The 115,343-nt window shown below is 65.7% G+C and carries 92 protein-coding genes, 1 pseudogene and 2 riboswitches (2 of these 95 only partly in view); of the genes and pseudogenes, 52 read left to right on the forward strand and 41 right to left on the reverse strand.

What is annotated here, in order from left to right; all coding sequences use genetic code 11:
* Positions 1–5,747 carry the 5' portion of a BTAD domain-containing putative transcriptional regulator gene (locus tag AC5Y30_RS01400; RefSeq protein WP_499916713.1) on the reverse strand. Its footprint begins 4,981 nt before the window's first position, so the window shows 5,747 of its 10,728 coding nt (coding positions 1–5,747); its start codon is at positions 5,745–5,747; its stop codon lies beyond the left edge, outside the window.
* 239 nt (positions 5,748–5,986) lie between these two features.
* On the opposite strand from AC5Y30_RS01400, the gene AC5Y30_RS01405 reads away from it, so the two are divergent.
* The 5 genes and pseudogenes from AC5Y30_RS01405 (at position 5,987) to AC5Y30_RS01425 (ending at position 10,883) form a co-directional block, all read left to right on the forward strand.
* Complete coding sequence (locus AC5Y30_RS01405) at positions 5,987–8,557, forward strand: SpoIIE family protein phosphatase (protein WP_499915638.1); 2,571 nt, start codon at positions 5,987–5,989, stop codon at positions 8,555–8,557.
* Positions 8,557–8,883 (forward strand): STAS domain-containing protein, encoded by a 327-nt coding sequence (locus AC5Y30_RS01410; protein WP_499915640.1) that lies wholly within the window; start codon positions 8,557–8,559, stop codon positions 8,881–8,883. Before AC5Y30_RS01405 ends, AC5Y30_RS01410 begins: the two co-directional genes overlap by 1 nt.
* 11 nt (positions 8,884–8,894) lie before the next feature.
* A pseudogene (locus AC5Y30_RS01415) lies at positions 8,895–9,104 on the forward strand (nitroreductase family deazaflavin-dependent oxidoreductase); the annotation flags it as partial.
* 214 nt (positions 9,105–9,318) lie between these two features.
* Positions 9,319–10,251 carry an SAM-dependent methyltransferase gene (locus AC5Y30_RS01420; RefSeq protein WP_499915642.1) on the forward strand — a complete coding sequence of 311 codons (933 nt, stop codon included), beginning with the start codon at positions 9,319–9,321 and terminating at the stop codon, positions 10,249–10,251.
* On the forward strand, positions 10,248–10,883 hold the full coding sequence (locus tag AC5Y30_RS01425) for a class I SAM-dependent methyltransferase (RefSeq protein WP_499915644.1): 636 nt from the start codon (positions 10,248–10,250) through the stop codon (positions 10,881–10,883). Before AC5Y30_RS01420 ends, AC5Y30_RS01425 begins: the two co-directional genes overlap by 4 nt.
* A 90-nt stretch (positions 10,884–10,973) precedes the next feature.
* On the opposite strand, the gene AC5Y30_RS01430 is transcribed toward AC5Y30_RS01425, so the two are convergent.
* Positions 10,974–11,642: a chitin-binding protein gene (locus AC5Y30_RS01430; protein WP_499915646.1), complete on the reverse strand. Its 669-nt coding sequence runs from the start codon at positions 11,640–11,642 to the stop codon at positions 10,974–10,976.
* Positions 11,643–11,954: 312 nt separating this feature from the next.
* On the opposite strand from AC5Y30_RS01430, the gene AC5Y30_RS01435 reads away from it, so the two are divergent.
* The 3 genes from AC5Y30_RS01435 (at position 11,955) to AC5Y30_RS01445 (ending at position 15,169) form a co-directional block, all read left to right on the forward strand.
* Positions 11,955–12,668: a VIT1/CCC1 transporter family protein gene (locus AC5Y30_RS01435; protein WP_499915648.1), complete on the forward strand. Its 714-nt coding sequence runs from the start codon at positions 11,955–11,957 to the stop codon at positions 12,666–12,668.
* 110 nt (positions 12,669–12,778) lie between these two features.
* Positions 12,779–13,621 (forward strand): thioesterase family protein, encoded by an 843-nt coding sequence (locus AC5Y30_RS01440; protein WP_499915650.1) that lies wholly within the window; start codon positions 12,779–12,781, stop codon positions 13,619–13,621.
* A gap of 18 nt (positions 13,622–13,639) precedes the next feature.
* The gene (locus tag AC5Y30_RS01445; protein WP_499915652.1) at positions 13,640–15,169 is read left to right on the forward strand and encodes a class I adenylate-forming enzyme family protein; all 1,530 of its coding nucleotides are present in this window, start codon (positions 13,640–13,642) and stop codon (positions 15,167–15,169) included.
* Positions 15,170–15,191: 22 nt separating this feature from the next.
* Here the strand turns inward: AC5Y30_RS01445 and AC5Y30_RS01450 are convergent, their stop codons facing one another.
* A complete protein-coding gene (locus tag AC5Y30_RS01450; RefSeq protein WP_499915654.1) occupies positions 15,192–15,812 on the reverse strand; it encodes a TIGR03085 family metal-binding protein in 621 nt (206 codons plus the stop codon).
* Between the two features lie 104 nt (positions 15,813–15,916).
* On the opposite strand from AC5Y30_RS01450, the gene htpG reads away from it, so the two are divergent.
* The 3 genes from htpG (at position 15,917) to AC5Y30_RS01465 (ending at position 19,212) form a co-directional block, all read left to right on the forward strand.
* Positions 15,917–17,842: a molecular chaperone HtpG gene (gene htpG / locus AC5Y30_RS01455; protein ID WP_499915656.1), complete on the forward strand. Its 1,926-nt coding sequence runs from the start codon at positions 15,917–15,919 to the stop codon at positions 17,840–17,842.
* Positions 17,843–17,909: 67 nt separating this feature from the next.
* On the forward strand, positions 17,910–18,125 hold the full coding sequence (locus tag AC5Y30_RS01460) for a hypothetical protein (protein WP_499915658.1): 216 nt from the start codon (positions 17,910–17,912) through the stop codon (positions 18,123–18,125).
* Positions 18,126–18,189: 64 nt separating this feature from the next.
* Complete coding sequence (locus tag AC5Y30_RS01465) at positions 18,190–19,212, forward strand: TIGR03617 family F420-dependent LLM class oxidoreductase (RefSeq protein WP_499915660.1); 1,023 nt, start codon at positions 18,190–18,192, stop codon at positions 19,210–19,212.
* Here the strand turns inward: AC5Y30_RS01465 and AC5Y30_RS01470 are convergent.
* The 3 genes from AC5Y30_RS01470 to AC5Y30_RS01480 form a co-directional block, all read right to left on the reverse strand.
* Complete coding sequence (locus tag AC5Y30_RS01470; protein WP_499916715.1) at positions 19,202–20,794, reverse strand: NRAMP family divalent metal transporter; 1,593 nt, start codon at positions 20,792–20,794, stop codon at positions 19,202–19,204. The two genes, AC5Y30_RS01465 and AC5Y30_RS01470, sit on opposite strands and share 11 nt — an antisense overlap.
* 89 nt (positions 20,795–20,883) lie before the next feature.
* Positions 20,884–22,218, reverse strand: a complete 1,335-nt coding sequence (locus tag AC5Y30_RS01475) for a magnesium transporter MgtE N-terminal domain-containing protein (protein WP_499915661.1) — start codon at positions 22,216–22,218, stop codon at positions 20,884–20,886.
* A 176-nt stretch (positions 22,219–22,394) separates the two neighbouring features.
* Positions 22,395–23,282 (reverse strand): DMT family transporter, encoded by an 888-nt coding sequence (locus tag AC5Y30_RS01480; protein ID WP_499915663.1) that lies wholly within the window; start codon positions 23,280–23,282, stop codon positions 22,395–22,397.
* A 159-nt stretch (positions 23,283–23,441) separates the two neighbouring features.
* Between AC5Y30_RS01480 and AC5Y30_RS01485 the strand changes: the two genes are divergently transcribed.
* Positions 23,442–24,026 carry a TIGR03086 family metal-binding protein gene (locus AC5Y30_RS01485; RefSeq protein WP_499915665.1) on the forward strand — a complete coding sequence of 195 codons (585 nt, stop codon included), beginning with the start codon at positions 23,442–23,444 and terminating at the stop codon, positions 24,024–24,026.
* 267 nt (positions 24,027–24,293) lie between these two features.
* Here AC5Y30_RS01485 and AC5Y30_RS01490 read toward each other — a convergent pair whose 3' ends face one another.
* The gene (locus AC5Y30_RS01490; RefSeq protein ID WP_499915667.1) at positions 24,294–24,686 is read right to left on the reverse strand and encodes a DoxX family protein; all 393 of its coding nucleotides are present in this window, start codon (positions 24,684–24,686) and stop codon (positions 24,294–24,296) included.
* A gap of 28 nt (positions 24,687–24,714) precedes the next feature.
* Entirely contained in the window at positions 24,715–24,849 is a 135-nt protein-coding gene (locus AC5Y30_RS01495; RefSeq protein ID WP_499916799.1) for a hypothetical protein, read from the reverse strand.
* Between the two features lie 177 nt (positions 24,850–25,026).
* Between AC5Y30_RS01495 and AC5Y30_RS01500 the strand changes: the two genes are divergently transcribed.
* The gene (locus AC5Y30_RS01500; RefSeq protein WP_499915668.1) at positions 25,027–26,202 is read left to right on the forward strand and encodes a thiolase family protein; all 1,176 of its coding nucleotides are present in this window, start codon (positions 25,027–25,029) and stop codon (positions 26,200–26,202) included.
* A 7-nt stretch (positions 26,203–26,209) separates the two neighbouring features.
* Here AC5Y30_RS01500 and AC5Y30_RS01505 read toward each other — a convergent pair whose 3' ends face one another.
* Entirely contained in the window at positions 26,210–26,809 is a 600-nt protein-coding gene (locus AC5Y30_RS01505; protein WP_499916717.1) for a hypothetical protein, read from the reverse strand.
* A 138-nt stretch (positions 26,810–26,947) separates the two neighbouring features.
* Here AC5Y30_RS01505 and AC5Y30_RS01510 point away from each other — a divergent pair, with 138 nt between their 5' ends.
* The gene (locus AC5Y30_RS01510) at positions 26,948–27,676 is read left to right on the forward strand and encodes a 3'(2'),5'-bisphosphate nucleotidase CysQ (protein WP_499915670.1); all 729 of its coding nucleotides are present in this window, start codon (positions 26,948–26,950) and stop codon (positions 27,674–27,676) included.
* Positions 27,677–27,699: 23 nt separating this feature from the next.
* Here the strand turns inward: AC5Y30_RS01510 and AC5Y30_RS01515 are convergent, their stop codons facing one another.
* A complete protein-coding gene (locus AC5Y30_RS01515; RefSeq protein WP_499915672.1) occupies positions 27,700–28,605 on the reverse strand; it encodes a haloalkane dehalogenase in 906 nt (301 codons plus the stop codon).
* Positions 28,606–28,716: 111 nt separating this feature from the next.
* On the opposite strand from AC5Y30_RS01515, the gene AC5Y30_RS01520 reads away from it, so the two are divergent.
* Positions 28,717–29,445, forward strand: a complete 729-nt coding sequence (locus tag AC5Y30_RS01520; RefSeq protein WP_499915674.1) for a DUF2652 domain-containing protein — start codon at positions 28,717–28,719, stop codon at positions 29,443–29,445.
* Positions 29,446–29,457: 12 nt separating this feature from the next.
* On the opposite strand, the gene AC5Y30_RS01525 is transcribed toward AC5Y30_RS01520, so the two are convergent.
* Positions 29,458–30,663 carry a MalY/PatB family protein gene (locus AC5Y30_RS01525; RefSeq protein ID WP_499915676.1) on the reverse strand — a complete coding sequence of 402 codons (1,206 nt, stop codon included), beginning with the start codon at positions 30,661–30,663 and terminating at the stop codon, positions 29,458–29,460.
* Between the two features lie 23 nt (positions 30,664–30,686).
* Positions 30,687–31,784, reverse strand: a complete 1,098-nt coding sequence (locus tag AC5Y30_RS01530) for an NAD(P)H-dependent amine dehydrogenase family protein (RefSeq protein ID WP_499915678.1) — start codon at positions 31,782–31,784, stop codon at positions 30,687–30,689.
* A gap of 377 nt (positions 31,785–32,161) precedes the next feature.
* Between AC5Y30_RS01530 and AC5Y30_RS01535 the strand changes: the two genes are divergently transcribed.
* Positions 32,162–33,136 (forward strand): LLM class flavin-dependent oxidoreductase, encoded by a 975-nt coding sequence (locus AC5Y30_RS01535; protein WP_499915680.1) that lies wholly within the window; start codon positions 32,162–32,164, stop codon positions 33,134–33,136.
* Positions 33,137–33,143: 7 nt separating this feature from the next.
* On the opposite strand, the gene AC5Y30_RS01540 is transcribed toward AC5Y30_RS01535, so the two are convergent.
* The gene (locus tag AC5Y30_RS01540; RefSeq protein ID WP_499915682.1) at positions 33,144–33,929 is read right to left on the reverse strand and encodes a spirocyclase AveC family protein; all 786 of its coding nucleotides are present in this window, start codon (positions 33,927–33,929) and stop codon (positions 33,144–33,146) included.
* Between the two features lie 212 nt (positions 33,930–34,141).
* On the opposite strand from AC5Y30_RS01540, the gene AC5Y30_RS01545 reads away from it, so the two are divergent.
* Entirely contained in the window at positions 34,142–34,789 is a 648-nt protein-coding gene (locus AC5Y30_RS01545; protein WP_499915684.1) for a TetR/AcrR family transcriptional regulator, read from the forward strand.
* A gap of 15 nt (positions 34,790–34,804) precedes the next feature.
* Positions 34,805–36,007, forward strand: a complete 1,203-nt coding sequence (locus AC5Y30_RS01550) for a cytochrome P450 (RefSeq protein ID WP_499915686.1) — start codon at positions 34,805–34,807, stop codon at positions 36,005–36,007.
* A gap of 81 nt (positions 36,008–36,088) precedes the next feature.
* On the opposite strand, the gene AC5Y30_RS01555 is transcribed toward AC5Y30_RS01550, so the two are convergent.
* From AC5Y30_RS01555 to AC5Y30_RS01570, 4 genes are read right to left on the reverse strand one after another with little or no spacing between them, the layout of a single operon-like run.
* Entirely contained in the window at positions 36,089–37,078 is a 990-nt protein-coding gene (locus AC5Y30_RS01555; RefSeq protein ID WP_499915688.1) for an alpha/beta fold hydrolase, read from the reverse strand.
* 42 nt (positions 37,079–37,120) lie between these two features.
* Positions 37,121–37,639, reverse strand: coding sequence for a lipoprotein LpqH (locus AC5Y30_RS01560; RefSeq protein WP_499915690.1), 519 nt, complete (start codon positions 37,637–37,639; stop codon positions 37,121–37,123).
* 45 nt (positions 37,640–37,684) lie between these two features.
* On the reverse strand, positions 37,685–38,413 hold the full coding sequence (locus AC5Y30_RS01565; protein WP_499916719.1) for a hypothetical protein: 729 nt from the start codon (positions 38,411–38,413) through the stop codon (positions 37,685–37,687).
* A 34-nt stretch (positions 38,414–38,447) separates the two neighbouring features.
* A complete protein-coding gene (locus AC5Y30_RS01570; protein ID WP_499915692.1) occupies positions 38,448–39,230 on the reverse strand; it encodes an SDR family NAD(P)-dependent oxidoreductase in 783 nt (260 codons plus the stop codon).
* Between the two features lie 173 nt (positions 39,231–39,403).
* On the opposite strand from AC5Y30_RS01570, the gene AC5Y30_RS01575 reads away from it, so the two are divergent.
* Positions 39,404–40,288, forward strand: coding sequence for a 5'-methylthioadenosine/S-adenosylhomocysteine nucleosidase family protein (locus AC5Y30_RS01575; RefSeq protein WP_499915694.1), 885 nt, complete (start codon positions 39,404–39,406; stop codon positions 40,286–40,288).
* A gap of 3 nt (positions 40,289–40,291) precedes the next feature.
* On the opposite strand, the gene AC5Y30_RS01580 is transcribed toward AC5Y30_RS01575, so the two are convergent.
* The 6 genes from AC5Y30_RS01580 to AC5Y30_RS01605 form a co-directional block, all read right to left on the reverse strand.
* Complete coding sequence (locus tag AC5Y30_RS01580; RefSeq protein WP_499915696.1) at positions 40,292–41,146, reverse strand: sulfurtransferase; 855 nt, start codon at positions 41,144–41,146, stop codon at positions 40,292–40,294.
* Positions 41,147–41,184: 38 nt separating this feature from the next.
* The gene (locus tag AC5Y30_RS01585) at positions 41,185–42,330 is read right to left on the reverse strand and encodes a glycosyltransferase (RefSeq protein WP_499915698.1); all 1,146 of its coding nucleotides are present in this window, start codon (positions 42,328–42,330) and stop codon (positions 41,185–41,187) included.
* 89 nt (positions 42,331–42,419) lie between these two features.
* Complete coding sequence (locus AC5Y30_RS01590) at positions 42,420–43,943, reverse strand: FAD-dependent monooxygenase (protein WP_499915700.1); 1,524 nt, start codon at positions 43,941–43,943, stop codon at positions 42,420–42,422.
* Positions 43,936–44,568 (reverse strand): TetR/AcrR family transcriptional regulator, encoded by a 633-nt coding sequence (locus AC5Y30_RS01595; RefSeq protein WP_499915702.1) that lies wholly within the window; start codon positions 44,566–44,568, stop codon positions 43,936–43,938. The genes AC5Y30_RS01590 and AC5Y30_RS01595 overlap by 8 nt, the downstream gene beginning before the upstream one ends.
* A gap of 173 nt (positions 44,569–44,741) precedes the next feature.
* Positions 44,742–45,923, reverse strand: coding sequence for an AAA family ATPase (locus AC5Y30_RS01600; RefSeq protein WP_499915704.1), 1,182 nt, complete (start codon positions 45,921–45,923; stop codon positions 44,742–44,744).
* A gap of 33 nt (positions 45,924–45,956) precedes the next feature.
* Positions 45,957–47,564 (reverse strand): Na+/H+ antiporter, encoded by a 1,608-nt coding sequence (locus AC5Y30_RS01605; protein WP_499915705.1) that lies wholly within the window; start codon positions 47,562–47,564, stop codon positions 45,957–45,959.
* 101 nt (positions 47,565–47,665) lie between these two features.
* Between AC5Y30_RS01605 and AC5Y30_RS01610 the strand changes: the two genes are divergently transcribed.
* Together AC5Y30_RS01610 and AC5Y30_RS01615 are read left to right on the forward strand one after the other, a co-directional pair.
* Positions 47,666–48,100 (forward strand): protease inhibitor I42 family protein, encoded by a 435-nt coding sequence (locus AC5Y30_RS01610; protein ID WP_499915707.1) that lies wholly within the window; start codon positions 47,666–47,668, stop codon positions 48,098–48,100.
* Between the two features lie 37 nt (positions 48,101–48,137).
* Positions 48,138–48,617, forward strand: coding sequence for a hypothetical protein (locus AC5Y30_RS01615; RefSeq protein WP_499915708.1), 480 nt, complete (start codon positions 48,138–48,140; stop codon positions 48,615–48,617).
* Positions 48,618–48,620: 3 nt separating this feature from the next.
* On the opposite strand, the gene AC5Y30_RS01620 is transcribed toward AC5Y30_RS01615, so the two are convergent.
* Positions 48,621–49,913 carry an alpha/beta hydrolase fold domain-containing protein gene (locus AC5Y30_RS01620; RefSeq protein ID WP_499915709.1) on the reverse strand — a complete coding sequence of 431 codons (1,293 nt, stop codon included), beginning with the start codon at positions 49,911–49,913 and terminating at the stop codon, positions 48,621–48,623.
* A gap of 26 nt (positions 49,914–49,939) precedes the next feature.
* Positions 49,940–50,266 (reverse strand): ferredoxin, encoded by a 327-nt coding sequence (gene fdxA, locus AC5Y30_RS01625; protein WP_499915711.1) that lies wholly within the window; start codon positions 50,264–50,266, stop codon positions 49,940–49,942.
* A gap of 220 nt (positions 50,267–50,486) precedes the next feature.
* Between fdxA and AC5Y30_RS01630 the strand changes: the two genes are divergently transcribed.
* Complete coding sequence (locus AC5Y30_RS01630; protein ID WP_499915713.1) at positions 50,487–51,470, forward strand: LysR family transcriptional regulator; 984 nt, start codon at positions 50,487–50,489, stop codon at positions 51,468–51,470.
* Here the strand turns inward: AC5Y30_RS01630 and AC5Y30_RS01635 are convergent.
* The 3 genes from AC5Y30_RS01635 to AC5Y30_RS01645 form a co-directional block, all read right to left on the reverse strand.
* The gene (locus tag AC5Y30_RS01635; RefSeq protein ID WP_499915715.1) at positions 51,434–52,150 is read right to left on the reverse strand and encodes a sirohydrochlorin chelatase; all 717 of its coding nucleotides are present in this window, start codon (positions 52,148–52,150) and stop codon (positions 51,434–51,436) included. The two genes, AC5Y30_RS01630 and AC5Y30_RS01635, sit on opposite strands and share 37 nt — an antisense overlap.
* A 7-nt stretch (positions 52,151–52,157) precedes the next feature.
* On the reverse strand, positions 52,158–53,825 hold the full coding sequence (locus tag AC5Y30_RS01640; RefSeq protein WP_499915717.1) for a nitrite/sulfite reductase: 1,668 nt from the start codon (positions 53,823–53,825) through the stop codon (positions 52,158–52,160).
* A gap of 254 nt (positions 53,826–54,079) precedes the next feature.
* Complete coding sequence (locus tag AC5Y30_RS01645; RefSeq protein ID WP_499915719.1) at positions 54,080–55,465, reverse strand: FAD-binding oxidoreductase; 1,386 nt, start codon at positions 55,463–55,465, stop codon at positions 54,080–54,082.
* A gap of 259 nt (positions 55,466–55,724) precedes the next feature.
* Between AC5Y30_RS01645 and AC5Y30_RS01650 the strand changes: the two genes are divergently transcribed.
* The 3 genes from AC5Y30_RS01650 (at position 55,725) to AC5Y30_RS01660 (ending at position 58,916) form a co-directional block, all read left to right on the forward strand.
* Positions 55,725–57,206, forward strand: coding sequence for a serine/threonine-protein kinase (locus AC5Y30_RS01650; protein ID WP_499915721.1), 1,482 nt, complete (start codon positions 55,725–55,727; stop codon positions 57,204–57,206).
* 274 nt (positions 57,207–57,480) lie between these two features.
* Entirely contained in the window at positions 57,481–57,690 is a 210-nt protein-coding gene (locus tag AC5Y30_RS01655) for a helix-turn-helix transcriptional regulator (protein ID WP_499915723.1), read from the forward strand.
* Entirely contained in the window at positions 57,687–58,916 is a 1,230-nt protein-coding gene (locus tag AC5Y30_RS01660; protein ID WP_499915725.1) for a type II toxin-antitoxin system HipA family toxin, read from the forward strand. The genes AC5Y30_RS01655 and AC5Y30_RS01660 overlap by 4 nt, the downstream gene beginning before the upstream one ends.
* A gap of 13 nt (positions 58,917–58,929) precedes the next feature.
* Here the strand turns inward: AC5Y30_RS01660 and AC5Y30_RS01665 are convergent, their stop codons facing one another.
* Positions 58,930–59,457, reverse strand: coding sequence for an IS1096 element passenger TnpR family protein (locus AC5Y30_RS01665; RefSeq protein ID WP_499915727.1), 528 nt, complete (start codon positions 59,455–59,457; stop codon positions 58,930–58,932).
* A gap of 42 nt (positions 59,458–59,499) precedes the next feature.
* Complete coding sequence (locus AC5Y30_RS01670; RefSeq protein ID WP_499915729.1) at positions 59,500–59,979, reverse strand: DUF1707 domain-containing protein; 480 nt, start codon at positions 59,977–59,979, stop codon at positions 59,500–59,502.
* A 63-nt stretch (positions 59,980–60,042) separates the two neighbouring features.
* Between AC5Y30_RS01670 and AC5Y30_RS01675 the strand changes: the two genes are divergently transcribed.
* Positions 60,043–60,651, forward strand: coding sequence for a TetR/AcrR family transcriptional regulator (locus tag AC5Y30_RS01675; protein WP_499915731.1), 609 nt, complete (start codon positions 60,043–60,045; stop codon positions 60,649–60,651).
* A gap of 4 nt (positions 60,652–60,655) precedes the next feature.
* On the opposite strand, the gene AC5Y30_RS01680 is transcribed toward AC5Y30_RS01675, so the two are convergent.
* Positions 60,656–61,924, reverse strand: coding sequence for a cytochrome P450 (locus AC5Y30_RS01680; protein WP_499915733.1), 1,269 nt, complete (start codon positions 61,922–61,924; stop codon positions 60,656–60,658).
* A gap of 151 nt (positions 61,925–62,075) precedes the next feature.
* Here AC5Y30_RS01680 and AC5Y30_RS01685 point away from each other — a divergent pair, with 151 nt between their 5' ends.
* On the forward strand, positions 62,076–62,528 hold the full coding sequence (locus AC5Y30_RS01685) for a VOC family protein (protein WP_499915735.1): 453 nt from the start codon (positions 62,076–62,078) through the stop codon (positions 62,526–62,528).
* 202 nt (positions 62,529–62,730) lie between these two features.
* On the opposite strand, the gene AC5Y30_RS01690 is transcribed toward AC5Y30_RS01685, so the two are convergent.
* Both AC5Y30_RS01690 and AC5Y30_RS01695 read right to left on the reverse strand, forming a co-directional pair.
* Positions 62,731–63,357: a hypothetical protein gene (locus AC5Y30_RS01690; protein ID WP_499915736.1), complete on the reverse strand. Its 627-nt coding sequence runs from the start codon at positions 63,355–63,357 to the stop codon at positions 62,731–62,733.
* Between the two features lie 30 nt (positions 63,358–63,387).
* A riboswitch (SAM riboswitch) is annotated at positions 63,388–63,499 on the reverse strand.
* A 168-nt stretch (positions 63,500–63,667) separates the two neighbouring features.
* On the reverse strand, positions 63,668–64,603 hold the full coding sequence (locus AC5Y30_RS01695) for a Helicase associated domain protein (protein ID WP_499915738.1): 936 nt from the start codon (positions 64,601–64,603) through the stop codon (positions 63,668–63,670).
* 176 nt (positions 64,604–64,779) lie between these two features.
* A riboswitch (SAM riboswitch) is annotated at positions 64,780–64,891 on the forward strand.
* Between the two features lie 30 nt (positions 64,892–64,921).
* Here AC5Y30_RS01695 and AC5Y30_RS01700 point away from each other — a divergent pair.
* The 4 genes from AC5Y30_RS01700 (at position 64,922) to AC5Y30_RS01715 (ending at position 72,850) form a co-directional block, all read left to right on the forward strand.
* Positions 64,922–65,611: an ankyrin repeat domain-containing protein gene (locus AC5Y30_RS01700; RefSeq protein ID WP_499915740.1), complete on the forward strand. Its 690-nt coding sequence runs from the start codon at positions 64,922–64,924 to the stop codon at positions 65,609–65,611.
* A gap of 142 nt (positions 65,612–65,753) precedes the next feature.
* On the forward strand, positions 65,754–67,217 hold the full coding sequence (locus AC5Y30_RS01705) for an ADP-ribosylglycohydrolase family protein (protein ID WP_499915742.1): 1,464 nt from the start codon (positions 65,754–65,756) through the stop codon (positions 67,215–67,217).
* A 228-nt stretch (positions 67,218–67,445) separates the two neighbouring features.
* Positions 67,446–70,814 (forward strand): TM0106 family RecB-like putative nuclease, encoded by a 3,369-nt coding sequence (locus tag AC5Y30_RS01710; protein WP_499915743.1) that lies wholly within the window; start codon positions 67,446–67,448, stop codon positions 70,812–70,814.
* A gap of 425 nt (positions 70,815–71,239) precedes the next feature.
* On the forward strand, positions 71,240–72,850 hold the full coding sequence (locus AC5Y30_RS01715; RefSeq protein ID WP_499915745.1) for a tetratricopeptide repeat protein: 1,611 nt from the start codon (positions 71,240–71,242) through the stop codon (positions 72,848–72,850).
* 101 nt (positions 72,851–72,951) lie between these two features.
* Here AC5Y30_RS01715 and brxL read toward each other — a convergent pair whose 3' ends face one another.
* Genes brxL through AC5Y30_RS01745 form a run of 6 tightly spaced genes read right to left on the reverse strand, consistent with a single transcriptional unit; the run spans position 72,952 to position 85,677 of the window.
* A complete protein-coding gene (gene brxL / locus AC5Y30_RS01720; RefSeq protein ID WP_499915747.1) occupies positions 72,952–75,408 on the reverse strand; it encodes a BREX system Lon protease-like protein BrxL in 2,457 nt (818 codons plus the stop codon).
* Positions 75,405–77,723: a BREX-1 system phosphatase PglZ type B gene (pglZ, locus tag AC5Y30_RS01725; RefSeq protein ID WP_499915749.1), complete on the reverse strand. Its 2,319-nt coding sequence runs from the start codon at positions 77,721–77,723 to the stop codon at positions 75,405–75,407. The genes brxL and pglZ overlap by 4 nt, the downstream gene beginning before the upstream one ends.
* The gene (locus AC5Y30_RS01730; RefSeq protein ID WP_499915750.1) at positions 77,720–80,932 is read right to left on the reverse strand and encodes an Eco57I restriction-modification methylase domain-containing protein; all 3,213 of its coding nucleotides are present in this window, start codon (positions 80,930–80,932) and stop codon (positions 77,720–77,722) included. Before AC5Y30_RS01730 ends, pglZ begins: the two co-directional genes overlap by 4 nt.
* 10 nt (positions 80,933–80,942) lie before the next feature.
* Entirely contained in the window at positions 80,943–84,410 is a 3,468-nt protein-coding gene (gene brxC / locus AC5Y30_RS01735) for a BREX system P-loop protein BrxC (protein WP_499915751.1), read from the reverse strand.
* Positions 84,407–84,967, reverse strand: a complete 561-nt coding sequence (locus AC5Y30_RS01740; protein WP_499915754.1) for a hypothetical protein — start codon at positions 84,965–84,967, stop codon at positions 84,407–84,409. Before AC5Y30_RS01740 ends, brxC begins: the two co-directional genes overlap by 4 nt.
* The gene (locus AC5Y30_RS01745; protein WP_499915756.1) at positions 84,964–85,677 is read right to left on the reverse strand and encodes a hypothetical protein; all 714 of its coding nucleotides are present in this window, start codon (positions 85,675–85,677) and stop codon (positions 84,964–84,966) included. Before AC5Y30_RS01745 ends, AC5Y30_RS01740 begins: the two co-directional genes overlap by 4 nt.
* Positions 85,678–86,950: 1,273 nt before the next feature.
* Between AC5Y30_RS01745 and AC5Y30_RS01750 the strand changes: the two genes are divergently transcribed.
* From AC5Y30_RS01750 to AC5Y30_RS01765, 4 genes are all read left to right on the forward strand, one after another.
* The gene (locus tag AC5Y30_RS01750) at positions 86,951–87,619 is read left to right on the forward strand and encodes a C39 family peptidase (RefSeq protein WP_499915758.1); all 669 of its coding nucleotides are present in this window, start codon (positions 86,951–86,953) and stop codon (positions 87,617–87,619) included.
* Positions 87,620–87,727: 108 nt separating this feature from the next.
* A complete protein-coding gene (locus tag AC5Y30_RS01755; RefSeq protein ID WP_499915760.1) occupies positions 87,728–88,246 on the forward strand; it encodes a carboxymuconolactone decarboxylase family protein in 519 nt (172 codons plus the stop codon).
* Positions 88,243–88,791, forward strand: coding sequence for a carboxymuconolactone decarboxylase family protein (locus AC5Y30_RS01760; RefSeq protein ID WP_499915762.1), 549 nt, complete (start codon positions 88,243–88,245; stop codon positions 88,789–88,791). Before AC5Y30_RS01755 ends, AC5Y30_RS01760 begins: the two co-directional genes overlap by 4 nt.
* Before the next feature lie 76 nt (positions 88,792–88,867).
* Positions 88,868–89,404 (forward strand): TetR/AcrR family transcriptional regulator, encoded by a 537-nt coding sequence (locus AC5Y30_RS01765; protein ID WP_499916722.1) that lies wholly within the window; start codon positions 88,868–88,870, stop codon positions 89,402–89,404.
* Here AC5Y30_RS01765 and AC5Y30_RS01770 read toward each other — a convergent pair.
* The gene (locus AC5Y30_RS01770; RefSeq protein WP_499915764.1) at positions 89,384–90,553 is read right to left on the reverse strand and encodes an acyl-CoA dehydrogenase family protein; all 1,170 of its coding nucleotides are present in this window, start codon (positions 90,551–90,553) and stop codon (positions 89,384–89,386) included. The genes AC5Y30_RS01765 and AC5Y30_RS01770 overlap by 21 nt on opposite strands.
* Positions 90,554–90,770: 217 nt before the next feature.
* Here AC5Y30_RS01770 and AC5Y30_RS01775 point away from each other — a divergent pair, with 217 nt between their 5' ends.
* The 15 genes from AC5Y30_RS01775 to AC5Y30_RS01845 all read left to right on the forward strand — a co-directional run bounded on the left by AC5Y30_RS01775 (position 90,771) and on the right by AC5Y30_RS01845 (position 113,239).
* Positions 90,771–92,027 (forward strand): condensation domain-containing protein, encoded by a 1,257-nt coding sequence (locus AC5Y30_RS01775; RefSeq protein ID WP_499915766.1) that lies wholly within the window; start codon positions 90,771–90,773, stop codon positions 92,025–92,027.
* Positions 92,028–92,043: 16 nt separating this feature from the next.
* Positions 92,044–92,823, forward strand: a complete 780-nt coding sequence (locus tag AC5Y30_RS01780) for an Rv3717 family N-acetylmuramoyl-L-alanine amidase (RefSeq protein ID WP_499915768.1) — start codon at positions 92,044–92,046, stop codon at positions 92,821–92,823.
* Between the two features lie 362 nt (positions 92,824–93,185).
* Positions 93,186–93,845, forward strand: coding sequence for a DUF4190 domain-containing protein (locus AC5Y30_RS01785; RefSeq protein ID WP_499915770.1), 660 nt, complete (start codon positions 93,186–93,188; stop codon positions 93,843–93,845).
* 66 nt (positions 93,846–93,911) lie between these two features.
* Positions 93,912–94,577, forward strand: coding sequence for a DUF4190 domain-containing protein (locus AC5Y30_RS01790; protein ID WP_499915772.1), 666 nt, complete (start codon positions 93,912–93,914; stop codon positions 94,575–94,577).
* 5 nt (positions 94,578–94,582) lie between these two features.
* The gene (locus AC5Y30_RS01795; RefSeq protein WP_499915774.1) at positions 94,583–95,137 is read left to right on the forward strand and encodes a hypothetical protein; all 555 of its coding nucleotides are present in this window, start codon (positions 94,583–94,585) and stop codon (positions 95,135–95,137) included.
* Between the two features lie 56 nt (positions 95,138–95,193).
* Entirely contained in the window at positions 95,194–98,100 is a 2,907-nt protein-coding gene (locus AC5Y30_RS01800) for a vWA domain-containing protein (RefSeq protein WP_499915776.1), read from the forward strand.
* The gene (locus tag AC5Y30_RS01805) at positions 98,100–101,645 is read left to right on the forward strand and encodes a tubulin-like doman-containing protein (protein ID WP_499915777.1); all 3,546 of its coding nucleotides are present in this window, start codon (positions 98,100–98,102) and stop codon (positions 101,643–101,645) included. Before AC5Y30_RS01800 ends, AC5Y30_RS01805 begins: the two co-directional genes overlap by 1 nt.
* 2 nt (positions 101,646–101,647) lie before the next feature.
* Positions 101,648–104,299, forward strand: a complete 2,652-nt coding sequence (locus AC5Y30_RS01810) for a hypothetical protein (RefSeq protein WP_499915779.1) — start codon at positions 101,648–101,650, stop codon at positions 104,297–104,299.
* A 2-nt stretch (positions 104,300–104,301) separates the two neighbouring features.
* A complete protein-coding gene (locus AC5Y30_RS01815; protein WP_499915781.1) occupies positions 104,302–106,341 on the forward strand; it encodes a SaeA-related protein in 2,040 nt (679 codons plus the stop codon).
* Positions 106,338–108,827 (forward strand): GAP1-N2 domain-containing protein, encoded by a 2,490-nt coding sequence (locus AC5Y30_RS01820; protein WP_499915783.1) that lies wholly within the window; start codon positions 106,338–106,340, stop codon positions 108,825–108,827. Before AC5Y30_RS01815 ends, AC5Y30_RS01820 begins: the two co-directional genes overlap by 4 nt.
* Positions 108,827–109,759 (forward strand): hypothetical protein, encoded by a 933-nt coding sequence (locus AC5Y30_RS01825; RefSeq protein WP_499915785.1) that lies wholly within the window; start codon positions 108,827–108,829, stop codon positions 109,757–109,759. Before AC5Y30_RS01820 ends, AC5Y30_RS01825 begins: the two co-directional genes overlap by 1 nt.
* 23 nt (positions 109,760–109,782) lie before the next feature.
* Positions 109,783–110,937 carry a hypothetical protein gene (locus tag AC5Y30_RS01830; RefSeq protein WP_499916723.1) on the forward strand — a complete coding sequence of 385 codons (1,155 nt, stop codon included), beginning with the start codon at positions 109,783–109,785 and terminating at the stop codon, positions 110,935–110,937.
* A gap of 159 nt (positions 110,938–111,096) precedes the next feature.
* Complete coding sequence (locus tag AC5Y30_RS01835; protein ID WP_499916725.1) at positions 111,097–111,912, forward strand: sensor domain-containing protein; 816 nt, start codon at positions 111,097–111,099, stop codon at positions 111,910–111,912.
* A 3-nt stretch (positions 111,913–111,915) separates the two neighbouring features.
* Positions 111,916–112,917 (forward strand): sensor domain-containing protein, encoded by a 1,002-nt coding sequence (locus tag AC5Y30_RS01840; RefSeq protein ID WP_499915787.1) that lies wholly within the window; start codon positions 111,916–111,918, stop codon positions 112,915–112,917.
* Between the two features lie 4 nt (positions 112,918–112,921).
* Positions 112,922–113,239 carry a DUF4190 domain-containing protein gene (locus AC5Y30_RS01845; RefSeq protein WP_499915789.1) on the forward strand — a complete coding sequence of 106 codons (318 nt, stop codon included), beginning with the start codon at positions 112,922–112,924 and terminating at the stop codon, positions 113,237–113,239.
* Between the two features lie 18 nt (positions 113,240–113,257).
* On the opposite strand, the gene AC5Y30_RS01850 is transcribed toward AC5Y30_RS01845, so the two are convergent.
* Complete coding sequence (locus tag AC5Y30_RS01850; protein ID WP_499915791.1) at positions 113,258–114,013, reverse strand: cutinase family protein; 756 nt, start codon at positions 114,011–114,013, stop codon at positions 113,258–113,260.
* 215 nt (positions 114,014–114,228) lie between these two features.
* Between AC5Y30_RS01850 and AC5Y30_RS01855 the strand changes: the two genes are divergently transcribed.
* Positions 114,229–114,471 carry an acyl carrier protein gene (locus tag AC5Y30_RS01855; RefSeq protein WP_499915793.1) on the forward strand — a complete coding sequence of 81 codons (243 nt, stop codon included), beginning with the start codon at positions 114,229–114,231 and terminating at the stop codon, positions 114,469–114,471.
* Between the two features lie 211 nt (positions 114,472–114,682).
* A protein-coding gene (locus tag AC5Y30_RS01860; protein WP_499915795.1) for a flavin-containing monooxygenase crosses the window boundary here: on the forward strand, positions 114,683–115,343 show its start. Its footprint extends 827 nt past the window's final position; the window shows 661 of its 1,488 coding nt (coding positions 1–661); it begins with the start codon at positions 114,683–114,685; the stop codon falls past the right edge of the window.

Genomic DNA, 115,343 nt, shown 5'->3' on the forward strand with positions numbered 1-115,343 from the left:
ATCCCACGCCACTCTGCGAGCAAGCCCTGCTGCGAAGTTTCATGCGCCGCATAGGTGATGACCGCCCCGACGTCGCTCACCCAATGCACTTGCTCGACGTAGACGGTGATGTCCTGCTCGGAGTCCCATCCCGCGCGGATGTATGCGTTCACATCGCCGGGCCCGAACGCGGTTTCCCGTCGGTGGTCGACATTCACGCAGTCCGGCGTAGTCGACGGCAACTCGTGCCGGTTGAGCGCGGTGTAACTGCGTGCAACGGCGCACCACGTGCGCGCGTGGACGGCCCCTTCGCCGGCGAGGTATTGAGCTTCGAGCTCGGCGATGGCGGCGTCGAAGTCTTCGACGTCATACGAGACGACACTCGCGATCCGGTCATCGGCGTCGATCCCGACGACGTTGAGGGCATCGTCTTGGGCCACGTCGGGGTCGCGGCCGGTGGCGCGAGTCCGTGCGAGGACCAGGCGGTCTCCACGAATCGCTATGGCGCTCACCATTGAAAGCGTGAATCCGACTCCTGCCGCCGCCTGCAGGTCCCTGATTACTTCGTTCCGCCCATGTTGAGTTTCGGCGCTCACTATTCGTCGGTGATCGACTCCGACGTAGTCGTCACTCACCATTTCAGCCATGGCGTCCCAGTCGCGAGTCGCGAAATGAGACCAGACGCGGTCGAATACGCGCGCCGCCGCGTTTTCCATTCGCGGTGCCGGTGCGTCGAGCTGTTCGAATCTCGCGAGCGCGGTGGCGAGGTCGGCCTCGTCGAACATCTCGCAGCGGTTGACCATGTCGCCCTGGACCGTCGAAAGGGCAAGGTGTCGCCATTCGGCGTCGAAGCCCTCATGCGAAAATCCATGCGACGCAGCGCTGCAGACCGCTCCGAGATCGGTCAACCGGTGTACAACCGCGACGTACGGTTGGATCTCTTGCCCGATGTCCCACCCGGCACGGATGTATGCGGGTAGCTCACCGGGTGCAAACGCGGTGGTCCGCCGTTGATCCATAGTCACGCAATCGGTTGTCAGCGCGGGGAATTCGTGCCGCCTGATCGAGGCGTAAGTTCCGGCGATCACCGACCACGTGTGAGCGTGCGGCGCCGCTTCGCCGGTGAGATACCGGGCATCGAGTTCGGCGACGGCGGCGTCGAAGTCGTCGAGGTCGAACGCGGCCATCGCCGCGATCCGGTCGTCGGCGTCGAGTTCGACGATCTGGAGGAAGTCGACGCGGAATGTCTCCGATTCCAAGGCGCTTCGCGCGTAGCGGGCACGAGTGAGGGCCAAACGCTCCCCACGGGTTGCAACGGTCTCCGAACGCGCATCCGTCACATCGATGTCGGCGGCCGACCGGTAGTCTTCGATCGCGGCATCCGGGCCGCGTCGGATCCCGGAACCTACCACCGAACGACGATCGTCGCCGCAGTAGTCGTCGGTGAGGAGCTCGGTTATCGCGTCCCAGTCGCGGGCTTTGAAATTCGCGTGCAGGCGCTCGTATGCCCGCGTCGCAGCATTATCCAGCCTCCGCACATGCTCGTGTTCGAGTCGAGCGTAGGCCGCGTCGAGTTCGGCCATCGCGGCGTCCATGTCATCGACGTCGAACCACACCTGTCGCACGACTTGGCCATTCTCGTCGATGGCGTATAGCTGGAGCAGCTCGTCGTGCGGCGCTCCGGGACTCTCGTCGACAGTGCTCGTCATCAATCGAGACAGAGCCAGCCGCTCGCCTCGCGCAGCGACCATGACATAGTCGATGCGCGTGGCGCCCGCTTCGAGCTCACGCCTCACCTCACGTCGCCCCGCGTCCGATGGGTGGTCAACGCCGACGATCTTTCGCCGATTCTCGATCGAGACATTCGGGGCGAACAGCCGCTCGAACTCATCCCAGTCCTTGCGATGAACGGCGGCCATCACGCGTTCGCCCACTCGCACGCATTCGCTGTCCAATTCGACAACAGGCACTTCGGGAGGAGCCGGGGTGGGCGGCTGAGCTGGCTCGCCGAGAACTTGCCGCGCCACGTCCGCAAGCGCCGCAGCGCCTTTTCGCTCATACAGATCGACCGCCCGCTCGGCGGCGATGCGCGCTCCCGCGATGTCGCCGGCGGCGCCCAGAACGGTCGCCAGCGTCAGGCATGCGTCGCCGTGATCGACCAGGGCGTCGGTGCGTTCGGCCAGACTGACGGCCTCCTCGGCGACCCGTCGAGCCGCGTCAAAATCATTGTCTCGCGCCAGTAGATGCGCCCGAAGCGCCCGCCATGCGATCGACGCCTTCAGGGCGTGCCCAGCGAGACGCTCACTCTCCGCGCACAATTCACGAGCCTCGTCATCTCGACCGAGCGCAAGGCAGCCCCGGCCCAGCAGCGCCGCGGTCTCGGCGGTATCGGCGTCCAGGCCCATGCGGCGAAAGCCGTTGTACGCCCTGCGCAGATGGGACTCCGCGGCGGCGGCATCATTGCCGATGAGTTCGACGATGCCGGCGAACTGCTCAACTTCCAGCAACGCGTGGCGGAGGCCGAGCTCGGTCAGTGTGCGCCGGGCCGAGTCGATCATCCGCCGGGCCGCAGCCGTGCGGCCGCGGAACGCCTCCAGCACCGCCTGGCATCGCGTCGAGGTGGCCTCGACGGCAGGCGAGTCGGTCGTGATGCGCAGCAGCCGGACTACGTCGAGACACCTTCCGCCCGCGCGCGGAACCGGATTGGGGCCCCACAGCGCCGCAAGCGGCGCACCCGCCAACACCGCGTTCACCCGGCGGTGTTCGCGCGCCCGGCGCGCCGCGGTGAGAGCGTCGTCCAACGCGATCTCGCAGTCGCCGATGCGCCCGAGACGCGCCAGGCACCCGGCGCGGACGGTGTGCGCCTTGGCTTCCCCGGCGGCGTCGTCCAGCTCGGCGAGTTTGGCGGCAGCCGCACCCAACCCGATCTCTACCTCGTCGAGCCGCTCGGGATGAATCAGCATCGACAGCTGACCGTCGAAGCACGTCGCCCACGCCGCTAACCGGGCCGAATCCGCTGCGGCGGCTTGCAATTGAGCGACCGCACCGGCTGCGGGGGCCACGTCACCCGCGGCCAGCAGAGCCTCGCAGCGCGCGACCAATAATTCAACGGTCTGGTCGTCGCGGTCGGGGAGCTCATCGTCGATGTCCTCGAGCGCGTGCAGGGCGTGATCGTAAAGATCGGCGGCACCCTCGTAGGCGAGTCGAGCCATCGCCTGGTCGGCAGCAAGCCGACAATAAAAGGCCGCCTTGGCTGCGTTTCCCGCCCAAGCGCATTCGAAATAGTGATGCGCCAGTTCGGCCAGCAACTCGTCGTCGGCGCCGGGCAGCGTCTCGAGTGTCGTGGCGATGCGCTGGTGCAGTCGCATGCGCCGCACGGATGCCAGCTCGGCCAGCAGTGATTGCCTGACGATCGCGTGGTTGAAGCGGTAGTACCCGCCGGGCTCTTCGATGACGATGCCGGCCTGGCGCGCTTCGTCGAACGCGTCGATGAGGTCAGTTCCTACCACCTGCTCGACCAGATCAAGGGCAAACCGGCTGCCGACGACAGCGGCCGCGGCAAGGGCTTTGTTGGTGTCGGCAGGGAGCCGAGAAAGCCTGCGGCTGACCGCTTCCCGCACACCCTGAGGCAGGGTGCTCTGGTCCCACACGCCGCCGCTCTCATCGACATGGCGCAGAGCCTCGATGAGAAAGAAAGGGTTACCACCGGTGACAGACGCCAATGCGTGGGCGAGTTCCTCGTCGTCGTAGCCCGCCTCGGCCACGTAGGCCGTCACGTCGTCCTCGTCGAGTCCGCTCAGCGTGAGCCGGTTCGCCGTCCCGTCGCGATGCAGGTCGGCGAGCGTCGCGGCGAGGGGATGTGAGCGGTCGAGGTCGGTGCTGCGATAGGTGCCGACGATCTGCACGCGGGCGTGGTCGCCGAACCGCAGCAGATGCCGCAACAGCAGCAGTGTCGGCTTGGCTGCCCAGTGCAGGTCGTCGACGATCATCACGACCGGCGCGCTCTTGGAGGCGATTTCGAGCAGGGCAACGACGGCATCGAACAACGCGTAGCGCTCGGTGTCGGGATCGGCGTGTGCCGGGGGAGTGAGATCGGGCACCACATCGGCCAGTCCGGGCACAAGCGACAGCAACGCCTCGACGCCGCGCACAGCTCTCAGCCGGTCCGCACCCACGCACGGCGCTAGCGAACGCAGCGCTTCGGCGAACGGCTGATAAGGAGCCCCGAGATCTTCGTCGCAACGGCCGTACAGGACGACCGCCCCTTGCTCGTAGGCCTGTTGCGACCACTCACCGGCCAGTCGCGTCTTGCCGACACCGGGTTCACCGGCAATCAGTACGGCGCGCACACCGCCGGCCAGCGCGGTCTGCCACGCCGAAAGCAGCCCTTCGAGTTCGCGGCCACGCCCTACGAACGGCCCGGGCCCAACGAGTACGGCGGGGAAGTTGGGCCGCTCCATCGGCATCTCGGGCGCCGGCGAATCCGATTGGTCTGCACCGGTTTCCAGTCGCAACTCGAAAACATGCTCGGGCCGCGCGAGGTTTTTGAGCTGACGCATTCCCAGGTCGGTGAGCATGACGTCGTCGGCCAGCGAGTCGATGACGAGCTCGGCGGTCGCGCCCGAGCACAGGATTTGGCCGCCCTCGGCCAGGGACCGCAATCGGGCAACCCGGTTGACCGCTCGGCCGAAGTAGTCGCCGTCGCGCAGCTCGACCTCGCCGGTGTGCAGCGCCATGCGGACACGGATGGGGTCCCGCGAAGCCCACGGCTCGTGAGCAATCGCGTCCTGCAGCTCGATCGCCGCCGCGACGCCCGCAGAAGGACGGTCGAAGACCGAGAACGTCGCATCACCCTCACCGCGCGTCTTGATCAGCCGACCGCCACGTGACGTCACGACCTGTTCGACCAGCTCATCGTGGCGGGCCAGCGCGACGGCCATGGCGCCGGCATCCGCCTCCCATGCGGCCGTCGAGCCCTCGATATCGGTGAGCAGGAACGTCACGGCACGCGTCACCGACGGAGCGCTCTGCGCGACAGCGATATCCAGCGACGCGTCCTGCGTGACGATCGCCGCCTCGAGCCGGCGAAGTTCCGGCCCCGGGTCGACCCCGAGATCGTCGGCAAGCAGCGACCGGGCCCGTTGATACGCGCCGAGGGCCTCACCTTGCCGGCCGGCGCGGTACAAGGCGAGCATCAGCTGGCCCCATCGCCTCTCTCGCAGCGGAGCGTCGGCCACCGCGCCCTCGAGATCACCGATGACTTCCGCGGCACGACCGGTGGCCAGCAGTGCGTCGGCTCGGTCCTCGACCAGCGCGGCGTGGCTCTCGACCCATCGCGTCCTTTCGGACGTTCCGCGCCGGCCGTCGGGCAGCTCGGGGGCTCCGCGCCAGAGGGCAAGGGCCTCATCGAACCGGGCCAGCGCTTGGCTGGTATCGCCCGCGGCGGCGGCCTCGCGTCCCAGCCGGGCCGTCGATTTATAGCGCGCGGCATCGACCTCGCTTTCGGCGAGAGTCCAGCCCGCGCCCTGGGTCACCACGAATCCGTCGCCGAGGGTGCGACGCAACGAAGAGATGTGGGTTTGCAGGGCCTTGGCGGCGGTGCGCGGCGGATCCTGACCCCAGAGCAGCTCGACGAGGGTGTCGGCCGGCACGACGGAACCGCTGTGCAGTCCGAGCATCGTGAGGATGGCGCGTGGTTTCGCGCCCGGTATGACGACGGACGCTCCGCCTTGCCGGACCTGAAGCGGTCCCAAAACGCCCAGTTCCACCGATGAAAGCGTACTCACGTCAGCTATCTTCGGCGGCACAATTCAATACCTGGTCAAGATCGAGTAAAGCCCCGCTGCCTGCAGTTCGTCGAGCGCCCGCAACCTCCCGTGACCTCGGCGGATGCCAGCCAGCTACTGAGGCCGGCGCTGGCCCGTCCGCAGCTGCAAAGGTCGGTGTGGTGCTGTACCCATCCGGATACCGAACATTCGCGTTCACCCGACCGTTACCGTTGGTACCTATGCACAGCGACCAGGGCGAGTCCGCCTTCACTTGGCAGGGCCGGCGCGAACTGGTGAGCCGGATGCATGATCAGCTCGACGATTTGGTGGCGGCGCGCGACCAGATGGAACAACTGGTGCGCGTCATCGTCGAGATCGGCTCCGATCTGGACCTGGACGTGACGCTGCATCGAGTCCTCAAGGCCGCGATGGAGCTGACCGGTGCCCGCTACGCCGCCCTGGGCATCCGCGCCTCCGACGGCACGCTCGTTTCCTTCGTGCATGCGGGAATCGACGTTCAAACTGCCCGGCGGCTCGGCGATCTCCCGGTCGGCGATGGTTTGCGCGTCGATGATCTGAACACCCATCCCGACACTGTGGAGCTGGCCGGACACAAACCGCCGATGCACGCGCTCCTCGGCATCCCGATTACCGTGCGGGCGGCCAACTTCGGCAGCCTGTACCTGGCCGACGACCGGCCCGGCCGGGTGTTCTCCGACACGCAGGAAGGCGCCGTACGCGCCATGGCCACGGCGGCGGCCGCCGCTATCGACAACGCGCGGCTCTTCGAGCGAGAACGTGAATCGGCGAAATGGACGAAGGCCAGCCGCGAGATCACCACCGCGCTGCTGTCGGGCGACCCGCAGACGGGGCCGTTGCAGCTCATCGTGAACTTGGCACTGGAGCTGGCCGGCGCCGAGCAGGCCATCCTGCTGGTTCCGCGGGAGGCCGAATTGCCTGCCGACCAGGTCGATACCCTGGTCGTCGCCGCGACTGCGGGCCGCTACTCCTCGGAGGTGATCGGTCGACAAGTTCCGATGGAAGGCTCGACCACCGGCGGCGTGGCCCGCCGCGGCCTTCCGCTGATCACCGATTCCTTCCAATACCCGATCGAGGGCTTCACCGATGTCGGTGAACGCTCCGCGATCGTCATGCCGCTGATTGCGGATGACGCGGTGCTTGGCGTCATCGCCGTGGCGCGAGACCCGCACCAACCCGCGTTCGGTAACGATTACCTCGATCTGGTCAGTGACTTCGCCCGGCACGCGGCGATCGCCTTGGCACTGGCGGCGGGCCGCGAACACGCGCTCAACCAGGAACTGGCCCAAGCCGACACCGTCGATGACGCGGTGCAAGCCGCCGCCGAGGAACTGCGCCGGCTCTGGCGGGCGCGCCGCGTTCTGGCCGTCACCTTCCCGACGCAAAACTCCTCGACCGAATCCGCCTATTACACACCGCGAGTGGTATCGGTTGGCGAGCCCGCGCAGTGGGACGACCTGGCGCCGCACATCCAGGCGGCGCTCAGCGCTTTGCGCGACGGGGACCTGCTCACCCCCAATGCGGCGCAACCCGGAACGGCGGGCATAGCGCTGCAGCACCCCGAAGGCGTGCTCGTCGTCTGGATGGACTTGACCGCGCAGCGCCCGTTCACCCTCGAGGACCAGACCTTGCTCACCGTCCTGGCCGGCCGCCTCGGCCAGGGTTTGCAGCGGGTGTACCAGGTCGATCAGCAGCGCGAGACCGCACTGGCATTGCAGCACGCGATCCTGGGTCCCGCCGATCTGCCCAACGGGTTCGCGGTGCGCTATCAGGCCGCGACGCGACCCCTCCAGGTCGGCGGCGACTGGTACGACATCGTCGATTTGGACGACGGGCGCATCGCGTTAGTCGTCGGCGACTGTGTCGGGCATGGTCTGGCCGCCGCGACCGTGATGGGCCAGGTTCGTAGCGCCTGCCGCGCGCTATTGTTCGAAAACGCAAGTCCTAGTGCTGCTCTCGCGGGGATGGATCGCTTTGCCGCGCGGCTGCCCGGCGCACAGTGCACCACCGCGGTCTGTGCGGTGCTCACCCCCGAGACCGGTGAACTGGTCTACTCGAGCGCGGGTCATCCGCCGCCCATCCTGATACACGGAGACGGCAGCACCCAGATCCTCGACGATGGCCACACCATCGCCTTGGGGATACGAGGCGATTGGACTCGCCCCGAAGCTCGCGTTTTCATTCCGGCACGTTCGACGCTGTTGCTCTACACCGACGGTCTGGTCGAACGTCGCCGCCTTCCGCTCGACCATGGCATCTCCCGCGTCGCGGACGTCGCGCAGGACTCCCGTGCCTCGAAACTGGAGGATTTGGCGAACCAGATCATGTCCCGCGTCGCGCCGCGCGATGGGTATCAGGACGATGTCGTGCTGCTGCTCTACCGCCACCCGGCCCCGCTGGAACTGATGTTTCCCGCCGACGCCAGCCAGCTCGCGCCGACCCGTAATGCTTTGCGCAACTGGTTGACTCGGGCCCGGTTGGACCCCGAGCAGGCGGTGAACGTGCTCGTCGCCGCTGGGGAAGCCGTCGCCAACGCGATCGAGCACGGTCATCGTCATAGACCGCAGGGCACAATCCGGCTGGGGGCGGTCGCACTCGGCGACGAGCTCCAGTTGACTATCACCGACACTGGCACGTGGAAGGCTCCGCAACCGGCCTCCTATCCTCATCGCGGCCGGGGCATCCCACTGATGCGAAGCCTCATGGGCGATGTCGAAATACGGCCCGATGCCGGCGGCACCACCGTCCACCTATCCACGAGGATCACCTGATGACCACCCCGCTCACGCTCGATACCGCGCGCGGCAGCGCCGGGAATTTCGTGTTGGTCGCCGCGGGGGAGATAGACATGAGCAATATCGATGCGTTCAGCCGGGCGTTGGCCAGCGCCGCGACGGAGGCCACCGGCGACGACGCAGCATTGCTCGTCGACCTCAGCGCGGTGGAGTACCTGGACAGCGCGGCCATCAGCATCTTGGCCGCTCACGCCGATAGCATCAGGCTCGTCGCGCACCCGATCCTGATGCCCGTCCTCAGGGTCAGCGGTCTCGCCGAACTGACCACCATCGAAGCCGCGCCGCCCACAGCGGGGCAGTGACGCCTCCCACACACCACGTTCGCCCGCACAACATTCGCGCCAATCCTCGCGTGTCCGTCGAGATCGGCTCGGAACCTGCGAAGCCCGCGATCGCGCGCGAATTGCCGCGTGACCAAAGGGATTCGGTATACCCGGTGGTAGTCGAGCGCGCCCCTGGGTTCGGCGAGTACCAGCAACGCACGGATCGGCTCATCCCGGTCTTCGAATTGGTCATCGTCTGAAGACACGGGCTGTCAAGGGCGTTCATTCTCGCCAATTCGGCGAGTCAACGGGTCAATTGCCGCACGATAATCGGCGCTTTGCTTGCCCCTGCCGCGAATGGACCGGGTGCAACCCGGAGGGCCACGAGGACCGGGCGGGCTACGGGAACTCCACGAGCTCCTGGGTCGTTATGCCAGCTAAGTAACCTGTGAATCCGAGGGGGACAACAGCCGCATGCCACGTACAGACAACGACACCTGGGATCTGGCCACCAGTGTGGGCGCGACCGCGACGATGGTCGCAGCCGCGCGAGCGATCGCGACGAACGCCGACAACCCGCTGATCGAAGATCGTTTCGCCGAGCCGCTGGTGCGTGCCGTCGGGGTGGACTTCTTCACTCGTTGGATGTCAGGCGACCTGGTGGCCGCCGACGTCGACGACCACGAGTCGGGCTGGAAGCTCGGACACATGCCCGCCGCAATGGCCGCCCGGACCCGATTCTTCGATTCGTTCTTTCACGCAGCGACGCAGGCCGGGATCCGGCAGGCCGTGATTCTGGCATCGGGCTTGGACGCGCGCGCCTACCGGTTGGCTTGGCCGTCCGATATGACGGTCTTCGAGATCGACCAGCCGCAGGTGATCGAATTCAAGGCCGGCACGCTGGCCAAGCTGGGCGCCGCCCCGCAGGCCGAGCTGCGCACGGTCGCCGTCGATCTGCGCAATGACTGGCCGAAAGCGTTGGCCGAAGCCGGTTTTGACAAGTGTCAACCCACGGCCTGGATCGCGGAGGGACTCTTCGGGTATCTGCCGCCGGAGGCGCAGGATCGACTGCTCGACAACATCACCGCACTGAGCGCCGACGGCAGTCGGCTGGCGTGCGAAGCTATTCCGGACATGTCAGAGGTAGACACCGAGAAAGCGCAGGCGATGATGAGCAGGGCCGCCGAAAAATGGCGTGAGCATGGCTTCGACCTGGAATTCGGCGAGCTCGGTTACCAGGGCGAGCGCAATGACGTCGGCGTGTACCTGGACAACCTGGGGTGGCGCTCCGATGGCATTCGGATGAGTGAGCTGTTGGCCGACTCCGGTCTTGATGCCATTCCGCAAACCAACGACTCCGTGTCGATGGCCGACACCATCTACTACAGCGCGGTGCTGAGCAAATGACCGCGCCGCAGCGACGAGGGCTCAATGAGGCCGTCACGCGGATGTGGAGCTTCCTCGCGCCGGCGTACGATCTGCCCTTCCTGCAACGGTGGGTGTACCGACCACCGCACAACGAGGTGATAGCCCAGCTGCGCGACCACGGGGCACGCAAGATCGCTGATATAGCTTGCGGCACAGGCATTTTGAGCGATCGAATCCAGCGCGAACTGCAGCCTGACGAGATCTACGGCGTCGACATGTCCGACGGCATGCTCGGCCAGGCTCGGGCCAGATCGGATCGGGTGCAATGGATGCGCGGCCCGGCCGAGCAGCTTCCGTTTGACGACGGCGCCCTCGATGCGGTGGTCACGACCTCGGCCTTCCACTTCTTCGATCAGCCGGCGGCGCTACGTGAATTCCATCGTGTGCTGGCCCCGGGCGGCCTGGTGGCCGTTTCGGCGCTGAGCACGCGGCAGCCGCGGCTGCAGTCATCTGCGAACGCCCGATGGAAGCCGCAGCACAACACGTCGGCGCCCGAGATGCGAGCGTTGTTCGAGGACGCCGGGTTCGTCATCACCGATCAACACCGGATCCCGCGCCCGGCGTGGACGGCGCTGGTGTCCGACCTGTTGACCGTCGGCACGAAAAGTTAGGGCCGGCGCCGGGCGTCAAACACACTCGGCAGGCAAGCGAAGACGCCCGCTTCGCCAATCGGCGAAGCGGGCGTCTTGTCAGCTACTTGATCACAGCGGGATCCACACTCCGAAGAGCCAGAAACCCCACTGGTGGAAACCGGGATCCCAGACGGGTGTTTCCTGGTAGCCCCAGTAATTGATCGGGCCGTAATCCCAGTGCCCACCGGGCGGGGGGAGCGGTCGATCCCATGCCGGCCGCGGCGGTGCACCCGGCCCCCACGGTCCAGGACCATCGCCCCAGGGCGCCCCGCGGAAGTAACCACGCTGCGCGTCCCCGTGCCACGGGCCGCCAGGGTGAGGATCCGGTCCACCGAACCCGTTGGGTCCACCGGGGTGATCATCTGGTCCACCCGGCCCGCCGGGGTGATCGCCGGGACCACCCGGTCCACCGGGTCCACCCGGTCCACCGGGGTGATCGCCGGGTCCGCCTGGGCCGCCGGGATGATTTCCCGGTCCACCCGGGCCACCAGGATGATCGCCGGGTCCACCCGGACCGCCGGGACCACCCGGGCCACCGGGACCACCCGGTCCACCCGGGCCGCCGGGATCGTTAGGACCGGTGGGAGCGTGGCCGCCACCAGGTGCCGCCCCGCCGTGATTGCCCGGCGGCTGTGGCGCTCCGGGAGCAGCATTGGCAAATCCGGCGCCCATTCCGAAGGCCGCAGCGCCGAGCGCTCCGGCGATGGACACCCCGCCGACAAGTTGCTTCAACTTCATGATGCTTCACCTATCCACTAGGGATTACTTGCAAGGAAGTTCGTTGGAACACCCCCCGTTACCACCCCGACGCTAAATAGCTTTCCTATGGAACAGCTGTGGCTCGGCCAGTGCAGACCTTTGGGTCCGGCCCACTGACGATGTGTTTGCGGCCGGCACCCGTCCGCCCGTCACCATTGCGCGGCGCGTCCGCCGCGCATTGATTACCAGGCATTTTCACCACGATGGACGCGGACCGACCCGGCGCCGGCGTCTGTTTGGGAAGGCTACGTTGGCTAGTCGGCAAGGGTTTTCATCTATATGGTTGCGGCCGTGTCGAATGCGTCACATCCGCACGAACCCCACGTCGGTTCGGTGTCGTCGAAGCTGAATTGGCTGCGCGCCGGCGTCCTGGGCGCCAACGACGGGATCGTCTCCACCGCGGGCATTGTGGTGGGAGTCGCGGCGGCAACCGCCGAACGCGCGCCGATATTGACCGCCGGCAGCGCCGGACTGGTTGCGGGCGCGGTGTCGATGGCGCTGGGCGAATACGTCTCGGTCAGCACCCAGCGCGACACGGAGAAGGCGCTGTTGAGCCAGGAGCGCCGCGAATTGCGCGATGATCCCGTCGCCGAATTGGACGAGCTCGCGACGCTGTACGAGGCAAAAGGCCTGACGCCGGCGACCGCTCGCACCGTTGCCGAGGAACTCACCGACCACAATCCGCTGCTCGCCCATGCCGAGGTGGAACTGGGGATCAATCCCGAGGAGCTGACGAATCCCTGGCAGGCGGCATCGTCGTCGGCGCTCTCGTTCGCCATTGGTGCCCTGCTGCCGTTGATCGCGATCCTGGTTCCGCCCACGACGTGGAGAGTCCCCATCACGGTCGCCGCGGTACTCGCAGCGCTGGTGATCACCGGTGCGGTCTCGGCCGGATTGGGCGGAGCGCCAAAGGGCCGAGCGGTGCTGCGCAACGCCATCGGCGGCACCCTCGCGTTGGCGATCACCTACGCAATCGGTCATCTGGTGGGCGCCGCAATCAGCTGACCTTCGGGCGTAGTGGACGATGCATCTTCGGCGACTGGAAGCGTAACTGTAATATCGACAGTTGCGGTCCTCAGCCGAGTCCGCGCTCCTCTTCCGTGGAGAGTCAAGCAGTGGCCGAGCCCGATATCTTGACCGATGAAGCTCAATGGGCCGAACCGGTGCCCTACTTTGTGCGCGACGACAATTACTTCGTGCCAACCAAATTCGCGCGCGGGGGCTGGGGGCCGTCGCTCAGCGGACATGTTGTCGGCGGTCTCTTGGCGTGGGCGGTCGAGGATGCGGCTCCCGATGCGCAACTGCAGCCGGCACGGTTGACCGTCGACCTGCCCCGTCCGACCGCGTTGGAGCCGCTCGAGGTACACACGCAGGTCCGACAGGACCGACGCCGATTACGTCTGGTCGAAGCCGCGATCATCCAGGACGGCGCGGTGGTCGCGCAGGCGAGCGCGCTGTTTCTGCGCCGCGGCACGCAGCCCGACGGGGACGTCTGGTCACCACCCGTGCAGATGCCACCGATCCCGCTGGACGAGGCCTACTCGACGCTGTTCATGCGCACCTACGGCTGGGGTGCCGATGTCCAGAACCCCGATCCGAACTGGCCTCACACGGACGGCCCGAAATACACCTGGATACACGAGACGCGCCCGCTGATCGACGACGAACCTCTCACCGCCTTCACCCGCGTGGCGATGGCGGGTGACATCACGGCTTCAATTGCCAACTGGGGCACCAACTCCCTGCAATTCATCAACGTCGACTACACGCTCACGCTCAGCCGGCTGCCGGTGGGCGACCACATCGGGCTGGCCTCCCTGACGCATCACAGTCACGACGGGGTGGCCAGCGGCTCGGCGGTCCTGGTGGACGCGAAGGGGCCGATCGGCACCGGCGTGTCCACCGCCATCGCGCACTCGGGGTTCCGCCCACCCGCCACCGAGCCGTCGGCCCGCTAGCCGAAAGGGACTGGCACGGTGACATTCTGGGCTTTGATCGCCGACGCGGCGCGGCGAGGATCGAGCCGGCCGCTGCTGGTCGATGAATACGGGCGAAGCCTGACAGCGCGTCAACTGCACGACGCCGCGTGCGCAACCGCCGCCGCACTCGCCGAGCGGGGCATCCGCGCGGGAACCGTCGTGTCCTGGCAGCTGCCCACCACGCTGGAGACCATGGTGGTGATGGCCGCACTGGCCCGGCTCGGGGCCGTGCAGAACCCGATCATCCCCATCCTGCGGGAAAGCGAGGTTGGCTTCATCACCGGCCAACTGCACACCGAATTCCTTGTGGTGCCGCAGCTTTGGCGCGGCTTCGGATACGGGGACCTGGCCCGAGCATTGTCGGCGGACAGAGGCTTCGACGTCATCACCCTCGATCTGGCAACGCCGCCGGCCGGTGCGCTGCGCCTGCCCGGCGCCGCCGTCGACGCCCTCCCGGCGCCACCAAGTTCCGCCGATGAGACTCGTTGGATCTACTACTCCTCGGGAACCACCGCGGCCCCCAAAGGGATCCGTCATAGCGATACCTCGGTCATCGCCGGCTCGGCGGGAGTGGTGGGCATGGTGGGCGCCAACAGCACAGATGTGGATCCGGTCGCCTTCCCGATCGCCCACATCGGTGGGGCCGCGATGCTCGCCACCGCGCTGTTGACCGGCATGCGGTTGGCCCTGTTCGAGGCGTTCGACCCGGCTACCACACCGTGGGCCATCGCCGCGCACAATCCGACTTTCCTGGGCACCGCGACCCCATTTTTCGTCGCGTTCCTCGAAGCCCAACGGACGCAGGGTGATCGGCCGCTGTTCCCGTCGGTGCGGGGCTGCCTGGCCGGCGGCGCGCCCATCACGGCCGAACTGGGACGTCAGGTCCGCGAAACCTTCGGCCTGGCCGGAATCGCGAATGCCTGGGGGATGACGGAGTTTCCATGCGCGACCTCGCCTTCGCTGACCGCGGCGCCCGAGGTGCTCGACCATACGGTCGGCCCGCCGGTCCCCGGCGTCGAGGTGCGCGTGGTCGACGGCGAGGGCGCTGAAGCGAGCGCCGGACGCGAGGGGGAGCTGCGGCTCAAGGGACCTCAATGCTTCCTCGGCTACGCCGACCCGACGCTTGACGCCGATGCGTTCGACAGCGACGGCTGGCTGCGCACAGGCGATCTCGGCCTGATCGACGCGAACGGCAACGTCCGCGTCACGGGCCGTACCAAGGACGCCATCATCCGTAATGCGGAGAACATCTCGGCGCTGGAAATCGAGAATGCGCTGGCCACGCATCCGGCCGTCGCCGATGTCGCCGTCATCGGAATTCCCGACCCGCGCACCGGCGAACGCGTCTGTGCCGTCGTGGTTCCCGCGACGGCGCGCGAGGTGTCTTTGGAATCCCTTGTGCGACATTGCCAATCGCGCGGCCTCAGCCGATACAAACACCCCGAGCACCTGGTGGTCGTCGAAACGCTGCCGCGCAATCAATTCGGCAAGGTGATCAAGAAGAAGCTGCGCGAGACCTTTGGGTGAATCGCGCGGGGCCGCCGGACGCCTACAGCCCCTTGGGCGCGTCCCGGACGGCCTGCACCGCAGCGGCGTCGCCGTCGAATTCGACCTTGGCCTGTCGCCCGACCGAGAACAGCAGCAGCTCCTCGGACGCCCCGGTCACCGTCACCGCCGGCCCCTGGCCCGCGGTGAGCACGGTCTTGCCCTCCGGGGTGCGCAACGCCAGCCGGCCTGGCGTCTTGGCGAGTGTGAGCCGGGCCATCAATGGCAGGGTCCGCCGCAACATTTTGGTCAGCGCGGGCTCCAGGGAGCGCGGCTGCCAGCCCGGCTGCGCTCGGCGCACATCCTCGTGGTGGATGAACATCTCGGCCACATTGGCCACGGGGTCGAGCAGTTTGAACGGCGAGTAGACCGGTGGGCCGGCGGCGACCTTGCTAATCAGCTCGTCCCAGTCGTTCTGCTCGGCCACCTGGTTCTGCACCTTCTCGGTGTGGGATGCGAAGAAGGGGATCAAAATGCCGGGCGCCGCGTCGGGCCGGTACTCACGGATCACCAGGTGGGCGGCCAAGTCCCGCGTCTTCCATCCCTCGCACAGGGTGGGCGCATCCGGCCCCACGCCGCGCATGGTCTCCACAAGGGCGGCACGTTCGCGTTGAGCAACAGACATCCGTTCAGCCTAGAGCCGGTGACCCCGGGAGAGCACGGGGTTATTGCGCACCACGCGTCGGCGGCTCGGTAAATTTGGGACGTCATGTTGTCGAAGGGAATCTCATGAGCGCGCACGTTGAGCAGTTGGAGTTTCAGGCAGAGGCTCGGCAGCTGCTGGATCTGATGGTCCACTCCGTCTACTCCAACAAGGACTCGTTCCTGCGAGAGTTGATCTCCAACGCTTCCGATGCTTTGGACAAGCTGCGGCTAGAAGCGTTCCGGAACAAGGACCTCGACGTCGACACCTCTGACCTGCACATCGAGATCGACGTCGACAAGGACGCGCGCACCCTGACCATCCGCGACAACGGCATCGGGATGACCCGCGCCGAAGTGGTCGACCTGATCGGCACGCTGGCCAAGTCCGGCACCGCCGAGCTGCGCAAACAACTACGCGAGGCCAAGAACGCCGCGGCTTCCGAGGAACTCATCGGTCAATTCGGGATCGGTTTCTACTCCAGCTTCATGGTCGCCGACAAGGTCGAACTGCTCACCCGCAAGGCCGGCGAGAGCGACGCCACCAGATGGGAATCGAGCGGCGAGGGTACCTACACCATCGAGTCGGTGGACGACGCCCCGCAGGGAACGTCGGTGACCCTGCACCTCAAGCCCGAGGACGCCGAGGACGAGCTGCACGACTACACCGCGGACTTCAAGATCAGGAGCCTGGTCAAGAAGTACTCCGACTTCATCGCGTGGCCCATCCGGATGGAGGTCGTGCGAAGCACGCCCGCGACGGAAGAGGGCGGTGAGCCGACCGTCACGATCGAGACCGAGACCCTCAACTCGATGAAGGCCCTGTGGGCCAGGCCCAAAGAAGAGGTCTCCGAGGAGGAGTACAAGGAGTTCTACAAGCACGTCGCGCACGCCTGGGACGACCCGCTCGAGGTCATCGCGATGCGGGCCGAAGGCACGTTCGAGTACCAGGCACTGCTGTTCATCCCGTCGCACGCTCCGTTCGACCTGTTCAATCGGGACGCCCAGACCGGGATTCAGCTCTACGTCAAGCGCGTGTTCATCATGGCCGACTGCGACGAGCTCATGCCCGAGTACCTGCGCTTCGTCAAGGGCGTCGTTGACGCGCAGGACATGTCGCTGAACGTGTCGCGCGAAATCCTGCAACAGGATCGCCAGATCAAGGCCATCCGGCGCCGGTTGACCAAGAAGGTCCTCTCCACGATCAAGGATCTGCAGTCCGAGCGCCCGGAGGACTACCGCACCTTCTGGACCCAATTCGGCAGGGTCGTCAAGGAGGGGCTGATGTCCGACTTCGACAATCGAGAGACGCTGCTGCAGCTCTCCTCGTTCGCCTCGACACACAGCGAGGAGGAAGCCACGACGCTCGCCGAGTACGTGGAGCGCATGAAAGAGGGCCAGACGCAGATCTTCTTCGCCACGGGGGAGTCGCGTCAGCAGATATTGAAGTCGCCGCACCTCGAGGCGTTCAAAGCCAAGGGCTACGAGGTGTTGCTGCTCACCGACCCCGTCGACGAGGTGTGGGTGGGCACCGTGACCGAGTTCGACGGCAAGCCGCTGCAGTCCATCGCTAAGGGGGAAGTGGACCTCAGTGCCGACGGCGACGAGAGCGAGGCCGAGCGCGAGGAGCAGCAGAAGGAATTCGCCGACCTGCTCACCTGGCTGAAGGAGACCCTGACCGATCACGTCAAGGAAGTTCGGCTGTCGAACCGCCTGACGGACTCGCCCGCCTGCCTGATCACCGACGCCTTCGGGATCACGCCGGCGCTCGCGCGCATGTACCGCGCTTCCGGGCAGGCCGTTCCGGTGGGCAAACGGATCCTCGAGCTCAACCCCAACCACCCGCTCGTCACCGGCCTGCGGCAAGCGCACCAGGACCGCGGCGACGATCCCTCGGTCGCGGAGACCGCGGAATTGCTCTACGGCACAGCGCTTCTTGCCGAGGGCGGCGCGCTCGACGATCCGGCAAGGTTTGCCGAGATTCTCGCCGGCCGGCTGGCCCGCACGGTGTAACCGGGGTCCACCGGCAAATAAGCGATTTCGCCGATTGAAGGCTCGCTGGCAGGGATAATGAGATCCCATGCCTGAGTTTCGCGTTCTCGACCCACGCGGCCGGGTCGTCGCGACGAAGAGTTTCGCCAATGCGGAGGCCGCGCATGCCTGGTTCGTCAACTCGGTCGGCGGCGACACCGAGCTGGGGTGGCGGATGGAGGTCAACGACGACGGGCAATGGGCATTCTTCGATGACACCGAAGGCTTCACCGCCCCGGTGAGCCGGCGGCCAACCAAACGCTGATTCGCCGCCTCCGGCCGACGAGCACGCGCGACGCGCCCGGACTCGCTCGACGTACGCTCCCACCATGCATGTCGACGCGATGACGACTCCCCAGCCGCTCGGCCAAATCGGTGACCTTGCCCGGCGGACGCAATCCGCCGGATTCTCCGGCCTGTTGTTCACCGAGACCGGCCGCACCGCATACCTGAATGCTGCCGTCGCCTCGCAGGCCGCGCCGGACCTCGAATTGTCGACGGGCGTTGCGGTGGCCTTCCCGCGCAGCCCCTTCGTCACCGCCGCCGCGGCATGGGAGCTGCAGGAAGCCACCAAGGGGAAGTTCCGGCTGGGCCTCGGGACGCAGGTGCGGACCCACGTGGTGCGGCGCTACGGCACCGCCTTCGAGCGGCCAGGGCCCCGGCTGCGCGACTACTTGCTTGCGGTCAAGGCATGCTTCGCGGCGTTTCGCTCAGGGACACTCGACCACCACGGTGACTTCTACGATCTCGACTTCATCACCCCGCAGTGGAGCCCGGGGCCCATCGACGCTCCGGACCCCAAAGTCGATATCGCAGCGGTCAATCCGTGGATGCTGCGGATGGCGGGTGAAGTTGCCGACGGCCTGCACGTCCACCCCATCGGCGAACCGGGCTACCTGGCCCGGCACGTGCTGCCGACGGTCGCCGAAGGGGCGGCGAAAGCGGGCCGGTCGCCGTCGGACGTCGCGATCATCGTGCCCGTCATGACGATCGTCGGAGACACCGACGAAGAGCTCGCCAAGCAACGTGAAGTCGTGCGCGCCAGCATGGCGTTCTACGGCAGCACGCCCAACTACGCGTTCATATGGGATGAGGCGGGTTTCGAGGGCACGACCGCCCGGATTCGGGAGAAGCAGAAGGCCGGAGACTTCGCCGGGATGGCGGCTCAGGTCAGCGACGATCACATCGCGGTGTTTGCGACCGAGTCGACCTGGGAGGGGCTGGCCGACGCGTTGGTCGCGAAATACGCAGGGATGGCAACGCGATTGGTGATGTACAACGCCGTCGCCGATCTGGAGCGCTTCGAGCGGTACGGCGAGGTGGCTCGCCGGGTGCAAACGGTCAGCGGCTGAGTTGGATGGCTTTGACCACGAGTAGCAGCGCGCCGGCGACCAGATAGGTGCGCAGCGCGATCATGCCCAGTCGGGTGCCGGGCGACCAGACGACCGGCTCGAGCAGCGTCAGCGGGGGCATGCGCCAGGTGCTGCGGTCGACACCGCGGGCCGGGAAGCGTGCGACGGGGCGAGCGGGTCGGCGGCGGCCCATCCAGCGCAGCGCAGGTGCGGCTGCGGCAGCGAATACGACCATGGCCGCTACCAGGTAGCCGGACACCACCACGACATTGATTCCGGGAAACAGCGTGGTGGCCATCAAGATTCCCGAGAGCAGCAGTAGCGTGCCCACGATCAGCCCGGCGACCCAGTTCAGCCAGGGCCGATTTACCCAGGGGCCCAATACTTCTCGATCGTTGCACAACAGCAGCAGGAATACGCTGGCGCTGGGCAGCAGTAGACCGGCGAGGGCCTGCACGGCGGTGGTGATCAGCCCGAGTGGGGCGCCGGGAATCAGGACGATCGCGGCGGCCAGCACCACCATTGCGGTGTAGGACAGGTAGAACTGTTTGGCGTCGGAGAAGCCGCGGTGCAGTGAGTGTTTCAGCCCGAAGACGTCGCCGAAGGCGTAACTGGTGGCCAGGGTGACGGCGGCGGCACCGATGATCGAAGCGTCCATCAGCACGATCGCGAAAATCCAGCCAAGCGTCTCGCGATGCTGGCCGAGCAGATGGGCGATGGCGCCGGCGTCGGTGAAGCCACCCACGGTGTTGGTGGAGCGCGCGGCCCAGTCGCCGGTCATCACCAGCGCGGCGGCGCCGACCACCACGACGAAGGCTCCCAGCACGGTGTCCGCGCGTTCGTAGGCCATGAACCGGGGAGTGATGCGCTTGTCAACGACATTGGACTGCTGGAAAAACAGCTGCCACGGAGCGACGGTGGTGCCGACGATCGCGATGATCAGCAGCACCGCATCCGAGCTGATTCCGCCCGAAATACTGGGCACGACAAAGGACTTCGCCGCATTTATCCACTGTGGATGCGACATCAACAGCATCGGGATCTGCAGTAGCGTGACCGCGATGAACACGAACATGGCCCGCTCCCATCGACGGAAGCTGCCGCTGGCCATGATCGCCACCAACGCCACCGCCGAGACCGGTACCACAACGTATTTGGAGACGCCGATGTACTCGGCGGCCAGGCTGATGCCGATGAACTCGGTGACGATCGTCAAGAAGTTGAGCAAGAACAGGTCGCCGACCGAAAACCAGCCCCAGCCGCGGCCGAAGCGTTCGTTGATCAGGCGGGCGTGTCCGACGCCGGTGACCGCGCCGAGCCGGACCACCATTTCTTGGTTGACGATGAGCACGGGGATCAGCAGCAGTAATACCCACAGCAGTGAGTAGCCGTAGTTCTGGCCGGCTTGGGCGTAGGTGGCGACCCCGCCCGCGTCGTTGTCGCCGACCATCACGATGATTCCGGGCCCGACGATCGCGAGCAGGGTCAGCAGCCGCGTCCGCCAGGTCCGGGCATGCTCGGTCTCGCCGACGCTGATGCGTCCGAACGCGCCCTCGATATCCCCCACATGAGCGCTGTCCAGGACGGCCGTGCGCCGCGGCTGCGCCGGCTCGGAGCGCTGAACGTCGACACCCGGCCCGTCGGCCTGGGCGGGGTTCTCGCCACCGGGGCTCACTGCGCGCTACCTCCCGTTGGCGGTGCGTCACGGTCGTCGGCGACGATTTCGCGGATGGGGCGGGGCGCGGGCTCCCTGCGGCGCCAGTCCTCGGGGATGGTCGCCTCCAGCACGTCGTCGACGGTGACCACCCCGAGTAGGCGGTCCTGCTCGTCGACGACGGGTATGGAGTAGAGATTGAAATCGGCCATCAGCAGCGCGATATCGGTCAGGTCCGCGTCGGCGTTGACCCGCACCGGGTCGGAATCCATTAGCGCGCCGAGCTTTTCGGCGGGATCGACCTGCAACAGGGTGATCACGGAAACGACGCCGTCAAGACGTTGGTCCTCGTCGAGCACGTGCACCTTGATCAGGGCTTCCGGCTGAATGCTGTGCGACGCGGCGATCAACGCCAACGCCTCGCCCGCGGTGGCGGCGGGCGAACACGTCACCGAGTCGACATTCATCAGACCGCCGGCACTTTCGGGGTTGAACCCCATCAAGGTGATGACCTTGGTGCGCTGTGGGGCCGGCATCAGCTCGAGCACGCGCCGGCGCCGGGACTGGCGCAGGTCGGCGATCGCATCGGCGGCGTCGTCGGCGCGCATCCGGCCGAGCAGCGCGGCGACCTCGTTGTCCGGCATGTTGTCGAGCAACCGGCTGGCCTTCTCCGGGTCGAGTTCTTCGAAGACGTCGGCTTCCAATTCGGGGTCGCTGTGCACCCGGTCGAGGATCTCGCCGCCCTCGGCCTTGTCCGCTTCCTCGAGAAGATCGGCGATCTCTGCGGCTTTGAGCTCGCCGAACCGGTCCGAGAGGCGTCGGACCGCATCCGAACGGGCGTGGCCGATCAGCGGCTCGAATGCCTTCCAGTCACGAGACGCATGCCCGCCCGAATGCTTGATCAGCCCGAACAATCGTGGTGGGCGGCGGGTGTCCAGGCGGGTGACCATCCAGCCTTGGCCGGTCTGTTCCAGCTCGACGTCGTAGGCGCGCACCAGCTCGACGGTGGCCACGTCGATCAGCCGGTGGCCCAACACGTCGGTGCGCAACAACACCTCACCCTCGCGGCGTTCGAACCCGCGAAGATCAATTTTGTTCTTGGTCAACAGAACTCGGTCCACGGAGTATGCGTCGATGGATTTGTCGCCGATGAAGACCCGGCGTCCGCCGACCCCCGCGACTATCCCGGCCACGCGGGGGTACTCCTCCGCTCCGCCCAGCCGCACGATCACGTCCTCGACCCGGCCCACCGTTTCGCCGGAACGGGATAGCACGGGCGCACGCAACAGCTGGGAGAGGTGGATTACCGGCTGCCCGGCGCGCGGCTTCGACGCCTTTTCCGATGTGCTCATCTATCCCTCCTCAAGGCGGTACGACCGAACCCGCGGCCAACCTACCCCGAAACCAGGTGTTGCGGCGCCGTGCGGCGTGATTCGATCGTTGCACCGTCTCGGCGGCCACACCATACGCGCGCGGGTCGCGGATGGCTACCGTCAACAAGTAAACGGCAGAAGGCTATTGGGGTTCTTTACGTTGCGGGGGCGTGCTTTTGGTCAGTCGGCGGCGTGTCACTGGCCTGGCTGTGGGCCAGCGCTACCGTCGCCGCCGCCATCAGGCCTATCGACAAGCCCAGGGCCACCCAGCCTATGTCGTTGGTGTGCAGCGTCTCTCCCAGCACGGTGACGCCCAGCAGCGAGCCGACGATGGGCTCGGCGACGGTGACCGCCGGGAGCGACGTGGTGAGCGGCCCGGCCCGAAATGCCGACTGTTCCCAGGCGGTAGCCGCGACCGCGATCACCACCCACACGTACAACTCGGGTGCGCGCAATAAGGCTGGGATGCCGCGGTCGAGTTGGTCGACCACACCTTTGGTCAACACCGAAAACAGGCCCCACAGCGAACCGGACATCAGCCCCAGCAACAATGCGCCGACCGAACCCGGGAACATCCGCGCTCCAATCACACACAGGATCAGCGCTGGGCCCATCACCAGCGCCACGATGGTCCATGTCTGCGCCGAGCCGCGCGGCGTCCCCTGCTGGGGATCGCCGACGGTCACCACCACCGCGACCGCGGCGGCAAGCAAAACCGCCCAAATCGCTTGCTGGCGGGTGATTCTGCGATGATTCGCCCTCGCGCTGATGAGCAATGCGAACAGCAACGAGGTCACCAGGAGCGCCTGCACCAGTACCACCGAGCCCAGGCCCAGTGCCGCGGCCTGGAACCCGAAACCGGCTGCGGCCACCAGGCTGCCCACCCACCATCTCCGGTCGCGCAGCAGCCGGCGGAACAGGGTGAAGGTGCCGACCGATTGATCGGTGACCTGCTGAGCGGATCGCTGCTGGGCGACGTCTCCGGCGCCCACCATCAGCGCGGCCGCCAGCGCGAGCAATGCGGCGATGTCTGCCTTGTCCAAGCGGCCCTCCTGGGTAATCAGCCGATGTCAAGTCTTAGCGTGCGCGGTCGAGGAGTTCAATCGGCTGGCTCGGCGAGGAGTCGCGGCCCTAGACTTCTGCACGTGCGCGGCCGACGGTGGCGGGGACCGAAGCCGCTTATTCGCAAGGAGATACACGCCATGGACGAAACGACTTCCAGGATCGGCGTGATGGCCACCGAGGCGCTCGATCTACTCATCGACGCCGTCGACCGGATAGCGCCGGACAGCTGGTCGCAGCCGTCTAATTTAGAGGGCTGGAGTGTGCGCGATCTGGTTGGCCATGTCACCGGTAGCGCGGCGAAAATCGCGACCCTCGTGGAGAACGGCGAGATCTGGGACCGGCCTTCGCAACCCTCGGACTGGGTATGCGAGGATCCGGCGGCGCGGCTTCGCGAGCTGGCGACGCGCTTGGCGGACGCCCTGCCCAACGCCGACATGGATGGGATGCGGACCTCGCCGGAAGGTGAGGTCCCTCTGCGTCGGGCGCTGACGTATCCGGTCTCGGACCTGGCAATGCACGCCTGGGACGTTCATCGCTCACAGGGGCGACTGATCGAACTGCCCGCCGACCTGCTGGCGATGTGCCGCGAGCTGGTGGGGTCGGTGCCGGAGGGGATGTTGCGGCGACCGGGCGGGTTCGGTCCGGCGCAAACCGCGCCGCCGGATGCGACGCCGACCGCCCGGCTCATGGCTTATCTCGGCCGCTCCGTCGATGCGGGATAAGATCAGCTCTGTGGGATTCGCTTGTCCCGCAGCTGATTTCGTCATGAAGTCGGTCACAGTTGTAACACCAGTTCCCCCAGCGGGCTATGCAGGAGTTGCCCGCCTCTGAGCGACAACCCGGCCGAGGAAGCGCGGTGCCGGCCGCCCAGCGCGCTCGTTGTCGCTGTGAGGCAGGCAACTCGTATGTGCCCGCCGGCAGGGACGGCAGTGGCGCAAGTGAAAAACCGGCGGGGATGGCTGCGGCGCGGGTGACAACTACGCAACGCGTCAGCTGTTGCGCCGGATCTTGAGCGCGGTGGTGATCATCGGGATCTGCAGCGGCAGGCGGGCCAAAGCGACGATGCGCATGGGCCACGGCTTGCCCCACCACAACCGGACCATGTTGACGTTGCCCGGGAAGACGCCGATGAACAGCGCAACGGCGGCCAGCGCGGCGGACCGCCTGGTTCGCTGCGGCACCAGCAGTGCCCCGATCGTCAGCTCGGCCACGCCCGATGCGTAGGTGTAGAGCCTTGGGCTGCCCGGCAACTCGACCGGAATGATGGAGTCGAAGGGCTTGGGCGCAACGAAGTGCAGGGTGCCAATGCCGAGCAGCATCGCCGCGACACGGTAGGCGAGCTGTTGGGTGGCGGCCGGGGCGGCGAGCGATCTGGTTGTCATCAGGTCATTGTGCCAATGCAGCCGCCGATTACCCGCGGTCGGCGTCCCTATAGCGGATGATGCCGCGCACGTTGCCGCCCTCGAGCATGTCGCGATACCCGTCGTTGATCTGTTCGAGGGTGATGGTGGTCGGAGTGGCATAACCCGGCGGTCTCCAGCGCAACCGTCACCTCGCCCTGGCGGGGCTCGCCAAGGGGTGGCCTCCCGTAGTTAGCCGAACCGCTTAATTGTTAGCGCCGTCACAGGGGCCGGCAACCGGAATCTAGACCATTACTATTGTCTATACAGTATTTGATACGATTCGCGGCGTCTGACCGCCCACAACAACGAGGTCGAGAACATGGGAACACCCGTCATTGTCGGAGCCGTCCGGACCGCGATAGGCCGCTCGTTCAAGGGGACGCTGGTCAACACGCCGCCCGAGACCTTGATCACCGCCGTGCTTCCCGAGGTGGTCCGCCGGTCGGGCGTCGACCCCGCACACATCGACGACATCATCTTCGCCGAATCACATTACGGCGGTGGCGATTTGGCCCGCTATGCGGCGACCGCGACGGGCCTGGAGCACGTTCCGGGGCAGTCGGTCAACCGCCACTGCGCGGGCAGCCTCACGGCCATCGGCAACGCCGCGGCGCAGATCGGTTCCGGCATGGAGCGCGTCCTCATCGCGGGCGGCGTGCAGTCGCTGTCGATGACGCCGCTGACCAACTGGCGAATCCCCGGCCCCGAGCTGAAGTTCGAGGAGCGCTGGATGCCGCCGACGCACGTGGAGACGCCGGACGCGCCGGCCAAGGACATGTCCATCACCGTGGGCTGGAATACCGCGCAGGCGGTCGGCATCACGCGCGAGGAGATGGACGCCTGGGCGGCTCGCTCGCATCAGCGCGCCGTCGCGGCCCAGGACGCCGGCAAGTTCGCCGATGAGATCCTGCCGCTGAAGATCACCCAGTTCGACGGCTCGGTCACCGAGTTCGCCGTGGACGAGCATCCGCGTCGCGACACCACCGTCGAGAAACTGGCCGGCTTGAAGGTCCTACACCCCGAGATCGAGGGTTTCTCGATTACCGCGGGCAACAGCAGTGGCACCAACGACGCCGCGGCCGCCGTCGCGCTCGTCGACAGCGACTACGCCCAGGCCGAGAAGCTCAACGTGATGGGCACGGTCAGGGCCTGGGCCGCCGCGGGCGTGCCGGCCCGCGACTGCGGTCTCGGCGCGGTCAAGGTCATCGGGAAGGTGTTGCAGAGGGCCGGTCTGGCGCCCGGCGACGTCGCGCTGTGGGAGATCAACGAGGCGTTCGCTTCCGTGCCCATCGCGGCGTGCCGCGAATACGGCCTCGACGAGGAGAAGGTGAACTTCTCCGGCAGCGGCTGCAGCCTGGGCCACCCGATCGCGGCCTCAGGTGCGCGCATGGTGACCACGCTGGCCTACGAGCTCGGCCGCCGCGGCGGCGGCATCGGCGTCGCGGCGATGTGCGCCGGCGGCGGCCAGGGTGGCGCTGTCGTCATCGAGGTCTGACGACCGATTAGTTGCAGAATGTGTAGCCGATGAACTGGGTGCCGCGCGTGTCGCCGCTCGAGTAGTTCGCGAAGTGCACGGCCGGATTCCCGTTGTACTGGGTGTTCATCTTCTGCACGTTCGGTGGTGGAACGCCTTTGGGGAAGGCCAGGATCATGTCGGCGAAAATCTGCAAGCCCACCTGGCAGATCGCCTCGCGTCGCGGCGGCTGCGGATTCCACGCGTGCACGACCACCGGCTCGGTCAATTGAGATCCCGTCGCACAGTTCGGATCACAGAGCTTGAACAATGCCGTGCCGGTCCCGTCGGCGCCCTGCGGCCCCCACGAACTCCACGATATGTCCTGCAGCGCGACGGCCACACTGGCGCAACCCAATACGTTGAGCCGCTTGGGGCGCGCGACGGGGGGAACGGACGGGTTGTAGCAACCCGGGATGGCGAAGCTCTCCGGGGCCGCCGACGACGGCGACGTGCTGGGCGCCGTCGCGCCTGGCCGGCGCTGGGTCAGCTGCACGCCCACCACGATGAGGACCCCGACCAGCACTACGGCCACCACAATGCCGACCCCGATCACCCGCCCCCGCGAGGTGTGCCGCAACCGCCTCATCAAAGAAACGTTGGCGTTGCCGCTCACGGTCACCAGATTACGGGTGAAACCGGCCGTCGGGTTGGTGACCGCGAAACGGCATCACAGGGTAAAGTTGGTCATCGCTACCAACATTTTGAACATTCCCGGAGTTGCCGAATGAATGACCATGATCTGGCCGCACGGCTGGCCACCGAGGCAGGTCGGTTACTGCTCGGGGTTCGGGAAGAGTTCTCCGACGCGGCACCGGCCGACCGGAAAGCCGCGGGGGACAAGCGATCTCACGATTTTCTGATGGAGGCCCTTGCCGCGGAGCGACCCGGTGATGCGGTGCTGTCCGAAGAGGGCGCCGATGACCCGGTTCGATTGCGCTCGGACCGCGTCTGGATCGTCGATCCGCTGGACGGCACGCGGGAATTTTCCGAGCTTGGACGCGACGACTGGGCGGTGCACGTCGCACTCTGGCAGTCCGGCGAGCTGGTCGCGGGCGCGGTGGCGCTGCCCGCCCAAGGCATCACGCTGGCGACTCCGGAGATAGCGTCGCCCCCAGCCGTGCCGGGCAAGCCGCGCATCGTGGTGTCGCGTACCCGTCCACCCGCCATCGCCTTGGACGTGCGGGATGCGCTGGACGGAGTCCTGGTCGAAATGGGTTCTGCCGGAGCCAAGGTCGCCTCGATCGTCCAAGGGTTGTCCGATGTGTACGTGCACGCCGGCGGCCAGTTCGAGTGGGATTCCGCCGCGCCGGTGGCGGTGGCCCGGGCCGCTGGGTTGCACACCTCTCGCATCGACGGGTCCGCACTGGCGTACAACCAGCCCGACCCGAAGTTGCCGGATCTGGTGGTCTGCCGGCCCGAATTGGCGGAAGCCGTACTCGCGGTTACCCGCTGACGTTTACGCCCGCTGACCTTCGCTCAGAGCCAGGCCTGCTGCCAAGACTGGATGCGCTCGGCCAGTTCGGGGCCGCGGTCCTCTTGGATGAAATGGCTGGCGTTGATGCGGGCGTGGGGCTGGCCCGCGGCGCCGGGAATGTGTTTGATCAGGGCCGTGTCCGCCTTTCCGAGGATGGGGTCACGGGCTCCGAAAATGGCGAGGAACGGCTTTTCCCAGCGGCCGAGCGCATCCCATGCTTTCCGGTTGGCCGGAATCGCCGGGTCGTCGGGCGAGGTGGGCACCAACTGGGGGAACGCTCGGGCCCCGGCTTGATACGTCTTGTCGGGAAAAGGCGCGTCGTAGCCGGCCCGCACTTTCGACGGCACTCGGCGAACGGTCCCGACGCCGACGATTCGGCCGGCGGGCAGGACGGGGGAGTAGCGCGCGAAGGCGCGCCAGGCGTAGAAGGCGGGCGGGGTGCGCCGTTGCGCCGTGGGCAGGAAACCGTTGGCCACCACCAGCCGCCCGACCCGGTCGGACTGCTCGGCGGCGATACGCAGCCCGATCAGCGATCCCCAGTCCTGCACGAACAACGTGACGTCCCTGAGGTTGAGATGCTCGAACCACGAGATCACCCACTCCACGTGGCGCTGGTAGGTGTAATCCTCGATCCGGCTGGGCTTGTCCGAACGGCCGAAGCCGATCAGATCGGGCGCGAGCACGCGGTTCCCGGCGTCGGTCAAAGGCGGGATCATCGTCCGGTAGAGGTAACTCCACGTGGGCTCGCCGTGCAGCAGGACGATCGGTGGCCCTTCGACAGTGCCCTCGTCGAGGTAGTGCATGCGAAGCGGCCGGGTGTCGCTTGCGGTTACGTCAAGGTAGTGCCCAACGAACGGATAGTCCTCCAGGTTTTCGAATCGGGAGTCCGGGGTTCGCAGCACATGCATATCAGCTCCTCCGGTGAACCGGCACCTCTGTAAGCCTCTCGCGCCGACGCGAGTTCGTCTAGTAGCAGATTCATTGAGCAACGCACCTCGGCCAACTAAACTGACGTGTTCATGGCGATTCGGCGCGTGGTTCTGCTCATCGCCGACATCGGCGGGTACACGCATTACATGCAGTGGAACCGGACGCACCTTGCCCATGCGCAGCTGACGGTTGCCGCCCTGTTGGAGTCGGTGATCAATGCGGGCAAGGGTTTGAAGCTGGCCAAACTCGAGGGTGACGCCGCGTTCTTCTGTGGTCCGGACAGCCACGCCAAAGCGGTGGTGTGCGAGCGCTTGTCACGGATGCGCGCCTCGTTTCTGGAGCGGCGTGAGCAACTGAAAAACGACATCGCCTGCGAGTGTGCGAGTTGCGCACAACTGGACAAGCTGTCACTGAAGTTCGTCGTGCACGTGGGCGAGGTGGCGGATCAGAAGGTGAAGCGCCACGTCGAGCTGGCCGGCTTCGACGTCATTCTGGTGCACCGCATGCTGAAAAACATGGTGCCGGTAGCCGAATACGTACTGATGACCGATCCCGTCGCGGCATGCCTCGACGAGCCGATGCGCGAACTGTGCATGCCGCTGACGCACGTCTTCGACGGAATCGGAGAAACCTCGACGCACTACATCGACCTTGCGGCGTTACCGGTTTACGTCGCGCCGCCGCGGCGCAGCTTTTTGCGCCGGTTCGGCGCGACGACGAGGTTCGAACTCGACGCCCTGCCCTTCACGCTGGGCATGAAGGAGCCCGCACAAGGGTTCCGCAACTTGGGCCGGGGCGCCGAGGAGGTCTCCGCGTAGCGGAACACTCCACTATCGGGCATCGGCCAGGGCTCGGCCCATTCGCGATACCGCCTTGGTGAGGATCGCTCGCGAGGTGGCGAAGTTCAACCGCACGTGTCCGGTTCCGCCGGTTCCGAACACATGGCCGGAACTGAGCGCCACCCGCGCGTGATCGAGAAACCAGCGCGCCGGGCCCGACAGGTCGGCAACCACCGCAAGGCCATCGGTGACTTCCTCGTCGAAACCGAGCTCTCGGCAGTCGAGCCAGGCCAGGTAAGTCCCTTGCGGCCATTGGTATTTCACGCCGGGAAGATGCTCGGCGACCAACTCGCCCAGCAGGGTTCGGTTCGCGTCCAGGCCCCGCAGGGTCGCGCCGAGCCAGTCGTCGCCGCTCCGGAATGCCTCGGCGTGGGCGATGACGCCGAGGTGGCTGGGTCCGTGACCTACCTCCTCCGGCATCCGGTTCAGGTCGGCGGCGGCCTCCGGTCCGGCGATGGCCAGCGCCGCTTTGAGGCCGGACAGATTCCAAGCCTTCGACGCCGAGGTCAACGCGAAGGCGTTCTCGGCCCCCGGCACCGTGAGGAACGGGGTGAATCGCGATCCCGGCAGGATGACGGGGGCGTGAATCTCGTCGGACACCACCCGCACCCCGAATCGCCGCGCGAGCTCGGCGACCGCACGGAGTTCGTCGGCGGTGTGGACCGATCCGGTCGGGTTGTGCGGATTGCACAACAGATAGGCGACCTTGGTGTCCTTTGCCGCTTCCGCGCGAGCCCGAACGAAGGCATTCTCCAAGGCGTTCAAGTCAATTCGCCCCTCGACCAGCGGTGCCTCGATGACGCGACGGCCGTCGTGCGACACGAACGCGTAGAACGGCGCATACACCGGCGGGTTGACGATGACCGCGTCACCGCGATCGGTGAGCAGGCGCAACACCTCGACCACGCCGAGCATCACGTCGGGAACCAGCGCGGTGCGGCTCACTTCGAGGTCATGCCACTGCCAATGCCGCGCGGCGAAGTGGCTGACGGCTTCCGCCAGCGCGTGCCCGCAGGGATATCCGGTGTCGCCGTCGTCGATGGCCTTCCGCAGCGCTTCGGCCACCGTCGGTGCCAGGGTCACGTCCATCTCTGCGACCCACAGCGGCAGGACGTCGGCGGGGTGCGCGCCCCATTTCATGCTGGTGCGACGCCGGAGTTGCTGCAGCGTCAGTTCCTCGAGCGGATTAACCGTCACGCCCGCAGACTAACCGCCGCGACCTAGCCCCCGACAAACGCCTTTTGTGGAATCGTCAGCGGTAGATCCACCGAACTCAGCAATCCCGGTTGGGCCGCAACTACATACGGCACGGCGTTGACGACGCGCATCGCCGTGGCGACCATGGCGCCGGCCCCGGAGGTCATTCCGCCGATGCCGGCCTTGGCGGGATCCTTCAGCGTCGCCGCCAGGGTGCAGTCGATATCTGGATCGCCGGAAATCATGACGCGGTAGGACAGATCGCCGATCCCGGTGGGCCACTCGGGGGCGACGTCATGCGCGAGCCGGGTGACATGCTCGATGACGATGGCTTCCCGGCCGTCGACGACGCCGATCGCCTGCATCCGCAGCGCGCCGCACGTTCCGGCCTCGACGGTGCCCATGGCAACCTCCAGCGTCCGGTTGGTGACGGCGCGGTCGAAACCCTCGCGGACTTCCTGGACTTCGACCCCCAACGCGTCGGCGATCAACCGGATCTGCCCCTGCCATTCGCCGGCGATGGCACCGGGGAAGCTGATCCACGGCTGGTAGTCGAGCGGACGGCCGAAGCCCAGCGCGTCGCTCATGATGTCGGGAACGCCGTAGTCGTCATACAGCCCGATCTCGAACGAGTGGATCTTGTCGATCGACGACGACTGGGTGGACAGCACCAGCGGCAGGTAGTCGGCAGCGAAGCCCGGCTCGATCCCCGAGGCGTACAGCGACGCCTGGCCCTGCTTGGCCGCGGCGACCAGCTGGTCGCGCCACTCCGCGGGCTCGTAAGCGTGTGGATTGACCAATCGCGTGGTGCTGGTGGTCACGACGTTGATGCCGGCTTCGAGCAGCTTGACGTAATCCGGGATGGCCAGCGCGTCGCGCTCCGGACCGCTGGCGGCATAGACGATGCAGTCGGGCCTGAGCGCGATCAGCGCGTCGGCGTCGTTGGTGGCTTTGAGGCCGATCGGCTCACCGCCGGCCAGTTCGCCCGCGTCCTTGCCGACCTTCTCTTCCGAATGCACCCACACGCCGACCAGATCGAGATTGGGGCGCCGCTGGATCGCGCGGATGGCGATCGAGCCGATGCCACCTGTCGCCCACACCACCACGCGATGAGCCGTCATCTTGTTCCTCCTCGGGTGTGTGCGCGGCGAAAGCTGAGGCGTCCGTTGCCTTTACGGCAGCAGTGGCCCCACGTTCGTCTCGGAAGCTAACAGCCGCTATGCCGCACGGTCAAGGGCTTAAGAGAGTAAGTACTATCCTAATGAACAAATCTTAGGTTAACCTGCGGCGGTAACGCCCAATCCCGGCGGCCGCTGATGTTCACGCTCAGGTTCGACATGCCCGCCCCGCATGGGGGGCTCAGGCGCACGTAGTCGGGCACCGCCGCGCCGTCGCGGCCGGGTCCGCTGGGGGCGACCTCCGGACGACTCTTCCGCTTTACGCCTCCGACTGAACGTGTAACGTGCAGCACAACGATTAGGCCAGCTAGGAGTCAGCCGTGTACACACTGCGCTTCGACATGCGCGACCCCGAATGGGCGGCGCCCCCAGCCGATCTGTACGCCGCCGCACCCGAAATGTCGGCCTGGGCTGAAGAACACGGCGGCCTGGCCGCAATCCTCTGTGAGCACCATGCGTCCGAGGACGGCTACCTGCCCTCACCGTTCCTGCTGGCCTCGGCGGTGGCCGCGCGAACGCAGCGGCTGGCGCTGAGCCTGATCCTGATCCTGCCGTTCTACGAAGCGGTGCGGCTCGCCGAGGACATGGCGGTGCTCGACATCATCAGCAACGGGCGCGCCTCCTACATTCTGGCGCTGGGCTACCGGCCCGAGGAGTTCGAGCACTTCGGCGTGCCGATCAAGAAGCGCGGCCGGGTCTGCGACGAGAAGCTCGCGCTGCTCCGGCGCCTGCTCGCCGGTGAAACCGTCGTCGAAGACGGTCGGCGGATCACCGTTACACCCCGCCCGCTGACTCCCGGCGGCCCCGGACTGATGTGGGGCGGGGGAACACTCGCTGCGGCCCGTCGGGCCGGCAGGTACGGCCTGGGCATGCTGGGAAACGCCAACGCGCCCGGCATGCAGGAGGCCTACGAAGAGGCGTGCCGCGAGCACGGCCACACGCCCGGCCCGACGATGTTTCCCGACCGCAACACCCCTTCCGTCGTGTTCGTCGCCGACGATGTGGATCAGGCGTGGAAGGAGATCGGCGAGCACCTGCTGCACGACGTGCGCAGCTACGCGGCGTGGAACCCCGGCGACGAGACGACGGCGGGCTTCAGCCACGTGAACAGCATCGAAGAGCTGCGTGAGACGGGGACGTCGCACGTGATTATTTCTGTGCCCGAAGCGATTTCGCGCGTCAAAGCCGGCCAGGTGCTCAACCTGTCGCCGCTGTGCGGCGGGTTGCCACCCGACATCGCGTGGCCGTATCTGAAGCGCGTGGGCGAGGTCGTGCTGCCCGAGGCGCTCGGCTGACGGCCCGTTATTTGGGTTGGTTCGGTACGCCTGGATAGAGCTGTTCGGTCGGGCCCGCGGTCACATAGCCGGCCAGCTTCGTGATGAGATGGGGCGCAAAGACCGCGCCATATACCAGGTGCCCGACGACGACGACGGCCGCGATCGACAGCGCCGCGGACTGGCCCCGGCTCTTTGATCGCTTGTCGGCCCACATGTCGATGACGTTGCGTCCTTCGGCGTCGGTGCGGCCCAGTAGATAGGTGAAAAGCATCATCTGGATGCCCATGGCCAGCGAGTCGTAGAGCGGGTACTGGTGCTTGGTGCCCTCGAAGATCGCGAGCCCGGGAATCACGTAGCCGTAATAGAAGTTGCCCAACTGGGCCCCGGTGTAGGCGTTGAAAAACAATGCCCAGCAGAAGCCCACGACCAGGCCGACCACGAGCAGGGTAATCGGCCTGCGCCAGTTGAACTTTGCGCTCAGCCACCGTCCGAGGGCGGCCCCGGTCACCGCCGGGATGATGAAGTAGGAGACGTAGCCGATCGGCACCGCCAACGGCAAGCCTCCCCACGTCACGTTCAATGGCCACCAGGACGGCATGCGGGGCAGCCCGGGCGGAAACTGCGCGTACATCGCCCAGTCGTAGGGTGACTCGATCCAGGAGAACGAGATCGCCGAGATGCCAAGAAGCAACAGCGGATGGATGCGGCGCCGACGGTAGCTCAGGTAGATCCCGATGGTCAGGAACGCGATGCTCGCGGCGTACGAAAAGTACTGAGCCCCGGCCATCACCGGCGTCATCTGGGCGCTCACCGGCGGCCGTCGTCGCTCGGCGTGCGCCGCGCCTCGGGATCGAAGCGCAGTACCAACCCGAAGATCAAAGCGATCAGGCCGAACAGCGTGCCGAGCATGATGACAGCGCCCATCGTGTCGCCCTTTCGATGATTTCGCCTAAGGTAGTGGATACTATCCTATGTGGATAGCCGTTACTATCCTCAAGGCGGATTCGACGGGAGTGGACATCGGTGGCTCAGCGAGCAACTAGGCGGCCGCAACCTACGGTGGCGCGCCGTCCCCGCGGGGAGCCACGCCGGCTGCTGCTCGACGCGGCCCGGGCGCTGTTCGCCGGCCAGGACTACCGCAGCACCACGACGCGTGAGATCGCGCAGGCCGCCGGCGTCACCGAACACCTGCTGTTCCGCAATTTCGGGTCGAAGGCGGCGCTGTTTCGTGAGGCGCTCGTCGTGCCGTTCGTGAGCTTCGTCGACGAATTCGGGGCAACCTGGCAGTCCGTCGTCCCCGAGGAGACCGACGAAGAGGAGCTGACCCGGCTTTTCGTGTCACAACTGTACGACGTGTTCGTCGAACATCAGGGTCTGCTGTTGACCTTGATGGCGGCCGAAAATCTGAGCGATGAGGAAAAGGTGGACGCCGGCATCGCCGAGATCCGCAGGGCGGTCACGGTATTGGGCCAAATCAGCGTCGAGGGCATGCAATTGCGGGGGCTGCGTTCCGACCACCCCGACCTGCCGGCCCACTCGACGGTCTCGATGATCGCGGGTATGGCAGCGCTGCGTTCGACCTACTTCGGCAACCAACCACCGCCCCGGGAGGTGATCGTTGAGGAACTCGTTCAAGCGCTCTTGCACGGCTTCTTACACCGCAACGACTGAGTTAGGGATCCGATCATGACGAGCCCCAGCGCCACCGAGTTGTACTACGACCCGTTCGACGTCGAGATCGACTCGGATCCGTATCCGGTGTGGAAGCGGATGCGCGAAGAAGCCCCGCTGTACTACAACGAGAAGTACAACTTCTACGCGCTGAGTCGATACGACGACGTCGTGCGCGAACTGCCGAACTGGGAGACCTACCGCTCCGGCCGGGGCACCACCGCCGACATCTTGTTCGCGAATATCGAAGTGCCCCCGGGCATTCTGCTGTTCGAGGATCCACCGCTGCACGACCTGCACCGCAAACTGCTGTCCCGGGTCTTCACGCCCCGGCGCATGCTCGCCGTGGAGGACTTGGTGCGCGGCTTCTGCATCCGCGAGCTCGACCCGCTGGTCGGCGGGAGCGGCTTCGATTTCATCGCGGACCTGGGCGCGATGATGCCGATGCGGACCATCGGATACCTCCTCGGCATTCCCGAGGCCGACCAAGAGAAGATCCGCGACCGCAGCGTCGCGAACATCGAGTTGTCCAGGGACAGCGACCCCGCCGCGGTCGACGCGAACGTGTTCGCGAATTCCATTGCCCTGTTTGCCGAGTACATCGAATGGCGGGCCAATCATCCTTCCGACGACCTCATGACCGAGCTGTTGCGGGCCGAGATCGACGAGCCGGACGGCACGCGGCGACCCCTGTCGCGGACCGAGGTGCTGGCTTACACCGCGATGATCGCCGGCGCAGGCAACGAAACCACCGCTCGCCTCATCGGTTTCATGGGCCAACTGCTCTCCGATCATCCGGATCAACGCCGCGAACTCGTCGCCGACCAGTCGCTGATCCCCGGCGCGATCGAGGAGACGCTGCGGTACGAGCCGCCGTCACCGGTACAGGCCCGCTACGTCGCGCGCGATGCCGAGCACTACGGCCGCAAGGTGCCCGAAGGATCGTTCATGCTATTGCTGAACGCCTCGGCCAACCGCGACGAGAGCCACTTCCCCGACGCGGATCGCTATGACATCCACCGTCGCGGAGGCCATCTCAGCTTCGGGCAGGGCCTGCACTTCTGCCTGGGCTCGGCGCTGGCCAGGTTGGAGGCGCGGGTGGCCTTCGAAGAGGTGTTGAAGCGTTGGCCCGACTGGGAAGTCGACTATGCGAACGCCCAACGGGCGCATACCGCGAGCGTGCGTGGGTGGGCACGTTTGCCCGTCGTCGTGGGGTAGCGGGCTGCTCGTTTTGCGTCGAGCGTGAAGTTAGTTTCACGCTCGACGCCGAACGTGAAGCTAACTTCACACTCGGCGAAGCTAATGCGCGCTGTGGTCCACCAATACCGCGCCGTCGGGCCGATTTCCCAAGGTCTGCAACGGAATATCCCCACCCTGGGCGGTGAGGCGCACGATCTGGGCTAGTTGTTCGGGGGCGTCACACTGCAGGTAGTGGTCGGCGCCGGGCAGCACCCAGTAGCGGTTGCGGCCCGGCTTGTTCTTCAGATACGTCTGCCAGACGTGGTTGGGGACCCGCAACGGTGAAACGTTGTCGTGCACGCCCCACACCACCGTAGTGTTGACTTCACTCGTGGAAAGCGCTTCCAGCCAACCGGTTTCGTCGGCGGCGCGCTCGTGCAGATATTGAATGGTGTCGGGCAGCACGCGGATTCCGTCGTTGTGGGCGAAGCACTTGGCCAACGCGGCGATCTCCGGGTCTTCCAGCGTGCGCCGCGGCATGAACGTGCTTGCACCCATGCCCGCTGCGAGCATCTCGGGCGTCGTGGCCGCCGCGGTGGCCCGCGCGGTCGCGGGGTCAAGCAGCGCGGTCTGGAACGCGGTGAGGTTGGACAGCGGGAGGTAGATGTTGGCATTAGTCAAGATCAAATCGACGGGCGCCGACAGTGAATCCGGTGCGGCCAGCATGCCCGCCGCGATCATGCCGACGCTGCTGCCGCGGTCGTGGGTGAGCATGCGGTATTCGGTGAGCCCCCACACCTGGGTGATCGCATAGATCAGCAGGCGCGCGTCGTCGTAGAGCGAGTACACATAGGGCTCGGGTGGTTTGTCGGAGAGTCCGTAGCCGGGGAAGTCCAGCAGGTAGATGTCGAAGTCGGCGCTCAGTTCACCGGCCAGCGCGAAGTAGTCGATGCTGCTGGTGGGAAAGCCGTGCACCAAGACCAATGCGGGCGCCCCGGGGGTGCCGCACCGGCGACTGAACACCGTGACCTCCTGGCCGCCGTTGGCCGCGGTTGTCGAGCGCCAACGAAGCTCGCTGCCGCCGTCTTGCCACTGCGCGAAGATGTCCAAGCTGCCAGCATCGCAGAGGGGGTCGCGACAGACAACACGTGCCTATGGGCACGCCACGTGAATCCCAAAAGTGACTTCTCGCAAACCACTTTGGCCGGGCGTGGTCGCCTGACCAGTCCCGGTCACCGTGTAGCCCTTGCCGACCTTGGTGGCTTGGACCTGAGTGGGCGATTTGGTTCCCTGGTAAGGCAATTGGTATTGGCCGTTGTCCAGCTTGAGCGAAATACCGAACGCGTCGACGCTGGGCGGCTGCTCGTCGGAGATGGCCAGCGAAACCGAGGCGTTATCGTCGTGCACGCTGATTCGGGTGGTGAGGTCGCCGGATTCGGGCGGCGACGCGCTCGGTTGTGCCGCAGAGCGGCTGCAGTCCACCGCGGCGATGATCGTGTGCCTGTTTCCATCGATCATGACGGTTGTGCTTGCCAACGGCGGTCCTGAGCTCGGGGCGGCGGCCGGGTGATCACCCTTGCTGGAACAGGCCAGCAGGCCCGCCCCAACCGCCACCAGGCCGAGTGTGGCCGCCGAGCGAGCGACCCATCGCTGTTTGTTCAGATGCGCCATACCTGTCCTCCGCTAGACGGTCATGAGGACTATAAAGCCTGTCTGTTACGGCCAGGCTTCCCAACTGATCATGCTGCGCAGCGGGCCGGCGAATACAGGGCGCACCGCCGTTGAACGCCAACGCTCTTCGATGAGGGGGGCCAGCGCACCGATGGTGGTCAGCGGATCCTCGTCGAGGTAGACGACGGTGATGTACTGGTGATCGGTGCGCCAGCCCCGGGGGAGGTGGCTCCATCCGGCGCTGGAGCCGAAGGTCCACGCGCCGGCCGTGCCGGGTGTCGCAAGCAGGGCAGGGTAGTGCTCGCCGTGCAACCACTGCAGCCAGTCGTCCGGCCGGCCGTCCGTGGGCTCTTCGACGATCAGCACGATGCCGCGGTGCGGCCGAAACGGCACCACTTCGGGCGACACCAAGGCGTGTGGCGAGGATTGCCACTGCAGCAGGCGCAGGCCGGCCACTTGCAGCGACGGTCGCACAGTTGGGAAGCGACCGTTGTCGCGCAGTGTGCGCCCGAGGGTGACGAAGTCGTCGAAGGTCTGCTCGACGGGATCGCCGACCAGGTAGTGCACCGCGTTGCCGATGTCGCCTAGCGATCCATTGGACGCCAGGCGGTGGTCTGGATAGTCGCCGTCGGCGATCCAGCGCAACCCATGCACGATGCCCGGCAGCTGGTATTGCTCGGGCAGGTGATCCAGCAGGTGCCAGCGTAGGTAACTGCCGTCGTCGTCATCGGGCGGCGTGCCCGTGAGGCTGAATATGCCTGCCCTGACGCGGATCACGTGCCACCGCCGGCGAGGGAACGGTATCCGCTCATCCCTGCATGTACCCCCCGGCATCGACGGGGATCGATTGGCCTGTGATGGTGCGGCTTTCGTCGCTGGCGAGGAACAGCGCCAGGTTGGCGATGTCCTCGGGCGAGGAAATATCTTGCAGTGCAACGCCCTTGAGTTGCCTGGCGCGGACGGTTTCGGCGTCGACGCCTTGCTCGTTCGCGGTGCGTTGCACCCAGTTGCGCCACAGGTCGGTGTCGATGGCACCGGGCACAATGCAATTGCACCGGATGCCGTGCGGGCCGACCTCGAGGGCGACGGCCTTGGTGAACGCCCGCAGCGCTGCCTTGGCGGTGACGTAGTGCGTTTTGCGGACCATGCCGGCATAGCTGACCGTGGAGGAGAAATTCAGGATGACGCCGCGGCGGCGCTGCAGCATCGACTGGTTGAGAACCTCGCGGGTGCACAGCATCGCGGCGGTGACGTCGATGGCTATGGTGGCGTTCCAGTTGTCCAGCGTCTGTTCCCAGACCCAGCGGTCCTGACCGGGGGCGGCGGCGTTGTTGCACAAGATGTCGACGTGACCGAACTCGTCGACCGCCCGCGCCACCATGGCCGCGACGTCGTCCTCATCGGTCACGTCGGCGCGCATCGCGATGGCGCCGGGGCCGGCCGCGCGCGCGGCGGCCTGGACCAGCTCCGCGCGCCGTGCGGCCAGCAACACCTTGGCGCCTTCCCGGACGAACACCGAGCCCAGTACCGGTCCCAGGCCGGTGCTGGCGCCGGTGATGATCGCGACCTTGCCGTCGAGGCGTCCGGTCATGAAGCAGTCACCTTGCCGGCGGGCATGTTTCGAGCCACGCGTGGATCCGTTCGGCGACGGCCGGCCGTCCAGGGTCGAGCATCATGTCATCTTAGGGAACATCTCTGTCGCGGTGCCATAGGCGGTCTCATTCGCGTAAGCCCTTCCGGGTCATCCTGGTCGTGGCGTTTACTGTGTCGGTGGGTGGCGGAACGAATCGCGGCGAACGGCGCACGCTGGTCTTGTCCGCCTTTCCGGCCGAAGCCGACGCGGTGCTGTCACACACTACGCTCGATCCCGATCCGGTGGTCGTCGCTGACCGTCGGCGCTTTTACCTTGGCTCGATAGCCGGCACGAAGGTGATCGTGGCGATGACCGGCATCGGTCTGAGAAACGCCACCGACACCACCGAGGCCGCATTCGGCCGCTTCTCCACTGGGTCCGCCATGACGATTGGCGCAGCGGTCTTTTCGGGCGTCGCCGGCGGGGGCGGCCGCACCAGGATCGCGGATGTGGCGGTACCGGCGCGGTGGACATTGGACGGCGGCAAGACATTTCGTTCGGCCGATCCCGGGATGCTCGCCACGGCCGAGAAGCTTTCCGTCGCATTGGACAGCGTCGCCGGGCGCATCAAACTGCGGCACCGGCCGCGAGTGTTCGCCGGCGGCGACGGATGCAGCTATGACAACAACAACGGCGTGGCATTCCCGTGCATCCCGCACGGCGGCAGCGTTTTTGGCTGCCAGCCCCGCAGTGCACCCGGCCGTTCCTTTCTATATTCCGGCAACTTCTTCCGGGCGGCGGGCCCCTGGCTGAGAAGCGGCCTGGTCAGCAACCTCAATATCGTGTCGACGGCAGATCCGGCCTTCGACGCGACGGATATGGAGACCGCGGCCGCGCAGGCCGTCGTCGACACGCATGGTGTCCCGTTCGTCGGCATCCGGGGCATCACGGACGGACCCGGCGATCCGCTTCACCTGCCCGGCTTTCCGTTCCAGTTCTTCTGCTACAAGCGGATTGCGGCGGCGAACGCCGCCCGGGTAACCGCGACTTTCCTGCAGAATTGGACCGGCCGCTGACCGCTACTCGGCACCGCGTTGCACCGGATGGGCGGGATCCGAGCTCCATTCCGACCACGATCCCGGATACAACGCGGCCTCGCGTCCCATCGCGGCGAGTGCGGCGATCGCGACCGTGGCGGTGACGCCCGAGCCGCAGTAGGCCGCCACCGCATCGTGACGCTCGATCGCGCGATCGGACAACAGTTGTGCCAGCGAGTCGTCGTCGAGGAAGGTGCCGTCGGCCGCCAGCACCGAGCCGCTGGGTAGATTCTTCGCGCCGGGAATATGGCCGGCGACGGGATCGAGAGGCTCGACGTCGCCGCGGTAGCGTTCCGGTGCGCGCGCATCGAGCAGCGTCACAGTGTCTTCGCCGATGCGCTCGGCCGTCAGCGTGCGCCGGCTCCCCGCATACAGATCGTGGTGCGGCACAGTCACATTCCCGGGCGGCGGATCGACCGGTCCGGTCTCGAGATGTAGTCCGGCCGATCGCCACGCGGCCAAGCCGCCGTCCAGAATGCGCACGTTGTCCAGCCCGGCCGCGGTCAGCACCCACCACGCTCGTGCTGAACCGGCGCGATTCCAGTCGTCGTACGCCACGACCAATGCGTCCTGCCGGATTCCCCAGCGCCGCGCGGCGGTCTGCACGTCGCGTCCCGACGGCAGCGGATGACGGCCCCTGCCGGAGATCGCATGGTCGCTGAGGTCATCGTCGAGTGAGACGTACACGGCGCCGGGAATGTGTGCTTCCAGGTAGGCCGGCCGCCCGTCGGGAGCATCGATCCTCCATCGCACGTCCAGGACGGACACCGGGTCACCGGCCTGAATGACGTCCGCCAACTCGGCGGCGGTGATCAACACCTGATCGCGTGCTCGCACCGGATCCTCCTTGCGGTCTGCTGCGAGCCTAGTGACCGTTATGCCGTCTGCTCGGAAGTGCCGGGCGGATCGTTGAAGGCCGGTGCGCCCAACGACGCCAGCATGCCGGTCGCGGCCCGGTCCCAGGTGAAGTCCTCGGCGCGGCGTCGCGCCGCAATGCGACGCTGTCGCTCCGGCCGATTGACGATGGCGCTGACCGCTTTTGCGATGGCGGCCGGGTCGTTGTCGGCCGACGCGCCGCTGTCCGGGGTGATGATCTCGTGGAGCGCCGACGTGCGTGAGACCACGGTTGGGGTTCCGCATGCCAGCGATTCCAGCGCCGCCAGCCCAAAAGTCTCGTGCGGCCCCGGCGCCAGGGTCACATCGGCCGTCGCCAGCAGCTGCGCGACCGTGTTGCGGTCGGAGACGAAGCCGGTGAAGTCGATCGGTAGTCGCGCGGCCTGTCGCTCCAGGCGGGACCGCAATGGACCCTCGCCGACGACCACCAGTCGCGCGTCGATACCGGCGTGCAAAAGCTTGCCCAGTGCGTCGATGCTGCGATCGACACGCTTTTCCACCGACAGCCGCCCGCAATGGGCCAACAGCAGCTGCGTCGGCGCGGCCCACCGCTCGCGCACCAGATACGAGTGGTGGCGCGGATGAAACGTCTGCAGGTCCACGCCAAGGGGAACCGTGACGGTGTTGTCGGCACCGATCCGGTCGAATTCCTCGCGGGCGAAAGCCGTGGTGCACACGACGGTGTCGTAGTTCGCGGCGGTGCGCGCATTGGCGACGTCGGCGAACTTCCGCGCGGCTCTGCGCGGAAGGACTTGGCCGACAAGGCGATCCAAGCGTTCATGGGAGATCATCACCGTCGTGGCGCCGAAGTCGCGGCCCCACCGCCCCAGCGATCGCAGGGTGAGGCGATCCGAAACCTCCAACGCGTCGGGTCGCAGCGCGGCCAGCAGCACCTTGACCGGGCCCGGCAGCACCGCACGGTAGCCGCCGGTCACGGGAATCAGGCGGGCCGGCAGGGTGATTCGCACGACGCCGGTGTACAGCTGGGCGCGCTCAGCGCGCTGGCCGGGAACGATCAAGAAGACTTCGTGCCCGGCGGCGCAGTATTCCGCACCCAGCCGGTCGATCGCGGTGCGGAGGCCGCCGGAGCGAGGGCCATAGAAGTTGGCGACCTGTACAACGCGCATAACGTGAGGACACGCGGTGCGCGTGTGCGCTCACCAATGCCGAACCGACGCGGGCCTGAACTCTGTGTGAACTTCGCTTCGGTGCGCCGTTATCCGTCCGTCTGCGGCCCGAACCAGCGCTGTAGGGCCGCGCGCAGGCGCGTTTCCTGGGTCGGGCCGAATTCGTCGGCTGCCCAGGCGACGTAGCCGTCGGGGCGGATTAGCAGCGCCGCGGCGGGCCCGTCAGCGATGCTCGCGCTGACGGCGTCGACCCGATCGGCCCAGCCACGCGCGGAGTCCGCGCAGCTGCCGCCCAGGTCGAGCAGAACCGCGCGGCCATCGTGGAGCAGCTCGGCGACCCGTCGACCGTCATCGAGCGTCAGGTCGGGCACGAGCCAGCCCGACAGCGGGTGGTCGTCGCCCACGTCATAGCGCACGTCGCCACCCGCCAACAGCGCCGCCATGTGCGTTTGTGCGTCGACGGACGTGAGGAGTTCGCCCAGCAGCGTTCGCAATGCGGCGACCTCGGGGCCCGGCGCCATGAGGGCGATCTGTGCCAACGAGTGCATCATGACCCGCCGGCCCGCCGGGTAACGCTCGGACTGGTAGGTGTCGAGCAATCCGGGCGGGGCCGCGCCATTGACCTCGGCCGCCAGCTTCCAGCCCAGGTTCATGGTGTCTTGCATCCCCAGATTCAAGCCCGGGCCGCCCAGGGGGCTGTGCACGTGCGCGGCGTCACCGAGCAGCAGGACCCGGCCATCGCGGTAGCGCTCGGCGTGTCGGGTGTTCTGCCCGTTGATGCGGCGAAGGGCATGCGGCCCAGTGCCTTTCGGCTCCTCGAACGGGATATCGACGCCGAGGATGCGCCGCGCGCTGTCGCGGAGTTCGGTCAGACTCATCGGAACGTCGGGGACCGGAGGCCCGAACTCGAGGGTCCCGAGCAGCGACCGGCCCGGCTCGAATTCGGCGTAGATGATCCCGCCGCGGTCAAAGCGGCTGTGGCCGAAGGGAAGCAGTCCGAATCCCGGAATCTCGATGCGGCTGTAGGGTCGGTGGAGCTCGTCGGGGATGTGCACGTGAGCCAGTCGGGCGACCATCGGCGATGTGAAGCCGGGAAAGTCGATGCCGAGCCTCTTGCGGACCAGGCTGCGGCCGCCGTCGGCGCCGACGGCATAGCCGGCGGCAATGGTGTACTCGCGCTCGGACGACGAGACCGTCAGCGCAACCGATTCCGGGTTCTGTTCGATGTCGACGAGTCCATGGCCCCAGCGCAGATCAACCCCGAGGTCGCGGGCCCGCTTTTCCAGCAGCCGCACCAGCCGGGGCTGCTGCATGGCCAGCACGTACATCGGGTTGTCGGTCACCTCCGAGAAGTCCAGCCCCATGGCCGCGAAAATCCAGCCAGGGTTTGGGTGTGGAGGCGCCTCGTCACCGGTGAAGGTTTGATATAGCCCACGCATGTCGAGCTGTCGGATGACCTGTCCCACAAGGCCGTTGGCTTTCGGCTCGGAGCTGGGCCCGGGCAGGACGTCCAGTACGACCGGCCTGATTCCGGCCAGCGCCAGCTCGCACGCCAGCAGCAGCCCGTTGGGCCCGGCGCCGGCGATGACCACGTCGACGTGTTCGTCAGCCATGGCGTGCCTTCTTTCTGGGGGGTTCGGGTAGCCCAGCGCTGACGGTCGCGAACCCCTCGCGGATCAACGCGGTGATGGCCACCGGCGGATCGGCCCGCACATATGCGTCGGCGGCGGCATCGCCGACGGCGCGTACGACGGACATCACCAATCGTGGGTACAGGTCGCGGTCGGGGTCGGTCCCGGTGCGTTCGGCGATCACGTGAAGTAACTCGTCGAACAGGTTGTGTGGCAGCGAGTTCCGTACTTGCGGGTGCATGACCAGCTTTCGGACCTCGACAAGCTCTTGGCGGCTGGGCGCGCGGTTCTCGTCTCCATACACGTCGCCGAAGTCCGCTTCCAAGGGTTCCAGCACTGCGTGGGTGAGTGCCGTCCACAACGGTTCGTCGGCGGGGCGCTGTCGCAGCACGGCGATGCTGCGCCGCACACGCTCGGCTTGCCGGTAGGCGAGCGCTTCGTACTTGCCGCTGAAGTAGTTGTTGAACGTGCGCAGTGAGACGCCGGCCATGTTCGCGACGTCTTCGCGCGTCACGTTTTCCAGGCCGCGTTCGAATGCCAGCCGCAGTGCGGCATCGCTGAGCGCGCGCCGGGTGTCGGCCTTCTTGCGCTCACGGAGCCCGGTCATGGCGACCAACGTACGCCAAAGTTGCCTGGTGGGCAAGATTGCCTGGCGGGCAATTCTTTGTTGAGTGTGCGTTCAGGGCGTTGAGCGTGCAGCTACGGCGGCGACACGCCGGTGCGGGCCCGCCCAGGATGCACAATCGACGCGGCAGCGGAGACGACACGACCCCGGCGTGACTAGCGCGTGCCCCAGTCCCAGCGGGGCGTCGTCAACAAGGTCTGGCCGCTGATCAGTGTTTCGCCCCAGTCCTTGTACAGCTCGATCTCGATGGCCTCGCCGTCGGAGCGCTCGCTCAGCGGAACCGTATCCAAAAAGTCGAGCAGCGACCGAGAATGCGTGACCACAACGACTTGCGTCGTGGCGGCGGTGGTGCGGATCAGCGACGCCAGCGGCGCCACCAGGTCGGGGTGCAGCGAGGTCTCCGGTTCGTTGAGCACCATCAGCGAGGGCGGTTGCGGGCTCAGCAGAGCGGCGGCCCAGAGCAGGAAACGCAATGTGCCGTCGGACAATTCGGCCGAACGCAACGCGCGCAGCATGCCGCGCTGTCGCAGCTGGAGGTCGAACAACCCGTCGTGGATGGCGACCGAGACGGTGGCGCCGTCGAATGCTTCGGCGACGGCGCGGTTGAGGTCGTCGAACCCCGACTCGAGGATCGTCTGGACTGCGGCCGCCAGGTCGCTGCCGTCGTCGGAGAGCACCGGGGTGCGGGTGCCCACCTGCGGGTGCCGGGCGGGCGCACCCGCGTCGACCCGGAAGCCGTCGTAGAACCGCCAGCCGCGCAACCGTTCTCGCACGGCCGCGAGCTCGGGAAGCGCATGCGGGTGGGCGTATTCGGCGAGCACGCTGTGGTACGACGGCAGCGATCGGGACAACTCGTCGAACCCGCTGCCGGAATCCGCGCTGGCCTCGGCGAAGACTCGCGACCGGCGCACCAGCGTCGTACTGGGCCGCAGCACCGGCCCGGCGAACAACACTTCCCGCTTGATCTCCGGATCGCGGGCGAACACCGACTTCCCGGCCGACTGCGGGATGCCCAGATCCACGAGGTAGCCGAAATCGTCTGCGGCGAAGCCCAATTCGAGTGATACGGGCCGGGTGCGGACGGTGCCCTCGGCCTTCCCGGAGCGTCGGGCGCCGGCCAGCTGCTCGGGACCGGCCCACAGCACCGATTTCAGCCCACCCTCGCGCGCCAGTGACCCGATGACCTCGCCGCGGCCGCAGTCGGCCAGCAGGCGCAAGGCGCGATACAGCGAGGATTTGCCGGCGCCGTTGGCGCCGGTGATCACCGATAGCCGGCCCAGTGGCAGGATCACCTCGCGCAGCGAGCGATAGCCACGGATCGCGACGGTGTGCAGCATGGGGCCGACTGTACGGTCGGCCACCGACGGGCTCTATTCGTCCTCTTCGTCGTCGTCGGCAGCGGCGGCGAGCAGCTGCACTTCCTCGAGGTCCATCTCGTTCTGCAATTCGCGCAGCACGATGTCGTCGATGAGGTTCTGGTTGCGCAGCGAGGTGATTTCCCGGCGCTTGTGTTCGAGCACGCCAAGCCGCACGCGCCGGACCTTTTCCCGGCCCTTGAGTATGCGGGAGTTTGGTTCACCGTTCTCGGTGGCCAGCACCAGCGCCGCCTTCTCCTCATACTCCTTTTGCAGCCGCCGCCTCAGGTCGTCGCCGATGCCGACTTCGTCGGCGACCGTGGGCAGCGCGGCGAGGGCGGCTTGCGATCCCCGACATCGAGCCAGATTCAGTTCCTCGGCGTGGGTCGCGTCTTCGGGCATGTTCGCCCACCGCACCACGGCGGGCAGCGTGCTGCCCTGGACCAGGACGGTCACCAGGATGACGACGGTCACGATGAAGATCAGCAGGCTGCGGTCGGGGAAGGGCGCACCGCTTAGCGTTGTCATCGGCACGGCAACCGCCGCCGCCAGCGACACGGCCCCGCGAAATCCGGCCCAGACGGTGACGAAGCGCTGGCGCCAGTTGACCCGGCGTTCGCGTTGCACCTGGCGGCGGTCGATGAGCCGGATTAGCAGCGTGGTGATTTCGCCCCAGAAGATGCGCGACACGATGACCACGCCGGTGATCACCAGCGCCACGAACAGGGCGTGCCGAACCCCGCCGTCGACGCCGACGATGCCGCGCAGCGCTCCCGGGATCTGAACACCGACGAACACCCACAGCGAGCCGTTGAGCAGGAAGGTCGCGATGTCCCAAAAGGCAAAGGACTGCAGCCGCGAACGGGCCCGGATCACCAATGGGCTGGCGTATGCGAGGACCAGGGCCGACACCATCACCGCGACCACGCCGCTGCATTCCATCGACTGAGCCAGCAGGAAGGCCGCGAACGGCGTCACCAGGCTCAACGCCCCTTCCTCCTGGGGGGCGTCGATTCGCTTGCGCAGCATGGTCACCGCGCCACCGACGAGCAGACCGGCGGCGATTCCGCCGAGGTAGGAAACGATGAACCGCACGGTCACCTCAGGCGGGGTGATCGCTGACCCACCGATCGCGACGTTGACGCTGACGGCGAACAGCACCAGGGCGGTGCCGTCGTTGATGAGACTCTCGGCCTTCAGCACGGTCAGCGATCGGCGCGGCAGCTTCTTCGCAAGACCGGCCACCGCGGCCGCGTCAGTGGGCGACAGGACCGCGCCCAGGACGCCGGCGGCGTGCGGATTCATGCCCAGCGCTCGCGCCGTCCACGACACCGCCACCGCGGTGGCGATCACCAGGACGACGCTGAGGAACACGATGATGCGTGCGTTGGCCCGGATCTCGCGGAAGCTCGTGTTGAGGCCCTCCCAGTAGAGGATCGCGGGAAGGAACAGCAGCAGCACGATCTCGCCGTTGACCTTGATGTGCGCGAAATGGGGGATGAGCCCCAGCAGGACGCCCAGGAAGATGAGCAACACCGGGGGACCTACTCGATAGCGCCGGCCGATGACCGTCCCGACGATGACGGTGGACACCAGGGCGACGATCAGTTCGAGGCCAAACACCAGCCCATCCTGCCGGACGCGGCGATCCGCGGCGTCGTCGCCTATCTTCGGTCTGGATCAGACCTATTAGGCTCCGGGGCGGGAAATCGAAGGGGGATTCGGTGAGGGTCAGGCTGCTGGCAACAGTCGCCGTGCTGATGTTGTCGACCGTGATGGGCTGCCACTTCGCCTCCAGAAACCCGCCGTCGACCAAAACGCTCCAGGTCCCCATGAACGATGTGCTGACGCAGAGTGAGATCAAGCAGAACGTCACCCTTTCGGTCGGCAACACCCTGGTGGTGGAGTTGGGCTCGAACTACACCACCCCGTATCGGTGGACGCCCGACACGACCATCGGCGATGCGTCCGTCATCAAGCAACTCGGCCATCAGTTCGTCCAGCCGACCTCTGACGCGCTGGGGGCGCCGGGCAACGAGGAGTGGACGTTCGCCGCTTTGAAGCCGGGAAGCACCACCGTCAGCACCTCGTATACGAGCTTCGTGGGTAAGGACGCCAAACCGGCGTGCACCTACACGCTGACCGTGACCGTGCAATAAGCCTGCGCGACGCCAGTCGCGAGGCTACGGTTCGGACGTGTTCGGATTCCTTCGCAATCTGTCCCAGATCGGCCAGTTGCCCGCGGCGCTGCGTGCGGAACTCGACGCCGAGGGGATCATTTTCAGCGCCGGCCGGGTGGGGGTGGTCCGCCACTTCAGTGGCCATGTGCCCGGGGTGTATTCGGCCTCCGGCGTCTCGCGGTATGCGGGTGGGTTCGCGTTCAGCGCCGCCCGAATCGTCGCCACCTTTCCCGCGCGCGGCGACGCCAACCTGCGGTCCGTCGATTGCCCGTGGGACACCGACTTCGGGCCGGGCCGGGCCACCATCACCGGCAAGGGACTCGGCATTGACATCGACCTTCATGGAGTCGACGCTGCGTTCAGCGGCTCGATGAAGCTCAACTACAAGAAGAGGATTCGCGACGAGGTGCTGCAAGCACTACCCAGGACGACGTTGCGGTTTCCGGTGGAACCGCTGTTCGTGTACCGCGCCGCGGGAGTGCGTCCGAAGTCCTAGCGGTTACGACACCTCGGGGGCCGCAACGACATCGGCCCGCAGGTGCGCTGCGTAGATCTCGGCGAGGAATTGCTCGATGGCAACCGCGGTGTGTGCGGCGCGGACCGAGCCGAAGATGTCGAAAGCGTGTTGGGTGAGCGGTAATTCGGCGTACACCACCGGCTGCGCGCTGACCTGGCGGAGTCGCTCGACGAACGTGCGGGCTTGCTCGACGTAGGCCAGCGAGTCGTTGGTGCCGTGCAGGACGAAGAACGGGGGAGCGTCGGCGCGTACGTGGTTGACCGGTGACGCGGCCTCGAACGTTTGCAGGTGTGTGGAGGGCTTTTGCTTGATGATCGACTTGATCAGCATCGCCGGCATCATCGGGTGCAGCGTCTTGTCGAATCGGGTGAAGTCGTAGATGCCGTACAGCGGAACCGCCGCCTGCACCCGGGTGTCGGCGTCCTCGAATCCCGGCTGAAACTGCGGGTCATTCTGCGTCAGCGCGGCCAGCGCCGTCAGGTGGCCGCCGGCCGAGCCGCCGGTGACGACGACGAAGTCGGGGTCGCCGCCGTATTCGGCGATGTGGTCTTTGACCCAGGCGAGCGCGCGCTTGACGTCGACGATGTGGTCGGGCCAGGTGTTGCGCGGGCTGTGCCGGTAGTTGGCCGCGACGCAGACCCAACCCAGCTCGGCGAGGTGGCTCATCAACGGATGAGCTTGTCCGCGTTTATTTCCCGTCGTCCAGGCGCCACCAGGGATCTGGAACAGCACCGGCGCCTTGCCGGCCGGGTCGAGGTCCGGCCGTCGCCAGATGTCCAGGTGGTTGGCGCTGCCGTATTCGCCGTAGCTGATGTCGGAGTCGTGGGCGTAGTCGCGGTAGATCCGCAGCATGCGCACCAGCCCCGGGGTCTTGGCGGTGCCACCGCCGGACGGCCGCCGCCACAGGCCGCCCGACTCCGTGAGCCGGTCGGCCCCCAATCCGCTGTCCAAGGCCTCGGTCAGGGGCACATTGGCCCGATGGCCCGCGCGGCTGAGGTTCAGCAGGCCCAGTGCGGAGAGACCGGCGACGATCCACGCGGCTATTCGCACGGGCTTGGTCAGGCGGCGACCGGTCAACGCCAGTCCACCGAGCTGGGTCAGCAGCGTTTGCAGTGGCAATTCGGTGACAACGAGCCCGAACATCCACGAAAACAGCGAGGGGTATCCGCCGCGGGCCAACGGCCGGTAGGCGTTGATGGTGGACGCCGCGGTCGTGGTGGTGACCGCCAACGACCCGGTTTGCCGGAGGACGTGGACGATTCGGGCTATCCGCATTGCCTCACCTTACGAAACGGGTGCGGCTACGACGCCTCTGCTCTGCTCTCCAGCTCCTTGATCGGGGCCGGGTCGTTCTCGGTCAGCCCGACCTTCGCCGCGCCGCCGGGCGAGCCGAGCTCGGTGAAGAAATCGGCGTTGAGCTGCAGGTATTGGCTGTGCTCGTCGGGCAGGTCGTCTTCGTAGAAGATGGACTCGACGGGGCAGACCGGCTCGCAGGCACCGCAGTCGACGCACTCGTCGGGGTGGATGTAGAGCATCCGGGCGCCCTCGTAAATGCAGTCGACGGGGCATTCCTCGATGCACGCCTTGTCTTTGATGTCGACACAGGGTTCGGCGATCACGTAGGCCACGAGTGATGTCCTTCCTTCTGGCTAGCGGGGTCAGCCGGTTGCGAGCAGTCAAATGCGGTCTGGCTGGCTAATTTAGCGCGACGGCGCCCGCGGGGGCTACCAGCCGGCACGCGTCATGCGCCCGATTGTTCCGGCTCGGGCGGGGGCGTGAATAGAGGCTTCGTGTTGTGGTGTCACAAGCTATAGTTGTGTCACACGATTTGATTGTGAGCCGCCGCCCATGCCGCTGAGCCCTCGGTTGCCCGACCTCGCCTCGTTCGAGGCGTTTTTGGCGATCGCCGAGACCGGCAGCCTGGGCCGGGCCGCGCGCGAGCTCGGGCTGACCCAGCAAGCGATATCGCGACGGCTTGCCGCGATGGAGGCCCAGATCGGCGTCACCCTGGCCGTGCGGACGACGCGGGGCTCGCAACTGACGCCCGCGGGCCTGATCGTTGCGGACTGGGCGACCCGCCTGCTCGAGGTCGCGGGCGAGGTCGACGCGGGCCTGGGTTCGCTGCGCAAGGAAGGCCGCGAACGCATCAGGGTGGCGGCCAGTCAGACGATCTCCGAACAACTCATGCCGCACTGGCTGCTGTCGCTGCAGACCGAGGCGACGCGGCGCGGCGAGACCGCGCCCCAGGTGATTTTGACCGCCACCAACAGTGACCACGCCATCGCCGCGGTCCGCGATGGTAGTGCCGACTTGGGATTTGTCGAAAACCCTGGTACGCCAAAGGGTTTGGGAAGCTGCGTGGTGGGTGAGGACGAGCTGGTGATCGTGGTTGCGCCCGACCACAAGTGGGCGCGACGGGGGCGAGTGGTGACCGCGCGCGAGCTCGCGCAGACGCCGCTGGTGGCCCGCGAACTGCATTCGGGCATCCGCGATTCGCTGACGGCCGCGCTGCGCAAGGTGCTCGGCGAAGACATGGAACAGGCCGCACCCGTGCTGGAATTGACCTCCGCGGCGGCCATGCGCGCCGCAGTGCTCGCGGGCGCGGGACCGGCGACCATGAGCCGGCTGGCCGTCGCCGACGACCTGGCCGACGGTCGCCTGCACGCGGTCAACATCCCGAAGTTGGACCTACGCCGTAAGTTTCGGGCCATCTGGATCGGCGGGCGTACCCCGCCGCCGGGAGCGATCCGCGACCTGCTCAGCCACATCCTCAGCCGCGCGGCGGCGTCGAAGGCTCAGGCCGCCGCGTCCTCGGCGAGCGCCTCGTCGTAGCGGTCGAGCACGGTCTCGGCCACCAGCCGGTGAGCGCCCAGCGGCGCCGCCATCGGAATGCCGTTGTCGCGGGCGAAGTTTGCCACCCCATCGGTGATGAGGCCCGGCGCCAAGAACCACGGCGCGATGACGAGCCGGCGCGCGCCGCGGCGGCGCAGCTGATCGGCGGCCCGGGCCACCGACGCCTCGGGCCGGGTGGCGAACGCCGTTGTGGCCCCGGCCCATTGGGTGCCAACGGCCAGCCTGGCCGCCACCTTCGAAGTGCGGGCGTTCGCGGCGAGGTTCGACGAACCGATCGCGACGACCATCACCCCGAGGTCGTCGTCGAGTTCCGAAACCCCAACCTCGGTAAGGCGCTGGCGCAGCACCGCGATCAGCCGCTCGTCTTCACCGAGCACGTCGGCCTGCCGGACGCCGTGGGCGCCGCCGTCGGCGATCTGCTTAGGGATGTCCAGGCGCGCGTGATACGCGCTGGCCAGCAGCAAGGGCGCGACCACAGCGCGGCGGCTGTCCGGCAACCCCGCTAGCACATCGGCGAAGCTCGGCGTGTTGAGCTCGAGGAACGCCAGCCGCACGTCCAGGTCGGGCCGCATCATGGCCAGGCGGGCGGCCACGGCCTCGGCGTTGGCGCCCGACCGGGGGTCGCGGCTGCCGTGTGCGGTGAGTACGAGTGTGTTCATCGAAGCCTCAGCGCAATTCGTCCTCGTCGGCGCGCAGCGCCCAGGACGCGAAGGTCTCGTCGTCCTGGCGACCGTCGAGGTACTTGCGTGTCACCCGGTCGATGTAGTCGCCGAGTTCGGCGCTGGTGACCTTGTGCTGGCGCAGCTTTCGGCCGAAGCCGCTCTGCTCGCCCAGGCCGCCGCCGAGGTGCACCTGGAAGCCCTCGACCGAGTTGCCCTCGCCGTCGTCGATCCACTGGCCCTTGAACCCGATGTCGGCCACCTGAATGCGGGCGCACGAGTTGGGGCATCCGTTGAGATGCACGCTGATCGGTAGGTTGAGCCTGGAATCGACGTCTGCCAGGCGCTGTTCCAGCTCGGGCACCAAAGTCTGTGCCCGGACGCGGGTTTCGGCGAAGGACAGCTTGCAGTACTCGATTCCGGTGCACGCCATGGTGTTCTTGCGCCACGACGACGGCCGCGACGGCAGGCCGAGCGCTTCCAGCCCCGCGACCAGTTCGTCGACCTTGTCGTCGGCGACGTCGAGGATCACCAGCTTCTGAAACGGCGTCCACCGCGCGCGGTCGGAGCCGGCCTTCTCCATCAGGTCGGCCACGGCCGACAGGGTGCTGCCGGTCACGCGCCCGACGATCGGCGCGACGCCGACGGCGTTGAGGCCGTTCTTGATCCGCTGCACCCCTACGTGGTCGATGGTCTGCTTGACCGGCGCGGGCGCCGGTCCATCGATCAGCCGGCGGTTCAGGTACTCGGTCTCCAGGACGTCGCGGAATTTTTCTACGCCCCAATCCTTGACCAGGAACTTCAGCCGGGCCTTGGCGCGCAGCCGGCGGTAGCCGTAGTCGCGGAACAGCTGGGTGACGCCCTCCCAGACGTCGGCGACCTCGTCCAGCGGGACCCACACGCCCAGCCGCTGGGCGAGCATCGGGTTGGTGGACAGTCCGCCGCCCACCCACAGGTCTAGGCCGGGGCCGTGTTCGGGGTGGTTGACGCCGACGAACGCGACGTCATGCGTCTCGTGGGAGACGTCCTGCAGGCCCGAGACCGCCGTCTTGTACTTGCGCGGCAGGTTCGCGTACTCGGGGTTGTTCAGCGAGCGCCGCACGATCTCGTCGATCGCTGGTGACGCGTCGAGAATTTCGTCGAGCGAGTCGCCGGCCAGCGGCGAGCCGTGGATGCCGCGGGGGCAGTCACCGCAAGCCTCGGTGGTCTGCAGGCCCACCGATTCGAGCCGCCGCCAGATCTCGGGCACGTCCTCGATCCGAACCCAGTGCAGTTGCAGGTTCTCCCGGTCGCTGATGTCGGCGGTGTCGCGGGCGAATTCGGTCGAGATCTGACCCAGCGTGCGCATGGTGTGCGCGGTCATCGCCTTGCCGTCGGAGCGGACCCGCATCATGAAGTACTTGGCTTCGATCTTGTCAGTGTTCTCGTCGCCGGTCCAGCTGCCGTCGAAGCCCTGCTCACGCTGGGTGTAGAGGCCCATCCAGCGGAACCGCCCGCGCAGGTCGTCCTTGGCAATGCTGTCGAAGCCCTGCTTCGAGTAGATGTTGATGATGCGGTCGCGCACGTTGAGCGGGGCGTCGTCGGTTTTGAACTGCTCGGCGTGGTTGAGCGGTTCGCGATCGCCCAGCGCCCACTGACCGTCGTTGCGGGTCTTGACGGGACGTGCGGTGGTCATGTGGCGTTCTCGTTCCTTATGGCGGATCTGGCCTCAGATCGGGCCGATGTGCGGCCGCGGGGCGGGCTGTCGGGCCGCGGCATCGCGATGATGTGGGTCTGTAGGCACCCGTAAGTTCGTCGTTGGACCCACGGGTCGCGATTTCCATGGTGCACTACCTACCTCGGCGTCAGTAGAGGTCATCTGTTGTGAAGACACAACTGGGCGTTGTGTGCGCTGCTTCACTGTGCGCGCCGGGGATCGGTCCAGTGGAATTACGGGTCGCCCGCAGCGAACGCGACGTCGGGATTGAGGATGCCCGCGGGGTCAAAGCTCGCCTTGATGCGGCGCATCAGGTCGACCTTGACCGGGTCCTCGAGCTCGACGAAGTACGGTGCCTTCGCACGGCCCAGGCCGTGCTCGCCGGAGATCGCGCCGCCCAATTCCATTGCCAGCGCGAAGATGTCGGTCAGCAGCTTCTTCCGGATGTCCCGGTCCGGGCAGAAGATGGCCAGGTGCACGTTGCCGTCACCGGCGTGCCCGCAGCCGGCCGCCGCACCACCGGCCGCGGCCGCCAGACCGCGCGCGCCGGAGAGGAACTTCGGCATCGCGCCGCGCGGCACCACGGCGTCGATGAGTTCGTCGGCGTTGAGCGCCTTGAGCGTCCAGAACGCCTTCTCGCGCGCCTCGATGAGCTTGCGCGCCGAGCCGCCCTCGAGCACATAGGCATCCACCGCACCGAGTTCGGCGAGCAGTTCACCGGTCTTCTCGACGTCTTCGTCCAGCCGGTCTGCCGTCCGATTCTCAAGTGCCACAACCAGATACGCTTGGCAGCTGTCGCGGATGTCATCCGGCACGCCCAGCTCGAGATTCTGCGTATGGACCAGCGCGGCCATCGTCACGTTGTCGACGTATTCCAGGATGTAGGGCGCCAGGCCGCTGGCGAGGATCTTGGGCACCGCCTCCATGACCTGGTCGAAGTCGGCGAACGGGGCGAGCACGGTGGCGCTGTGGTCGAGCCGCGGATGCAGCTTGACGGTCACCTCGGTGGCCAGGGCCAGGGTGCCTTCGGAGCCGACGATCAGCTGGGTCAGGTCGTAGCCGGTGGAGACCTTGGCGATCTTGCCGCCGGTGCGGATGAGCTCGCCGGTGGCCAGCGCGGCCTGCAGCCCGAGCACGTTGTGGCGGGCGATGCCGTACTTGACCGCGCGCATGCCGCCGGCGTTGGTGCCGACGTTGCCGCCGACGCTGGACGACAGCTCGCCCGGGTGGACCATGTACCGCAACCCGGTGCCGGCGGTCGCGTCGTCCAGTTCGGTGAGCGTCACGCCGGGTTGGACGACGGCGACCTGGTTGGTGACGTCGACCTCCAGCACGGCGTTCATGCGCTCGAAGGAGATCAGCAGCCCGTCCGCGCGGGGGATCGCCGCGCCCGACAGGCCGGTGCCCGAGCCGCGAGCCGTCACCGGCACGTGGTTCTCCGTGGCGACCTCGAGGAGTAGAGCGACTTCTTCGGCGGCCGCGGGCTTGGCCAGGTATGCCGGCTTTTGCGGCGGCTTGGTCAGCACCTCGTCGTGCGAATAGTCCTCGGAAATTGCGTCGCCCGTCAGCAGGTTGTGCTCGCCGACGATCTCCGCGAACTGTGCCGTCATGTCGGTCATCGAAGGCCTCACCTACTTACGTGCCGGACGATGACTCACTGTATCGGGGGTGCGGCTCACGATTGCGGTCTGCGTGGACGTGCAGCTGCCGCTAGGGTGGGGCAGGCGCAGTTTCGCGCAGTGGTGTTGATTCCGGCCGGCGAACAATAGCGGCCACCAGCGGCGTCTCAGAGTAGCGACACGCGTGAGGCTGCGCACGTTATGTCGACGCCCGATTCGGGAACCCGCGGGCTGGACTGTCTTGAGAAAGGATTGCGCAGTGACCTCCTCGTCCCGCGGTTCGCGGCTCGGTACCCGGTTCGGGCCGTACGAGCTGCGTTCACTGATCGGCGCTGGGGCAACGGGCGAGGTCTACCGCGCGTACGACACGGTCAAGGACCGGATGGTCGCGCTCAAGCTACTGCGTGGCGAGACGGCCGCGGACCCTGGCTTCCAGCAACGCCTTTGGCGCGAGTGCCGAAAGGTGACACGGCTGCAGGAGCCGCATGTCCTGTCGCTGCATGACTTCGGCGAGATCGACGGCGTCCCCTTCATCGACATGCAGTTGGTCGACGACGGCGGCAGCCTCAAAGACCTGCTGCGCGAACAGGGCGGGCTGGAACCGTCGCGTGCGGCATCGATCACCGCGCAGGTGGCGCGCGCGCTGGACGCCGCGCACGCCTGTGGTCTGGTGCACCTCGACGTCAAGCCCGAGAACATCCTGCTCACCCACGACCACTTCACTTACCTCGCGGACTTCGGCATCGCCCAGGCCGTGGGCGACGAGGAGATTTCGCGGACCTACATGGCGCCCGAGCGATTCACCACCGGGCGCGTCGGGCCGCAGACCGATGTGTACTCGTTGGCGTGCGTGCTCTACGAATGCCTCACCGGCCAACCGCCGTTCGAGAGCGAGGACGCGGGGGAGCTGAAGCGCGCGCACATGTTGGCGCCCGCGCCCCGGCCCAGCATCATGCGCCGCGGCGTCGGCCGGGAGTACGACGACATCATCACCCGGGGCATGGCGAAGCAGGGCGCCGCGCGCTTCGCTTCCGCGGGCGAGCTCGCCCAAGCCGCCAGCGAGGCGGTGTTCGCGGCGTACGAACCGGTGGGTGCCGTGGCCGGGCGAAGCGGGCCCTTGACGACGCGCCCGTTGCCGACAGTTTCGTTCGCAGAACCCGACGAGCCCGCTGGCAACCTTCCCGAGCCGTCTGCCGCGTCAAGGCCCTCCTGGCGTTGGCCGGCGATCGGTCGCATGCCCGTCGTGGTGGCTGCGGTGGCGGCGGTCGTGTTGATCGCCGGGCTGGTGTTGTCGGTGAATCTTGTTGGTGCGACTCATCACAACGGTCCGGAGGCTCCGCCGCCATCGACGGCACAGGCGGCGCCTCCGGCCCCGACGACTCAGGCGCCACCGCTGACGCCGACGCTGTCGCGTCCGGTGAAGGGCGCCGACGGGTTGGGGTTTGTGGGCGAGACCGCCCGCTGCGATCCCGGCAATCCGCCGGCCGCGGTGGTGCGTACCGCCAAGTCACTGGCGGTGGTGTGTAAAAACCTCAGCGGCACTTACTACTATCGCGGCGAGCGGATTCGCGACGGCGCCCACATCGAGCTCTTTAATGCCGAGCGCGCCGACGACGGGTTCGATGTCACCAATCCGGTCGACGGCGTCGTCTACGAGGTACGGCCGAATCGGCTGCGGATTATCAGCTATGGGCATGTCGATTCCGCTGAGCCCGTGTTGCAGTACGCTACGGCGACGTAATAACCACGGGCGCAATATATTCGGGTCGGCCGGGCACTGCAACATGACACGACTCACGAACGTGCTAGCGGACCCGATAGCGCTTTTGAAAATTGCCCCTCGGTTTGCCCCTCCGAGCGCCGCGAGTCGGCCGCCAAGTTTAAGCTTGCAGGATAAAGCATAGAAGGGTTGACAGCCCCTGCGGCAGCGGCGCATGCTGTTTATGCATGTAATTCCAAGCACAAGGAGTGAGGTGGCAACTCCGAGGCGGACCAGCCCCCGACTGGACCGCTCTATGCCTGATATAACACGCATAGGGCGGGCCTTCGCTGAGCGACGCGTTGCCTTGCGCCTCACCCAACAGACTTTGGCCGACTTGGCCGGCGTCTCGCGCTCCAGTGTTCAGTCGCTCGAACGGGGAAGCGGTGCGGTCAAGTTCGGGTCCGTCGTCCAGATCGCCGAGATCCTCGGCATGTCCATCGACGTGAGCGTAGCGGCTGAATGACCAGATCCCGCCGCCTCGATCTACGGGACGTCACCGAGGCTGACGTGTACATCGGCGAAGACCTCGCTGGTCGTCTGACTCGCGAACGCTCGGACACGATCAGCTTCGATTACAACGCCGACCAACATCCGGCCCAATCAAGTGTTCGGGAACGATCGGTGTCGTGGTCGCTACTTCGGTCCGGCAAATATCCCGTCCTCAGCACGGGAGGGGCCGTTCCGCCGTTCTTCGCAGGGCTTCTCCCCGAGGGAGTACGGCTCGGCGTGGTGACGTCGTCGACGAAAACCTCGGCCGACGACCACCTCACGCTGTTGCTGGCGATCGGCGCAGACACCATCGGCAACGTGCGGGTCGTGCCGGCGGGTGCCGCACCGGCTCGGCCACTGCCGATGTTTGAGCCCGACCGCGACAACGACTTTCGTGCCGTGTTTGCACGGCTGACCGGTTCGGTCGATGCAGACCCCGTGGGTCTGGCCGGTGTACAGCCGAAGGTCAGCGCCGCGATGCTGTCGACGCCGGCCCAGACCCGTTCCGGGCCGGCGATACTCAAGCTCAATCCCGTCCAGTATCCGCTGATCGTCGAGAACGAGCACTTTTTCATGACGATGGCCGCCGCGTGCGGGCTTCGGGTCGCCGCGACATCGCTGCTGCATGATGCCGAGGGGAGTAGTGCCCTGCTGGTGACCCGATTCGACCGGGCAGGGACAACGCGTATAGCGCAAGAGGATGCATGCCAGGTTGCCGGAATTTATCCCGCGTCGAAATACCGCATCAAAACCGAGACCGCCATTACAGCGCTGGCCGATACGTGCGGACGCGGCGGCGGCTCCCGGCCGGCCGCGATCCTTGAATTGCTGAAAATCGTTGTTTTTTCCTGGCTTATCGGCAACGGCGACCTGCATGGTAAGAACTTGTCGATCTACAACCCGGACGGGGTTTGGCAACCCACGCCCGCGTACGACCTGCTGTGCACGCAACCCTATATGCGGTGGCGGGATCCCATGGCGCTTAACCTATTTGGCCGGGCGAATCGTCTTGCCCGCGCCGACTTCGTGGCGGCAGGCGAACACCTCGGTCTACGGCCACGCGCGATCACGAGGATGATCGACGCGATTGTCGATGCCGCACAGGATTGGCCGGACAAATGCAGTGCAATCGGTTTCGATGAGCGGCAGACGAAGTTGCTCGCGCAGATGCTGCGCAAGAGAATTGATAGCTTGCAATAGCCAGCGGACCGCGTCAGATCTGCGGGCCCCAGCCCGGCTGCAATGGCGGCAGGTCGCCTAATTCAGGATCCGGTGGCTCGTCTTCCTCGCCGTCATCGTCGATCCACCGGCGACCGTACTGGTCGGGAATATCGCCCCACCCGAAGTAGGCGAGCGGGGACTTCGGCAGAATCCCCAATTCGTCTTCCGGATCAATCAATTCCGGCCCCACGGTGCACAGATGTGTCCAACCGTCGCCGAAATCGAACTCGTAGACGAACTGCTCACCCAACGACAGTGTCGACAATTTTGTCGCCCCGGCATCGACGAGGCCCTGGTCGAAGTCGTCGAACTCGGGCTGGCCGATCACCCGGCCGTCGCTTTGCTCGAATTTGCAGAGATGCGAGCGGTCCCAGCGGGCGAAGGCGACGTCGATCGCCTCAGCGAGTTGACTGAACCGATGGGTGCGATTGGCGGCGAAGATTCGGCCGGGCCGCGGCCAGTAAACCTCGCCGCGACCGCTGACTAGGTCGACCCTGATCGACAACCATGTTCGCGCCACGACTAGCCATACTGCAGCCGGACTACGTTGGTGCGCAAGGGGTCACCACGGTTGCAAGCGTTCTCGGTGGTTTGTGGCCGGAAGCATTGGTAGCCAGTGCCATTGCTTGGCGCCCGGTATCGAGAAAGTATGGCTGACGAGTCCGATTCCCGCCCCGAGGATGGGCCAGATCGGCCAGAAGTAGGTCGCGTCGGTCGTCAGCGCGACCGCTGCCCAGACGGTGAGCACGATGGCGCACATGGCGAGGTACGCGTACAGATGTGCGCGCACTCCGCGGCGTGCCGCGGCGATGCGAGCGGCACGCCGGCGGGGATCGTGACGCCGGATGCGATCGACCGGCAGGCCCGCGGTGAGTTCGCGCAGTTCTTCGGTCGTGTGCGTCTGGAACACCGATTGCAGCCGCTGGTCATACTCGTCCACCTGCAGGTAGCCCTGCGCAAGCGCCTGACCGAGTAGGTCAGCCGTCTTCTCCCGATCGCCGGTGCCGGCGAGCGTGGATGTTGTTTCAGGCAGATTCGACATTTCGTCTCCTGGGTCGCCAATGTGAATAGCATTAACATAGATCAGAATGTTAATGTCGTCAACATGTCAGCGAAGCCGTTGGCCCTCAGCCGGCGTCAGACCTATCACCATGGCGACCTGAAACGCGCGCTGACCAGCGCCGCGCTATCGCTGGTGGCCGAAAAGGGCCCGAGAGGGTTCACCCTCACGGAGGCTGCGCGGCGTGCGGGGGTCAGTGCCGCAGCTCCGTACCGGCATTTCGCGGACAAGGCCGAGCTGCTGGCCGCCGTCGCCGAACAGGGATTTCAGGAATTGCACGCGGTCTTGAGTGCCGCTGCCGAGCGCGTGTCGGATCCGAGGAAGAGGGTCGTCGAGCTCGGCCGGGCTTATGTGCAATGGGCCATTGCCCATCCCGACCACTATCAGGTGATGTTCGGCGCGGAGTCGCTGAAGGCCGAGCAGCAGGGGATGGCTGTCGCCGGTGAGCAGGCGTTCGGCGACCTGCTGGACGCGATCGTCAAGTGCCAGGAGGCGGGGATCGTCGCGGGTCGGGACCCGCGAGAGGTGGCCGGGCCGCTTTGGTCGCTGGTGCACGGCATCGCGTCGCTCGCCATCGGTGGCCAATTGAGCGCTGTCGGGATTGTCTCAGCGCCCGCAGACATCATCGCAGGCGTTGTGGCTCAAGCGCTTTGAGCGATCACCACGGCCGTTCTGTTGCCCGGCTGGTTCCCGGCGTGAAGGTGACCGGAAGGTTGCCCAGGCCGGTCATGCTCGGGTTGCCCAGGTATTGATGGACGTTCTCGACGTCGACCTGGTAGTCCGGGATGCGGTCGAGGACGGCCTTGACCAGCACGGCGGACATCAGCCGGGCAAGGTGCGAGCCGATGCAGCGGTGCGGGCCGAGCCCGAACGCGACGTGGCGGTTGGGTGCGCGATCGAGAATGACCTCGTCGGGCCGGTCGAATTCGTTTTCGTCGTGGTTGGCGGACAGCCAGCTGATGACGACTTTGTCGTTCTTGCGGAGGCGTTGGCCGGCGAGGACGACGTCGTGAGTGACTGTGCGGCTGAGGGTTTGGTTGACCGAGAAGTAGCGCAGGAATTCGTCGGTGGCGGTGCGGTAGAGCTCCGGGTGGTCGATGAGCTGCTGTCTGATGTCCGGATGGGTGCCCAAGTGTCTGAGCGTGAGCGCGGTTTGGGAGGTGGTGGTGTCGACGCCGCCGCCAATGAGGTTCCACAGGATGTTGAGCAGCTGCTCGTCGGTGAGGCGGTGGCCGTCGAACTCGAACTGAATGAGGAAGCTAGTCAAGTCTTCTCGGGCGTCGGCTCGTCGGTTGGCCGCGAACTCGAGGACCTCTTCCATCATGGCGGGCACCTTGGCGATCGCGCTGGCGTACTCGTCGCTGTCCTGCGGCACTGCCATGACGGAGTGAAAGAGGTTGGCGTACAGGTGCCAGTTGTCGTAGGGCAGGCCCATCAACTTCATGGTCAGGATGGCCGGGACCGGGCTGGCGTAGTCGAGCACCAGGTCCATGTGGCCTTTTGTTATGTGTTGATCGAGGAACCAGTGGGCGGATTGCTCCATGAACGGCTTAAGCTTCTCGACGGCGCCGGGGGAGAAGAACGGCGCCAGCGCGTGGCGTAGCGCTTGGTGGTAGGGGCCGTCGACCTCGCCGATGCCCAGGGCCGGCTGGCCGTCGGGACGCGGGACGCCCATCTCGCCTTGATAGTCGACGCCGTCGTCGGCGTTGGGCTCGTACTTGTGGGCGAAAGTGTTGCCGTTGCGGGCGGTTTGGCTGACGGCGTCGTAGCTGCTGAGGAACCAGAACCCGCCGTAGTTCTCGTTCCACGCCACGGGACATCGCTGCCGCAGGTCGGCGTTGACGGCCAGTTCGTTGAGGTTGAACGCATCGGAGTGATGGTCGAAGTCAACGATCGCGTCGGCGCTGACGTTCGGACGTGTGGCCATCGAAAAGCCCTCCCACGGAAGGTAATCTGCTCATCCGGCGGTGCGCTTATTATCTTTGCATTATTACGCGTTTAGGCTCCCCGGTGGAAGCGGTTTGCAGGTCGGTCGACGCCGCCGCCTGGGGCGCCCGGTTTGGTGCGGAAAGGGTGTCATGACGAACCATCGGACGGTTTTCAATCACGTTGGGTTATGCGTCCGCGACCGCGAGCGGTCGCGCCGCTTCTACGAGGGCTTGCTGGGGTTCCAGTTCTGGTGGGAGCTCGACCCGCCCGACGGCCCGACCTCCCAGCTCGTCGGGCTGCCCGAGCCGCTCGGCGTGCACGCGACGTACCTGGTGCGCGACGGCTTGGTGCTCGAACTGATGGACTACTCGAAGCGTCAGGTTCATGCCGGCTCGGAGCGGGTGATGGATCAGGTCGGGCTGACGCACATCTCGTTCTCGGTGTCCGATTTGCCTGGCGTGTTGGCTCGGGTGGCCGAGTTCGGGGGAGCGGTGGTCGATGGGACCGTGGGTGAAGCGATGGCGATGATCCGGGATCCGGATGGGCAGTTGCTCGAGTTGCTTTCGGAGGGGTGGTTGGCGGCATTGCCGGCGAGGCCGTAGCAGCCTTTAGAGTCGAGCCTTCGCCGGCCATCATGCTGGACCCGAGCGGCCATACGTGTCGCCGCGCCCAGCGGTTCGCATCACTTATTTGCTGTGCCACCTTCACTTTCACACCGAGCGGTGCGCGACGGAGATCGAGGACCTTCTCGTGGCCGAGCAATTGTATGACGGTGATCCTGCTGACCGCCGACGTGACGCGGGCTTACTCGTCGGCGTCCTCGGATGAGCCGCCACCGACCAAGTAGCCCGACTTCGGCGTCGCACTGAAGGGATCGATCCAATTTCGTAGACGCGCCAATTCAGCGGCACAGGCTATCGCGGCGATCGAACCGCTCCTGGTCTTGGCGAACACGCCGCTACCGATCGCTTGGGCCGCCGCTTCGATGGGGTCACCCTCGACATCGATATCCGCCGACATCCGCGCGTCTAGGGCGACTTTTCTGGCGGAGTCGCTGTTATCACCGCTCATGAACCCGCCACGTGCGAGCACTGCAACCGCACTTGCGGGACCACTGCCACTGAGGCGCAGGTCGCTCGGCTCGTTCAGGTCCGAAGAACCACGCAGTGCGTTGACCGTTTGAGAGGCGGCGTGATTGAGGTGCTCGCGCGAGACTTGGACGGCGGCGTCGTGCTCGTTGCTCCACGCCAGTGCTCCCGTACTTAACCAAAGCCGACCGGCAGCATCGCACCGGAACTCCACGAGCGGAGGCATTACGGCAGACCTGCGTGACATGGTGAAGACGTCTCGAGGATGCACCATGCCTGCAAGGTAGGCCGCAACAAAGGTTTGGAACGATCGCCACTGGTCGTCTGAAGTGAACTCAGTCATGACACGCCTTCCCGTTGGCCCCCGACCACGGGAGCGCTCTTGCCGGCACCGCTCGGTGCTGGCCGCTTCGTCATCCGAGCCACCCACGAGCGTGGGGTTGGCGTGCCGTCAAGTCGGAGCTTGGCGACGGCATCTCGTGAAGCAGGTTCAGGTTACATCGGCTCACCGACAGGAGCGAGTGCCTTGAGCGTCGAGATGAGCGAGTTGTCATTGGGCGGCGGCACCCTGGTGGGTCCGAGTGGTGTTTACCCCCGGCGGGGGCATGTGCACTGCGGTTTGCGCGTTATGGGGAAAGCTGTCCCTTCTGCGCCTATATCCTGGTTCTCGCGACAGACGACGACCGGCTGGCTCGCGTGTTCCACGCCCAGCCCGGTAATTCCGCGAGTCGTGCCGTCAGATCGGGATCGAGCAAGCCCCGCTTGAAGCGAGTGCGTTGGTCGACGACCCATGCCCCCAGCCGGCCCCCGTCGGGGGTGGTGTAGGAACGCGGCACTTGGGCATGACCGTGCTGGCGGACATAGTCCAGCAGCTGACTGAAATGTTCATCCCACCGTCCGGCGCGGATACGGGGCTCATCGAGCTGGCGTCCACGACTCGTCTGGCCCCTAGTCACAGCCCCCTGGCGGCCTTCGGAGACATGCTCTTTGAACCATCTGTCGTACGCGGGTTGGATCTCGTCGCGTTTGACCAGAATTCCTTCGCTAACGGCCCGCAGCAGTTGACGTTTCAGCTTCTCATCGGCCCGGTTCGTCGCAATAGCGACGTTCATCGTGGGCTGGTCCCCGAGGGCGAAGTGTTCATCCGACATTCGCTGATGAAACCGCTCGATTAGTTGACTGAAGCGGTCCTCAAGGTGGCTGCCGCCGAGGCAGCTGGGGTTTCGTCGTACGAGGTCGACGACCGGATCCACCGACCGCAGCAACGTGACCAGCGCGGCGCGGCTGTCGTTCATCGACCGCTCGACGGCGCTCATGTAGGAGTCGAGATCTGCTTCAGGGGCAAGATCGTTAAGTCCGAAGTCCAGCACTTTCGCGATGGCGAGGGCTTCGCTGAGCCGGGGCTCTCGTTGTCCAGCCTCGATTCTCGTAATCGCCGACGTGTCGAGCGAGACACCGGCTTCCTTCAGGCGGTCAGACAGCTGCTGCTGGGTCAGCCCTGTGGCCAACCGGGCTGCCTTAGCCCGCTCAGCGAAAGCGCTACTGACTTGGTCGTCGGACGAGGGCGACCGCCGATCTCGTTGCTGCATAGCTGCAGCCTACACTGCATAGTTGCAGGATGAAGCGGCGGCATGTTACTGTTGCATCGCAGCGCATACTGCGACAGTGCAGCAAACCCGACCGGAAGAATGCGGGAGCGATTGCAGGTACGAGCGCCGGAACTGTGCGACGTCAGTTGTCGGTGCGTCGCCCTACACTCACATTGCTTCATGAGATGCCGTCGCCAAGCTCCGACTAGACGGCGCGCCAACCCCACGCTCGTGGGTGGCTCGGATGACGAAGCGGCCGACACCAATCGGTGCCGGCAAGAGCGCCTCCCGCGGGGAGGCTCGAAACAAGGAGGTCTCATGACGACTTACAGCGAGATCATTCGTGGTGCCCGGCCGTGGCAGGGCGTGCTGGACACCTCAGTCATGGCCGATGACTTTGTCAGCACCGGTCACCGGCTCGCCGATGCGGCAAAAGCCGGCAACTGGCATGAGGTGATGCATGTGCTGGACCGCGAGTGGAACTGGCTCGTCATTAACCAGTGGCGACCGGGCGGTACGGCATGGTTCACCGCCTTGCATCAAGCCGCCTGGCACGGTGCGTCCCCAGAAGTCGTCACTGAGTTGCTGGACCGGGGGTCGTTGCGGTCGCTGCGGGATTCAAGGGGGCGCACCCCGTTCGATGTCGCCATCGAACGCAACCCGGTCCCCGTACTTCTGGAACTGCTGCGCCCGCCGCGCTCACCGTTGACAAGCGAGCAGATTCGGGCGCTGGACACGCGACTCGCCGAGTTGATCGATGGGCGCATCCGCGGGCGTGTTTTTGACGGCGACCTGCGCGCTGCGTTGCGCTACCCGCCCGTCGAGGTGCTCCACGAGCTGCCCGGTCAGCGGGTGTGTGTGCCGCTGCCAGGCAAGTACGTGTTCCACGTCGAACTGCAACGCGGAGGGCTGGAGGTGAAGAGCTGGTGCGGTTTCGTCGAAGGCTCCGGCCAAGCACATCTGGTCACCCCCGAAGGTTCGGTCTTGGTCGATCAAGGATTTGTCTAGTCGGCGGATCTGCTTGAGCCATGACGGACTCAGAAGCCGACCATCCGCCTGGTCGGGGGAATCTTCGCCGCTACATCGCTGCACCCACTTCATTCTTACGCGCAGCTGAACCTGCGCCCCTGCGCAACGAAGGAGACATGCTATGACTTTTACTGCTGCACAACGTGATCGGGCGTGCGGTGCGCTGCTCGCCTCCGCCGCCGGCGATGCTCTGGGCACCGGCTACGAATTTGGACCGCCGCTCGCTTCCGACGTCTCGGTCGACATGATCGGTGGCGGACTCGGACCGTTCAAGCCCGGCGAATGGACCGACGACACCTCGATGGCCATCGCGATCGCCGAGATCGCGGCTACCGGGGCGGACCTGCGTGACGAGAAGACGCAAGACTACATCGTGGAGCGCTGGGGTTGGTGGGCGAGAACCGCCCAAGATGTTGGCAACCAGACTCGTTCGGTTCTGTCTGCCGCAGCCCGGCGTGGAATCTCGGCTCGCAGTGCCCGTGAAGAGTCGGCTGCGCTGCACGAGCGCACCGGCCACACCGCCGGGAATGGCTCGCTGATGCGCACTGCCCCGGTCGCGCTCGCCTACCTAGACGATGAGGCGGCACTGGTGGAAGCCGCGCGTGCGGTCAGTGAACTGACGCACTATGACCCCGACGCCGGTGATGCCTGTGTGCTGTGGTGCGCCGCGATCCGCCATGCCATCTGGACCGGCGAGCTCGACGCGCGGATCGGGCTGGGCCGCATCGATGCCGGGCGCCGTGAGCTGTGGGCGTCGCGCTTCGACGAGGCCGAGGCGTCGCAGCCATCGGCTTTCTCCACTAAGAACGGCTGGGTAGTCGCCGCACTGCAGGCCGCGTGGTCGGCGATCGTGAATACACCTGTGCCGGAGGAGGATCCGGCTTCGGAGGTCTTCCGGGCCGATCACCTGCGACTGGCGTTAGAGGCAGCGGTGCGCGGCGGCCACGACACTGACACCGTCGCGGCCATTGCGGGCGCCCTACTCGGCGCTGCCTACGGCGCCTCCGCGGTGCCCTCGCGGTGGCGGTCGATGTTGCAGGGCTGGCCTGGCCTCACGACGCGGGGACTGATCAAACTGGCCGACAAGATCATCGACAAAGGCCGGGCCGACACCTTCGACTACACCTACAGTGGTTTTCCCGAAGCCCGCAAGCCTGTCCAGCACCCCTACGACGACCAGGTATGGATCGGCGGTGTCGCGGCTCTGCACGAGTTGCCGAAAGGAGTGGACGCGGTCGTGTCGCTATGTCGGGTCAAGGATGAGTACTTGCCGGCCGGCGTCACACAGCTCGATGTCCGACTCATCGACCAAGAGGGCGAGAACGACCATGTCGATTTCGTGCTGCTCGACACCGTGCGGGCCATAGAACAATTGCGAGCCAAGGGCCGCACTGTGTTCGCGCATTGCGTCCAGGCATACAGCCGCACGCCCACCGTCGGTGCGCTGTACGGCGCCCGCAAGAAGGGCGTCGGCATCGACCAGGCGTTGCGCGACGTGTTAGCTGTGCTGCCAGGCTCCAGCCCGAATGCTGAATTTCGCGAAGCGCTGAGGCGGCTCGACCCGCCGCGCAGCAGTACGTCGTGACGTCTGGGCTCTGTTGCACGGCGCGGTCGGTTGAATGGACGGCCGGCACCTATATGGATCATCGCCAAATGCCGCCAAGACATAGCGCAAAGACGCTAGCGTGGCCCACGGCAACGAGGCGTCCCGATGTGCTTGGGCGGACTGTTTTTGTCCATGAGCTGCGTGGCCCACTTGGCGAGAAAGCCACGTGTTGTCAGGCCAATGGGCGACCGACAAGGAGGCGGATTCTTGACCCAGCAACGGCTCATCACGCCCTCGAAGATCACCGCATGGCTTGACTGCCCGCACTACCTGACGTTGCGCAACAAGGTCGACGACGGGGAACTCGCTGAGCCAGAGCAGGCGTTCGGTTCCTTCACTCGGCTGTTGGTGCGCAAAGGGGAAGTACACGAACAGGCGTGCCTCGCCGAGTATAGGACTCAACGAAAGTCGGTATTCGATGTTCCACCTCGGAGGGGGGCCGAGAAGGAAACCTTTGCCGACTGGGTAGCGCGCGTTGGGAACCCGCTCGCTGATGGCTGGGACGTCGTCTACCAGATGCCATTCATACACGATGGGATTCGGGGTATCGCCGACTTCATCGAACGAGTGGTCGATAACGAAACGGGGGACGTCACGTACGAGCCGGTGGACGCGAAGCTGACACGGGTCGACGCCAAGCCGGGCCACGTCCTACAGCTGTGCTTCTATGCCGATGCCATCGGTGAGCTCACCGGTGTGGATCCGCAACGGGTGCACATCCTGCTGGGATCGGGCCGCCGGGAGACATTGCGAGTCAACGAGTTCCGTCCCTACTGGCGACGGCTTCGCAAACAGCTCTCTGCGGCGGTTGACGCCGGCCCGAATGGATCGACCGTGCCTGAGCCCTGCCCGCACTGCGCCTTCTGCGAATTCTTCGCGGCGTGTGAAGCGCAATGGCGCGAGGAAGACTCGCTGATCTACATCCCCGGCATCCGTGGCGCTGAACGAGAAGTGTTGGGCGATGGTGGCGTGACTACGCTGGCACAACTCGGCGCACTGCACGGCGAGTTTGTGGGCATCCGGGCGGAAAGATTGAAGTGGCTGGTGACTCAGGCGGAATTGCAGGTAGCAGCGCGCTTAAGCGGTGATGTGCGGCCGCACTTCTCGGTGATCGAGTCCGGTGATGATCCGCAACGAGGACGTGGGTTCGAATTACTGCCCGAGCCCGACGTGGGCGATATCTTCCTGGACTTTGAGGGCCATCCGTTTTGGCGGGCCGATAGGGGATTGTTCTTCCTGTTCGGACTCATCGAACGCGACGGAAACGGCGAATGGCAATACAAGTCGTGGTGGGCGCATAACCCCGAGCAGGAAGCGCAGGCGGTGACCAGTCTGATCAGTTACCTCGCGGCGCGACGGAAGCAGTATCCGGCGATGCACGTCTACCACTACAACCACACAGAGCGTTCTGCGCTGGAAGCATTGGCCGCAGCCCATGGTGTCGCGGAGGCGGAAGTTGGCCGCCTCGTGCAGACCGGCTTGTTCGTCGATCTGCTCAGCGTGGCGCGTAATTCCATACAGGTAGGCACCGAGTCGTACAGCCTCAAGTGTGTCGAGCGACTGACCGACTTCGAGCGCAGTCATGAGATCGACAAGGGTGCCGGCGCCGTGGTGCAGTATGAGAAGTTCATGGCCGACGGTGAAGGCGCCGAGCTGAACGCCATCGCTGCCTACAACGAAGACGACGTGCGCGCCACCATGGCCTTCCGTGACTGGCTGGTTGAGCACCGACCGTCCGAGCTGCCGTGGCGGCAAGCCCAATTCGAGATTAGCCAGGTGCTCCTGGACATCGACGCACAGATTGCCGCATTCCACTCTTTCGACGATGGAACACCCGAACACCTTCTCGGTGACCTACTCGGCTACTGGACCCGCGAATGGTCGGCCTACATTGCACCGAAATTGGCTCAGTGCCAACAGGACAGCTCGGAGCTGTTCGATGACCGAGACGCGATCACTGCCCTCGAGCCCATCGGACTGCATCCACGGTTCGGCAAGAAGGGCCAAGAGCTAGACGTGCCGGCGATGCGTTTCACCTTCCCGCCGCAATCGCTTGACGGTTTCCCGCACGGCGACGAGATGGTCCTGTACCTTCTGCCCGATGGCCAGTGGACCGCGGCAAAAATCGACCGGCTGGATCGTGAGGGGTTCGAGTTGGACTTGATGTGGAACCAGCAGCACCAAGAGGTAGGTCATCTACCTTCAACAGTTGTGGTGCATACGTGGGTGCGAACCGACGACAAACGAAAAGCCTTGTCGAACTTTGCCTCACAGCTACTTGAGGGCAAGCCAGCCAACCGAGTAACCGACGCGCTGCTAAGGCGGAAAGTGCCTCAGTTCCGCGACGGCGGCGGTCCGCCCGCAGGGACCTTCGCCGACGATCTCCATGAAATGGTCAAGTGGGCAACGGAGTTGGACGACAGTTATGTTGCCGTCCAGGGACCGCCGGGTACCGGGAAAACGTACAGTGCCGCCCACATGGTCCACGCGTTGGTGGCTGCTGGCCAACGGGTCGGGGTTACGGCGTTCAGTCATCGGGCCATCGAGAACCTGCTTCGCAAGATCGTGGAAGTCTTCGAGCGGAAGGGTGACCGCGGAATCCTTCGCGCTGTGCGCAAACCCCCGGTTGGTTCGACGCAAAAGCTGGACGGCATCAAGAATGCCGCTGACAACTCGGGCTGCGCCCGCAGCGACTACAACCTCGTGGGCGGTACCACCTGGTTATTTTCGAGCGACAAGATGGTGGATGCGCCGGTCGACGTATTGCTGATCGACGAAGCCGGCCAACTTGCCCTCGCCGATGCGTTGGCGGCGTCGACCTCGGCCCGCAATCTGATCTTGCTTGGTGATCCGCTGCAATTGCCGCATGTGATGCAAGCGCTACACCCGGGTGGGGGCGGTCGCAGCGTGCTCGAACACGTGCTCGGCGAGGATGTGACGTTGCCCAACGATCGCGGAGTTTTCCTCACCGAGACCCGCCGCATGCACCCAGACATATGCCGATTCATTTCCGCCGAGATCTACGAGGGACGACTGGGCTATCACAAGAACTGCGAAAGGCAGAGTACCGTCGCTGGCACGGGACTGCGGTGGTTGCGCGCCGATCACCAAGGCAACACCACTTCTTCGACCGAAGAGGCGCAGATGATTGCCGAGGAAATAAGCCGACTAATCGGTACGCCCTGGGTCAACTTTGACGGTGACGAAACGCCTCTGACTGTCAGTGATTTCATGGTCGTCGCGCCCTATAACGATCAGGTCCGGACAATCAGGCAACGCCTCGACAGTGATCCGCGCACTGCCAATGTGCCGGTCGGAACTGTCGACAAGTTCCAGGGCGGCGAGGCCGCTGTCGTCTTCTTCAGCATGGCTACGTCGACGGGCGCCGACATGGTCCGCGGCGCGGACTTCCTGTTCTCGCGCAATAGGCTTAACGTGGCGATCAGCCGGGCGCGGTGCCTGGCGTACCTGGTGTGCACAGATGAGTTGCTGAACACCCGCGCGCGGTCGGTGGATGAGATGCGGTTGGTCTCTACCCTCAACGCCTTCGTTGAATGGGTACGGCACCCGGGGTGATTCAGTCCGCCAGCGACCTACGGCACTGTATTGCGGGCCCTTGCGGGCTATGACGTTTTGATTTTGTTTCGCCGCTGGCCAGTCGTGGTCGGCTAGGGCGGTGCCGGTTACCATCGACGATACAAATCCAAGGTAAGGATACGCACCCACTTTAACTGTGGCCAATGAATCTTCAGGGTCAGCCCTGGTCCACGGGCGTGTGAGTGCACCTGACGTCGCAGCCTACTCGGCACCGTGCTCGCCGAGAAACACGACGGATGGGCCGAACCCCGCCGCTAGCTCGGCCTCGCTGTTCTCAGCATATGCTGCGCCGACCCCTCGATCTCGAAGATCACGCGAACGACCGTCGTCCACCAGGCCTCTAAATTTGACCCTCCAACCTAAAACCGGCTCGTAGAGCCCGCTCACATGACAGGGTTTCCATCATGGTTGATGAAAACATCAGGGATTGGAGTCCAGTGGATATGCAGGCGGCCCGTAGCGGGTACGAGAAAGCCGCCGCCGCCGGCGACACCGATGCAATGACTCAACTCGGTGCCATACTCACGCAGTGCAACCCGCCGGATCTGTCCACTGCACGGATCTGGTGGGAGAAAGCTGCGACAGCCGGCGACGCTGAAGCCATGGCCCAGCTAGGTGCCCTCCTCACACAGTTGGACCCACCCGATCTGCCTGGGGCACGTGCATGGTTGGAGAAAGCCTCCACCGCTGGACGCACCGACGCCATGAATGGCCTCGGCACCCTGCTTGCCACCTGGTGGAGCCCGCCGGATCTGCCGGCCGCCCGTACGTGGTGGGAGAAAGCCGCCATGGCTGGCGATACCGACGCCATGACAAAACTCGGTATTCTGCTTGCCTCGCAGTGGAATCCGCCGGATCTGTCCGCCGCCCGCAAGTGGTACGAGAAAGCTGCGGCCGCCGGCGACACCGACGCAATGCTCAACCTTGGTGTCCTGCTTGTGAAAAGGTGGGATCCCCCGGACTTCCGGACTGCGAGCATCTGGTACGAGAAAGCCGCTGCCACCGGACGCACTGACGCCATGACCAACCTGGGGATCCTGCTCGCCGACCGGCGAGACCCGCCCGATCTGCCAGCGGCTCGCGGCTGGTATGAGAAAGCCGCCGCGTCCGGTGATGTCGGCGCCATGTACCGCCTCGGTGTCCTGCTCGCCACCCGGTGGGATCCGCCGGATTTCCCAGCGGCTCGCGGCTGGTGGGAAAAGGCCGCGGCAGCCGGCGACGTCGGCTCGATGGCCAGCCTCGGTGCATTGCTGACACACTGGAATCCCCCCGACCTGTCGGCTGCACACCAGTGGTTGCGAAAAGCAGCAGGCGAGGGTCATGCGGAGGCAATGGCGAACTTAGGCGCGCTACTTGCGGAGTCAGACCCTCCTCGTCTCGCGGCAGCGCATGATTGGTGGCAGATGGCTGCCGCAGGTGGAGGCGCTGCGATGCTCTGCGAAATCGGGGCCGCGTTGGAAAGTCGAGATCCTAGAGCAGCACGTCTCTGCTTGGAGATCGCCGCCGGTGCCGGGCACACGGGCGCAATGGCCGAACTGGGCGTGCTGCTCGCGACATCAGATCCACCTGAACTGGCTGAGGCACGCGGATGGCTTGAAAGAGCCGCGACTTCCGGTGACATCAGTGCCATGAACAACCTCGGTAACGTGCTCGCAAGAATGAATCCACCTGACGTCGTGGCTGCGCGCAGGCTATGGGAGACGGCGGCAGCCGCTGGTAACGCCGACGCTATGGCCAATCTCAGCGACCTCTTTGCGCAGTCAAACCCGCCTGACACCGCCACAGCACGAGCATGGATGGAGAAGGCCGCGGCCGCAGGGCAACCGAGTGCTATGACTGGCATGGCGGAAGCCCTGCTCCGTTCAGATCCACAGGATATTCCCAAAGCATGGGCCTGGCTCCAGAGAGCCGCAGCAGCGGGCGAACCTAGAGCGATAAGCTTGCTCGACGGGCTCGCCAAAACTCACGACTCATCAGGGGCCCATGCAGCCGACCCTGACCTTAGCGGGGGCTAGCCCGCAAAGTCTGGTCGTCAGAAGAAATTTGTAAAGTGGCCGCCACGCTCAAGTTCGAGGGACTGCCGCACTGGTGCCCAAGTCGAATCGCCACGCAATCGTTACAGCACTGCTCTGACAGCTTCGAGCGCCGACTTCATCTCGGCTGCTGTTTGGAAGCGTTGCTTTCGCTCCGCCCCGCATGCCCGCAGTAGGAACTTGGCAATCGCCTCTGGAAGATCCTTTCGGTACTGCCTCGGATCCGTGGGCTCGACTCCGCCCATCGGTCGCGCACCTGGGTAAGGATGTTGGCCATCACAGAGCAACTCGTAGAGAGTTACTCCTACAGCGAATAGGTCCGTAGTTACGTCCCATCGCGTGAGGTCCGCATCGGGAGGCTGGTATGGCGGAGTTCCTGACACAGTGTAGACGGGGTCGCCGACCCGCGAGGCAATATTGAAGTCAAGCAGTTTCGCACCCGAACGCGTCAGTATGATGTTTTGCGGTTTGATGTCTCGGTGTACCAAAGCGTTCTCGCTAAGGGCCATCAGTTCGTCGTATTCGTCTGATGTCAAATCACTTTCACGCTTCTTGCGATCAAGTTCATCGAGGCGCGCACTGTCTGGGTGGATTGCGATAAGCGCATTTAGTACATCAAGCGCGACGTCGATCGCTTCACGATCACGCATCTGCTTCTTGCCAGTTGCGTAGTCTGCGAGCAGCTCGCCGTCGATGTACTCCATCACGAGATACCACTCGCCCTGTTCAGTGCTGTCGGCCCAGATAACTTTCACAACATTGGGGTGTTGCACCTTTCGTAGAGCGCTGATCTCTCTGCGGACAGCGTCATACCCGGCCGCCGTCTCGAATAGTTTGAGCGCTCGCTCCTCGCCCTCGACGGTGTCCAGGACCCGATAGACTGTCGAAAAGCCGCCACTCCCAAGCAACTCCTCTACCTCGAAGCGTCCGCCTATGTGGTCACCAACGTCGTAGTCGCGAGCGGCAACGCGCGCAGAAACCTCTTTCTCATCAGGTGCCGGAAGCGCCTCGCGTTCCGACGGTTCGGCCGGCGCGGATGCCGCTTCGCTTTCCAGACGCTGTCGATGTTTGACCGACTCGTCGCAGTAGACCACCGTCTCGGGTCCGCCGCCGACCCGGTAACTCAGGTCAAGCTTTCCGAACTCGGCAGCACCGATGAAGGCTTGCTGCTCCTTAACCCGTCGGCGCATCTCAAGTGCGAGCTCCGCAGCCCACCCCAACGCGTCGTCGGGCACCTCGGTATCGGGGTCCGGCCACAGCAGCTTGAGTAGTCCGTTGACCGTGTTGTTTACAGCCTTTCGGTCTCGTCCACTCAATTGGTCTCCCCAATCGAGACGACCTTGCGTCGCCTCGAGGCGTGACGTTCGACGGAGTTGACTCCAACATTCAGCCAAAAAGTCGCTGACAAAACCGAAATGATTTGTGAAGTAAGAAGGATCGAGCTTCGGTACGTCCCAACCTGGTAGATACGCATGAATCCGGTCGTGGAACGCGGTGTCGTTACGCATCTCTTTGGGCATGGGGCCGAAGAGATGACCGCGCCGAAGCTCTTCAAGGACATCCACATCGAAGTTGCCCACCATGACGACACCGCCGTCAGCACGGATGCTCTCTTTGCCACGGCTGAACTCCCCGGACTCCATGTAGCCCTTGAGGATGTTTACTCCCTCCTTCGTATCGAATGACACTCCAGAGACCTCGTCGAAGCAGATGACGTCGTATTGCGCAACGAGCCCACGCCGTCCAGTCGCGTTGTTAACGAACATGTTGGCAATCGTTGCCTTACCACCAGACACTAGGTGCGCATACGGCGAGATCTGTTGGTAAAGGTGTGATTTTCCCGTTCCACGGGGTCCCAACTCCACCGCGTTGTAGTTGGGCACCACGAACGGGACCATGCGAGCGATAAGGACATCCCGTTCTCGGGTTGAAAACCGACTGGGCTCGAAACCGACACTGCGCAATAACAAGTCGCACCACTGGTCGATCGTGAAGTGCTTCCGCCCGTCGATGAATGTGCGGAGGGCGTCTCGGGTGGACATCTGAATAGGACGCACCGATTCGACTCGGAATGGCTGACCGCCGGACTCCCTACCAAGTGCCGGAATGTACTCCAGCGACACCTCAGCGTAGAACCCACCAGTGAGCATGCGGTCGTGCTCGTTCACTAGCGCGTCGGCGATGTGAATATCGTTGAGCTGCAGGCTCGGCAGCTCTGCCTTGTAAGCGTCGGACTTAGCGTCCAAACGGGCCCGGAGTAGGTCGATGATCTTAACGTGACCCATTTCGCGCGCTCGCGACTTGAAAAGCTCTTCCTCGCCCGCCCGAACTGTACGCTCCTTCATCGATCGCTCGACGATCGCCAAACCTTCAGCAATCTCGTCGGAATCAGTTGTCGCGCAGTACCTGCCGAGTAAGAACTCGCCGACATAGGTCGGGACTGGATACTGTCCCCGGAATTGCTGCGCGAGATCTTTACGCACGAGGTAACCCTCGAACACCTCGGCAGCTAGCTGGTCGAGCTCGTCCAAAGCCGTCATCGATTTGTTCCTACTATCACTTCGCGCTGAGCGAGGACTTGACCGTCTGCCCCGGCAAGCACAATGAACGCCCGCTCTCCTTCATGCTTATCGTCGGGCACCACTAGGGACACCTTGCCCGGGCCTTGAGTTTCCTTGACGGTTTCGGCGATGCTTGTGTTGGCAGCCCCAGGCAAAGCGCGAATGTCGGCAATCACGCCATGGGCGAAGCCGTCAACCTCGATCCGACACAGCAAGCCGAGCCATCTGAAGGTTGTGATCTCAGGTCCGTGCGCGGTAGTCGTCACGGCGCTGCCCGACATTACTGAGATTCTGGGGACGAAACACTCTTGTGGACTGACGCCACCATGCTCATACTCCTTGCCCGCTTCGAAGCACGACACACCTGGAGCCAGCGCAATGCGAACGTCGGAATCCCAGTACCAAGGAACGATGGGCGAGTCGGCAACCGCGCCCTCCTTAAGCCGCGCACACCGGCCTTTTTTCACCTCGGTCACTGCCTTGGGTAACTCCACCTTTTCCATGCCGCCTGGCAGGAGTATCCAGCCGTGATCGGTCACGACCTCCACTCGCTGCCAACCTACGTCGAGTAGCTCTCGAATCCGGTTGGCTATTCGTTGTACGTCCTCATCGATGTAGTCGACGAGCCGGCCTCCAACGTCATGTCCCCGATGATCGAGCTCACCTGCTTCGGTCCAAGCAACCCCCGCAGGCTGCCCCTTATCAACGGGACCGAGAACCTGGACACCGGCCGCTTGCATGTGCGCTCGAAGCACTTGAATCGTTGCCTTTGTTCCGGTCGATGCGTCCGCGGCGAAGAGATCGGGACCTGGCCCCAGCGCACTGTTGGCCCACGGCACAAGGGCTGGCTTCGCCGTCTGCGTTACCGTTGGCAACGCAGCGAGATTCGTCCGAAACTCGACGTCCAATCCGAAGTTTGTCAGGCGGTCTTGCACGCGCCTAGCGATGTCGAGGCGTAGGCCATCTACAAAGACGGTCACAACACCTGGCTCCGGAGCCTTCGTCTCCTCTGGCACATATGTTCCGGCATTGGCGAGCGGGCCGATTACCTGCTGAAGAGCTTTGGCGCCTTGGTCAAGCCATGGCAGGTATATCGTACGGACTGCGTTGCCGGTCGCAGTTCGGTCCTCATCGGTCGTAGTCGCCGCTAGGGTCCGAAGCGCTGCCTCATCCGCACGCCATCCGTGATTTTCATAGTCATCCCGCAGGCCATTGAGGTCCTTCGCGGCTTCGCCATTGGAAGTGATATCGCCAAGCGCCACAAGGTGTTCGAGCGCGAAAGCTAACGGCGCCTCATCAAGGGCCGCCCAGACCGTTGTTCGGCGCCATGCGTGCTCTGCTTCCAACTCGGTCACCCGGCTGCGAGCCTCGTAGGCTGTCAGATTCGTGAAGCTACTGAGCGCCCTCCGCAGCTCGGCTTCCTCGGATTCGTTGTCTTGCGGCCAAGCGTCACGATTATCTACGAACAACTCGTCGGGCCGAGCGTTACGCAATTGGCCAGGTATCCCTGGATATCGCTCGGGTGTCTCTGCGAAGCGTTTCCACACCTTCGACCAAGCACCGCCGCGCGCGGCCAGCTTCCTTGCGGCGACGATTTCGCCATCAGACGTTGGATCAAATCCTAGGTCTGTCTTGCTCTGTTGCACGAACGCCGCGAACCGGGCTTCGTCGAAGCGATTGCGAAATACGGTCGAGTCATCGAGCCAGTCAAGAATGCTTCGCACAGGATCTGGATTGACAAGTTCGTTGAAAAAATCGGCGTCAAGCATGTGACTCTTGATCCTGTCCATTGGCTCGTCGATCAGGAGCTGCAAAGCAAGACGCAACGCCGATAAGGTTCCGGCGTCCTCAGCGATTGCCAGGCCGAGTCCACGCGTTTCGTGCGTAAGCAGAGCCCGAGGAGTCCAGTCGCGTGAGTTTGGATGCGAGAACCATTGGCTTCGGTACTGAAGCTCGGCGATTGGCGCTAGTGGTGGTGGACATGAGTCAACCGCCCTAAGCGAATTGCGCCCAACACCAGGCAGATACAGGACCGGCACGCCTTCCGGAAGCGAGAGCGGGCAGGTGCCGGCAACGACGCAGCGAAGCCAATAAGCTGGGCCTCGCCGATGCTCGACATCAAACTCACCAAGCGAGATGAGGGGGATTCTCTCACCGAGTCTGTCCACGACTGCTTCCCAGGACCTTGCCTCATCCGGCCACAGCACAGCCACGGGCGCTACCTGCGCGTTTTGGTTGTAATCAGCGGCGCCTTGTATGTAGGTAACCAGCGCATCAAGGACAGTCTGGCTCATGTGCTGCCCTGGGACTGTTGTGCTCGTTGCTTGTCGGCGAGGGTGAGGTGGATATCGTTGAGCCGTTCGGTGCCGTCGGGGTTCGTGCCGCGGTCTTTGCGCCAGTGGATGTTTGGCTGGGATCGCAACACTCCGGCTTCGACGAACGGACGGATGTTCATACGCACTCCGTCGTTAAGATCGGGATTCCAACCGATTGGCTGCTGGTATGCCCTCTTCCATCTGACGTAGATGTCGTAAGGTGACTCGCCCTCCAGAATCAGCTCTAGTCGCCGTTGCAGGTCCATCGCTGCGGCCAGACGACCTTCAGCCTCGGGGGCTTCGTCGCGAATATCGGCCCTTTGCCGCTCGATCCAGTCGGTACCGAGATAGGTGTAGATCAACTTCTCAAGTGCTTTGCGGTTCAACCTGTGATAGTTCACAAGCGCCGAAAATCCATCGCGTTGTCCATCCCAGATGTGCCAGATAAAAGGACGGTTCTCGAACAACGCACAGTGCTGTTTGAAGAAGTCATCCCGCAACCAATCAGCAACACTCTTCTTCTTACTACCGGCTTGCTCTAGCAGCTCCCCGACCATCGACGGCGACCAACGATCTCCGTACGCAGCAGCCAGCAACCTTTGCAGACGATCTGCCGCCGGCGGCTCCCCAGCAACCGACGACAAACACACAACCCCATCCGAATCGCTGAACCGATCTAAGTCATCAACCTCAGCCTGTTGCGGCCACCGATATCCGACCAACCGCGCAACCGCCGCCTGCAACGAGGCTTTCGAAACCTCAGGCCGACCCTCAAACAACCACTGAGTCGGATCATCAGACCACGCCTCCGGCAACCCATCCGGAAAACGCTCTTCAGCGACCTGACGCCAATGATTAGCATCGAAAGGAACCTTGGCAAGGGTCTTATTCGTAACGATAAGCTTCTTGTTTATTCGGCGAACTGCCGACGAATAGTCAGGCGAGGCGCAGTAGGCGAAAATTGCAGGCAGCAGCGAAGGATCCGCGGGCAATATTACCGCCGCCGAGTCCAGGAACAGTTCGCCGGTATAGATCGCGCAAGGCAAGTCACCTGCGCGCGACATCACAACTCCATGCCTGCCCCACGCCGCTTTCCCTCGGATCCAAGCGGATTCTCGACCTTCACCCAGCTGCTCAGATACGAACGACATTAGTTCACCGCGACCATCCTGCCAGTAAATGATCTGGCTTCGACCGTCGTAAGGCACCTGGCTGCTCGGAGTGCCTTGAAGATACTCCCAACCATGGCTTACGGAGGGCAATTCCCAAAAATACCGCACGAATTGCGGATTGTCGCCGGTCTGTATGCCGACAAGGCCATCGGCCATAGTGCTAAGCAGAGCACCACCCGCTTCTGGCTCGAATGTTAGAACGGAATCAGGATTGTTACGCTGTTCTTGCTGCGTTACAGTAGGAATCGGCGCCGACTTAAGCCCTCGAATTTTCGCCTCGAAATCTTCGTTGCGGACCTCGAGAGCGAAGGCTGCGGTCGCTGCTGTTGGTTTGACTCCATGCATTATAGTTAGAACTGGTTGGACAACTTCGCCCGAAATCATGCGAAACGCGCCGGCGCCAAGCCCGACCAGAGCAGCGATCGATACGTTGTCAAGCAGATCCTCTCGAAAACGTCGGTAGCTCGACAAAAAAGTCCAATTTTGAGGAGTGACGACAGCCGACGTTCCCCCCTTTTGAATCCAGCGATTGATCTTCTCGAGAAAGACAGTTGCGATATCGGCTCTTGACTTTGGAAAGTATGTCTCGCAGTGCGACTTAAGCTGCTGGCCCTGAAATTGACTATGCAGATACGGAACATTTGTAATGAGCAGCGTGTAGCTGCGAGAGAGGTAATCGGCGGCTTTAGCGATACTGGCGGCATTTGCGCCAAGGACGGCGGTAGCGGGATCCGCAGTCTCGGCTTGAGCGGCCTTCTCTAGTAGTGGTGCGATGTCGTCCCAGTTGACATCGGTAAACGAGCGCTGCAGCCCGCTGGAGTCGCTGATCTCCGTGGCACGTTTGGGATCGATGAGACTGCCGAGGCTGTCCGCATCGCGGAACAAAATATGCAACCGGACAAGAGCGTTCTGCAGACCCTCGTCACCGTGGGCAAGCTTGGTCCACTCCTCAACCGGTGCCTTCACCGGAATCCCCGAGCACGCGATATTCGGAACCGGTAGTGGACGCCACCCGCCGCCGGCTTTCCATGCCTGTAGCGCCACGGCGAACATCGCGATCTGAACACACCGTGGATCCAATTCGAGACCAAATAGGTTGTCGCGCAGCACCGCATCCTGAGACTGGACCGGCCCTAATCCCTCTTCCTCGACGCGCATCTGCCACAACATCGGAAACGCCTCGATCAAGAAATGGCCAGACCCGCAACATGGATCCATCACCGTCACCTCGGCCACCCGCGCGGGCCACCCCTCAAAAGAACCCGCCGCCGGAAAACCAGCATCGTCGAAACGCAAGTAGTCAAAGGTCTGTACCAGCGGGCTCTCCGGATGGCGAGCCGCCCACCAAGCACCCAGCGAATTCTCTAGCAGGAACCGAACCATGTAGTTCTCGGTGAACAACTGAGTGACCGGTCCTAGATCAGCACCGCCGATCTTGCGCTCCGAAGCGTTTACCTCACCCTTTTTTTCCTTCTGCCAGAACTGATACACCCAGCCCAACGCATCATCAGCAACAAATATCTCCGCAGGCAGACCAGCCAGGATCTGCTCCAATGCATGGCGTCCCTCCGGGGCTAGTCGAAGCCGCACACCCGGATCATCGAGACGAAAAATACCGGGCAAGATTTCCGAGGCGAACCGAGCCGCCACCGACCAACCATCCGGCTCGCCGAGCTCGACCGCCAACTCCTCGCACTCCATCAACGACACCGGCGCCCTGAACTGCGGATGCAGCAACAACCCATTCTCAGCCAAGAACCGCGCAAACAACAGTCGATGCCACTGCTCGTACGCACACTCGGCGATTAGCAGATCACGATCACCACCAAGCTGACGCCACTTGGCCCGCAAGCCATTACGCAACACCGCTCGCTCAGCATCGAGATATTCCGGACGCCGATCCGCAAACACCCCCAAACCCTCGACTGCAGCCCGTGTAGCACCCTCAGCAGTCCGACGCGCCGCCAATACCCCAGATTCCAACTGCCTACGCAGCCCCGACGACAACACACCCATCAGACGCGCCTCAGATAATGACTGTCTTGTTTGCATCGAGGTGCGGCCTTATCCGATTACGGACGTCGTCAACGTAGGCCTCGAGGTCCTCTGTCGTTCGGATCGTTGCTGACGGCGGCGTCACCGAAATGCTTTCCGGCTCAAGCTGTTTTGCCGCGCGAAGACGTGCTTGGTCTCTGCGGCCTGGTATAAGGCTGATGCGATCGTTCCATGATCGGAGTGGCGTGTCATCGAGCACTCGCAATAACTCATCGTTCGATGTCGCCCTCGGACTATCCACAAAATTCAAACCGGAGTCCTCAAGTATCGAGGCCCGATCAGCAGGACTCAGCTCCGCCCAACCGTCCCACGCCTCAAGTTCGGCTATGGCAGTTTGGCGTGCTGCGCCGAGATCGACTGCTAATCGCTCCAATTCTGCACGGAGGGCGCTGGTGACCATTGCAACCAGCGGTGTGACGGGATCAGGGTCATCGAGGAGCTGCCGCGCTTCTGCGATGGCATTGATCGCAGGCGCAATGTCGGCCGCCAGGCCCAGGCCCTCAGCATGCCGAACTAAACGTTGGAGTTCATGCCAGACGGCTTCCCGCTTCTTGCGCTGCTGAGCTCGAGCCTGCCACTGTGCTAACCGTGTACTGAGCTGTTCATGCTCGTCTGCAACTGTTCGGAACCGCTGGTTCCCCGACAAAGCCAACAACGCGTCGATGTGGTCTGTAGCGGGCCGTTGTGGAAGCGGTGGCTCCCCTCCACATTGAGCAGCGAGGTCTTTGAGGTGCTGCAGCAGCGCGGGGATCTGTGCGCCTTCCTGCCCCGACTCATACGGAATCGTAGCGGCCGTCAGCAACCCCTTCACGGCTAGGCGCTGAGCGACTGACGGCGGTTCATCCTCCTTAAAGAAAATTACCTTGGTGATTTGACTTGGCTGAACTTCTCGCGGTCCCGCTAGATCCTTACCTTCCAACGCAGCGCGAATATTGCCAGCTCCGAGAAGAGTAAGTAAAGCGCCGTTTACCGCGTCCCGCGGCCATCCGAAACGAGGAGCAGCGAATCTTCGGTGGAGATCAACACCCTTGGATCCGCTCGGAGTAATCGCCGCCAATACTTCCTTGCAGACCGGGTTGGCAGCGGGTTCGCCGTGGTAACCAACCTCCTCTAGCGCGTCGGGAGCGCCGTCGCGCGCTTTGGTCACGACCTTGCCCCAGTTGGCGTTGTCAGCGATGCCGAACTTCGGAAAGAGCCTTACCAGCGAGCGATTGGCGGCCACTTCGACGCCGTCACGCAACGATGACGTTGTGACTTCAGCGCCGCCGCCCTGGTAGACACGGGCACGCGCTACCACCGATTGGAAAAGGCTTGTTAGGCGTTGCTCATCAGAGGCCAGGCGTGTCCTCATTGCTTGTTGAGCTGCGCGACCTTCATCGGTTTGTGGCGTGGGTCTACGTAATGTGTCGTCGGCCGCGGCGTAACTTGCGAGGACGTCCTTAATCTGAGCTGCGTCGTGTTTAGGGAGCAATACGAAGATGGTAGGACTCTCATCGCCCGCCTCGGCAGCCGACGTCCGCACAGCGGACTCGGTCACGGACCATTCATCGCGGATCCAGACTGGCACGTCGCCGTCATCTGCGGATGGTTCCGCTTGACCCCAATGGGTGTGGATCACCCTAGGCGCCTTGCTAACACCTTGGACTAGCTTGAGCCCAGAGAGCGCCGACTCAACGGCTACACCCAGGCGCTCGACACGTAATTGGCTAACACGAGCAGCGTCATCCCGAACGGCAGCGAGACGACCACGGTAATCTTTCTCCCACTCAGCACCCTCTTCCGTTTGAAGATGGTATTCCTCTCCCGTCCACATAAGTCGGCCTTCTGCTACAAGTTCGTCGAGAAGTTCGGGAACTCGCTTGTGGAGCCGAGCACGATCGTTCGTGAGATCTTCCACCAACAGATCAGTAAGGAGTGGAGCCGTCGCTCGCAGCCCTGTCTCCCCGCTCACCGTGCGACTCGGGATCTGTGTGATGAGGAAAACAAGTGAGCAAATGCGGGCTTTGAGTTCGCCATCTTTGCCGGTTGTGCGCATCCCGGCGATGAGTTCGTCTACTTCTTTCAAAAGCACGCCTGACTGCAGCATGCCGGGAGATTGCTCTTTGTATAGGAAGTCGGCGCCGACTACGTTTCCGATCGGTGAGTTCGCAACTTCAGCTGCCGCCTCGTGCACGATCCGGAGCTGAGTGCGAAGCACGCCAGCTTTGCCTGCACGGTCGATCGCCCGCAGGGCCAATTCCCAAAATCGTCGGCGTGTGGGTAGGAGCGGATAGTCCGCGACGAGAACGGACTTGTCCGCTGCTTTTGCGGCGAGTTGTGTTCCGCCAAGCTGCTGGTCGATCTCCCCACTGACATCTTCTAGAGTGGATTTCAATTCGGAGATGTGTTCCGGCTTCTTACGGAGGACGACTTCTCGAACCACTGACTCAACATCAGTGTCTGACAGCGCAATTGGGACGGTGAATCGATCGGTTAGCTTCTGCAGTGTTGGCGTCGCCGTTAGAGCGCTCTGGCCAGTCGCGACTACTAGAATCTGGCTTCCGAATCGTTCCGAGCACCCTTCAACAATATTCTGAACGGTCAGAGCCTTCTCGTTGTCGTCGCCAATATATTGTTGCATCTCGTCGAGTACGACAAGCGTAAGTGGCAGTCTGTCAGCTGTGGCCGACTGCAGCCGCAGGGCGTCGTCGATGACATCGAACGTTTGGTCATCGGTGATGTCTCTGGTAGTCGGCGGGAACTGGGTCTTGAGAAGATCCCTCACATCTTTGATCGAATCCCCAAGGCTGGAGTCGACTTCGAGCAGCGCTTGAGCAATTATCGGTGAGACATACAGGTCATGGATCTCCTTGGCGTACGTCCGCCCCGCGGCTTCGACGGCAGCTCGGACGGAGTCGAGGTACCCGTTCTCGCTGGCCCAGAGAGTGAACCTCGCCCGCGCATATTCCTCGGGTAAACCAGCGCTTTCAAACAATACGGACAGAAAAGCAAGGCGCGCTGCATTGCTCTTCCCTGCAGCCAAGGTGCCTGCAGCGGACCATAATCCGCCGTATCGCTTGCCGACTGCGCTTAGTTCAGTCAGGTGATCGCGGATGTCGTCAGATATCGTCACGAGGTCGCGTGCACGCTCGCCGCCTGGCAGTTCGACGTCGCGCCATAGGTATTCGAACACTCTGACCAAGTGTGATTTTCCGCTACCGTAGAAGCCGCTCACCCACACTGCAGGCTGCTTGGGCTGGCTCAAATTCCTAAGGAAGCTACCCAAGATGCGTTCCAAGCCACGAGCATACTGACCGTCGCACACGAAGCTCTTTAGTTCCCAACGGAGTACGTCCCATTGCTGTTCGGTTTCGGGGCGGACCACCTTCGCGACTCCGTCGTTGGGAATCTTGGCCTCGGTAGGATCTTGTAAGAAGATTTGCTTATTTGTGACTGTCATGAAGCACTTCCATTCGCAGTGATCGGGATTGCCATGTAGTCCCATCCGTCTCGGGCGTCAAGTAGCCTGTAGTTGTTGCCTTCGTGTTGGCCGGGAAAGAAAACCAGCAGCCGTCCAACGATTGCGTCGTTGACGGCATTAAGCAACGCCGAAATCTTCACGACATCACCGAGACCAAACAGGGCCCCGGCGCCGAGCAGCGCCGCAACGCCGTCTTTCGCGGCGTAAGCCGTTAAATGCCCGCGGACTGTAGTCGCCAGTTCGTCGAAGAATGCTGGCATCGCGGTTTCGAGGAGATCGGGATCCTCAAAGTAGGCATCGCGATAGGCATGCGCGCCCATCCAGCGTTCGAATGATGTCGTTATATCGATGAGGTTCCAACTGTGTTGGCTTTCTGTGGTGACCGCCTTGAACGCCGGAAGATGCAATCGGAGCCGACGTTCGTACTCGGGCGGATAGATGACCATCCACACCCGCTGCGGCGGAGCTAGGTTCTGCTGCCAAGGGAGGGAAACGGTTCGGCGGTACGCCGACAGGAGGTCATCGATGTAGCTCAATCGACGGCCCCCAATTCGGCATCGAATGGGCGGAGCAGCCTGCCGAAGCTCACCTCTAAGACACCGCCGGCATGGCGAAACTCGATCATACTTAATTGCGACGCCGTTGCGGCCAGCTCGACGAGTTGCGACGTGGGGCGATCGAGGAGCCTGGACCACAGCGTTGCGAAGAGGGCTTGCCCGCGGTGTCCCTCCAGATGCCCTAACATCAGAGCATAAGCAACGGCGGTAGGCGTACACGTAGCTCGTGCTCGGATCTTTCTGTTCCGTGCCTCCTTTACGAGATGCCCCGACTGCTCCCAAGACGAATAAACGTTCCGACCGACCTTCTGACGAATGCTCGTCTTGTAAATGGCCGGAAAGGATTGCTCGATGGCTCGCTCGAACGAGCCTCGTTGCACCTCGGAGCCGACCTCAGACGCCAGGATGACCGACGACGATGCTCGCAACAGCCGGTCTCGTCCAATCGCGCACAACAACGCCAACAAGGGCCGGCCTTCCACCCCGTAGTGCCAAAGGTCTCGCAACGCCCGAAAAAGAAGGTTTGATGGATCGAGCGCATACAATTCACGCAACTGACGAAACACGCGTTTGCGTCCGCTATCGGTTTCTTTGCCGAGAACGTTGTCATCAACGACGGCTGACCGGTAGTCCAGGGCGGAGGAGGCTGCCGGTAGTAGCGACAAAAGCGCCTCCAGGCTTGGCAGCAAGATCGTCTGACTTATGCTCGGGCCCCCGGGCACGTCTGCGGCAGCTATCTCAGAGACATGGGCAGCCGCCACCATGTCAGCACTGGCCGCCAAAGCTTAACCTCCGGTTCCTCCCCAAGCGCTCAGCCGATCCACGAGCGGCCTCGATGCGGCACCGCAGACACACAGCGCAATTACTTGCCGCAACTTTAGGCCAAGACGCCGACACGGGTGACTAGGTTGGAGATCGTCAGAAGGAAATCTGCCGCGTTCGGCAGTTCTGTCTAGTGACACGGTCGCGAAGGCGACGGTTTGGGTCAGCAAGGGCGACTAAGGCGCACAAGTGGGGGGTGGAGTTCTCGACCTTGGATCGGGCCGCAACACGGACGTTGTCGAGGCACACGTCGACGTCGCCACGGGTCGCCCTGACGTCGTCATCGATCCCGACCGACCCGCCCGGGGTCGATCATGTCGGCGACAATAGCGACGGCAGACCGCGCCGACCGACGACCTCACCGACCATGCGGGCCGCACGCTGCATGTGGGTAGCAATGCAGGCCACCGAGGCGCCCGCTCCGGCCAGTGCGAACGACGCGAATCAGCCATGGCCCCCGAGCTTAGGGATGTACGCGCATCCGACGTAACTGCACGCTTGTAGGCTGGTCCAAATCGACTACGCCGACGTCCCGTGCGCCAGCCAGTCAGGCGCTCGGCTGGCCATCGACGATCGTATTGCTTGAGTATTAAAGCGATCTCGATGCAGTCACAACTCATACATGCAGTCCGCAGCGTCACCGCAGTCAGCATACCGATGACGAAGCGAGCGTCCTGAGCAAGTGGACGATTCGCACAAGATGCAGTCGCCGCTCGAGTGCACCGGCCGGGTCACCACGCGACGTCGGCTGGAGCGCCGCTGTGGGCCTAACGGCGGCGAGCACGTCGTCAAGGTGCTCGCCGGTCTGGACGTGACGTTGGGCGACAGCGGCGCCTGCGGCGTCAACAACGCGTTGGTGATTGACTGCCGTCGGTCTGGACAAAGTGAGCTGAGTTTCTCGGGGCGCCACGTTGTGCGAAGGAACCTACGAAAGCGCACCGTATCAGCGAGTTCGCACTGGTCGTCGGGGCGCTCGTCGTGCCCGAACAGTCTGGGGCCCAACCGCTACCAGCTTGATCTCATGGCATACCTGTCCGCGTGTCGGTACGGAATTTCGCCGACTTTCTGTCAATCTCCGTCCAGGGCCCCAACCTGATTTCACATCTGCACGCCGTCGCGGCGGCCCCGGAGCGGACACCCATGACGAGCACCTCGCGGGCAAAGGTCGCCGCACGAACGGTCGGCCGGGTCGTTTTGTTGTCCGCCACCATTGCAGCGTCGCCGGTGATATTGGCTGCTGGGGTGCATGCCAACCCGGGCGCTCCTGTCCCCGACGCCGATCATGAATTGGGAATGTATGGCGATCCCGTCGCCGCCGCGCCCTACTGGCGCGAGCAACACGCTTCCGACTGTGGGGAAATGGCAGTGGCCGATGTGGTCGGCCAGATCACGGGACGCGAGCCGACAGAGCAGCAGATGATCACTTTGGCCGAAAACACACCGAGCACAACGGGGCATGGGCCGATCTGGACGCCCGCGGGCACCACCAATATCGCCGACCTTCCAGTACTGCTGTGGCACTACTGGATCAGAGCCGACAACATTCAGACCGATACCGACGTTGTGGCGCGCAAGCTGGCGGGAAACCACAAGGTCATCGCGATCCTCAATGCCGAGACAATTTGGAACCGACCCCGGAAGCGGAACTCTGCGAACCACTTCGTGGTGGTCACCGGCATTGACAGCAAGGCCGGGGTGGTGCATCTCAACGACAGCGGTATCAGTACCGGCCGCGACGAGCAGGTTCCGATCGCCGTCTTCGAGCGGGCGTGGGCCCCAAACTACAACTCGGCTATCGTGACCAAGTGATTGGTCGGCGATCCCGAAAGCGAAAATAACCTGCAGTCAAACGCAATCGCCGGCGTTACATCCAAATCGTTCGAGGAGTCATTCCTTGACGAGAAAGGGCCTCGGCGGATGGCGCGAATGCCCCTGGTCAAAGCAGACGACCAACCGGAACAGATCCGGCAGCTGCTGACCCGCCTCAACACCCTCGATGTGCTTCGACTAATCGCCAACGCCCCCAACATATTCGAGAGCTGGGCACAGATGGCCGGCCAGCTCTTCGAAAGCCCCACCTTCACCCCGCGGATGCGCGAAATCATCATCCTGCGGGTGGCCCACATGCAGGACTCGCCCTATGAACTCGCCCAGCACGTGGGATTCGGCCGCAAAGCCGGACTCAACGAAACACAAATCGACGCCCTACAAAACAAAGCCGACCTGGACGCGGCCGGATTCAGCCCAGACGAGCGCACCGTCATCGACACCATCACCGAACTGTGCGCCACCCGCCGACTCAGCGACGCCACCTTCGCCACCGCCCACGCCCTGCTCGGCGACGAGGCGCTCACCGAACTGCTGATGATCGTCAGCTGCTACTACGGCCTGGCGCTGGTGCTCAACGCCGTCGACCTCGACATCGACGCGACATGACCCGCATCCCGTATCGCCAACCGGAAGACATGACCGAACTCGCCCGCGAATTGACCGCGCGGCGCGGCAATCTCAACGTCTATCGCGCACTGGCCAACGCCGAGAAGGTGTTCAGCGGCTGGATGCTGGCCGGCGACGCCGCCCTGAGCAGCCCGGTGCTGCCGCGAAGGCTTCGCGAACTGATCGTGCTGCGCACCGCCTATCTCATGGACTGCGCCTACGAACTCGGCCAGCACCGAGACGTCGCACAGACGGTCGGACTCGACACCGCCACCATCGACGCCATCACCTCCGAGTCCGACTGGCAAACCGGACAATTCGACCCCACCGAGCTTGCGGTGCTGCGACTGACGACCGAACTGGTGACCACCCGCCACGTCGCGGCCCCACTCTTCGACCAGGTCCACGCGGCCCTCGGCTCGGAGGCCACCATGGAAGCGTTGATGGTGATTAACCGATATGCGGGCCTGGCGCTGATGCTCAACGCGCTCGACGTCGACCTCGATGACACCGCCCGACTCCCGATTCCGCCGACGAGCCGGTAACGCCTCCCGTAATCTGCATGGTGTGGTGGTGCGAAAGCAGCCCTCGACCCGCCTGTCAGCCGAAGACTGGCTCGAGGTGGGCTACACGGTGCTCGCCGAAGAGGGGGTGCGCGCACTCAAAGTCGAACGCCTCTGCCAGCAGGCGGGCGTCACCCGCGGCAGCTTCTACTGGCACTTCGAGGACATCGAAAACTATCGGACCGCGCTGATCGAGTCGTGGAACAACTTCCTCGAACGCGACCGCCAGGCGCTCTCCGAGCTCGACGCGCTGCCGCCCCGGGAACGCCTGTCGGCCCTGACCCAAACCCTGGTCAGCCCGCAATACTGGATGCTCGAGCGGGCAATGCGCGAATGGGCCCGCTTGGATCCGGTGGCCGCCGAAAACATCCGCGCCACTGACCGGCTCCTACTACGAACCGTGATAAAGGCTTACCGCGACTACGGTTTCAGCGGCGAGGACGCGAAGCTGCGCGCCGAACTGACCTTCGCGGCGGGAATCGGACTGCTGCACCTCACCAGCTCGGCCGAAGAGGCCCAATCGGTGGCTCAACGAGAACGGTTCCTGGCCCTGATGCTGGGCGAGACCGCCGGCTCAGATCATGGCGATGGGTGAGATCTTCGCGCCAATCGCCAAGGCGCCGGCCAACTCTCGACTGGTGTCGTAGTCGAACACGACGTGCCCCGCGGCGATGTCCACATCGCGCTTAGCCCGCTGCATAGGGCTCGACAGGAAGTGCACACTGGCGCCGGACGCCTCCATGAGATCGGCGATGATCGCCCGACTTTCGTGCACGGTGCGCGCGGCCGCCAGGCGCGCGTCGGCCCGCACCGATCGGCTCACCCATTCCCCGCTCACCACGATCGCCTCGATGTCGTCGGCCGTCTTGTCGACCAAGGCCCGCAGCGAGCTCAGCCGCACCCGGGCCTCGCCCAGCCGGATCTGCGCGGCGGGCTGATCTTTTTGCGCCACCCCGCTGTACGCCAGCACCCGCCCGCTGAGCCGCTCGGCGAAGAGTTCGGTCACCCGCTCCGCGGCGCCTAGCACGGGCATGGACGCCGTCAGCGCCAGCGCCGGGACCAGCGGCCACCGGTACGTCGGGACGCCGTGCTCGCGCGCGCCCGGCGCCGTCCCGCCGTAGATGTCGGCCACGGCGACCAATCGATGCTCGGGCACCAGGGCGTCGGTGATGACGAGATCGTGCGAGCCGGTGCCGCGCATGCCGGCCGTGTGCCAGGTGTCGACGACCTCGACCTGCTCGGCGGGCACCACGGCCAACGCCGGATCGATCCGGTCCTGCCGTTCGACGAGCGCGCCGACGATCACCCAGTCGGCATCCATCGCGCCCGTCGCCCAGGACCACCTACCGGTCAGGCGCACCCCGCCGTCAGCCGGAGCGGCACGGCCGGTGGGAGCCAGGGGAGCCGGCGCCAGCACGGGTCCCGACTCGAAGACCTCGTCCTGAACGCGCGGATCGAACAGCGACAGCAGCCAGTTGTGCAGCGCGTAGAAACCCAACGTCCAGGCGCTCGACGCGCAGCCGTGCGCCATTCGTCGAATCGGTTGCAGCAGTTCGGGAAACGGGGCCTGGATGCCGCCGAACCGGGCGGGCAGCAGCAACCGGAACAGATCGGTCTGCCGGAAGTCGCTGATCGTCGCCGCGGGCAGGCGCCGAAATCGCTCGGCCTCGTCGGCGCGATCGGCCAGCCGCGCAACGAATTCATCGGTGACGCCGTGCAGCGGGCGGCTTTCAACCACGGACATGCCGAAGACCATAACATACTATTTAGTATGGCGATATCCAGCGGTGTGCGCCGGCGTTGCGGTTGACGCGCGCAAGTCGGCGCGATGTCGCGATGTGTGGGAAACGTGGCTCATCCAAGGGGGCCGGGGGCCAAGGGGGCGGCAGGAGACTTGAACCGATTCGGCCGGGAGACCGTCTGCATTGTGTCGCAGTGCTTTTCCGGCGTTTGGAGGTTCGGTGATCGTCAACAGTCCGCAGCACGACCATGCAACTCTCGTTCGCCCCCTCGGAGCCGCGGAGCGGCTCTTCTACCGGTACAGCGAGCGCAACCCCGCTCACTTCTCGATCGTGGCGGAATTCGGCGAGGCGCTCCACGCGGACAACCTGCGTACCGCCCTGGCCGCCGTCCAGCGACGGCATCCGCTGCTGTCGGTACACGTGGAGGACCGGCCCGGCATCCGCCTGGGCTTCTACCGTGCGGCGACCGTCGCGCCCATCGAGCTGACCGTCCGAAGCGATCCGGAACTGGCGTGGCGGGCTGCCGCGGCCGAGGAGCTGCGCCGACCGTTCGACCGGTCGCGTGCGCCACTGATGCGTGCCTCGTTGCTGCAGGGCCCGTCGCGTAGCGCGTTGTTGCTCACGTTCGACCATACGATGGCCGACGGAATCAGTTCCATCGTCGTGCTCACCGACCTGCTCTCCGCGCTCAACGGACGCACCATGACGAGTTCGCCTGTGCCACAAGCCCAAGAGGACCTGATCGCCAACACGCTCGCGGCCGGCCCGCTGGACCCCACCGCGCTATCGGGCGATCCGAGAATGAGCGAGCCCAGCACCATCCGTCCGTTCGACGGTGCCTTGACCAACGTGCGCAAAATGGCCATGACCCACGCGGACACCGCGGCACTGGTGCGGCGTTGCCGCGCGGAAAGCACCACGGTGCACGCGGCGCTGGTGGCGGCGATGTGCCGAGTGCGCGCCACCGACCGCGGGGCGGAGTTCGTCCGCGTCCTCCACCCCATCAACGTGCGGCCGATTCTCGGAATCGAGGGGGGCTGCGCCATGCGTATCGTGCCGACCGCGACGGGGCACGCACCGTGGGACGGGACACCGTTCTGGGAGCAGGCCCGCGCGATGACCGCACATCTGAAGGTCGCCCGGTCGGCCTCCGGAATCCGCACCAGCTCAATGGCGCTCGAGCAGATGATCACCATCGACGCCGACACCGACGATGCGGAGGCGCTTTTCAGCCGGATCAGCCCGTGGGACATCATGGTCACCAACCTCGGTGTGCAAAACCTCGGCGGCGCAAGCCCTTTGCGCCCGACGGCGGTGTGGGGACCGGTGGTGCTCAGCCAGACCGACGGCGAGTATCTGACCGGAGTTACCACTTACCAGGGCAGGCTGAGGATGGTGACGTGTGGCTACAGCGTGCCGGCCACCTTCCTGAAGTGTGTGGGTGATGCCCTGATGGCTGCCGTCGAAGAGCCCTGATTGCTACCATCGCGCGGTGAGTGACCGCCCCGGTGCCTCGCGATCGATGACACGCCGCGGCGTCCTGAGAATCGCCGGTCTGATGCCGGCGATCGGCGCCGCGGGAGCGTTGCTGCCCGTCCCGCGGGCAAGGGCCGGCGTGGCCGGGACGTCGGTTTTCCTCGACCCGGGCCACAACGCCGTCAACGACGCCTCGATCAACCAGCAGGTGCCCAACGGACGCGGCGGCACCAAACCCTGCCAAACCTCGGGCGCCGCCGCCGACGACGGGTATCCCGAGCACGCGTTCACCTGGGCGGTGGTGGGGCTGATCAACGACTCGCTGAACCAACTGGGCGTGCGTACCCAGCTGTCGCGCGACAGCGACAGCGGCGTCGGCCCCTGCATCGACCAACGCGCGGCCGCGGCCAACGCCATGCACCCGGACGCGATCGTGAGCATCCACGCCGACGGCGGGCCCGCATCCGGCAGTGGATTCCACGTCAACTACTCCAGCCCACCCCTGAACGACGTCCAATCCGGGCCCGCCGTGCAGCTGGCCCACGCGATGCGGGATGCCTTGGTCCAGTCCGGTTTACAGCCGGCCAGCTACATCGGCTTGGACGGCCTCTACGGCCGCGACGACCTCGCCGGGCTGAACCTGGCCCAGTACCCCGCGGTGCTGGTCGAACTGGGCAACATGAAAAACGCCGGTGACTTGGCGCGAATGGAAAGTCCGGACGGTCGGGCGAAATATGCCGCCGCGGTCACCCAGGGGATAGTCGCCTTTCTGAACTCCAAAGCCCCGACCGGTTAGCGCGAGCTAATTACCCGACGCGCTTCGAACGTCCGGCAGCTAACTTACGCGACGGGCTGGGCTCAGCCACGGGGCAACGCAGTTAACTTCGATGCCGACCTTATAGCGAACGTCGCGTCACAACCTAAATTGCGCGGGTGTGCGGCGCGCCACTATATATAGCAGTACCGAAGGGTGCTTCTCGTGGAAAAAGAGTGCGTCGTGCCTGCACCGACTATGTTGATTTGTTGCGGTGGGACGTCACGAATTTCAAGGCATGTGGTGACGGTGAACGCCGCCGACTGGGCGCGTCGACCGGGAATGGGATGGCGATTGATGAGGGGGATGGGTGACCAGCTCCGGCCCAGCATCGAGGGGCGCCGATGACGTATAGCGGTTACCAGGATCCGTTCGGCGGCGATCCGTTCGGGGGGCAGGGGTCCTCGTTCGGCCAGAACCAGCCGGGTCATCCGTCCGCAGGATCCGGGTCCTTCCCGTCCGGGCCGAAAGTCAACACGTTGGCCACGCTGTCGGCCATCTTCGCGTTCGTCTTCGCGCCGGCCGGTGCCGCGCTGGGTCACGTGGCCCTGTCCCAGATCCGCCAACGCCACGAGCGCGGCCGCGACCGCGCCATCTTCGGGCTGACGGCCTCGTACCTTTTCATCGTGCTCGCGGTCGGCGCGCTGGCGGTGTGGCTGGTCACCAGCGGCGGATCGGATTCGAACACGGTCAAGACGGCGGCTCCCAGCCCGTACGTGCCGCCGACCCCGCCGCGCACCACGGTGATCACGGCCCCGCCCGCGCAGCGCCCGAGCGTCTCCGTCGGCGACCTGCACGTGGGTGACTGCATCGAGGTCCAGCAGAACAAGCCGGACCCGTCGGAGAAGGCGGACTTCATCACCATCTACCCGGTCAGGTGCGAGGTGCGCGAAGGCGTGCTGCAGGTGACCCAGCTGCTGTCCAACGACTCCTGCAAGACCCCCACGACGTTGTGGAACAAGACCAAGACCGTGTACGCCTGCATCGTTGACTTCAAGGGTTGAGATGGGGCCGCACAGCTCGCGTAGCTCAACACAGCGGTTCGCCGCTACGGCCGGTGGGGTGAATTGATGTATCCCAGCGAAGACCCTTTTGCGCCGTCCTCCGGCGACCCGTTCGGCGGGACGCCGCCCACCGTGTCATACGGTGGCGCGCCGACGGCCCCGGTCGGCTACCCGGGTGCGCCGTTCGGCGGGCAGCCGCCGCGCGCGGACTACAACACGCTGGCGGTGCTCTCGCCGGTCTTCGGGGTGATCGTTCCGCCCGCCGGCATCGTCATGGGCCATCTCGCGCTGCCGCAGATCAACCGCAGCGGCGAGCGCGGGCGCCCGGCCGCGATTGCCGGCCTGGCCATCGGCTACCTGATGTGCGTCCTGCTGATCCTCGGCGGCGTGTATTGGGGCACCCGCCCGAGCAATTCCACGCCGGCGACCGCGTCCAGCTCCGCCGTGCCCAGGCCGATACCGCCGCGCGTCATCACGTCGGTCGCACCGGGCACCACCGTGCCGCGCGGCCCGAAGCTCGACCTGGCGACCGTGCCGATAGGCACCTGCGTGGAGCTGCAGCTGCGCAACAGCACGGGCAATGACGCGCTGGATTTGTTCGGTGTCGACTGCGAACACCGCGACGGGGTGTACACGGTTGCCGCGCGGGTGCGCTCGAACAACGACTGCAACTCGGTGTACGTGGCCGCGCCTCCCGACCGTTCCTTCGCCCTCTGCCTGAACCCGTATTGAGACCGATGAACGCACCAAACCCCTTCGACTTCAGCGACTTCGGGCCGGGCAAGCAGGCCCAGTCCGGTGGCGGACAGCAGCCGGCGCAGGGTGGGGGTTTTGCGGGCGGATTCGATCCGTGGGCCAACCAGCGACCAGCCGCGTCGCGAGCCCAGGACGCTTTTCAGGCACCACCGGCGTTCGACCCGACGAGTGGACGTGACGCGTTCGGGCAACTCACCGCGAGCCCGGCGGGCATCGGCGCGCTGACGACGGCGGGACCGCCGCTGGTGTGGTTCGCGGTGGCCCTGGCGCTGGGGGTTGCCGGCATTGCGCTGGCCGGTGCGAGCGCGTTGGGCGGCCCGATGATTGCGGCCGCGATCATGGGGTGGCTGCTGGCCGGGCCGCTGGCGATCGGCGCCTTGGCGGTCTTCAGCCGGGTCGACACCCGGCGCCGCACCGAGGCCATCTACTCGGCGCCAACGTGGACCTCGAAGCTGTATTGGATAGTGCTGGCCGTCTGCCTGCTCGGGATAGCCGTGGGGGCGTGGCAGATCGCGCTGTGGGCGGGGACGTTGTAGTGGCCCACTGCTCTCGAATACCCCGCGGCCGCAACGGCTTTCCGACGCTCGCGCGGGTGGCCGCGGTCGCGGCCCTCGTCGCCGTACTGAACGTGGTCGGCTGGGCACCCGTCGCGTCGGCGGCGGGCTCGCCGGGCGCGAGCCGATTCGGGGCCTGCCTGGCCTCGCAGAAGGACGGGGATCTGCTGCTGTTGTTCGACGAGTCGAGCAGCCTGCAGCAGACCGACCCACAGGCCGCGCGCGTGCAGGCCGCCCGCTACCTGGTGCAGACGCTGGGCAAATACGCCGACCGGGTGAGCGCAAAACTCGACGTCGCGGTGGCAGGGTTCTCCGATACCTATGTCCCCGAACATGATTGGACCCAGCTCACCGGCTCGACCGCGGACAGCGTTGGGGCGTCGCTGGATCCGATCGCCAAGAAGAACACCGGCATCGACACCGACTACTGGCTGGCCCTCGACGGCGCCCGGCAGGCGCTGACGACGCACGCCGGTTCGGCCGACAAGGGTCAGCGCTGCCAGGCCATCGCCTGGTTCTCCGACGGCATGATCGATTTCACCGCCCGCCCGGTCACCAAGCCATACGCCGACGGGGTGCCGCTGGACTCGCCGAACGGCATCCCCGACACCACGCAGAAGGCCGTGCAATCCATCTGCCGGCCCAGCGGCCTAGCCGACCAGCTGCGGTCGAGCAACATCATCATGCTCGGAATCGGCTTGGGCGCCAAGCAGACTCCCGGTGACTTCAACGTGATGTCGGCGATCAGCACCGGCAAGGGATTGCAGGGCTTGGCGTGCGGCGCCATCACGGATCCGGTGCCGGGCGACTTCTTTCCCGTCGCCAACATCGACGACATGTTGTTCGCGTTCGACGCGCTCAACCCGGACCCCGGCGTGACCGACCAGGGCGGGGTCTGCCAGATCAAGGTGTGCCCGGAGGCGCGGCACAACTTCGTGCTCGACCGGTCCATCAAAGAGGTCAACATCCTGGGATCCGGCGGCGTGCCCGGCGTCGAACCCTACCTCGTCTCGCCGACCGGGCAGACCCTGCCGCTGCCCAAGAAGGACGGCGCCCAGAACGTCAACGTCGACGGCGTAGCGGTGAGCTACCAATGGCAATCCGAATCGGCGCAGACGATCTCGCTGCAGAACGGCAACGCCCCGCACTGGACCGGGCAATGGGCGATCGTCTACGTCGACACCACCGGCCAGCACGCCGACGCGGTGTCCAAGGTCAGCATTCACATCACCACCGACATCTTCCCGGCCCTGACGGGCGCCGACAAGGTCGCCTGGCACAGCGGCCAGACCCTCAAGGGCCTGGTCTTCGGTTTGGTTGACGGTCAAGGCAAGCCGATGGCCCCGAGCGACCTGGCCGGTACGGCCACCATGTCGGCGTCGTTGGGTCCCGATGGCGCCGCGCCGATTCCGCTGCTGACGGCGGCGGGCAAAGATGACATCGCCAAACCCGTCGACGCCGACCTGACCACAGTGGCCCCGGGGCACGCGACGTTGCGGATGTCGCTGGTGATCACCACCGCGAACACCACCGACCAGAACGGCGGACCGATCGCCGGCACGCAGTTGTCGCCGCAGGAAGTCGATGTGCCCGTGCAGATTCTGCCCAAGGTCGGCCTGCCGACCCCGGGCCAGCGCATCGACTTCGGCACCGTCGAGGGAGCCAAGGGGGCGACCGCGACGCTGAACATCACCGGACCGGGCTGCGCCTGGATCAGCGACACCGATACCCCGACGGTGACGGGCGCACCGGATGGCATCGGCGCGCCGCACGTGGGTTCGCCGACGAATTCGGGCCAGCACTGCCTGAAGGTGCAGGCGGGGGAGACCGCACAGCTGTCGGTCAGCCTGCGCACCGACCACAACGGGCACGGCGGGCTCAACGGCACTGTGCCCGTGCATGTTTCGACGCTGGACAACCCGGACGACGCCCAGACCGTGCCGGTGGCCTTCACGGCGTCGATGATCAACCCGCTCAACACCACGAACTTCATCCTGGTGCTCATCGCCGCGCTGCTGCTGGGTCCCGGAATCCCGTTGGCGATGCTGTACGCATCGAAGTGGTGGGTCAGCAAGATCCCCGACAATCCGCTGCTGGCCGAACGCATCCCGGTGCAGGTCGAGCACGACGCGGTGCTGCGCGGCGGTGAGCCGTTCGCAATGGCCGACACCGATCTGGTGCAACCCGTGACCGGGCTGCCGCCCGGTGGCACCCGCCAGCTATCGGTGGCCGGGGTGAATCTGTCGGTTGCGCTGGGGCGCAGCCCGTTCGGATCCGGACACGTGGTCGTCGGCGCCGAGGGCCTGGTCAGCGTCGGGTCCAAGCTGCCCGGATCGGACAAGACCGGTTTGCGCGCGATGCTGCCGCTGGCGGTGCACAACACCTGGGTGCTGCTGCACAACCCGTACGGCCCCGAGACCGCCGCCGAGGTATTGCTGTTGGTGGCCGGAACCACCGACACCGTCGCGCGCGAGCGCCTCTACGAGGAGGTCGCGCAACGGCTGCCCGACCTGCTCACCGGGTTGCGGTTGCGCGCCGTGCAGGCCGGCATGACCGCAGCGTTCGCGGCGCCGGGCGAGGCGGCCTCCCCATTCGGTGACACGCCGGCGGGCGTCGTCGTCGCCTCGGCCGGAGACGATCCCTTTGGGGGCGGCGCGGATTCGCCGTTCGCGGCGGCGCCTGCGGGGGCGCCTTCGAGGCCCGCGGCGCCGCCCCACGCGCCGACAGGGCCGGTGCCGCCCGGCTTCAATGAGGCGGAGACACAAGAGCGGCCGATCCCCGAACCGATATTCCGCCAAGACGAGACGATGGCAGCCGGCTACCGGTACGACGACGAGGGTGAAGAGCGCGAAAAGGGCACGCCGCCCGGGCCGCCGACCGATTCGACGCAACCCTCCCATCGATTTGACCCAGATCCATTCGACCCGTTCGGAGAGGGCACCTGATGCGACGATTCCTGGTAGTGGGCTGCGGCGGTTCCGGCGGCGCCACGCTGTCCCTGATGATGGACCAGCTGCGCTCCGAACTGCACACCGCTGGAATCGAAAAGCTTTTAGCCGGTTGGCAATTCGTCCACATCGACGTTCCGAGCGCCGCGGAGTCGGGCCCGGAGGGGCTGGCGAACGTTCCCGCCCAGGGCGGCAGCTACGTCGGGTGCGGACCGCAGGGCAGCAGCTACGCCGTCCTCGACGGTGCGCTGTCGCAACGACTGGCGGCCGAATCGGCGTTGGACACGATCGCCACCTGGGCACCGCGCAGCCCGCAGGAGGTGTCGATCCCGATCTCGGCCGGCGCGGGGCAATACCGGGCGATCGGGCGCATGATCACCCTGAGCAAGGCCGCCGAGATCCACGCCCGGCTACAGGCGGCGTGGGACACGCTGTTTCGCGTCGAGACCGTCTCCGAGATGTCGACGGTCGACGTGCCGGGCATGGGTCGCTTCGACCCCAACGAACCGCCGCTGGTGTTGGTGGTGTCGTCGATGGCCGGCGGTGCGGGGGCGTCGATGGCGCTGGACGTGTGCCGCCTGCTGACCTTGGTCACCGGTCTGGATCCCCGCCTGATGGGCGTATTCATGGTGACACCCGACATTTTCGACTCGCTCCCACAGAGCGCCATCATCGGCGTGCGGGCCAACGCGTTGGCGATGCTCGGCGAGATCGTGGCCAGCCAGTCCGGTGCGGCCCGCGAACACGACGTGCGAATCCTGCGCGCCTTGGGCCACCATCACGGTGAGGGAGAACCGATTCCGTTCGCGCGGGTGTTCCCCGTCGGCCGCTACATCGGCGCCGACCGCACCCTGTTCGGTGACGGCTCCCAGTACGCGGTGTACCGGGGACTGGCGCGTGGGCTGGCGGGGCTGATGATGAGCGGGCGGGCCAGCGACCAGTTCGTCGCCTACGACCTAGGCAACACCGCCTCGCCGGTGGGTGATCGCGACTTGCTGGGCTGGGGCATCTCGTCGTGGGATGTGTTGCCCTGGGGCACCTATGGCTTCTCCAGCCTGAGCATGGGCCGTGACCGCTACGCCGAATACGCCGCCCAGCGCCTGGCCCGCAGCTGCGTGGACAAGCTGCTCGACGGGCACATGCAGCGGGGCAACCCGGCGTCGAGCACCGAGCAGTTGGACTCGCTGCTGTCCAGCCAATGGGCCGCGCTCTGTGGCGAATTGGGGTTGCCGCCCAGCGCCGGCGACGAGCAGACCCGGGTGAGCCAGCTCGGCCGCTGGATCGGCACCGAGGCCTTCACGGCCGACATCGTCGTCTCCACCGTCAACGGCCTCATCGACCGTCAGCTGCGCAACCACCTGCCCAACCCGGAAGGCGTCACCGCCGAGCAGTGGGTGCCGACCATGCGGCAGGCTGTGCACAACCGGCGCGCCGAGTTGACGCGGGCATGCGCGGAGGCGGCCTACGCCATGGCTTTTCAGTGGCACCAGGATTTCGCCAACCGGCTCGAACGGGTCGTCGGCGCGGCCGTCGCCTCGCTGGGATTGCCGTTTGCGCGGGAAGTCGTCGACCAGCTGCGCCGCCACATCGATGACCACCTCACCGCCGGGGTTGCGCAGCTGGGCAACATGGGCCCGCCCGACATCGTGGCGTTCTCGCCGCAGGTGGACGCCGGGCTGAAATCGCTGCACGGGGTGATGACCAACACCGACCAGGTGGTAGCCGCCGTGGTGGACGGGTTCCGCGCGACGGTGCGCCGCCAGCTGTTCGCCGACGCGGCCGCCCGCATCGCCGACGTGCTGCGGGTGGTGGGGCTGGAACTGCTGGTGCCGCTGCGGGATCGGCTCAGCGAGGCGATGATCCAGCTGGAGAACGCCCGCTCGGAGCCGCCGACCGACGTGGGCCTGGCGCGCCTGGCCACCGACCAGTACGCGGCTTGGCCGGCGGACGCCGACGAACTGGTGCCCAGCCGGTTCGCGGAGGCGAACAACGAAGTGCTGCTGATCAATTCGACCGCCTTCAAGGGGCGTTACGAGGCCGACCTGCCGAAGGCGGTGGCCGGCGCCAACGCGATGATCCCGCTGCAGTCGGCCATCGAGGAGGCCACCACGCGGGTGATCCTGGGGGAGTGGCAGACCACCGGCGGCGTGGCCGCCCCGGGCGGGCTGATCGAGCGCACCGCTACGTGGGTCACGCGGGCGCTGGGCACCGACCCGGAGACCGGCCGCGCGCGGGTGCCCTCGATCGCGCAGTTCGACATCCACACCCGCCCAGTGGAATTGCTGCGCCGGGCCCGGCTCTACGTGGAGCGGCCGGGGGAGTCGTTCGCCGAATTCTGCAAGGTGTCGCTGCGCGACTACGTGCAGGGGGCGGGAGCCTCGGAGTCGGAGTTGGTGGCGCGCCGCCGCGACATCGCCACCAAGTTCGCCGAGGCGCTGTCGCTGGCGCGACCCCTGGCCAGCGTCAACGACCAGGCGCTGCAACGGGTCCACCCCGGCCAGCAAACCGAATACCGCTACAAGTTCTCCGAGATTCCGTTCGCCGGTCAACCGGTGGACCGCGAACTGTTCGAAGTCATCCGCAACAATCCGCGGATCGACCAGGCGACCAAGGACAACTACGGGCGTTCGCTGTCCGACGAGGACAGCGTCACCCGAATCGACATCTTCGGCTCGTATCCCAACTACTCGCCGCTGGCGTTCGACTCGGTGCTCAAGCCCGCGGCCCAGCAATGGGCGCAGACCGCGGGGCCCGGGCGGGGCGCCTTCTGGAAATACCGTCGCTCCCGGCCACTTTCGGCGTCGCTGCCGATGACCGACGAGCAGCGATTCACGATGACCGGCGGCTGGTTCGTCGGCCAGCTGCTGGGCCGCATCCAGATCCCGGCGTCACCGTTCACCGAGCCGGTGCGGATCTACGACGCCGACAGCGGGCAGTGGCTGAACTTCCCGAACCCGCTGCTGACACCGCCGTCGGCGTTCCACGCTCCCTACGACTGGCTGCCGGCGGTGCTGGAGTCGATCCTGCTGGCCATCGCGCAGTCGCACGAGCCGCCGGTGATGCGCTCGCTGCGGCCCTACAGCGTGCTGCGTGAGCTTTACGACGCGCATTCGCAAGACCCCGCCAGCGGCATCGTCGCGCTGTCGGCGCAGGGACTGCTGCGCGAATTCCTGCAGGGGGCCTCGAGCGCGCCCGGGGTGCAGTCGCGGGTCCCGGGCATCGCCGAGGCCCAGACCGCCGACGAGCGCGCCGCTGCGGCGATCGAGTGGTTGACCACCATCCGTGACGTTGCGGCGCAGTATCTTCCGGCCGACATGCCCGGCGCCACGCCGGGTGGGGCGTTCACGACGGTGCCGACGCGAACCACGGCGTCGAACACGCCGATGTTCCGCGATCTCGCGCCCGACGTGTACGCGGCCACCGGTGCGCTGATCAACCTGATCCAGCACGAGGCCGAGGCGCTGGCGGCCGGCGCGGCGGCGGGCGGCCCGGTGCTCGACGGCGGAGCGCCCGTGGTGATTCCCGAAGGCGGGACGTTCTGACGATGGCCGCATCCGCCGACACCTCGCTCACCGTTATCGTGGCCCCGCACCTGCAGACCGACGAGCTTTTGGGCATCCTGTGCGATTACTCGGCCGCCGGGTTGCTGGGCGTCTTCGTCTGGGTGGACGCCGGCGATGCGCGGGGGCCCGCCACAGCGGCGACGATGGTGCGCGATAGTAGGTCGGAAAGCGTTGTGCTGCAACAGGTGTTGACCGCCCAGCATTACGACCGGGTCCGGGTGGCGGTGCTGGTTCCGCTGGATGCGCCGGCCGCGCAGCGGGCGCCGCTGGCCGCCGAGCAGTTCGTCGAACAAGTCGTGCGCAGCACCGCCAGGGGAGCCGCGATGACCCTGCTGCGGATGCTGCTCACCAGCGGGCGCGCCGGCGCCAGCCAGCTCGGCGCGTCGGTGGTGGTGGAGGGCTGGCACAACCTGCTGATCGCACCGGAGGATTCGCCGGCACCCGGGTTGGGTGCGGTGCCGTGGGGGCATCTCGCCGAACCGCTGGATCTGGCCCAGCGCGCCGCGCCGGTGGTCGCGGCGGTGGCCGGTTTGTGGGCCGATGTGCAGCAGACCCCTTTCGACAGTGTGGAGATCCTGCCGGGCCAGACGCTGCGCGCGGTGCGCGCGTTCTACCGCAGCCTCGATACCGCCGAGGTGGAACGCCGGCTGCGGGCGCGGCTGTTCGATCCGGCGGGGCGGCTGCCGCTGCCGCACGGCGGCCAGGTGCCGGTGCTCTACGTCGAGGACGTTGCGGCGGCCACCCAGGCGATGGCCCGCGCGCTGTGGACCAAACATCGCGACGTGCTGCGCGGACCGCGGCTGGGTGCCGACGATGTTGCCACCCAAGCCATTTCGATCTGGGCCGCGCTGAAGATGTTCCTGCGCTTCATGGGCGGCGCTTTGCGCAACGCGCCGTCGGCGTGGTTGTCGGCGGTCAAGGGATCGGTATCGGCGGTGTTGGCCTCGACGGTGCAGGGCACCGTGTTCGGCGGCCGCGAATCGGCGTTCTCGGTGGTGACCAGCAGCCAGCTCGCCGACTGGCAGGACCTGGGCCGCAGCGCCGACACGCTCAACGCCGCCATCGGGGGAACGGCGGGCAACGGTCAACTGGCGCAACAGGATCTGAGCCCGCTGTGGATCGATTTCGTCAACGGCGCCCTGACCCTCGCCGACGGCGGACGCCGGGCGAAGGGGCTCGACCCGATTCAAGTGGGCGCTGGCGTGGGTGTGTTGGCCAACGCGGCCGACGTCGTTCCCAGCCGCGCGGACCGGTTCAGGGCGATCCCGACGTCGCTGGCCGCGGTGATCGGCGTCAGCGACCTGGAGCCGGCCGACGTGCTGGGCGCGGCGGATCTGCGCCAGCGGCTGCAGCGCGCCTACTCCGACCCCGCCGCCGGCGTCGAGGCGCGCGGGGTGTCGACCGAGCTGGAGCGCTGGCAACAGCATGCGTCGAAAAGCTATGCCTGGCAGGCGGGGTCGATCCTGACCGACTTCTTGGGGCGGGCCCGCACCGAGGTGGCGCAGATCGCCGAGCAGATTCAGCGGGCGGCCAGCGAGATCTCGATCGACGAGCGGGTGCGCGCCCGCCAGCAAGCCATCGGCACCATCCTGGCCACAATGACCTGGGCGACCATGGGGGTCCTCGTCGTGTTGGTCGGCCTCGCGGCGGTCGGCTTCACGGGCTGGAAGTACACGTTGATCACGGGCGGAATTTTGCTCGGCCTCTATATTGTGGTGTCGCTGACGTTGTTCCTGTTCGCCCAGCGCGACATGTTCACGTTGATGAATCTGCGGAAATCTCAACAGAATCAGCTCGAGATGATGCAGACGAACCTGCAGACCGCGCTGCAGGACGTCAGCCGCCTGTCCACGGCGTACGGCCAGTATCTGTCGTGGTGTCGCGTGCTGGGGCCGGTGCTGCGCGCGCCCTTTGGGCCCGCACCCGCGGGGCGCTCGCCGGCGCCGCTGATCTCCGACGGCCTGCCCCGCTGCGCCCAGGTCGGGGTCGCCGACCCCAACGCGGAGCGCGCCGACGATGCGGCCCATGCCATTCAGCGCCGCCTGTACGCGCTCGGCTGGCTGACCAAGCCGTGGCAGGACATGGTCGCCCACGCCGCGGGCCGGCTACGGGAGGAGCCCGAAATGCTGTATCGGATGCCGGGTTTCAAGACCGCCTCGGGTCTGGACCAATGGTCGGCGGCCGTCGCCTCCGGGCAGGTGCACTCCACCGGCGCCGAGGCGCTATGGCAACGCGTCGAGCAGATGTTCGCCGAGGACAGCCGCGTGGGAAACGCGCTGACCGGTGCCGTCTTCGCTCCCGCGATGGGGCAGCACGTCGGGTCCGAACAGTTCGCCGCCGGTGTCGTCGACCATCGGCCGGGGCACGCCGCCCCGTTCGACGGATCGGTGTTCACCGACGCGGCCATGACCGCGAGCCGCTGCGCGGTGGCCATCGATACGGCCGCACTTGCCCGGCCCGGCCTAGGATTTCGGGCCGCGGTGGTGCAGGCCAGCGACGGGCTGGCGCCCTATGACTTCACCCTGTTCGAGGTGCCGCTGGCCGCCGCGTCGGGAGTGGAGATGGAGAAGACCGCGGTGATCACCCACACCGAGCACCGCGACGTGCCGCCCGGCGGGGATTTGGTGTTCTAGTCATGCCTGATCCGCAACATGCCGGCGACGCCGACGACCCCCGCCTCAACGCCCTGATCGCGTGGCGCCAGCGCCTGATCGATTCCGGGGCGGTGTCCAAGGCCGGCTTCAAGGAAACCCACCTGCGGCTGATTCTGCGGTCCGGACGCACGGACGTGGAACAGATCCGGGCGATGCTGCCCGGCTCGGTCGCCGAGTACGCCGAGGAGTTGGCGGCCGTTTTGGCCGAGGTGGAGTCGCAGCCGTCGCCGGGCCGGCATCGCCCGGCCGGCCTGTCTGCGGTGGGGCCCGACGGTGAACCGACCGGCGCCGCGGACAGCACGACGAGCGACGAATTGCCGTTGAATGCAGCCGATTTCGCCGCATACGCCTTCGGTGAGCAGACCGGTCCGCTGGCCGCCGTGACCGTCAGACCGTCACGGCCCGACGGCGGCGACACCGCGGGCAGCGAGCTGACCTGGACGCCGTATCTACCGGGCGGCGATGCCGTGGTGATCTACCGGCTGGTCGCGCAGGAGGACAACGCGCCGTACTCGCCGGACCGGGCCCGGCTGGTGGCGGCCACCCACGCGACCACCGCGGCCGACCACGAGCCCTCGGCCGCGGCGGTGCGCTACTACCAGGTGTGGGTCAACGTCGGGAGTACCCGCGCCGAAGCGCTTGCGGCGCAGCCGATCAAGCACGCCGAGGGTGTGGCCGTCAGCCCGGTGCGCGATTGCGTGGTTCGGCAGGACAACGGCAAGGTCATCGGCAGTTGGACGGTGCCTTCGGCGGTCAGCACCGTGTTCGTGTCCCGGATGCTTGCCGAGGAAGCCGGTCGTGAGGGGCCGCAGCATCGGATCTTGCTGGACCGCGACAACCGTGCCGGGTTCGTCGACTCCGACCCGGCGCCGGGGCGGCGCTACGTGTATCGGGTTCGGGCCGCGGTCCCGGTCAACGGCGTGCTGCGACTGGCGGCGCCGGTCGACGCCGAGGTCGAAATCGCCGCCGTCCTAACGCCGGTCACCGATTTGATGGTGACGTCGGCGCCGGGGGCCACCGACGGCTTCGAGCTCACCTGGCAGCCGCCCTCCGCCGGCGAGGTGGTGATCTATCGAAGCCAGAAGGGCCCGGCCGCCGGCGCCGAGACCAATGACCTGCCCGAGGCCGCGCTCGAGCAGGTCGGACTGACCCCGGATTTGCGCCTGACGCAACCGATCACCCAGCAGGCCGCTCCCGACGGGCGGCCGCGGTCGATGATGTCGGGGGTGTCGTGGCCGACGGACTGGAGCCGCGCCTACTTCACCCCGGTCACCGTGCTGGCGGGTCGTGCGTTGCTGGGCAAGACTTTCTGTTCGGTGCGCACCGGGGTCATCCGGGATGTCGAGCTGGCCGAGTACTGCAACAAGCAGGTCTTGACGTTCGACTGGCCGCAGGGCGCCGCCGTCGTCGTGGTGTATCTGGCCCCCAAGGGCTATGACCCGCGCAACGGTTTGACCGGCACGTCCTACGAAATCACCGTCGAGCAGTACGAGAAGTACGGCGGCCTGCAACTGCCCAACGGCAAGCTGCCGGTGAGCGGGTGCTCCCTGCACCTGGCCCCGGTGGCGTTTTCCGCCGGCCGCCGGGCCATCGGGACCGTGCGCAGCATCGAATACGCGGGCCTGTTGCGGTTGCAGTACGCGGTGCAGTTGAGCCGCGATCCGCACGGCCAGCCGTCGCACGCCACCATCTACATGCGGTCCGAATACGAAGTGCCCGGCTCACCGGCATTCGTCTTGATCAACAACCCCGACCGAATTCCGTTGTCGCCCACCGACGGCGAGGCGCTGGACGCCGCGCCGCTGGACGCACAGGGCGGCCTGGCGGCCACCCCCTCCAAGGAACTGCGATGGTCGGCCCTGACCACCGCCGGCACCGCCGAGCCCTGGGCCGTCGACCTGCGAGGCCGACGCGGATGGATCCGACTGTTCGTCAACACGCCCTCGGCAGCGCGGCTGCGCACCATCGCGCTGCTGGACCCGCCGGTGCACAGCCTCCGTTTGAGCGTGGGCGCGCCGTGACCCCGCGCTACGGCCAGTTGGCCTACACGAGTTTCGACCAGCCGGGCGGCGCGGGCGGCTGGCAGGTCAAGCAGACGACCGGGGATTTGTCGCCCGAGGAAACACAACGCCTCGCGTCCGGTGTCCGCACCGCGTTTCGGCCCGTCACCCCGCTGCCCGATTACCCGACCCCGGAACAGTTGGACGCGGCGCCACGGCGGCTGGAGTATCGGCGCTGGGCCGGCGACGCGGCCGGCTACTGGCACACCGTCGCCGCCGGCGCCGACAGCACGGGGCGCCCGGGCAACGTGTTCGCCCACGTATTGCTCGACCGTGCACCGGATTCCGCGCCGCGGCTGAGGCCCATTCAGCGGTGGGGCTCGTCCGCCTGGTTACGCCCGTTCGGTGCCACGGCCGTCGAGCGCGCCGCCCTGCCCGCCGACCCGCCGGGCGCAGCGCACGTCGTCACCCGGGAAAGCGCGATCGCGTTCGCGCTGGACACCACGACCTGGCGGGTCGGCACCCTGCTCGGGCTGCTCGACGCGGTGGCGGCGGCCCTCGATGGCGGCGCGCCCGTCGTCCTGGGTACCGTCTCCGTCGACTCCGCTGCGCAGTGGATCGGCCTGGTGAGTTTTTTGATGTCACCGGGGACCGCGGCCACCCTGAACTTCAGCACCTTCGACCGCGCCGACCAGCTCGGCTCGGCGCAGCACGCCATCGCGCACCTGACCGCGGTGCCCATCGGTGACTTGGACACGCTGCCAACGGGTTTCGTCGTCATCGACGAGACCGCGACGCTGTCGCTGGGGGAGCTGGGTGGCGAACCCCATCGGACCGCGGCCGGTCAGGCGATCGACGTCACCGCCTGGTCGGTGATGGCACAAGAGGTGCTACTCGACCCGCAATCGGCACTGGCGATGCTCGACGAACTCGACCGCCGGGCCGCCCAAACCGACGATCGGGGCCTGCACCCGGCCTGGCCATTGGCGGTCACGATCGCCGCCGACGAAGATTTCGCGGCCGCCCATCCCGAGGCCAACGCGATCATCACCGCCCACTCGCCGGCCGGCATCACTCCCGGGTCTCCGACCGAACGCCTTGTCGACGAGGCGCTTTCGGCCCTGGTCGGCCACACCACGCCCGACGCGTGGAAGGCCGCCGAACAGAACCTGCCCGGGTTCGCCGGCGAACACGCCGCGCTGACCTACCTGTGCCGCGCGATCGGCGACGACACCTGGCTGGATCAGCTCGGCCCGATCCCATTGAGCGCCAACACCTATCACGGCCGTGCGGTTCCCGAACCGCTGACGACCGCGCTTGGCCCGGCGCTGGAGCGGGCCGGCGCCGCCGGTGACCCGCAGCGGCTGCTCAAGCTGGTCGACCTGCTACTGAGAGCGGGCGTCGACGACGATCGCCTGACTCAGGCCCTCACCGAAGGCGTCGCGGCCCAGCTCGCCGACCCGCACACCGGGCCCACGCTGGCCCGGCGGTTGACGCACCGGCTCGGCCCCGAAACCCGGATCGCCGCGGCCGCCGCGGCGCTGCGCCTGAGTTGTGAACGCGCCACGCCGATCAGCGACGCCGTGCTCGATTGGTTCGCCGATGGATCGACCATGCCCGCGGCGGCCGAACTGCTTGGCGCGCAACCGTGGGACGCGACGTGGACGCGAGCTGCGGTGTGCGGCATGCGCGCCGAACGCAACCCCGTTGAGGCGGATCGCTTCGCCGAGCTCTGGTGGCTTGCGGCCAACGGGTCGCCGCGCCGCGACGAGCTGGCGGCCCAACGGATCTGGGATCCCACCCAGCTGCTGGCGGCGGGCGGCGCCACAATGAGCACCGCCGCGCTGTTGCCGACCCTGCTGGGGGCGCCCGACAGTGAATCACTGGCCCGGTTGGCCGACGAGATCACCGGCGCTAACAACGATGACCTCGCGGTGGCATGCGCGGCGCTGCGGATGGTCGATCCGGCATCCTGGGTGCAGCGCGGCTACCTCAACACTCATCAGAATGCTTATGCCGGGCTGTGGGACACGGCACTACGCGAGATCGGGTCTGAGCGAATACATCCCGACTGCGCGGTGCGGGTGACGGTGTTCGCGGCCCTGGGCCTGATCGCGGGACAGCCGCGGCCCGTTGCGGCGGGCCGGCTTGCCGGCGACCCGCTGGTGGCCGGCGCGGCGACCGAGCAGGTGCTGGCCCTGGCGGACAGCGAGATCGTCACTGCCACCGAGGTTGTGGCGGCCAGCCTGTTGCGCACCGACGTCGCCGAGCCGGGCGACGCCGTCGATGGCGTGCTGGCCGCGGCCGCCGCCGCGGTGACGGCGAGGCGGCCGTTCAGCGATGAGGACCAGGAGGGGGTGCTCGCGGTGATGATGCGGATGGTCGGCAGCAACGATGCGGCACCGCCGCGGCGCTACCGCAAGCTGGTGAACACGGCGCTGACCCGCCGCGCCGACGGGCTTGTCTCGCAGACGGCCCCGCCGGCTCAGATGTGGAGGAACCGCTGATGCCGATCTACGCCCTGACCGCACGTAATCAACGCGCGCACATACCCGTTGGGCCGCTTTCGGTGTCGATCAGCGGTGCAGTCCGCGACGCGACGCTCGACATCCAGGGCGCACCGGGCCAGCCCGTGGTGCGCTCGAGCCCTCATCATGTCGTCTTGCCCTCGCTGACCGGTCCCGTCACCGTCGCCGTCCGGCCCGCATTCACCACGCAGTTCGGTGCCGGCGCCGTGGTGCACCTGGCGATCGCGCACGATGTGCCCGACGAAGCCGACCCGGTGCAGGTGCTGTTCGATCCGGTGGATGTCAGCGGCGACACCACGGTGGTGTTCGCCGAGCTGCGTCCGGCCGGTCACCACATCGAAGTCGCCGTCACCGCCGCCGCCGACACGGCGCTGAGCCCGCTGGCGGCAGCGGCGCGGACGTCCGCGCGGCGTCTCATCGGCCGCGACCGCAAGCAGACCCACGCCGAACTGGTTGTCGCGCTGAACAGTTCGGCGTCGATGCGGCCCTGGTTCGCCGACGGCAGCGCGGCGGCCGCCACCGACGTGGCGGTCGGGGTGGCCGATGCCCTCGGGATTCACGACGTGGCCGCGGTCCTCGTCGGCGCCGATGTCACCAAGGTTCCGGTGGACGGCCACGCCAACGGACCGGGGCAGGGGTTGGCCGAGGCGGTTCGCAAGGTGCAGCCGCGATGGTCGGCGGGTGCGCGCTGGTCGCGGTTGCGCACCGACATCGCCACCGTGGCCTGTTCGGACTTCCCGGCCAGCGGCGTGCACAGCGGATTCGCCTTGATCACCCTGTCGGATGACCGCCGTGCCGCCGGGCCACGGCTGCCGGCACCGCGGTCGGGGCAAGATGCCACCGCCGAACTGCTGGCGCATCCGCAGGTGCTCGACGAGATCGCCGCCGGCCTTGTTCGGGCGCTGACATGACCGCTCCGACCGCCCCGGCGATATTGACGAAATGTCCACGCTGCTTTGGGCTTCTGGATCCCGATCATCACCTGTGGACGCTCGCGCCCGCCAGCGGCGCGCCCCGCTACCACGACGAGGTCGGCTCGGCGTTCCTGGGCGCTAAGGCCGACATCGGCCCGATGTTCCGGTGGGATCGACCGCCCGGATACAACGGGCCGCCGCCACCGAACATCGCCGCGCAGGCGCTGCGCGGCCCCGTCCTCGAGATCTGCCCGGTCTGCCATTTCACCCTGCCCGACCGGTGGCGGGAGGGTCAGGCCTATTGCATCGCGATGGCGGGGGCCCGCGCCACCGGCAAGAGCCTCTACATCGGCGTGCTGGTCCGCCAGCTGCAGCTGTTGTGCGAACACCTCGGGTTCGCGATGGCGCCCGCGACCCGCTCGACCGCGGTCGCCTACGCCACCCATTACGAGACACCGCTGTTCGTGCAGCGCGGTCTCATCCCGCCGACGCCCACGATGATGACCCAGACCTCGACCCAGCGCGAGCCGCTGATCTTCAGCCTGGGCACGTGGCACGGCATTCAGCGCTACCTGGTGTTGCGCGACGTCGCCGGTGAGGACATGGAGTCCGGGAACCTGCATTCTCCGCCGTTTCGGTTCTTCAGCAACGCCGAGGCCGTGTTCTTCATGTTCGATCCGCTGCGGGTGCAATCGATTCGGGATCAGCTGCAGGACCTGCTGCCCCCGCAGATGGTGAGTGGCGGGGACCCGCGCGGCGTGCTGAACAACGTGATGATGGCCATCGGTTCCGGGGAACCGCGGCTCGCGGTCATCTTGTCGAAGTTCGACGCCCTTCGGGCGCTGCGGGATGTCGACGGCTCCGAGTGGAGCATGGTGATGTCCAACGCCGGGGCCGCCTATCTGCGTGATCCCTCGGATTCCGTGCTCTACGACGACAACGACGGTCAGCTGATGCACGAGGAGGTCCGCAGCCTGCTCACCCGGCTCAACGCCGGCTCGATCATCGCCGGGGTCGAAAACCCCTCCACCCCGAGGCGGTTGAGACATCGGTTCTTCGTCGTCTCCGCCCTCGGTCAGCCACCCAGCGGGCAGCGCCTCCACGCCCGGGGCATTGCCCCGTTCCGCTGCGTCGACCCGGTCCGCTGGGTGACTTCGAGTTTCGGTGTGCTCTAGGCAGTCGCGAACATGACGATCCCACCTCGAAACCCGTTCGAGCACAATCCGTTCGGCGGCACTCCGTTCGGCAGCAATCCCGCTGCGCCTCCGGTGTCTTCGACGCCGACGGCACCGCCGCCGGACCGTCCACCGGTCAACGCCCTGGCGACGTTGTCGGTGGTGTTCGCGTTCGTGTTCGCCCCCGTCGGTGCCGCCCTGGGGCACCTGAGCCTTCGGCAGATCCGGCGCACCGGGCAGCGCGGTCGCGATCGCGCACTGGTCGGGACGGTGCTGTCGTATGCGGTGATCGTCGTCGTGGTCGGAGTTTTGGTGGTGTGGGGTTTGCAGCCCTCGGGCGCTCCGGCGCACATCGCCGCGCCCACCACCACAGCGGCGCCGATAGTGAAACCGGCCGATTTACCTGCACTGATCCCCAGCCTCGATGACGTTAAAGTCATCACCGGTGAGCAGACCCTGACGATCGGCGGAGCATCGCACCAGCCGCAGCCGGCCCTAGAAACCCTCGACCGACCGGAGTGTAGGGGAGCCCTTGACGTTGGCGTGCCGGAACTTTATAACGGCGGTGCGATGCAAGGCTTCTACGTCGCAATGTATGTCGAAGGGGCAGGAGGCGATTCATACAATACGGTCACGGTGGGCCCGGGCGTCGCGTCGTTCGTCGACGGAGCCGCGGCGCGAACAGAGCTGACGAAATTCCTCTCAGTGTGGCGCCAATGTAACGGAGCTTCAGTGAAAGACACCTGGCCGAACAAGGCGCCTTTCATGATTTCGGTGACTGGGCCGCTCGACGTCGGGAACGGCATCAGCACAGTCGAACTGGCATCGGAGGCGTCGCTGAATGTGCACGCGGTCGCCGCCAAGGCAAACGTCTTCATCGACCTGCTGGTGTCCTACACCGGCAACGGCACCGACCGCGCCCGGCAAGCCGCCGTGGACGTCGCCAACCAGATACTCAACAAGATTCCGAGCTGAGCCATGACGAATCCACAGGAACCCTCCGGGCCCAATGCCTTCGGTGGCAACCCCTTTGGTGGTGCTCCGTACGGCGGAATGCCGCCCGGCCCGCCGATCTACACGGCGCCGCCACCGCAGCGGCCGCGCACCAACATCTTTGCGACGATGTCGGTGGTGTTCGCGTTCGTCTTCGCCCCCGCCGGGGCGGTGCTGGGGCATCTAGGTCTCAAGCAGATACGCCGCTCCGGCGAACGGGGCCGCGACCGCGCGATCGTCGGGCTGATGCTGTCGTACGCGGTCATCACGCTGACGGTGGTGGCCGTGGTGGCCTGGGCATCGCAGACCGACAGCGGCCCGTCCCGGACGGCGTCAACCACGAGTAGGGCAGCATCAACCACTTCTGCGCCGTCCTCGCCTATGGTCACGCCCACGGGCCTGCCCGGACTGCTGCCGACCATCGACGACGTCAAACGGTTCATGGGGATCCCCAACCTCGTTGCCCTTCCGCCCACCTACAAGCCGGGCCCGGACTCCGACAGCGCCTCCGTTGATCGCCCCGAGTGCTGGCCGGTGATGGGCGGCGGCGCCCCGAACAGTGATATGCAGGCCCTCGTCGGCTATTACGGCTTGGTGCTGATCGACGACCACGACGTACCTGCCCTGAAGGAAGCGGGACAGGTGGTCATGGCCTTTCGTGACCCGCCGGCCGCGCAGCGACAATTGACGAATCTGGTGTCGATATGGCGAAAATGTGGAGGCTCGACGATGAACATCCTGCCGCCCCCGGGCAAGCAGTCGCCGCCGGTGGCGGTGACCATGGGCGTCCCCTCCGACGCCGGAAACGGCATCACCGTCATGGTTTTGACCACGCAGGGCCCGGCGATGCGATCTCGTAACGATCGCGCGATCGTCGCCAAGAACAATGTGGTGGTGGACATCAACGTCGTGCTGGTGGACACCGATCGGGGCGAGCAAGCCGCCCTGGACATCGCCAACTACATCCTGGGCAAGATCCCGAGTTGAGCCGATGACGAATCCCTTTGGCCCCGGCCCGTTTCAGCCCAATCCGTTCGGCGCGGGTGCGCCTGGCCCGCATCCAGTACCGCAGCCACCTCCTGGCCCGCCGCGGGACGAAGCCAATGTGTTGGCGACGCTGTCGGTGGTGTTTGCGTTCGTCTTCGCCCCAGCGGGACTGATCCTGGGGCATCTGGGGTTAGCCCAGATTCGCCAGACCGGCCAGCGTGGTCGCGAGCGTGCCTTGGTCGGGGTGACGCTGTCGTACGTGTTCATCACCGCGTTGGTGGTCGCGCTGATCGTCGCGGCCGTCATGCCCGAGACGATCTAGCTCAGGCCGCCCTGCCGCTCAGGTGCCGAATCCTCGCGCCGGCGACGCGACCGGAGCCGGCCCGCCCATACCGAGGTGGCTGGAGGCGAAGGAGACGCCTTTGTCGATCATGGCGCCGTCGTCGGCGTAGGTGTCGTGGGCGGAGAAGTTCATGCCGTCGGAGCAGACGGGGTCTTCGGTGGCGCACACCTTGACGGTCTTGTCTTGGTAGAGCGGGCCGATGACCACGGGCGGTTCGCCCAGGAAGTTCATTGCCCGCACGTTGGGCATGCCGAAGAGCACGACCGAGGAGACGTGGCTGGCGACGTCGGGGGACAGCGGTTTGGGCACGGTGTTGGGGTCGATGCCCTCGGGTACGGCGGCGGAGGTGACAAAGCCCATCACGGCCGCGCCCTGGGAGTAGCCGCCGAGCACCATCTTGGTGTTGGGGCAGTCGTGGGCCATCGAATTGACGTGGGCGCCTGCGTCTCTGACGCCGTCGATGCCGGTGTCCCATTGGTCGCTGGCGGGGTAGTTGACCGGGTAGACGTCGAAGGAGCGTCCGCCCACGCGCTGGCGCAGGGAGTCGACGAAGGCTTGGCCGGTGGGGCCGACGCCGGGTGCTTCGCCGGTGCCGCGGGCGAACACCACTTGCACGTCCGGACACTGGGCCGAGGCGGACGCAACGATCGACGTGGACACGGCCGAAACGGCCACGCCCGCCGCCGCGAGAACTACTGCTGAACCGAGGAGACGAAGAGATTGACGTGCGTTCATGGCATCGAAAATGCCCATGCCAGCCCTCCCAAAACTGTCAAGTTGCCAACCATTGAGTGATGTTTTCCTGTATACCGCGGTAGATGGCGGCGGCGTCGCCGCCATCGGACCGGTGCGGCCGTCGCGCAGCGGCTTGCCGAAAAAACCATTCGAGTCGTCGTTTGGTGTTGTCCATTCAGGGTAGCCGGAGACGGCGAGTACCAGATCGGCGCTCAGTGTCAGGAGGTGGCGACATGGCAACGGGTGAAACGGGATTCGACGACGTAACTTTCGATCTTATTTCCCTTCAATATCACTCGCTGAAGGCGGGGCACGATTATGGCCAGTACGCGCGTGACGCGAAGAACGCGGGTTTGGATGATGTCGAGTCTTTCTTCCACGAAGTAATGGCTCAGGACTCCGAACGCGCCCGGCGATGCCACGAGTTTCTGGGCCGACTACAGGGGACGTCCGCGGCCGGGCCGGCCACAAGGTGACGACTGCGGCGCTTGGACACGCCGTTTACGCGGTTAATCACCCGGGTTGACCAGGCATGGTGACGTGTCGACGGATTGCCCCAGTTGTGTCGACAAGATCACATACTGGCAAAGCTCGGATGCGCCCGGCGTGGCGCCCTATTAGAGTCGCGTATCTTAGGGAAAGCTTATGATTCCTTAAGTACGCAATCACGTAGCACGGAGCGAGGCTGTGAACACGGAGCGTTTCGACGCGATCATCGTAGGCGCAGGTTTCGGCGGCATCGGCGCCGCTATTCAGCTGAAGCGCCTCGGATTTGACAACTTCATCATCCTCGACCGCGAGGACGACCTGGGTGGCACTTGGCACGTAAACCACTACCCGGGCATCGCTGTCGACATTCCCTCCACTACGTACTCGTACTGGTTCGAGCCCAAGCCGGACTGGTCACGGCTGTTTGCGCCGGGTGCCGAGGTCAAGGCTTACGCGCAGGACGTGGCCACTAAGTACGACGTGCGCCGCCACATGCGGTTCAACACGACCGTCGAGGGCGCCCAGTGGGACGACGAAGCCGCCGAGTGGCGGGTCGCGCTGGCGGGCGGCGAAACGCTGAGGACACGCTTCCTGATCACCGCCACCGGTTTCCTGTCCCAGCCGCGCATGCCGGACATCCCGGGCATCGCGAGTTTCCAAGGGAAGGTGGTCCACACCACGGCGTGGGACCACGGCTACAGCTACGCGGGGCGGCGCATTGCGGTCATCGGGACGGGCGCGTCCGCCGTGCAGGTCGTCCCGGAGCTGGCCAAGGAGGCCGGCGAGCTGACCGTCTACCAACGCACCGCGACACACGTGATCCCCAAGGTCGACTTCGAGTTCTCCCCGGCGGTGCGTC

It is taken from the genome of Mycobacterium sp. NGS27 (assembly GCF_059813005.1).

What these genes read in the sequence shown, in the direction of transcription:
- AC5Y30_RS01750 (WP_499915758.1), top strand. Translation starts at nt 86,951, where the DNA reads ATGACGAGCACCTCGCGGGCAAAGGTCGCCGCACGAACGGTCGGCCGG.
- AC5Y30_RS01520 (WP_499915674.1), top strand. Translation starts at nt 28,717, where the DNA reads ATGGCGATTCGGCGCGTGGTTCTGCTCATCGCCGACATCGGCGGGTAC.
- AC5Y30_RS01420 (WP_499915642.1), top strand. Translation starts at nt 9,319, where the DNA reads ATGCCACGTACAGACAACGACACCTGGGATCTGGCCACCAGTGTGGGC.
- AC5Y30_RS01570 (WP_499915692.1), bottom strand. Translation starts at nt 39,230, where the DNA reads ATGACCGGACGCCTCGACGGCAAGGTCGCGATCATCACCGGCGCCAGC.
- AC5Y30_RS01505 (WP_499916717.1), bottom strand. Translation starts at nt 26,809, where the DNA reads ATGAGGCGGTTGCGGCACACCTCGCGGGGGCGGGTGATCGGGGTCGGC.
- AC5Y30_RS01630 (WP_499915713.1), top strand. Translation starts at nt 50,487, where the DNA reads ATGCCGCTGAGCCCTCGGTTGCCCGACCTCGCCTCGTTCGAGGCGTTT.
- AC5Y30_RS01810 (WP_499915779.1), top strand. Translation starts at nt 101,648, where the DNA reads ATGGCCGCATCCGCCGACACCTCGCTCACCGTTATCGTGGCCCCGCAC.
- AC5Y30_RS01845 (WP_499915789.1), top strand. Translation starts at nt 112,922, where the DNA reads ATGACGAATCCCTTTGGCCCCGGCCCGTTTCAGCCCAATCCGTTCGGC.
- AC5Y30_RS01785 (WP_499915770.1), top strand. Translation starts at nt 93,186, where the DNA reads ATGACGTATAGCGGTTACCAGGATCCGTTCGGCGGCGATCCGTTCGGG.
- AC5Y30_RS01595 (WP_499915702.1), bottom strand. Translation starts at nt 44,568, where the DNA reads ATGACCGGGCTCCGTGAGCGCAAGAAGGCCGACACCCGGCGCGCGCTC.
- AC5Y30_RS01755 (WP_499915760.1), top strand. Translation starts at nt 87,728, where the DNA reads ATGGCGCGAATGCCCCTGGTCAAAGCAGACGACCAACCGGAACAGATC.
- AC5Y30_RS01795 (WP_499915774.1), top strand. Translation starts at nt 94,583, where the DNA reads ATGAACGCACCAAACCCCTTCGACTTCAGCGACTTCGGGCCGGGCAAG.
- AC5Y30_RS01825 (WP_499915785.1), top strand. Translation starts at nt 108,827, where the DNA reads ATGCCGATCTACGCCCTGACCGCACGTAATCAACGCGCGCACATACCC.
- AC5Y30_RS01685 (WP_499915735.1), top strand. Translation starts at nt 62,076, where the DNA reads ATGACGAACCATCGGACGGTTTTCAATCACGTTGGGTTATGCGTCCGC.
- AC5Y30_RS01705 (WP_499915742.1), top strand. Translation starts at nt 65,754, where the DNA reads ATGACTTTTACTGCTGCACAACGTGATCGGGCGTGCGGTGCGCTGCTC.
- AC5Y30_RS01815 (WP_499915781.1), top strand. Translation starts at nt 104,302, where the DNA reads ATGCCTGATCCGCAACATGCCGGCGACGCCGACGACCCCCGCCTCAAC.
- AC5Y30_RS01680 (WP_499915733.1), bottom strand. Translation starts at nt 61,924, where the DNA reads ATGGCCACACGTCCGAACGTCAGCGCCGACGCGATCGTTGACTTCGAC.
- AC5Y30_RS01410 (WP_499915640.1), top strand. Translation starts at nt 8,557, where the DNA reads ATGACCACCCCGCTCACGCTCGATACCGCGCGCGGCAGCGCCGGGAAT.
- AC5Y30_RS01500 (WP_499915668.1), top strand. Translation starts at nt 25,027, where the DNA reads ATGGGAACACCCGTCATTGTCGGAGCCGTCCGGACCGCGATAGGCCGC.
- AC5Y30_RS01695 (WP_499915738.1), bottom strand. Translation starts at nt 64,603, where the DNA reads ATGCAGCAACGAGATCGGCGGTCGCCCTCGTCCGACGACCAAGTCAGT.
- AC5Y30_RS01550 (WP_499915686.1), top strand. Translation starts at nt 34,805, where the DNA reads ATGACGAGCCCCAGCGCCACCGAGTTGTACTACGACCCGTTCGACGTC.
- AC5Y30_RS01560 (WP_499915690.1), bottom strand. Translation starts at nt 37,639, where the DNA reads ATGGCGCATCTGAACAAACAGCGATGGGTCGCTCGCTCGGCGGCCACA.
- AC5Y30_RS01405 (WP_499915638.1), top strand. Translation starts at nt 5,987, where the DNA reads ATGCACAGCGACCAGGGCGAGTCCGCCTTCACTTGGCAGGGCCGGCGC.
- AC5Y30_RS01475 (WP_499915661.1), bottom strand. Translation starts at nt 22,218, where the DNA reads ATGAGCACATCGGAAAAGGCGTCGAAGCCGCGCGCCGGGCAGCCGGTA.
- AC5Y30_RS01655 (WP_499915723.1), top strand. Translation starts at nt 57,481, where the DNA reads ATGCCTGATATAACACGCATAGGGCGGGCCTTCGCTGAGCGACGCGTT.
- AC5Y30_RS01690 (WP_499915736.1), bottom strand. Translation starts at nt 63,357, where the DNA reads ATGACTGAGTTCACTTCAGACGACCAGTGGCGATCGTTCCAAACCTTT.
- AC5Y30_RS01585 (WP_499915698.1), bottom strand. Translation starts at nt 42,330, where the DNA reads ATGCGCGTTGTACAGGTCGCCAACTTCTATGGCCCTCGCTCCGGCGGC.
- AC5Y30_RS01770 (WP_499915764.1), bottom strand. Translation starts at nt 90,553, where the DNA reads ATGTCCGTGGTTGAAAGCCGCCCGCTGCACGGCGTCACCGATGAATTC.
- AC5Y30_RS01590 (WP_499915700.1), bottom strand. Translation starts at nt 43,943, where the DNA reads ATGGCTGACGAACACGTCGACGTGGTCATCGCCGGCGCCGGGCCCAAC.
- AC5Y30_RS01850 (WP_499915791.1), bottom strand. Translation starts at nt 114,013, where the DNA reads ATGGGCATTTTCGATGCCATGAACGCACGTCAATCTCTTCGTCTCCTC.
- brxL (WP_499915747.1), bottom strand. Translation starts at nt 75,408, where the DNA reads ATGACGGCTTTGGACGAGCTCGACCAGCTAGCTGCCGAGGTGTTCGAG.
- AC5Y30_RS01730 (WP_499915750.1), bottom strand. Translation starts at nt 80,932, where the DNA reads ATGGGTGTGTTGTCGTCGGGGCTGCGTAGGCAGTTGGAATCTGGGGTA.
- AC5Y30_RS01645 (WP_499915719.1), bottom strand. Translation starts at nt 55,465, where the DNA reads ATGACCGACATGACGGCACAGTTCGCGGAGATCGTCGGCGAGCACAAC.
- AC5Y30_RS01425 (WP_499915644.1), top strand. Translation starts at nt 10,248, where the DNA reads ATGACCGCGCCGCAGCGACGAGGGCTCAATGAGGCCGTCACGCGGATG.
- AC5Y30_RS01530 (WP_499915678.1), bottom strand. Translation starts at nt 31,784, where the DNA reads ATGACGGCTCATCGCGTGGTGGTGTGGGCGACAGGTGGCATCGGCTCG.
- AC5Y30_RS01840 (WP_499915787.1), top strand. Translation starts at nt 111,916, where the DNA reads ATGACGAATCCACAGGAACCCTCCGGGCCCAATGCCTTCGGTGGCAAC.
- AC5Y30_RS01660 (WP_499915725.1), top strand. Translation starts at nt 57,687, where the DNA reads ATGACCAGATCCCGCCGCCTCGATCTACGGGACGTCACCGAGGCTGAC.
- AC5Y30_RS01465 (WP_499915660.1), top strand. Translation starts at nt 18,190, where the DNA reads ATGCATGTCGACGCGATGACGACTCCCCAGCCGCTCGGCCAAATCGGT.
- AC5Y30_RS01805 (WP_499915777.1), top strand. Translation starts at nt 98,100, where the DNA reads ATGCGACGATTCCTGGTAGTGGGCTGCGGCGGTTCCGGCGGCGCCACG.
- AC5Y30_RS01450 (WP_499915654.1), bottom strand. Translation starts at nt 15,812, where the DNA reads ATGTCTGTTGCTCAACGCGAACGTGCCGCCCTTGTGGAGACCATGCGC.
- brxC (WP_499915751.1), bottom strand. Translation starts at nt 84,410, where the DNA reads ATGACAGTCACAAATAAGCAAATCTTCTTACAAGATCCTACCGAGGCC.
- pglZ (WP_499915749.1), bottom strand. Translation starts at nt 77,723, where the DNA reads ATGAGCCAGACTGTCCTTGATGCGCTGGTTACCTACATACAAGGCGCC.
- AC5Y30_RS01460 (WP_499915658.1), top strand. Translation starts at nt 17,910, where the DNA reads ATGCCTGAGTTTCGCGTTCTCGACCCACGCGGCCGGGTCGTCGCGACG.
- AC5Y30_RS01670 (WP_499915729.1), bottom strand. Translation starts at nt 59,979, where the DNA reads ATGTCGAATCTGCCTGAAACAACATCCACGCTCGCCGGCACCGGCGAT.
- AC5Y30_RS01760 (WP_499915762.1), top strand. Translation starts at nt 88,243, where the DNA reads ATGACCCGCATCCCGTATCGCCAACCGGAAGACATGACCGAACTCGCC.
- AC5Y30_RS01510 (WP_499915670.1), top strand. Translation starts at nt 26,948, where the DNA reads ATGAATGACCATGATCTGGCCGCACGGCTGGCCACCGAGGCAGGTCGG.
- AC5Y30_RS01430 (WP_499915646.1), bottom strand. Translation starts at nt 11,642, where the DNA reads ATGAAGTTGAAGCAACTTGTCGGCGGGGTGTCCATCGCCGGAGCGCTC.
- AC5Y30_RS01485 (WP_499915665.1), top strand. Translation starts at nt 23,442, where the DNA reads ATGGACGAAACGACTTCCAGGATCGGCGTGATGGCCACCGAGGCGCTC.
- AC5Y30_RS01635 (WP_499915715.1), bottom strand. Translation starts at nt 52,150, where the DNA reads ATGAACACACTCGTACTCACCGCACACGGCAGCCGCGACCCCCGGTCG.
- AC5Y30_RS01715 (WP_499915745.1), top strand. Translation starts at nt 71,240, where the DNA reads ATGGTTGATGAAAACATCAGGGATTGGAGTCCAGTGGATATGCAGGCG.
- AC5Y30_RS01790 (WP_499915772.1), top strand. Translation starts at nt 93,912, where the DNA reads ATGTATCCCAGCGAAGACCCTTTTGCGCCGTCCTCCGGCGACCCGTTC.
- AC5Y30_RS01700 (WP_499915740.1), top strand. Translation starts at nt 64,922, where the DNA reads ATGACGACTTACAGCGAGATCATTCGTGGTGCCCGGCCGTGGCAGGGC.
- AC5Y30_RS01515 (WP_499915672.1), bottom strand. Translation starts at nt 28,605, where the DNA reads ATGCATGTGCTGCGAACCCCGGACTCCCGATTCGAAAACCTGGAGGAC.
- htpG (WP_499915656.1), top strand. Translation starts at nt 15,917, where the DNA reads ATGAGCGCGCACGTTGAGCAGTTGGAGTTTCAGGCAGAGGCTCGGCAG.
- AC5Y30_RS01600 (WP_499915704.1), bottom strand. Translation starts at nt 45,923, where the DNA reads ATGCTGCACACCGTCGCGATCCGTGGCTATCGCTCGCTGCGCGAGGTG.
- AC5Y30_RS01620 (WP_499915709.1), bottom strand. Translation starts at nt 49,913, where the DNA reads ATGCGGATAGCCCGAATCGTCCACGTCCTCCGGCAAACCGGGTCGTTG.
- AC5Y30_RS01490 (WP_499915667.1), bottom strand. Translation starts at nt 24,686, where the DNA reads ATGACAACCAGATCGCTCGCCGCCCCGGCCGCCACCCAACAGCTCGCC.
- AC5Y30_RS01855 (WP_499915793.1), top strand. Translation starts at nt 114,229, where the DNA reads ATGGCAACGGGTGAAACGGGATTCGACGACGTAACTTTCGATCTTATT.
- AC5Y30_RS01675 (WP_499915731.1), top strand. Translation starts at nt 60,043, where the DNA reads ATGTCAGCGAAGCCGTTGGCCCTCAGCCGGCGTCAGACCTATCACCAT.
- AC5Y30_RS01640 (WP_499915717.1), bottom strand. Translation starts at nt 53,825, where the DNA reads ATGACCACCGCACGTCCCGTCAAGACCCGCAACGACGGTCAGTGGGCG.